The sequence below is a fragment of the Bradyrhizobium sp. YCK136 genome, assembly GCF_044570075.1.
Taxonomy (GTDB): Bacteria; Pseudomonadota; Alphaproteobacteria; order Rhizobiales; family Xanthobacteraceae; genus Bradyrhizobium; species Bradyrhizobium diazoefficiens.
Genome location: NZ_CP172424.1, coordinates 8,264,013 through 8,379,355, shown reverse-complemented (window position 1 = coordinate 8,379,355; position 115,343 = coordinate 8,264,013). Strand labels below are relative to the sequence as shown.

Sequence of the window (115,343 nt, the reverse complement as noted above, 5' to 3'; positions counted from 1 at the left end):
CAGCCACATGGCGCTGCTCGACATTTCGGAGGGGCTGACGATGCAGATCGCGCTCAGTGTTGGCGGCGTCCTGGTGATGATCGTGGTGGCGGCGCTGCTGCATTTGGTCATGATCAAACCCAGGCAGCAGCCGCATGCGAAGGCCGTCGAGCAGCCAACCAGGTCTGAGCTGGTCATCAATCCCATGACAGCCAGGGCACTCGGCGTTGACGTTCCGCCCGCGGTACTCGCCTGTGCCGACAAGGTTGATCGACTAAAGATGCTGTTTGCTCCGGTGCGCGAGTCCGGCTGCGGCGCGGATCCAGTGCCAGCAATCGCGCACGCCTTCGGGCCACCAGCGAAAAGTGCGGGTCAGGACGTGGATTAGATCACAAGGACCGACAAGGGACCGTGGAGCCTGCCCCTTGATCGTCCGGCCATCCGGACAGGAGCCAAGGCCATGATTTCTCAACCAAGGACCCACAAGAGAGCGATGTTGATCGCGGCGTACGTGACGTTGGCCTGCGTAGCGGCATTTCTATCGGTCAACCTGACATCACCCACCAGCGCCGCGCTCGGCGCGGACTGGCAGTGCAGCCGGTTTGCCCTCGTATTTACGACCTGCACCCCGGTGGGTTCACACGAGACCCTTTCCACTGGCATGCGCAAGCTGACCTAGGATTAAGACCCAATTATCCATGTTGAGATTCAACGGGTTGGTCAACCGAATCGGGCGGCCAACAGATGCGGGCGAACTTGTTTTGGTTTAGCGACGGGCAGTACGCAGGGAATTTGGCAGAGTATCTTCGAGGCGGCGGCCGAACCTGCTGAACGAATGGCTCTCGACGGCACGCATGTCAAAGCGCATCGCTGCGCTGGCGGCGGAAAAGGGGGGCGTCGGAACAGGCGATTGGCATCACCAAGGGCGGGCGCAACAGCAAGATTCACGGCCTTGTCGATAAGCTGTGCCGCCCGTGGGTCTTGATCCTCACGCCTGGCAATACCGCCGACTGCACAGTCGGGCCGGCATGTGTCAGTCTGCTCGACGGCATCGCCGAGTTGCTCGGTGACAAGGCTTATGACAGCAACTCGTTCCGCGAGTCTCTGCGCAAGGACGGCATCAAACCGATAATCCCAGGCCGGTCAAATCGGAAGAGACACGCATACGTCACGACAAGCAAGCCTATAAGGATCGCAACGTCATCGAGCGCTGCTACTGCAGGCTCAAGGACTTCAGGCGCATCGCAACGCGCTACGACAAACTCGCTCGGAACTACTTCTCAGCCCTGTGCCTCGTTGCCGCCGTGGCATTCTGGCTTTAATCGTGCGCGGTTTCCGCTTTTGGGATAACATGGCGAGCGTGTCGGCACCCGGATGACGATGGGAAACCATGACGGGGAGCATGGAATGAGCTCGCAGCGAGTGTCGGGAACCGCCGTGCAACGAACCATTGCCGTCCTGGGCTCGGCGGTTTTCTTCGTGCTCGCCCCATGTACGCTGGCGGGGCTCGTTCCATGGTCGATCACGGGTTGGCAATTCCGGCCGCCGTTCCTTGGTCTGGAGCTGACGCGCGGCATCGGCGCGATAATGATTCTCGCAGGCGTGCCTGGGGTTTGGGGCAAGGATGCCGAATCGGCGCTATAGTGGCTGGTAGCCATGAACGACTCTCCATTAGTCGGTTGTGGTCAGGCTGTCGTTTGGTGTTCCAGCACCGGACGGCAGCCGCTTATCCGCTTCGCGCTTGCTGCGAAGCCGATCAGATATGCTAACTTTCGGCTGGATATGCCAAGCTTGCCGCGTTGGTATGGTTAATGCAGCCTCGTAGCCAGGTGCCCATCTGGCCTTCCTGTATCCGGTTCAAGTCAGATGCTGCTTTCGTAGTTCGAAAAGACCAGGCGCCCTATGGCGACCTTGCCCGCTTCGTTTCCGGACGAACGGACCACTCTGACTCAGATATTGGCTTTGCGGTCATTTTCGCGACTGGTGCAGGAGGGTCGTTAGCTCATAGACCGTGACGGCCGTCCCGAGGAAGCGCCGAAGGAGTCACGCCGGGAGCGATCTCGTCGATGGCCCAGAGAAGGCGGCCACCTTTGGCGACCGCCCTTAGGGCGACGCTCGCTTTACCTGGGGACGGCTAGATCCAGAGCAGAAGGAGCACTGCGATTACTATCCATAGAACGAGATTGGATCCTTGAGCGATCGTAACCGCGCCTGTTTCGCGATTACGGAAGAATCACCGGAGGAATTGGCACCTCCATTCCCCAGCGAGCGCGCGCTGGGGCTGAGTTCGAGGATCAAGACCGCCGTGCTGGCTGGGGCTCGACGCCATCAATGCTACCCAATCTTGCCGAGCTCCGGTCTGGCCGGCACCGATCTCGATCGCTGCGGCACGAACCGCTCGGGCAGCGTGCACCATCGGCGTTGGCCAACATGATGACCCAGTCGTCGCACGTCACACGGTAGACAATCCGCAAGACGACGCAGGCCTGAGAGCCGCCAACATATTGAACGAAGGCTCGATATCATTTCGTTTTGAAAAAGATTAGGGAAATGAGAAGTGTGAAAATCTAAGTCCTCTCTGCTGATCTCGGTCTGATCGGAATTGGATCGAAATATCTTTGTCGAGGTTATTCGTCCCTTGTTTTTCTGCTTCGGACGATCGGCATTTGGCATTGAGGCGACGCTGAAGAGGCGATAGCCCTACGGGTGAGATGGCAATGCTGTCGATCAAAAGCGAGCTGGGACCTAAAAATCCGACCCGTTTCGTAACGCCACCCGTTGCGTAATGTGAAGTCGAGTGCTCATTGTAAGCGCACGCGCTTTCGTAGCTATATCGGAACGTTTTTGATGAGGTGGGTTACTAGTACCCACTTTTCTTGGAACGTGAGTCGTGATTCAAGGTCGGGATGATACCCGAAGCAAGAGAAGTCCACCTTTCGAGGAAAGATCGCAAGGTGCTTGAGGCGTGCTGTCGCTCACCGGTGACGTTGCAGCGCGATTTGAAGCGGGCGCGGATAGTTCTGTTGGCGGCGGATGGGCGCAGCACCCGGTCGATCGCCAAGGAAGTTGGGGTCCAGCCGCGGATTGTCAGCCTTTGGCGGCATCGCTATGCCGACCATGGCCTTGAAGGGCTGCAAGACAAGCCGCGGCCTGGCAAGCAGCCGATCTATACGAAGACGACCGACAAGCGGATTCTGAAGCTGCTGGATAAGCCGCCACCGCAAGGGTTTGCGCGCTGGACCGGCCCCCTGCTGGCCGAGGCGCTGGGCGATGTCGATGTCCAATATGTCTGGCGGTTCCTGCGCAGCCACAAGATTGACCTGGTGGCTCGCAAGTCCTGGTGCGAGAGCAACGACCCGAACTTTACGGCCAAAGCCGCCGATGTTGTCGGCCTCTATGTCGCGCCGCCGGCGAAGGCCATTGTGCTGTGCGTGGACGAGAAGCCCTCGATCCAGGCTTTGGAGCGAGCGCAGGGTTATCTGAAGTTGCCCAATGGCCGCGCCTTGACCGGCCAAAGCCACGATTACAAGCGGCATGGCACCACAACATTGTTTGCGGCGCTCGAAGTCGCCACCGGAAAGATCATCGCGACCCATTCAAAACGCCGGCGCCGCGTCGAGTTTCTCGATTTCATGAACAGCGTCACCGCGGCTTTTCCGAACCGCAAGCTTCACGTCATCCTCGACAACCTCAACACCCATAAAAAGAACGAGGACTGGCTCAAGGCCCACCCCAACGTGCAATTTCATTTCACGCCGACAAGTGCGTCATGGCTCAATCAGGTCGAAGTATGGTTTTCCATCTTGCAGGGGCAGTCGCTCAGCGGCACCTCCTTCACGAGCCTCAAGCAGCTTCAGGAACACATCGATGCCTACGTCAACGCATACAACGACAGAGCCGAGCCCTTCGTCTGGACCAAGAAAAAGGTCCGTCAACGCCGTTTCAAAGGCCGCCGTATCACTCAGCTCTGATTCCGGGTACTAGCTAGTTCCCGCGCTGGACTGTTTAAGCCTGCTAGCCTAAAGTTGAGCGGCGAGGAACATCTCGGTCTGTCCTGCTCAGCCCGCGCGAGCGCCTTTGTCTGTGCCTCAGCGGTGGCGTTATCAAATACCTCCGGACGCATCCGGCTGCGGGCTAGGTTGTCCCAGTAGAAGAATTTGGACGGCCGCCCTCCGGGAAGCGCGCATCGCAATTGCCGCCGTCGGGCACCATCACGGAGCGTAGGTTAGTTTAGTGCATTACGTTGTGACCGAAAAGTTGACGACAAGGAAGATCTGCCCGCCGATTCCGGGGCTGTCGGTCACCTCGACGCGCCAGGTAAGGTCCTGCCACAAGGGTCCCTCTGCTCCATCGTTGAGGATTTTACTGCTCAATTCGATCGCCGCTGCTTGCGCGGCGGCGATATCCGGAAGTTCCAGTCCGACATCATCGAAGATGGTAATGCCGTCGTGGACATGGAAGAAGAAACGGGTCATCCGCACGACTCCCCAAGAGACGGCAGCGAAAGCGCGCGCTCTCTGCCCGCCAATGTGCGTAACGCTAATATGTACCGGGGGTGCTAAGGCGGAGAGGACGCTCTTTTGGGGAGATGGAGTGCCTCTTCGGGGGTAGGTGTCTGGTCAGATCCCAAGTCGGCGGACTTCGCCTGGGCGGAGCGCATCTGATTTCACGCGCAGGCGGTGCTGCAAGAGCCTAACGATTTGCCCGTCACCAACGACCTGCGCGACCGCTTCGGTCGCCCTCTCAGGTTCGACCGCTGCAACCCAGTATGATCTTTCCCCGTCGGGCGCGATGACCGCGACCATAGGTAATCGGACCATCATCAAAAAATTCCATACTGAAAGTCACAACCATAAGTTTTAGGATTTGCCAAAACAAGACCTGGTCGCAGTTATGGTTAGCGTCGGCGAGAACCAGATAGATGTCGCGGTCGAGCCGGTCCGCGGGCAAGATCGAGGGCGAGACACGCATACGCAAACTCCAACACAGACGGTATCGGAGAGACGACCCCGGCTTCAGGGGCTTCCGGCGGGGAGGGCCGGGGCCGCTCCGCCGGCTCGGGGGCGAGCCGGCGACGATTCAAATGCGCCGCGCTCGCGTGGTTCCTGCACTAGGGCGTGTACTCACAAACGTCGGCTTACCAATGTCAAGCGGAAGTCTGCCATCTTGAGCGTGATCGGCGACTTGTGACCCATAGCCGTCATTCCTTCGTGACTCGAAGCGCGTCGACTTTCCTAAATCACCCGCGGTAGCTTAGACGGCGCCATAGAAGTGCCGATACTGCCAAGCGGCTTCCCTCTGTAGTTGAGGTTCAGACCACGGCTGGTCTTTGAAGCGCATGACAGACATAGGCGAGAGATCGACAGCCGGCTTGCCATCGATGATCCAGGTTGCAAGCGCCTCTCCGATGGTCGGCGAGATTGAGAGGCCAGCGACGTTGCACCCGCTTGCAAAATAGAAGCCTGCAGCTTCGGAGGCCGGGCCAAGGATGTGGTGGCCGTCGGCGGTCATTGTCGGAATGCCACCACGAAATTCTCGCACTTTTGCCGTTTGCAGGATTGGAAGTTGATCTTTGACTTCAAGAGCCGCTGAACGCAGCACGTCGATGTCGAGTGGCATGTCCTTGATGTCGAAACTGGCTCCGAGCGACTCCATGTCGAAAAGTCGTGGGGTTTCTTCGTAGACACCCCAAAGCAAGCCGCCCTGGCAGGGACGCGTGTATACGGCGGCATCCATGATCCGAATCATTGGTTGGTCAGCACGCGCGCCATCCAAAGGCTCGGTGACGATGAGTTGCTGCCGGGTCGGGACCAGAGGCACGGAAATCCCACATGCCTCCGCGACCTGTCGCGTCCATGCACCAGCCGCATCAACCACGATCGGGCCTTCAATGATGCCTTTCGAGGTGGTTACGCCGGTCACCTTGCGGGCAGTGATGTTTACGGTGAGCACGTCCGTCTTTGGCAGTACGGTTGCGCCTCGAGCTGCCGCTGCTATGGCGAAGCCGGTGGCGACCTGCGCGGGGTCGAAATACCTGTCGTCACCGATCCTCATCGCCGCGACGACGCCGGTCGGCTTTAAAAACGGATTGAGGCGACTTGCCTGCTCCGAAGAAATCGGCTCGACATCAAGGCCCATGCGGCGCCCGCGCTCAAGGTCAGCCCTGATCACCTCCGCGTCCTGCGGCCGACGCGCGATCTTCAGGCTGCCAGAGTGCACCCAATCGAGAGGCTGCCCCGTTTCTTCGGTGAACGCTTCAATCTTACGGCAAGCGTCCTTGATGAGGCCAATCATCAAGTCGCTCTTGCGGACGCAGCTCACCATGCCCGCAGCGCGGGGCGAGGTTTGCGATCCGATATCGTGCTTGTCGATCAGAACGACGTTGAGACCGCGTTTGCTCAAGTAATATGCTGTGGCAGCGCCGAGGCCGCCGGAGCCAATGACAATAGTATCGGCCTTGCTAATCATGGGACTATGCTCGAAACACGTTAGCTGGCACCGAAGTCTATCACCGGCGGTGGTAGCCGACTATTCTCTTTCTCTGGGCAACAGCCGTAACGAGGGCCGTTGTTGGCCCAGAAGCGAAAAGGCTCGGGTAGTCGCAGAAGTCCGGTGTGTTGGGTAGAGTGGACATGGGCGACACGGTCTTCGACCGGCGCTCATTTCCCAAAACCGACTTTTAGCCCTCTGGCAGCCCGGCCAAGCGCATGCCCTCATAGAAGCGTTCGCGTCTGACTAGGTAAGTCGGATTGTTACTCGGAGCATGGCGTTGGAAGCGGCGGATGGTGAACCCTGGATCGAGGCAAGCCCTACCTGCGCGGCGGCCCGTGCCTCGTCCAGCCACTCAAGCAGCGCCAGCGCGGCGGCGAGATGGAAATGCGCGAGGGGGAAATTGCGGTTGGCCTCGATGCTTTGGCGCAGCCAGGCGACCGCCTCGGCGTCGGCATTGAGCTGCACGTTGGCGCAGCCGACAAACAGCATCCACCGGTAGACCCAGATATCCCGGGGAGAGAGGCGCAGCGCCTCATGGACATGGGCCTCGGTCTCCTCGGCGCGAGCAAGAAAATACTTGGCAAGACCAATCCAGCCATGGGCGTTAGCTAGATTTCGATCCAGCGACAACGCGTGCTCACATTCGGCGATACCTTGGGCCGCGCGGGCCGTAAAAATATGCACGGCGCCGAGATACATGTGGGCCGGGGCGTATTGCGGAGCCAGGGACAAAGCCTTGATTAAGGCCCCCTCGGCCGCCGCGAGCAGCGCAGCGCGGTCGTCAATAGAAAAGTTAGCGCCCCTATTAAAGTCAACTATTGCGCTGCCAACCAGTGCTTCGACACAGTCGGGATCGAGCGCCAAGGCACGTTCGAAAAAGCCGCGCGCTTGCGCCAAGTGTTCGTTGGTTAGTCCTTCGTGTAAGCAAGCGATGCCCTGAAAATACAAGTCCATCGCATCAGGATGCGGCGAACGTTGCGCTAGCCGTGCCTCGGCCGCGATGAGCTGGGCATCGAGAGTGTTAGCGAGCCGCGAAACGATTTCGTCCTGCATATCGAAAAGGTCGGCGACAGGCTTGTCGAAGCGTTCGGCCCAAAGATGATTGCCGGTTTTCGCGTCGATCAGCTGCACATTCACCCGAAGTCGGTTGCTGCCCCGCTGCACCGAGCCTTCGAGCACGTAGCGGACGTTCAACTCGCGCCCGACCTTCTTCACGTCGACGGCCATGCCCTTAAACGTCAACGCAGTGGTGCTGGCAATCACGAATGAGTCCCTAATGCGCGACAGGTCCGTAGTCAGGCTCTCGGTCACGCCATCGGCGAAATAGTCTTGCTCGGGATCGCCGCCGATGTTCGCGAACGGCAGCACCACGATGGACAGATGTGTCGGGGGAGGTGTGCTCGGCATCGCACCCTCAGTCGTTGTGCCCCGAGTAAATCCATCCCAGACCACAGCATAGGCTCGGACTGGGCGGGCAATATTCTTGAGGCTCTGCTCGCCTAGATCGGCGAACTCGACCGCGACCTTGCCGCGAACCTGATCGTAGGCGGAGGAGGATAGGCAGATGCCGCCGGGTTCGGCGATGCCCTCAAGCCGCGCCGCGATGTTAACGCCGTCTCCAAAGATGTCATGCGGTTCAACAATTACGTCGCCGATATTGATGCCCACACGGAACAGGATGCGCCTGTCTTCAGCATAACCGACGGTAAGTTCGCGGACGCGGGTCTGAAATTGAATGGCAGCTCGAACCGCTTCGACCGCGCTTGGAAACTCTGCCAAGAAGCCGTCGCCGGTGTTCTTCACAATGCGGCCCCCGCGTTCGGCAATCGCGGGCTCGACGGCGTCTGCTAGGAGCGCTGCCAGTTTGGCGTGCGTTGCCTCTTCGTCATTGTGCATCAGCCGCGAATAGCCAGCGATGTCGGCGGCCAATATCGCCGACAACCTACGCTCGACCCGGACTGGCCGCTTTTGCACCATGGCTCGCAACCCAACCGAGGAGATATTGTACGACGGATCGAATGACCAGGCCACGCTGCTCATGTCGCTTATTGGCCCAGATGCGACCCTGGGCGCGGCACAACAATACGTCCGAAATTGAGGTTAGACCGGAAGTCGTCGGCCGAGACGTGCACCGCTGCTTTTGACCCCGAACGGACATTGGGTCGCAGCGTCTCGAGTCGATTGGCTGCTTCGGCCCACCTAGGGGATAAGCGCCGTCGGCATTGGTCCGGTTGGCTGCGGCACAAACTGATGCTGCTGCCCCCGTACCATTGCCAAGAGCGCCAATATGATTGCAACGACCGCCAAGAGTCGGACCATCAAATTCAGACCTGCTGAAATTGTGTTCGTACGGACGAGACCTGGACTTTGGACATGTTTGGAAAAGCAATCGTTCAACTCACGGTCAAAACATGCATGCTGAGGAAATCAGCACCGTGAACATGTCGACGTCAAACTCGCGCTCCAAGCTCATTCCGAACCGCCCAAGCCACTTGTCCTGAGCCAAATATGCCAACTTCTCTCGCGCCCTCGGGCATTCGAACCTGAGCTTGGCCAGGTTCTGGAGGTGATGGACCATTTCGTGGACCAGGATCGATTGTTCGGCTGGTGAAGTCCCAGTCCAGTCATCAGGGAGGAGGATCGTTTTTGACGTGTTGTTATAGAGGGCGACGACCTGACGCTGAGCCAGTTCATCGAATGCGTCGTTCTCCGTGAAACTCTCCGAAAGGGCACCATCTCCGAACCGCATCGTCGCGAGTTTCATCTTCGACGCAAATTCGATGGCTGGACGTTCCTTGATGGCCGGCAGATCGAAATTCGAAGCGAGCCAAGTCACAATTTCATCCAACAAGTCTTCCGCGGCTCGCGTTGCGTCGGCACGCGACGGAACCGAAGGCGAACCGGTGGGCGCGGTGGGCTCCGACCCATCACGACAATGGGCTTGAGACGATGCCGACGGTAGAGAGGCTATGACCGCGAGCAAAAGAAGTCGCTTGAACATGAAAACCTCCTCGGAGGTCGTTCGAAACAGAAACCCTTTTGAAACAATCAGTCAGCAATTGAACTTGCTGCAAGCATAGCATTCGCGTCACGACGCCGTTGTGAACCCGTTCACACTCGGAATCGTGGCGCGCCAGGCGCTTGGTAAATCAAGCTATCGGCAGAGGACGAGTATGACTTAATGGTGATCGCGGTGGCTGCAACAAGGAGAGCGACAGCCACAAATCCGGTGATCGCGCGATGCTTCATGATGGGAAACCTCAGGCTCCGAAGCCCACAGAAGTGAGCCCCGCAAATCCCGAAAAGGTTCAACCGGATGACCAACTCGATGAGGGGCACGTGGCTGCACTTCTGGCGCTGGGCTGCAGTGTAGTCCGCGGGTGGCCCGTTGCCGACCTTCGCTTATAGGGCGGCAATGTCTGCCTTCAGGAGACAATGCGGCTTTTTCACGCAGGTAAGCTTGATATCGGCGCCTGCCTGTCCCTTCATCGTTTAGCAGCGCCGTGGTGCAATCGTCAGCCCAACGCAAGATATCGCCGGAATTGATCAGTTTGCAGTGGGGTTGTTGTCTGCCTGATTAGCGATCGTGAAGCAGGCGACCATGACGAAGATCTCCATGTGATCGCCCAAGGCGCTGCCTCGGCTCTTGCCCGTTTCTCTTTGCCGCATATTCGGGCCAAAAGGGCAGAGCGGCAGTGAGCGAGGCCGGGAGGCCGGCCACTAGCTGGTACTACCTCGGAACACCTTCGCAAAAGTTTCGAGTTCATTCACGTTTAGATCTGAAATCGCGACATACGATCGCTCACGGTTTGACCATCTGATCATGTTGAAGCCATTCTCCGCCCGCCAATCGAATGGCACGTCGAGCTGATCACGCCCGGTGATTTCGGTCAGGCTGATCACGTGCTCGCGTCTGCGATATACCAGGGTCGACAACGGTGTCCTGCCGACGACATCGACCCGTCCGCCTACAAGTTCGAAGCCTTGAGCAGCGAGATCAACGACCCGTGGCGATTGGGTGATCCGACCATTGAACCAAGGCTTAACCGTATGCTGGTCCGAGGAAGCGACATCCGTGGGCTGTGCTGCCATCAGCGAGCGGAGGTGGGCGTCAAAGAGTTCGGCTACCACGATCTCCTGCGGCGCGATCCTGCGGAGTGCGATTCCGGTCAAGGTGCTGGACAGGGCAGCCACGACCAAGATCGATGCCGCGATCTTGGCCCAATTGGGCATTCGTCGTGTCGTTTCGAGCGCAAAGGCGGCCTCGATCCGCGATCGCAGTTGTGGCGGAAGCGGTTCCGGTGGGCATTTCTCGGCCAGCACTTTCTTTAAGGTGGCGATTTCATCTGCGAGATTCCGCAAGTCGGGGTCGGCTGCGATCTTGCGCTCGACTGCGAGCGCGGCCATGACGTCAAGTTCCCCGTCGAGATAGGCGTGAATGAGATGCAGATCATTGTCGTCCGAGAGTGGCACTAGCAACTCTCCTGCTTCATTCGTGCAATCAGCCTGTGGCGGGCTCGCGTTAGTCTCGACATCTGGCCGATGCGAAGACTCGCGCAAAGGGCGGGAGCCAGGATCGATCTTTCTTTTGGCACGTTCCGTGCCCGGATCGATCTTGTGCAGAGGCCAATCATCACAAGACATTTGAGAATACCCATTGCCGATGATTTGCCGGGAGTGAACGGGCAGCCTGGGAGACAACTTTAGCTCCCTCGCTTCCGAAACCCTATGAGCTGGTTCACAGAAGAGCGAGCCAGGATACTCAGGTATTGGAGTGCAGAAATGACTTTGGCAGATTACTCATTTGGCGCATTTGCATTTTTGAACACAGCGAGGTTGTTAGGCTATTTTCCCCAGATCGTGCGCGTTCACCGCGACGATAATGGCGCCAAGGCTGTTTCAGTCTTTACCTGGATGCTGTTCTCCGCCGCAAATGTAGCGACTGTAAGCTACGCGATGATCGTCTCGCATGACGCTGCGATGGCGATCATTTTCGCGCTTAACACGCTCGGATGTCTGACCATTGTTGGTCTGACGATGTGGAGGCGAGCAGGGATCCGCAGGACGGGGGCTGATGATGGAGGGGCATATGGTCGACTATCTGGAGCCTCATCGGAGAAAATACCTGGACGAGCTAAGTCCCGGGGACCGCAAACTGTGGCGCAGATGGCAGATTGGCTGGTCTTTAGCCTACTCCGCTGTTCTGCTCGTTCTCATCGGCGTGGGGTACCCTCTGGCTGGATCCAAGGACACCGAGATCGCGCGGTCTAGCTCGCCAGGACAGCACGCGCAGACCGTGCGTTTTGGCGGATCGAAATGAGTTCGCGCGCCAACCCCGAACTAGCGTTCCGTGCGAACCCACTTCTCCGCACTGTTGCCACGTGACCACCGTTATTGTTCCAACAGGGTGTAATTGACATGACGATTACCGATCGAATCCAAAACACTTCCTACGGTCCAACGGCTCGCAATTACGATAGCTTGATCCTCCTCGGATACTCAGCGTTCGCTGTGTTTGCTCTCGCCGCGATTTGCCTCGCCGCAGCAGGTCCAGGTGTAGCCGGCGGCGATCTTGTGGCGGCGGCAGTAATGCCATGGATTGAACGATCGAGCTCTCGGCTGTGATCCGGGTGCTGATCCACTTTTCGGGAGACAGCTGCTTTAAAAACGCGCGCTCGATCTCGGTTAGATCCACGGTTGCCTCTCTGGAGAAAACTCCAGACGACCTGGCGTCGATCCACCCGGTGTAACCGAGCCAATCAAGAAGGACCGAAAGCGCTTATCAGTCCGATCGCAATGGGGACTAGCCCCACGATGGTCCATAGGGCGGGCGAGCTGGAGCCCAGGCCAGCAACAAAGATGCAGACACCAAAGCCCACAATGAGCGCCGAAATGCCGTAGGCGAGTGCTTTCTCCATTGGCCGATCCACCAGAAACTAAGGATCGATGCGCCTGTAGGACGCGCTTGGGATCAAAACGTTCCTATGCGCCAGGAGCCCCGGGAGGTGATGGAGTTCTCAGCGCAAATTGGCGCACTAAATGTGCCACGGGTGGTACCAACGTGAGACCCGAAAACTGATCTTAGCGAAGCGCCCACTAATGTCGGCTCTTGGCCCGTTTGCGACACGCCGGGGCGGTCTGACGATGTCTTGTTCACAGGGGTAGACCGGAAGAAAACGGCACGCGGCCAAAGGGACGCGATTGGACCCCAAGCAGACGTTTAATTGATCGCACGGCAAGCCGTTAATCTGGTGAGTCGATGGCTTGCATGGCGCCGGTCCCATCGCAAATGGGAGTCACGGAAAAATCTCACAAACGGGGGTCATGGCGCCACTTTGCGTTAAGCAAGTGGTTTTGCGACGTCGCGAATGCAATTGGCGAACACCTGCGCGACCGGGCTCAGCATCCGGCCCTTCAACGTGAAGATTGCCGTTGGCAAGTGCCAACGCGGCAATGCGACGGGCAGTGCCTTCAGCAAATCGGCTCCGGGGCCGAACTGCAGCGCCGAGCCGGGTACTAGTGTGAGATAGCGTCCGGTGGCGAGCAGGCTGATGCGCAGGTGTAGGGAGTTGCTGAAGATCGTCGCGGTGGGAATCGACAGCTTCGCAGCACGGAATGCTTCGACGAAAGGCGAACCGGATTCCGCTTCCAGCGTCGACAGGATCCACGGCACGTCGACGAGTTCTGAAAGGGTAAGTTTGCGGCGGCGCGACCAGGAGCTCTGCGGGCCGGCGGCGACGACGAGCGACTCGTAGAACAGCGGTTGCATTTCGATGTCGGAGTCAGGTGTCTCCGTCAGCAGTCGCGAAATAACGATTTCGCATTGACGTTGCCGGAGCAGGTTGAACTGATGCGACGCCGTGCCTTGTTCCAGCCTAACGCGCAGACGCGGCAGTCGTTTTGAGAGCCGCGCGATCGCTGCCGGCACGAGGCCGGCTGCCCACACCTCGGTGCATGCTATGCGCAGCTCGCCCGCTTGAGGATCGGCGAGAAACGCAATCTCCTCGACGCTCTGCCGAAGTTCGTCGAACACTGCAGTGCCGCGTTTGAGCAACGCCTCGCCGAACATCGTCGGCTCGACTCCGCGCGCGGTGCGGTCCAGCAGCGTCACTCCGAGCACGTGCTCGAGATTGGCGATGGTGCGCGAGATGACTGGCCGTGAGATGGCCAGGCGCTCGGCGGCCTTGGCCATGCTGTTCTCCTCGACCACCGTCATGAAGACGTGGAGGTCGCGGGGCTTGAGAAATCGTCCGACTCTGTCCCAGCGCATGTCGACGTACCTAAGCGGCTACCGGCCTGTCGAATATTCGACCTTGTGGATACTCCTGTTTTGGAGCCGACTCCAGCTCCGGGCCTGAACTTTCGGCCTGAACAGGTTCGAAGCAGGAGATGGCGATGAGGGCGATTGGCGTTGTAGCTGCAATTCTGGCCGTTGTGGTGCGCGCCGCCCCCGCCGGGGCCGCCGAAATCACCGTTTTGAGCACGCCCTCCATGCAAGGCGTGCTCAATGATCTTGCGCCGGCATTTACACGCGCAACCGGCCATACGCTGGGGCTCACCTTTGAAGGCGTCCCGGCGCTCAAGCGGCGGATCGAAGCGGGCGATACGTTTGATGCCGCGGTCTTGTTGCCGGCAGCGGTCGATGATCTCACCAAATCAGGCAAGATCGCCGTCGGCTCGCGTTCAGACATTGCCCGCACTGCCGCCGGCGTTGCGGTCCGGGCAGGGGCGCCGAAGCCTCTGGTGGGTACCGGCGAGGACCTCAAGCGAACGCTGCTCGCGGCAAGAGCAATCTCCTATTCGCCCGACAGCGCGAGCGGAAGCTATTCCTTCATCTGCTTGATCGCCTCGGCATCGAGACAGAGGTGAAGCCGAGGCTCCTGGCGGTGACAGGGCGGAGCCCCGTCGAGGCCGTCGCGCGCGGCGAAGCAGAGCCGACCGTGATCACCGTGCCCAACATCGTCGGCGTCGAGAGCGTTGCCCTCGCAGGGTTACTTCCGGAAGAGTTGCAGAACTACACCACCTTCAGCGTCGCCGTCAGTGCCAACGCCAAGGAGCCTAAAGCCGCCGAGCAATTGATCGCATTCTTGCGCTCGCCCGCCGCCGCGGCCGCGATCCGGAGCAAAGGATTGGCGCCCATTGTCCCCTGAAGCCTTGTGGGAGGACGATCGTTGGTTGGCCCGGTCTTGCCTTTTGACCTTTTTCATGAACTCGTTTCGGAATTTTGTAATATGTTCGTCACCGTTGTTGCGGTGCTTTGCCATTTTTCAGCTCACGACTGCACCGAGGTGGTCGTAGCAAATTCGAACTTGGACGCCGGTATCACTTTTCAGGGCTGCTTAACTGGCGGCCAAGCAGGTCTAGCCCATTGGAAGAGCGCGCACCCGATCTACCGGTCTGATGACTGGCATATCGAGCGGTGCAAATGCGTCGCCGGGCTTTACGTGGCGAAGGCCAAGATCTGACTCGAAGATTGTCCAAGACACGCTCGACGGGACATGTCTCCTCTTGGCCCGTTTGAGACGAGCTGACCAGCACTGACCATGTCCGTTCACCAGGCTTGACCGGAAGTCCTCGGTGTCCTGTCAAACCGACGCGATTGACCCTTACCGCCTGCCGTGGGCCAGGTTCCCGAATTTGTACTCCAGTTGGTGGTCAATATTGACCAGATGTTGGTTACCGGACATGCCAGACTTCCATGATCACCGCACGGCCCTTTGGCTTTCATCGGTGATGAGAACGCCGCTAGTACCCGGAATCAGAGCTGAGTGATACGGCGGCCTTTGAAACGGCGTTGACGGACCTTTTTCTTGGTCCAGACGAAGGGCTCGGCTCTGTCGTTGTATGCGTTGGCGTAGGCATCGATGTGTTCCTGAAGCTGCTTGAGGCTCGTGAAGGAGGTGCCGCTGAGCGACTGCCCCTGCAAGATGGAAAACCATACTTCGACCTGATTGAGCCATGACGCACTTGTCGGCGTGAAATGAAATTGCACGTTGGGGTGGGCCTTGAGCCAGTCCTCGTTCTTTTTATGGGTGTTGAGGTTGTCGAGGATGACGTGAAGCTTGCGGTTCGGAAAAGCCGCGGTGACGCTGTTCATGAAATCGAGAAACTCGACGCGGCGCCGGCGTTTTGAATGGGTCGCGATGATCTTTCCGGTGGCGACTTCGAGCGCCGCAAACAATGTTGTGGTGCCATGCCGCTTGTAATCGTGGCTTTGGCCGGTCAAGGCGCGGCCATTGGGCAACTTCAGATAACCCTGCGCTCGCTCCAAAGCCTGGATCGAGGGCTTCTCGTCCACGCACAGCACAATGGCCTTCGCCGGCGGCGCGACATAGAGGCCGACAACATCGGCGGCTTTGGCCGTAAAGTTCGGGTCGTTGCTCTCGCACCAGGACTTGCGAGCCACCAGGTCAATCTTGTGGCTGCGCAGGAACCGCCAGACATATTGGACATCGACATCGCCCAGCGCCTCGGCCAGCAGGGGGCCGGTCCAGCGCGCAAACCCTTGCGGTGGCGGCTTATCCAGCAGCTTCAGAATCCGCTTGTCGGTCGTCTTCGTATAGATCGGCTGCTTGCCAGGCCGCGGCTTGTCTTGCAGCCCTTCAAGGCCATGGTCGGCATAGCGATGCCGCCAAAGGCTGACAATCCGCGGCTGGACCCCAACTTCCTTGGCGATCGACCGGGTGCTGCGCCCATCCGCCGCCAACAGAACTATCCGCGCCCGCTTCAAATCGCGCTGCAACGTCACCGGTGAGCGACAGCACGCCTCAAGCACCTTGCGATCTTTCCTCGAAAGGTGGACTTCTCTTGCTTCGGGTATCATACTAGCGCTCCCGCCTCCTCTTAGAATGGAGCAGCGCCATGCAGCGAGCCGTTTCAAGCAAACCACGTCCCTTGAAGAGCGCCTTGCCGAACAAGCCCAGCGTCTCCGTCAGGAAGCCAAATCGCTTCCACCTGGTATCGAGCGGGAGCGCGCGATCCGCAAAGCCCGGCAAGCCGAGACCAGCTCGCATATCAGTGGATGGCTAAACTCGCCCGGCCTGCAAGCTCCGAGGTGAACGTTGAAGCAGCCTGCGGCCTACTATCCCGATGGGATCTCAGAGCAGGACAATGAGCGCCGCCAACAGGCAGAGCGGGCGATAAACCCTCTCGACAAAGAGACGTGGCTACGGCGAGCCCGTCACTGCCGCCCTGAATTTTTAACAAATGAGCAAAACGAGACAGCGGCGCAAGTCCGCGTTGTTCCATCCTGATAAAATCACCGTTCGGCCATTGGCATCCATCGGTGACTGAGAGCATCACGCTCCCGTCCAACCCAAGTGGAGGGCGAACTATGTCGTCACTTAAACAACTTCAACGCCAGCAAATAAACCACGATACCCGCTATACGCACGGGCAGCTCGTACAGCTACGACGCCAGATGCTGAGGTTTGCCAGGTCGACGCCGCCCGGGGCTGAGAGAAATGCACGGCGGCAGATCGCCCGATCGCTGCGCAGTCTTTTCAAGAACAAGGGATGGCTGGACGCTCACACCGCTGAAGGTTCGTAGCGCGCCAAAGACGTTTTCCGCATGTTTCGGGCATCAGCGGTGGTACTTCCATTTGATATTTGGGCTGAGGGCTCACGACTAGAAGTTTCGGGAAACTTAGCGCGCAATTACGAACCGCGTCACGCCATCCTCGATCTTCATTTCGATGGCGATGTCCCAAAGCCAATCTTCGTCTTCGCCGAGGTCCTTGGCGACCTTGGCAATAGTGGTGACGTGATGGACCTTGTTGACGTGAGTGGTCATGCCGCTCGAGCGGAGATCGTTGATGCGGGCGTCCAATTCCAGGGCAGCAGTTCGTCCAAGCGATTGGCCGGATGGGCGGCGAGGCGGGCGAGGATATCCGTGAGCCACGCCTGCGGGTCGATGCCGTTCATTTTCACCGTGACGATGAGGCTGTACATGGCTGCGGCGCGCCGCCCTCCGCGATCAGATCCGCAGAACAGCCAGGACTGCCGTCCAAGAGCGATGCCTAGGCCTCGTTCGGCGGCATGGTTGGACAGACGTACCCGCCCATCCTCGAGGAACAGGGTGAAGCTCGCCCAGCGCTTCAGGATATAGTTGAACGCCTTGGCCAGGTCGTACCCACGGGAGAGCTTGGCGAGTTGTTCCCGCATGTAGACCTGAAGATCATCGACCAAGGGACGGCTCAGCGTCTGCCACCTGAACACGTTCCTCCGCACTCCTGCCATTGATGGAGCGTTCGATCTCGAACAGCGCATCGATCCGGCGCACGACCTCGACCGCGATGGGCGAGAGCGGGATCTCCTTTTTGCCGGCAGCCTTGCGCCGCGCATTCTCTTCGATGTCGGCCATGGCGAAGAACGGACGCCTTCCATGCGACCAGCAGGCAGCCTCCCGGATCGGTCCGGGCTGGCGTCCCGCACGTAGATCCAGCACCGGCACGGTCGTATCATCGGCATGAAGGCGCTCGGCCGCCATGACATGGGCCTCAAGGCGGCGCAGCAACGGATCTAGTACTTAAACTCCGGCATCGCCTTCAATTCGTCCTTGGTGGCGTTATACACCGCGTGATCGGGATACCAACGCGTGCTGGCGCTGGTTGTGGTGGTTGTCGTGGTTGTCGTTGCGGCACCGGTGGTGGTTCGCGTGGTGCTGTCTGGAGCGGAAGTGGTTGCAGGCGGATTCGCTGGTGCGGACGTTGTTGACGCAGTTGTCGAGGTCACCGGCTGGTCAACCCACTTCAGCTTATCGAAGGAGACCGCCACGTAGTGTTCGCCCAGGCCGAGGACGCCGCCCACACCCAGAATAACATTGGCCACCTTGCCTGACCTATCCAAGATCACGTCGTGGATGTTTCCGATTTTCTCGTTTGCTTCATTGTACACATCGACGCCGGCGAGCTTGGACGCGCGCCATTCACCCTCCTTGTGCGTGGTAGCACTGGTTGTCGAAGCCGCTTGGTTTGTGGCTGTTTGCGCCGCCGCGTCGGTCATCGGCGCGATAGCCAGGAATGCTATTGCAAGACATTTGGAAAGCATGATGTCCCTCCACTATTTTTGGAACAATAATGCGATGTGAATTTGGTTCCAGCGACGGAACGGTAAATGATTCCGTCGCAGCGGGGTCTCTTGGGAAGCGGCTGATGCCCACGCTCGGATATTGCTCGCCACTCGCCAGTTTCAAAGCGAACAAAGGATCCCGATTTTCCCGGTTGAGATGTCAGCCTGTGGCTGATTAGAAACGTTTACCGAAGACGACGTACGGCGGATTCGATGGCGATGCTCGCCGTTACCCGGCAAACGACGATTGAATGCGATGATCATCAGAGCCGCGGATTATTCAGCGGCGGCGCTACGTGTGGCGCAAGCCGGTGCCACTCGGCAAACGATGCTTGACCGCTATCCCGTGATCGAGGAGTGGCTTGCCGCAAAGCCGAACATGGTTCTTGTTTGGCACACGGGGCAAAGTGGTCGCAGGATGATCATGATGCTTCGTCTTGGTCACTGACTCGGATTCTTTGGAACTTAGCAACTATAGTCCCGTTGCACGTCGTTACCCTTCCAAAGGAATGCCTAATGGCCAGCAATAAAAGCCCAAATGAGACGCGGGCCGGCGAGAATCCGGAAGGTAAGTACCATTTCAATCCCGGAAACATGGCCGGGAAAAAGCCCGGGGATGGGGAGCAGACTGCCGAAAACCGTGGCGAGCCGCATGAGCACAAAGAAAAACCCGCCGGTTAGGGCGGGTTAATGAGGCCGCCAATTGCGGCGGCCTTATTTTTTCGCGTGCGATTAGAATTCTCCTGTCTGCTCTGCCACCGAGAGCCGACATCGTTCACGATCCTTGAGCTCTCGCGCGCGTATTGGGCCCGAGACGGGGCGCAGGGCCTCCTACGTTCATTCCTGGGCTAGGAATTGATCCAAATCGATGAGCAGGTCTTTGGCCGCGTCGCCGAGGACTTCTGCACGGTCGTTTCCAATACATTCAATGGTACGTCCGCGCGAACATAACATCGGTTTGCTCATTGGAGTTTCCTTATTCGGGCTGCGTCTTTCGTAAACTATAAGTGTGCCCTAAAGATCGATACCGCGAGCATGCAAAGAGCCTTCACGGTACCAATCGAAGACACCGTGAAGTTTGCCGCGCGGGCGGATCCGCGGCGCGCTGCGCCGGCAGGGTCGCGCTTAAAGGTTCGTTCACCGACAAGGACCGCGACGTCGTGCGGCAAGGCGTCAAGACGAGAACGACCGAACGTCAGGCGACGGGTGGCGCCGCCAAAGTGGTCCGCAGCGAGCGTCTGCCCGACAGCGTCGACTCCTCGAATGTCCGTTGATAGGGGTAGATCGGAAGTCAACGCCAAAGGGTGAGACCGGCGTTTTTGACCCGTAGCGGTCGTGAGGCTGTCAGGTTCACAAGCGGGCTAGATGACCCCAAGCTGGTGCGGCAGCTAGACCAGAGGGGCAACGTCCGAGCAGGTTCAATTTATTTATCCTTTTCGGCACGCTTTCTTAGGTGAGGACTGTCGTGCAAGACCACGTTCAGCAGGGAATTATGGACCTCCAGTGATCCGTTGTATTTGATGAACCCAAGCTTGCGGAACTTGTTCATGAACATGCTGACGCGCGACCTGGTGGTCCCGACCATCTCCGCGAGTGTCTCCTGGCTTATCTTCGCTATGACCGGCTAGGGCTTACTCTCCTTGCCGAAGTTCGCCATCAAGAGGAGCACCCTCGCCAGACGCTTCTCACTGGAATTAAAAAGTTGATCGACCAAGTCCTCCTCGACTCGGGCGTTCCTAGACAACAGGTGAGCCATGAACATCTCAGAGAACTTCGGCTCGTCATGGAGCACACGCACGATAGCTGCCTTTTCGAGCCGCATGATGACGCACTCCGTCACCGTCACGACCGTCGCCACCCGCAGCGGATGCCCATTTAGGCAGCTCTCACCGAAGAAGTCCCCATTTCCGTGGAGCGCGACGACCGCCTCCTTGCCCTGCTCGGAGACGACGCAGACCTTGACCTTGCCCTCCTGAATGTAGAAGACCGCATCACCGGGGTCTCCCTGAGAGAAGACCTTCCGATTCTTCCGATAGTTTGAAACGGCCCTCCCCGAGGCCACGGTGTGGAGGAACTCCTGGACGTCGAAGGGCCGCCTCTTCGTTGCTTTGGCCACGCTTCCCGCCTTTAATTATCAACTGGCTTACATTCTAGGGCAAACCGAACATCAGGAAAACCCGGCCCGGATGTCGGTGGCAGTGTAGTGGCACGTGTCCCCGGCGGCCAAGTGAGCACTAAAGCTCACCTCGGCTCCAAATGTGCGCAGACTCGTACGTTATGGAGATGCCGAACCAAGAGGCGTCCCAGTAACAGAGGAGCTGAATTATGGGTGTCATCCTTCCGTTCGTATCAGCCGGCGCATTCGAGCCCAACGATATTGAGGCGATGTCCCTGGCTTGTGAGGAAGTCTGCCATTACCTTCATATCAACGGCGACGCGCGGGCTCGCGAGACCATCGCCGCGAGAGTCATCGAGCTGACCCAGCGCGGCGAACGTTGCCCCACAGTCTTTGCGCGACCGGGTGCTTGCGGGAATGAACGCCGGCCCCGGACGATGGCTGATGGGGTTTGGCGTCGTCTCAGGGACGCCCGCTAATCCCGCTAATGATGATCTCAAACTGTCCACTTCTGGGCGATTGTGTTGAAGAAGTCGGCCTGTCGATCGAGGCGCGCCGCTCGAACGTCGCGAATGACCCAAGGAGGACATTCGACCAAGCTGGGAGTGCTGCAGCACGTAAGGTCAGTAGCGACGAGCGTCCTCGACGCGTGATCACTGGGGTTGCGAGCAATTGCCCTAATTTGAATCTAGCGGCGACCTAACTCACTAACGACGCGTTAATTTCTTTTGGCATGTGAGCAATACTGACCAGCGCCGAGCTCAGTGGCAGTTCCACAGTGGGTTCCATCACCGCCCACCCACGGCAACTACCGGTGACTGAGAGTTCTGTAACGCTTCCGCCTGATCAAAGGCGTGCAACATGTTCCGACATCCCCGAACGCTATGTCCTATGTGTCGAGCAGAGGCGGTGCTGGCTCGGATTACGCCCGGCCCCTTTGGCTTCGATATCCGGACGTTTGAGTGCCCCGCCTGCAACGACGTCCACCAGCTTGTGGCCGATCTGGTTGATCCGATGAAATCCCCACGAACAACCGGCTGGCTTCACGGTCAACTGCACGCGCCGACGTAGCGGCTGCACCTTATGGGGCCGGGTTTTCGTATGACGGCCTTGAATACACGGGCACGGTGCCAATCTCACGTCCGTCATCGCTGATTATTGCGATGCGACGCTCAGGATCATCTTCGGGCTTATCAAGTGAAACGCCGATGGCCAGCACCGTCGCCCTGATGATTGCAGCGATATCGTCGTCGCAAACAAACCCCGATGAATCAAAAAGCCTGTGGCCGTCCTCGACATCAAAAAAGTACCGGGGCATTGGCAACCTCTAGTGCGCCAAGTGCTTCCAGACAGCATTGTTCCGAATAGGCTGCCGACTAGGGGCCTCAAGCAGACCATGGGAAACTGCGAGGCCGCCCAGAGAGGCATTCGCGTCCGGGCTTTGGTTCACTTTCCCCGTCTGTTCTCTCAAGAAGGGTGTTTTAACCCCTAGTGGACCCAATTTCATTGTGAGCAATATTGCTCACTTTCCCCGGAACGATAGTCTGTTCCCCGCGTGTACCCCTGCGCTCCTATTGCGGCGCACTGAGGTCCCCGAGTGGAAAACCAACAGCTTTTTATCCTGGTCGTTGAAGACGACCAGCTTGTTCAGAACCTTGTCGAAGACTGCCTGAGCGAGGGCGGGTTCGAGACTGTAGCAACTCCATCCGGCGAAAAGGCCATTGAGCTACTTGATGCGGCCGAGGGCAAATACCGGGCGCTCGTCACGGACATCAATCTGAAGCCCGGTGAGATCAACGGGTGGGAGGTCGCGCGACACGCCAGAGAGATCGACCCCCACTTTCCCGTCGTTTACATGAGCGGCATCGAAGCAGACGATTGGGCATCAAAGGGCGTACCTAACAGCATCATGTTGGCGAAGCCGTTCGCGCCCGCGCAGCTTGTCACTGCCATTTCTCAGCTTCTCAACGCGATCCCACCAGCCGGGTAAGTGCCGCCTCAGTTGGGCGGCTTGTTTCATTTGCCATTGTGATTCACGTCGCCTGTTGGCCCAAAGCCGTCTGCGAGGGCAGAGCAGGGCGCGCCCGCTCTGCCCCCCAAGTCAGACGTCTACCTGTTCTGCTATCGCGATGGCATCGTGCACCTCGATGCCGAGATAGCGGACGGTACTCTCGATTTTCGTGTGCCCCAGCAGCAGTTGCACGGCTCGCAGATTGCCGGTTCGACGATAGATCAACGTCGCCTTGGTCCGGCGAAGGGAATGCGTCCCGAACAGGTGCGGGTCCAGTCCGATGTCAGCGATCCAGTTAGATAGGAGACGGGCATACTGGCGGGTCGTCATATGTCCACTCCGCCGCCGGCCAGTGAACAGGTATTCTCCTGACTTCTTGCCGGCAGCCCGCAGATAATCGTCGATTGCCTGCCGGGTCGATTCAGTCAATTCGAATTTGACTGGCCGCCCGGACTTCTTTTGTCGGATGGTCGCGCGGTCCGCCGTATATCCGCCTGGCGCAAGGTCATCGACTTTCAAGCCTACGACGTCGCAGCCGCGCAACTTGCTGTCGATGGCGACGTCGAATAGCGCCAGATCGCGCATTCGGCCTTCGACCTGGAGCTTGGTGCGGATTGACCAGACGTGCTTCGGACGTAGCGGCGGCTTTGCGCCGACGATCTTCCCCTTATTCCAAGGGACGCGTTTGGAGACGGCAGGGATGGTGCTTAGGTTATCGGTCATATTGACCTCCTCAACTAGTGAGGCTGGTCATTTTCAGTCCGGAGCCCTTCCAATCCCGCGTCGTCCGCTTCGAGACGATTGGAGACGTACTTGCGTCCAATTCGAGCGATGACAGGACCGATTTTGACCCAAATCAGAAGTCAAGCTTAGCACGCGCATTCCGTTAGCGCCAAAACCTTGCTACTGTAGAGCGAGGGCCGAAACATAAGGTCACCAGCAACAATCGGCCGGGAGCAGCCCATTATGGAAATTACGCGACGCACAGCGACCATTGGCGGACTCGGCCTATTCGCCGCAACAACTATAAGCACCGCTAGCAGAGCAGACGAACTCGGCTCTTTTCTGGGCATCGGGGAAGGGCTGGAGGACTTTATCCTTGCCACCGACGCGTATGTATTTGGCTACCCGCTCGTAACGATGGAGATGACGCGCAGGGTCATCACGAACGTCGCGGAGCCAGTCGGGACACGCGGGCCGATGGGCCAGATTATCAAGCTGCGCAAATATCCGGACTCATCGTTCAGGGATGTGACGGCTCCAAATGCCGACACACTTTACACGACTTCCTTCTTTGATGTCGGCAAAGAGCCGTGGGTGCTGAGCATTCCCGACATGAAGGGCCGTTACTTTCTGTGTCCGATGCTTGACGGCTGGACTAGCGTTTTTCAGGTGCCGGGTAAACGCACGACGGGCACGGGTGCGCAGACCTACGCGATCACTGGACCCGGCTGGAAGGGCTCGCTGCCCGCTGGTGTCAAGGAATACAAGTCGCCGACTAGCATCGTTTGGCTGCTTGGCCGTATCTACTGCACCGGAACGCCGGAAGATTATGCCGAGGTTCACAAGTTGCAGGACGAGTTCAAGCTCGTTCCGCTAAGTTCATACGGTAAACCCTACACACCGCCCCCTGGCACCGTCGATCTATCCATCGATAAGAGCTGGCCCCGGTTGTTTGGACAGCGCCCCGCTGGATTTAAGTGGATTCCTGCCGGGTTATGCTGAACGCGGGGCTTTACGGTTTTGTCGTTGCGTCGGGAGGGCGTAGCCCGACCAGAGCGACGACAAAACCGTCGGCGACGGTCATGCGGCCATCACCATAGCTTGCGTGCCGAAGTAAGCCTCGTCGGGCGTGCGCCCGTCAAGGCTCGAGTGAGGGCGTCCCTGATTGTAGAAGGCCAGATACTTGGCAATTGACGCTCGCGCCTCGGACACGCTGTCGTAGGCGCGGAGATAAACTTCTTCGTATTTGACCGTGCGCCAGAGCCGCTCGACAAACACGTTGTCGCGCCAGGCGCCCTTGCCGTCCATGCTGATGGCGATCTTCGCGTCCAGCAGCACATCGGTGAACTCGAGGCTGGTGAACTGGCTGCCCTGATCCGTGTTGAAAATCTCGGGCCTGCCGTGCTTCGCCAACGCCTCCTGGACCGCTTCGACGCAGAAGGCCGCCTCCATTGTGATCGAGACGCGATGGGCCAGGACCCGTCGGCTGAACACATCGACGACCGCCGCGAGATAGACGAAGCCACGCCGCATCGGAATGTAGGTGATGTCCATTGCCCACGCATGGTCGGGCCGCTCGATCTTCAATCCGCGCAACAGGTACGGGTAGATCTTGTGACCCGGAGCCGGCTTGCTCGTGTTCGGGCGACGATAGACCGCCTCGATCCGCATGCGCTTCATCAGCGTCGCGATGTGGCGGCGACCGGCGTATACGCCCTCCCGCCGCAGCAACGATCGCAGCATACGCGCTCCCGCGAAGGGATAATCGAGATGCAGCTCATCGAGCCGACGCATCAAGGCAAGGTCCTCGGCCGAAACTGGCCGAGGTTCATAGTAGACCGTGCTGCGAGCCAGCTTCAGGACCTTCGCCTGGCGCACGATAGAAAGATCATGACCGCGGTCGATCATCGCTTTGCGCTCAGCAGGCCCGCCTTGGTGAGCGCGCCGGACAAAAAATCGTTTTCCAACGCCAGCTCGCCGATCTTGGCATGTAACGCCTTCAAATCGACCGGCGTCTCGGCCGATGTCTTGTCATGCCCAAACACGCCGGCGGCGCCTTCCAGGAGCTGGTTTTTCCAGATCGTGATCTGGTTCGGATGAACATCAAACAGCTGCGCCAGCTCCGCCAGTGTCTTGTCGCCTTTGACCGCAGCCAAAGCAACCTTCGCCTTGAATGCCGGAGAATGCGTCCGGCGGCTCTTCTTCGTCATCTTCGCTCCTGATTCGCAGCAAGAATCCTCGCCGCTGTCAGGCAGAAAATCCACTCAAGCTACTGTCCGAATTTGCGGGGCCAGCTCTATATGAAGACGGCTGTCCGCGAGCAGGTGAACAAAATGGATGCGGCGGAGTATTTCACGCTGCTCTGCAAGCTCATGAAAGACAATCCACCGGCAGCGGAGGACGCCGCTGAACTCGCCAGGTTTTCCAAGATCGGCATTGTTCCCGGTCAAGACTTCGATGCAAGCAAACTCAAGGCGGATTTCGTCAAGCGCGTGCCCGAAATTGCCTTCGACCGGATCATGCTCCAGTTCAAGGTCAACAAAGACGTCCAGAACATCAATGGCTTCGTCTACACAACCAAGACCGGACTCTACGGTACCAACTATTTGATGCGGGCGTTCATCACTGCCATTGGGCTAGGCGCTAACCGTCCTCAGGATGCCGTCTATCCTACCTCAACGAAGGATGGGGAAGGCAAAACCTACAATGGCGCAAACAAGTACGTGCTGCGCTTCGCGAAGGGGCAACTGCCACCAGCTCTGGGCTTTTGGTCGCTCACGATGTACGATTCCAACTACTTCTTCGTGAGTAATCCTATCGACCGCTATTCGATCAGCGCTCGACAAAGTCTTAAGGCGAACGCGGATGGATCGACTGATCTTTATATTCAGAAGGACTCACCCGGCAAAGACAAGGAGTCCAACTGGTTGCCTGCTCCTGACGGAGACTTCATCCTGATGATGAGGTTGTATTGGCCGACCGAAAAGAACCCGTCGATCATCAATGGGTCGTGGAAAATTCCTCCAGTGAAGAAGGTTTGAGCGGGCAAGAGCCGGCTTCGTCAAATGGCGAAGCCGGTTTCGGCTAGATGACTGGCGCTCACTCACCAATATGTTTCGACTTCGCATGCTTGAGACGCCGTCTGTCACACAGCTTTCCCAAGTCATCAATCACGCGATTGCGCCAGCATTCATCCTAGGTGCCGTCTCCGGCTTCACGTGACACGCCTCAACCGCATCATCGACAGGTGTCCTGCGGTTGCGTCCCATAACGGCACGGAGCCGGTTATTGAGCGGCTTCACCCGGACATGTCGGCACTCAATCGGCGAGCAGCGCTGATCAATCATGCGCTCTTTTGGGCCGTCGCAAGCGCGCTTGTTAAATTCTTCTCATGATCCTCGCATTTGTAGATGCGTTTTTTGGTCTGCCTCACGAAAGAGGCGTAGCGCCGGTGCTGATCTAACGAGCGTTGAGACCAATGTCCGTTCATGGCCCATCGCTTCCGTTGGCGCGGTGTCGCTGCATGTCGGCTCAAAGGGGCAGACCGGAAGTTTGCTGCCGGGCGCCAGTTCGGCGGCTTGTGACCCACATCGGACATCTCCATGTCTAATTCCATCAGCGAACCGCGTTCACTGACCTAGTACCCATTTTTCTTGGAACGTGAGTCGTGATTCAAGGTCGGGATGATACCCGAAGCAAGAGAAGTCCACCTTTCGAGGAAAGATCGCAAGGTGCTTGAGGCGTGCTGTCGCTCACCGGTGACGTTGCAGCGCGATTTGAAGCGGGCGCGGATAGTTCTGTTGGCGGCGGATGGGCGCAGCACCCGGTCGATCGCCAAGGAAGTTGGGGTCCAGCCGCGGATTGTCAGCCTTTGGCGGCATCGCTATGCCGACCATGGCCTTGAAGGGCTGCAAGACAAGCCGCGGCCTGGCAAGCAGCCGATCTATACGAAGACGACCGACAAGCGGATTCTGAAGCTGCTGGATAAGCCGCCACCGCAAGGGTTTGCGCGCTGGACCGGCCCCCTGCTGGCCGAGGCGCTGGGCGATGTCGATGTCCAATATGTCTGGCGGTTCCTGCGCAGCCACAAGATTGACCTGGTGGCTCGCAAGTCCTGGTGCGAGAGCAACGACCCGAACTTTACGGCCAAAGCCGCCGATGTTGTCGGCCTCTATGTCGCGCCGCCGGCGAAGGCCATTGTGCTGTGCGTGGACGAGAAGCCCTCGATCCAGGCTTTGGAGCGAGCGCAGGGTTATCTGAAGTTGCCCAATGGCCGCGCCTTGACCGGCCAAAGCCACGATTACAAGCGGCATGGCACCACAACATTGTTTGCGGCGCTCGAAGTCGCCACCGGAAAGATCATCGCGACCCATTCAAAACGCCGGCGCCGCGTCGAGTTTCTCGATTTCATGAACAGCGTCACCGCGGCTTTTCCGAACCGCAAGCTTCACGTCATCCTCGACAACCTCAACACCCATAAAAAGAACGAGGACTGGCTCAAGGCCCACCCCAACGTGCAATTTCATTTCACGCCGACAAGTGCGTCATGGCTCAATCAGGTCGAAGTATGGTTTTCCATCTTGCAGGGGCAGTCGCTCAGCGGCACCTCCTTCACGAGCCTCAAGCAGCTTCAGGAACACATCGATGCCTACGTCAACGCATACAACGACAGAGCCGAGCCCTTCGTCTGGACCAAGAAAAAGGTCCGTCAACGCCGTTTCAAAGGCCGCCGTATCACTCAGCTCTGATTCCGGGTAATAGCTTTTTGATGCAAATCGGTTGGCCATTCGGGACAGGGGTGCAATCCCAATCTGGACCGAAGCCGTTTTTCGTCTTAGAATTTGGAAACCAATAGAAGCCGAAAGCGATAAGGCACAGCAGAACGACGATGAATAGAATACCCATCACATCACCGCGCCTTGGATACGGCAGTGGCCATCTCATGACAGTGTCTCAGCGTCCGTAGCGCTTTTCGCATGCAATCTGCGGCGCCATGATGACAACCTATAGGCGAAGTGCTCTTTCACGTCACTTAAACGCTTAATTCAAATCGTGCTGATTATTGGCGAGGGTCGCCTGTTGGCCCTTCGCGGACCTGAACAGCGGGTCCGGTGATGTCCGCTCACTTGGCCGAGCAGACCATCTACCCTGGACCCGCCGACTTCCGAGTTTGACCCGAAGCAGTCCTCAGGAAAGAGCGATCACTCGATCGGAGTGCTCTCCACAACGTCCGTCGCTGGTGTCAACAACGTTGTCTCTATCCAGAGTTGGAGAGTCCATCACTTAGGCCGGCTTTGCGAAGTCCGTAAGCGGAGCTTTTCTCCCATTTGATTGACTGGTTTCGCTTCGGCTTTCGCTCTGCGATCCTTGGCTTGTCAGAGAGCCGAGAGGAGACTGAAGGCGATGGAACAATCGGGGGAGGAAGCCGAAGCTGATGGCTTTGTAGGGAAGCTTACGCGCCGGACGCGTTCTGGAGGCCGGTTATGGTCTGCGGAGATCAAGGGGCGCGCTGTTTTCGAGAGCATGAAGCCCGACGCCCGGGTATGTGATGTCGCACGGCGTTACGGTGTGAAGGCCCAGCAGTTGACGACGTGGCGCAGATTGGCGCGTGCTGGCCGGCTCGCATTGGTCACGGACGACGCGGCGGATTTCGTGTCGATCGAGCTGAGCGATCCAGTGGCGTCAGGCAAGAGCGAGGGGCCCGTCGAGATTACGATTGGCAAGGTTTCGGTCCGCCTGGATGCGGACGTGTCGGCGGTGCGGATCGCGGAGATCGTGACTGCGATCGAGCGCGGCGCATGATCATTCCGGCGCAGGGACTGCGGATTGTGCTTGCTGTGCGTCCTGTTGACTTCCGGTGCGGGCACGACGCGCTGGCCGGTCTTGTGCAAAACACGCTTGGGCTCGATCCGCATTCGGGCCTGATCGTGGTTTTTCGTTCGAAGCGCGCCGACCGGCTGAAGATTTTGCTATGGGACGGCACGGGCCTCGTTTTGGTCTACAAGCGCCTTGGCCGCGATGGTCGTTTCGAGTGGCCGCAGATCAGCGACGGCGTCATGCATCTGACGCGCGTGCAGTGAACTGGAAGCGAGTGGGCGAACGGATTGTCGCGACGCCAGCTGCGGCGAACTGACTCAGACCCGACAACCTGTTTCGCGCGGGGCTTTGGGATGATAGCTTGCGGATGTGCCGCCGTCCCCCATTGATCCCGCCCGTCTTGCAGCGCTGCCCGCCGATTTGCGCGCGCTCTTCCGCGCGCAGGAAGCGATGATTGAAGCCGAGCGTCGTCGCGCAGACGATGAATGCTCGGCGCGCCTTCATGTCGAGAGTGAACTGGCTGCGTCCAAAGAGAGCGTCGAACGCCTCGAACTGCTCGTGAAGGAGTACGAGCGCGCACGTTTCGGTAAACGCTCGGAAAAGTTCAATCCCGATCAGATGCAACTGGTTCTCGAGGACATCGAGATTGCCATCGCCGAAGTCCAGGAACGCCAGGACGATCGTGCGCGCCGCGCCGGCACGGCGCCGTCCAGCCGCCGGACCAGGCGCGCTGCCCGTGCCTTTCCCGCGCACCTGCCGCGCATCGAGCAGGTGATCGAACCCGAGAACCTCGAGTGTCCCTGCGGCTGCGGCCGGATGGTCCAGATCGGCGAGGATCGCTCCCGCCGTCTCGATGTCATGGCCGCCCAGTATCGTGTGATCGAGACGGTGCGACCGCGCTACGCCTGCGCAAAGGGCTGCACCGGTGTTGCTCAGGCGCCGGCGCCCGCCCATCTCGTGGAGGGTGGCATCCCCACCGAGGCGCTGCTGGCGCAGGTGGCGGTCGCCAAGTTCAGCGAGCACATGCCACTCTATCGTCAGTCGCAGGTTCTGGCTCGGCATGGCATCTTCATCGATCGCGCCGTTCTGGCAGACTGGATGGGAACGGTCGCCTTCCACCTCGCGCCGCTGGTCGAGCGCATGAGCGTCGTGATGAAGCAATCGGCCGCTTGTTCATAGACGAGACCAGGGCGCCTGTGCTCGATCCGGGCCGGGGCCGAACGAAGACCGGCTATCTGTGGGCTGTCCTGCGCGACGATCGCGGCCACGGCGGCGCTGATCCACCAATCGTGGTCTACCACTACGCGCCAGGACGCGGTGGTGACCATGCTGAGCGCATCCTCGAGGGCTTCGACGGCATCCTTCAGGTCGACGGATACCAGGGCTATCATCGGCTCGCACGGCCCAAGCGCAAAGGCGGCGTGCCGCTGCGGCTGGCCGCATGTTGGTCCCACTCAAGGCGCAAGATCATCGCAGCGACTCCGAAAGCCGGCTCACCCATCGCCGAAGCCGTTCTCGCGCGCATCGCCGCACTCTATGCGATCGAGAAGGAGATCCGTGGCGCCGACGCCCCGGCTCGGCAAACGACCCGTAACGAGCGATCACGGCCGCTCGTCGCTGAACTCGAGAGGTTTCTGCGCGAGCAAGCCGCTCGCCTGTCGCCGGGCAGCGAGATGGGCAAGGCGATCGCCTATCTCCTGAACCATTGGGATGGCCTCACCTTGTTTCTCGACGATGGTTGCGTTGAGATGGACACCAATCCCGTCGAAAATCAAATCAGGCCGCTGACTCTGACGCGTAAAAATAGTTTATTTGCTGGTCACGACGAAGGTGGTCGTTCATGGGCGCGCATAGCTTCGCTCATCGCCACCTGCAAAATCAACAGCGTGGAGCCCTACGTCTGGATGAAAGCGACGCTCAAAGCGATCGCAACCGGTCACCCGCAGTCCCGGATCGACGAGCTCCTGCCCTGGTCGTTCGGCCGCACCTCGTAATTCTCCGTCGTTGCCGCCTCCATACCCCCCGCCAACGATTTGCAAACACGTTGATCAACAGACTGCAATCCCCACGCCAAACCTTTGCGAATGGGACGCGAACGTCGCTTACCGAAGTCCGTCGAGGAAATGATCCCGATCGACGGGGTTTCTATACCTGTTGGCCCGCATCCGGGCGAGGTCGAGCGTGTTAAGGGGCGGAGCTTCGCCGTTCTCACCCAATTCCAGACATCTTTCTCGAATGAATGCGCGAGCCTCGAAATTCGCTTCTGTCAGTCGATCGGTTTGTGCGTAGCACGCCGCAAGAAGCGCGTGCGACCAGCGGTCGCTCGATCGCGCTTCCCTGAGAACGTCGATCGCCTGTTCGTATTCGCGAGCGGAAAAAAGCGCCAGCGCGTGGTACCAATGGTAAATGTTGGGTGGAAACGGGTTTAGCCGTTTGGCCGATTTGATCCATGCGAGTGCGTCCTGCCAGCGCCCCCAGTAGACCAGAATGTTTGCAAAAGCGGCGGCGACGTCAACGTCGTTCGGATTGAGCGCCAGAGCGCGTTTGAAATGAGTTTCGGCCTCTTGATCGCGGTCTTGCAGGAAAAGAAGTTGTGCGAAGACGCCGTGGGACCAGGCATCATTCTCGTCGAGATCGAGGGCGTTCTCGATCTCGCGACGAGCATCGTCCAGTGGAGGGGCGGCGGGCGATTCCAGAAACGTGGCGCAGACGACCGTCCAGGCCATATTGGCGTGAGCGCGCGCATAGGCTGGATCAAGCTCCACAGCCTTCCTGAAATAGTCGCGCGCCTCATCCATGCTCCTGACGGTCAATTGACGCCATTTCTCGTTTCCCAACAGGACGAGATCATAGGCCGTGATGTTTGAGGTCTGCTTGCCTCTCGCGATCTCGCGGCCCGCGTCCTCGAGCCGGCCGGGCAGCGCCGAGACGATCTTGCCGACGATTTCGTCCTGGATGGCGAATATGTCTTCGATCTCGCGGTCGTAGCGCTCCGTCCAAATGGTGAAGCCGCTCGCGGCATCCAGAAGCTTGACGGTCACCCGCACCCGTTTCCCGATCCGGCGTGCGCTCCCTTCCACCACATATCGTACGCCGAGCTGGCGGCCGACCTCTCGGATGTCGGACGAGCTTCCCCGGTAGACGGAGCTGGAGTGGCGGGCCACGACGAAGAGCGACCGGAAACGCGACAATTCCGCAATGACGTCTTCCGTGATCCCGTCGGAAAAGTAGTCCTGCGCTGGATCGCCGCTCAAGTTGGAAAACGGCAGCACGGCGATCGATGGCTTGTCCGAGCTCGCGGACGGAAGCCATGTTTGCCGGCTGCCATCGGGCAAGGTGACCGCCGGGGGGCCGACATAGCGGTAACCGCGGCGCGGCAGCGTCTCGATCCAGGCACTGCCGCCTTCGACGGCTGCAAACGCGCGCCGCAGCGCCGCAACCTGTACGGTCAGATTGCTTTCCTCGATCGCCAGGCCTGGCCAGGCCGCCTCCATCAAGGCGTCCTTGCCGACCGGCTTGCCCGCCTTCTCCAGAAGCAGCCGAAGTAGCGCGACCGCTCGCCTTCCGAGAGCAACCGGCTCTGTGCCGCGGAACAGCGTGTCGGCGTCTGCCTCGAGACGAAATGGACCAAACTCGTAGATCGTCGCCATGGCCTAGAGACACCATTTTCGGCGAAATTTGCAACTTTTTCGGATCGGATTCAGGAAGCGGTCCGGCGCTCCGTGAGAAGATGGCCTGGGCATTCGCGGTGAGGAGCAAATCGGATGGAGCAGCGGCAGTCGCACGACGACCTGATGGCCAAATCGAACGCCGAACCTCGGCTCGCCCCGCAGCTGCGGCTCAAGGGCAACGTGGTCCTCGAAGGGAGCGTCGATTACGACGAGGCGCGCAAGGTCTGGAATGGCGCCATCGACAAGCGGCCGGCGATGATCGCCTATTGTGCCGGTGCCGAGGACGTCGCTCGGGCCGTCGCGTTCGCAAGATCCCATCGCATCTGCATCGCGGTCCGTAGCGGCGGTCACAATGTCGCCGGCTTGTCGGTCTGCGACGGCGGCATGGTCATCGACCTGTCGCACATGAAGCGGATCGAGGTCGATCCGGTCCGCCGGATCGCCCGCGCGGAGGCCGGCCTCAATCTGGGCGAGTTCGACAGGGCGACACAGGAGCACGGCCTGGCGACCACCATGGGCATCAACAGCGACACTGGTATCGCCGGGCTCACGCTTGGCGGCGGCTTCGGCAAGCTCGGACGAAAATACGGACTGACCTGCGACAACCTGATTGCCGCCGAAGTGGTGACAGCCGAGGGAAAGATCCTGAGGTCCAGTGCGACCGAACACCCCGACCTCTTCTGGGGCCTTCGGGGTGGCGGCGGCAATTTTGGCATCGTGACCACATTCGAGTATCGGCTTCATTCCATCGGCACCTCGCTGCTGGTCGCGTCAGCACTGCATCGATATGACGAGGCGCGCGAGGCGATGCGCTTCTATGATGAATTCGCCCGCCGCGCTCCCGACGAAGCGGACGTCGATGCAGGCCTGGTCACGCTGCCGTCCGGCGAACGGTTCTTCAGCATCACCGGATGCTATGTCGGCTCGCATCATGACGGTGAGCGCGCCCTTTCACCGATCGTCAGGTTCGGCTCGCCGGTCGAGACCCGGCTCGCAACTGTCCCTTATCTCGAGATTCAGTCGGGAGGCGATGCCCTGTTTCCGCGCGGACGGCGCTATTACTGGAAGGCGCAGTTCCTGCGCGAGATCGGTGCGGGCGCGCTCGACGCATTGCTCGACGCTTATGCGAGGGCACCCAACACCTCGTCGCTGCTGGTTTTCCAGCACGTCGGCGGCGCAATCGCGCGGGTTCCAACGCCGGACTCGCCTTACGCAAACCGCGATGCGGCGTTCGACTGCTTTCCGGTCGCGATCTGGGATGATCCGGCCGACGACGACGCGAACATGCGTTGGGCGCGCGAGCTGTGGAGCGCCGTCAGGCCCTATTCGACCGGCGGCGTCTATGCCAACAATCTCGGCGATGAGGGCGAGGATCGTGTCCGCGACGCCTATGGCGAGAACTATGCGCGGTTGGCCGCGCTCAAAACCAGGTATGATCCGACCAATCTCTTCCGTCTGAATCAGAATATCCGGCCGGCGACATAGTTCACGGCATCGGGGAAGATCCAAATGCGAAGCCGCTGGACCATTCTTGCCGCCCTGTTCGTTGCGCGTGCCGCCATCGCTTTCCAGTTTCAGAGCATCGCGGCGGTCGCGCCACAGCTCAGCCAGAGCCTGGGCGCGAGTCTGGCCGATATCGGCGTTCTGATCGGACTTTATTTTGCGCCGGGCGCAGCGCTCGCGCTGCCCGGCGGCGCGATCGGCCGCCGCTACGGCGACAAGGTGACGGTTCTCGCCGGGCTCCTGCTGATGCTGGCAGGCGAACTCTTGATGACCACGTCAACGTCATGGAGCACGCAGATCGCGGGTCGGCTGACGGCCGGTATCGGCGGCGTTTTGCTGAACGTTCTGATGACCAAGATGGTCGCGGACTGGTTTGCCGGTCGGGAAATCGCCACCGCGATGGCCATCTTCATCAACTCATGGCCGGCGGGTATCGCAATCGCTCTCATGCTGTTGCCGGCAGTCGGAGCCACGTTCGGGCTCCATGCCGTCAATCTCGCCGTCGCAGGGGTGATCCTGATCGGCCTCTGCCTGATCGCTTCGGTCTATCGCGCGCCAGAAGCGACCGCCGCCGTTGAAGCGAGCGCGGCAGCCTGACCGCCGACGCGATCTGCGCCGTGATTGCCGCCGGCTTGATCTGGTGCCTCTACAACATCGGCTTTGCGATGATCTTCAGTTTCGGCCCGTCGATGCTCGTCGAGCAAGGCTGGTCGGGTGCAGCAGCCGGATCAACCATCAGTATCGTGCTCTGGCTCGCCGCCCTTTCGGTTCCGCTCGGCGGCTTCCTCGCCGATCGGACCAAGCGCGGCGATGCTGTCCTCGCGACAGGCTGCATCTCTTTCGCCCTCCTGACACTGCTCCTGTCGCGAAGCGGTACGGTGCTTCCCATCGTCGTCGCCCTTGGGATCGTCTGTGGCCTGCCTGCCGGTGCGATCATGAGCTTACCTGCGCGTGTGCTTGATCAGAAGATGCGGCCGATCGGAATGGGGATATTCTACACGGTCTTCTACGCCGGCATGCTGGCTGGACCTGCGATCGGAGGAAAGGTCTCCACGTCGGCCGGCTCCGCGCGCGCCGCGCTCGACTTCGGCGCCGTCGTGCTTCTGGTTTGTCCGGTTGTCCTCTGGCTGTTCCGCCGCATCGTCACCGGCCGGTATCGGCCGGCCGTCTCACCGATGTCCGATGAAAAGCGGGACCTCCTCATAAATGAGCCGGGTCATTCTTGAGCGGACAACGGCGCATCCGGGCCAAACCAAACACGTCCCCGCAGTTCGTGCGGTCCTTGCAGGTCGCCGTCGGTCACAGAGATGCAAGCCGGTCGAACCGCGGGCTATTCCGGCAATCCGGCATCCCGCAGCGCGCCGCCAAGAGCCTCCGCCAGCGCCGGCGCACAGTTGACGCCAGCAAACTGACGGCTGTAGCGAAAAGCCGGCTGAAGCTCGAGCACACGCGCTGCAGCCGCCCTCGCTTCGTCCAGCCGGCCAAGTTTGGCCAGCGCGGCGGCCAATTGCACATAAGTGATGCTGTGGGCCGGATTGGCTTGAACGGATTTGTAGGCCGCACGACAAGCTTCGTCGTAACGTCGGCGCAGCAAATGGCTCATTGCTTGCGCGTCAAACGCGGCCCAGGCCCACGAATCGAACGGGCTAAGCCGTATACCCTGCTCGCTCCACTCTATCGCGCGCTCCGCTTCGCCGCCCCATCCCAGGATAACGCTGCCGAGAATGTAGGTCAGCGCCGATGACGGGCTGATGGCGAGGGCAGCTTCCAATGCTGCAAATGCAGCGGCGCGATCGTGCGCATCCATGCCGATGGAAAATCCGGCCCATGTCAGAGCGAGCGCATCGTCCTGTCCATGGACAATGGCCGATCGGGCGTGGCGGATCGAAGCGGCGCGGTTGACCTCCTGCAAGCCGGCGCGAAGGAACAGGCAATGGTGACACATCGCGGCATTGCCATGCGCCAGCGCATAGGCCGGCTCGAGTGCGATCGCACGCTCGAGAAGCGCAAGCGCTCTCGTCACTTGCTCCGGCATGCCTGAATCGACGTCAGGCTGGGCCCGCAGCACGAGATCGTAGGCATCGAGACTGTCAGGGCGCTTCCGCCTGACACGTTCGATTTCGGCTTTCCGCACGCTCGGCGCAATCGCGCCCACCGCCGACAGCGCGATCTCGTCCTGAATGGCGAAAATATTGTCGGAGCTGCGATCGTAGCGCTCGGCCCAGACATGGGCGCCGGTCGACGCGTCGATCATTTGGCCGGTCACGCGCACGCTGCCGCCGGCCTTGCGCACGCTGCCTTCGAGCACATAGCGCACGCCAAGCTCGCGTCCGACCTGCTTCACGTCCACGGCACGGCCCTTGTACGTGAAGGTCGAGTTTCGCGCGATGACGAAAAGCCAGTTGATCCGTGCGAGACCGGTGATGATGTCGTCGACCATCCCATCGGCGAAGTACTCCTGCTCCGGATCGCCGCTCAGGTTCGAGAACGGCAGAACGGCGACGGACGGTCTGTCAGGCAAGGCCGGTGCCGACGCGGCGCGGGCGGCGGCCGACACATCGGGAGCATTGGTGACGACGGCCGGTCCCACATATCGGTAGCCGCGCCGCGGCAGCGTTTCGATCCAGCTCCCAGCATCCGCCTCCGCCAGCACCCGGCGCAAGGCTGCGATCTGAACCGTGAGATTGTTGTCGGCAACCGCCAATCGGCCCCAGCCGGCCTCGACCAAGGCGTCCTTGGACACCGGTACGCCCGCGCTTTCGAGCAGTCGGCGCAGCAGCGCGACGGCGCGCTGGCCAAGCATGGTCGGTTCGGCCCCTCGGTACAGAATGCCCGCCTCGGTGTCGAGGCGGAACGGGCCGAACTGGTAGAGGTCGCCCTCGACTGTCATTCGACGCTTTTAGCAGATTTTTGGGAACGGATTCACGACTTCCCGGCGCGGTCGGCCGATGTTGCACAAGTGCCTGCCAGAAGTAAGCCTTTGGTCAAAGGAGGGTCACATGAGCGCCGAGGCCGTCATTCGCATGCCCGATGAGAAGAACGGGGTCATGCTGCGTGGTCATCCTATGGTCTTCCTCGTCACCGGCGAAAATACCAAGCACACGAGCATGTTCGACTGGACGATCCCGGCGGGGTTCGCCACCGGGCGGCATGTTCACCGGGTGCAAGAGGAAACCTTCTACCTGCTCGAGGGCGAGTGTGAGTGGCATGTCGGCGACAGGACGATCCGCGCAACGCTCGGAACCTATCTGTTCATCCCGCCGGGGTTGCCGCACAACATCGCGAATGTCAGTGAGAAGCCGGCTCGCGTATTGATGACCGTCTCGCCACCCGGCCACGAGCATTATTTCGAAGAGCTCGCCAAACTCGCGGCACAGGGTGCGCCGGATCCAAGAGCGCTTGCCGATTTGCGAAACCGCTACGACACCGATCAGCTCTCGACTTTGACAACGCGCGCGTAAGCCTCCGTCCCAGCGTTCGATGGCCGCTTCTGGCCCGTTTGAGACAAGCTGACCAGCACTGACCATGTCCGTTCACCAGGCTTGACCGGAAGTCCTCGGTGTCCTGTCAACCGACGCGATTGACCCGTGCGTAGCAAGAGGTTCGTCGATCAGGTGGTGTGGTCTTGCATCAATGTATCCGGCCTTTGATTGGAGCATTTTCTCCGGGCCATCATGGATATCAGCGCGCGTGCGTTCTCATTAGCGGACAGGCCTCGATTGGGCCATTTGGGTCACCAGTGTTCGCATGCGCCGGGAAGACCGAACCTCCATCTCGTCTCATCCTCTCGCAGACCTCGGCTGGAACCTGTTGATGGGGTTACGTCATCGCTTGCTCCTCCTACCTCGCAGTTCCTGTGTTCGAGCCAGGGGCCGTTCCTTCGTCCCGGCCCGCAGGACGTGCGTCGCGTCGCGCGCACGGGCGGTCAAGGCCGGCCGTTGCGCTTTGCTTGCGGCTGGCTCCGGCGTTGCCAGGCCGCGCCTTGACCGCGCCGAGCACGGCGCGACGATCAAGCGGGTCGGACGCCTGCATCGTTGGTCCTTGTCAGCTCGAAGGCGCGTCCTTTAGCCAGCACCGCCCAGGCGATGCGGGCAAGCTTGTTGGCGAGTGCGATCGCCAGCACGTTGTGGTGCAATCGCTTCTTGGCGGCTTCGATCCAGGATCTGAGTCCGTAACGTTCCCAGTTCTTGATCCTGACCAGCACCACCCATGCCGCCTGGACGAACAGAACGCGGAGGTAGCGATTGCCGCGCCTTGAGATTTTGCCGAGGATCGTGCGGTCTCCCGTCGAGATCTGCTTGGGCACCAGCCCGAGCCAGGCGCCGAAGTCACGGCCTTTGGAGAAGACGTCTCCAGTGCCGATCGCGGCCACCATGGCGCTCGAAATGATCGGCCCGATGCCAGACACCGTCATCAGGCGCGAACATGCCTGATCTTGACGGGCCAGTGCTTCGATCTCGCCGGAGAGCCTATCGATGCGCTGATCCAGCCGACGCCAGTCGCCTGCCAACTCCTCGATGACACACAACATGCGTGGCGACAGGGCATCGGTGCGCGTCGCAAGGATGGTGGGCAATTCTGTGCGCAGGAAGCCGATACCCTGGCGCACCGCGATCCCGCGTTCGAGCATGAAGGCGCGAATCTGGTTGATGATGCCGGTGCGTTGCGACACCAGCCGCTCGCGCACCCGATGCAGCGCCTGCAGATCCAGTTGCTCCGCGGTCTTGGTCGCCACGAACTTCATCGTCGGGCGCTGCACGGCTTCGGCAATCGCTTCGGCGTCATTGAAGTCGTTCTTCGGTCCTTTGCTATAAGGGCGGACATATTTGGCCGGCATCAACCTGGCATCGTGACCTAACGATGCGAGTTTGCGGCTCAAATGATGTGCGCCGACGCAGGCTTCCATGCCGATCAGGCAAGGCGGCATATTGGCGAGCCGCGCCTCGACCTGGCCACGCGACCACTTTTGCCGTAGCACGACGGTGCCGCGCGTATCGTGGCCCACGACGTGGAACGAGTTTTTGCCGATATCGATGCCGATCACGGCGATCGCGGTACTGGGTGTCTGGGACATGGCGTGCTCCTTGTCTTGGCGCCCCTGGCCAGCTTATCGCTGGCGGGGCAGGAGCACGGCCGGACCATCCCATTAGCGGACTTCGTGCGCATCGCGTCTACGGAGCCAATATCGCAATTGATAAACTTCGATCTGCTCGGCAAGGCTTTCTTTGGAACCAGCCGATAAAACTTCCAGGCGCGAAGGATTATGTTCCATGTACCTCCTCACCGCCTGCGAGTTCGAGAAGATGACGATCTGCGGATCTATCAGTCCGGCTGTTTCAACACTCCATGCGCGTTTATTATTGGGCCGCCTTGGCAGGAAAGCGCAAGGGCCTGACCTTTGACCCGGAACTGCATTAAGGGCGGCCTCGTAACAATCGGTGGACGAGGTGCAATGCTGCAATCGCTCCGAAAAGGCAAACAGCGCTGCGTGTTCTTCCATGCGACGGGATAGTGCCTCTCAGCTCGCTTGCGATTGGTGATGTCGTGCTGAACGCGAACCGCATAAAGAAAGCGCCCGTCAGCATCGCGGACGCTCGACGACGTCACCTGGGCCCAGATATGGCCGCCATCCTTGCGGGCAATGCGCTTTTCGATGCTGCAGCGCTCGAACTCGCCCGCGAGCTGGCGCTGGAATTGACGGCGATCCTCCGACACATCTTCCGGATGCGTCTCCTCGAAAATTGTTAGGCCCAGCAGTTGGGCCGCCGAATAACCTGTGAGCGAAGGCCTTCTAACCGCCGTCTATCAGTACCAGATCAGGGATGGCTGGACGCTGCAGCCCAATTTTCAGTACATTATTCACCCCGGTGGAGGAGCAACGAACCCTTCAGGACCTCTAGCCGGAACGCCACTCGAGAATGCTTCCGTGTTCGGCTTGCGGACGACTCTTAAATTTTAGGAGGGACTTCCGAAACGTAGTTCGCGCCGTAGGCGCCACATGAGGACGGCGACCGCGAACCAGACGAGCGAACCCGCTGCGAGGCAGAGCGCGGGCTGTAAAGCGCGTCCGTGCCAGATGAAGAGCGCGAAGCAGGCAAGGCCCAGACTTCCCCATCCGGCCCCGGCGGCATCAAGTGCGGCGGCAGCCTTTCCGCGTCGCTGCCCGCGCAGGCCGTTTTTCTCCTTGCGCTCACGCTCATGCTTCTCGATCAAGGTCGCACTGGCACAGAAGATCGCCGGAAAGGCCAGCATCAGCCCGCCGGCCTCCGGCCCTGCCCCGTCCGCGACAAGGCCAGCCACCACGGTTGCCAACCCGCCCAATGCAAAACGCACGACATATTCGTAAAGTCGTCCCTGCTTGAGTGCGGAGAACTTGAAGTGGACAACCATAGTGGTCAGCCTATCAAAAATTGCTTGAGGCCTATCGCGGCCACAAGCCAGATCGCGAAAGCGGCGAGGGTGGCCTTGAGCGCCGACCATTCGGCCCGTATCAGCAACTGACAAACAGCAACGCTGTAAGCCGCGAGCGCGATCGAACCGAGCATCATCGAGCGGCCTTCGATCGCAACATAGTCGCCGCCATGTTTTGAGAAGGCGAGGCCGAGCGTTGCTAGAGCTACGGAGGGCGCGGCGCCAAACAATCCCGCGAAGCTCTTGGGCCGCAGCACGTCGCCTATGACCGCAAACAGGGAAACGACCAAGCCGCCAATCAGAAAGCGCAGCGCGTAGTCCACCATTTCCTCCTTGATCGCCGTTTCTAGGACGATCTTGGTACCAGCATGCTGACCGCCATGCCGACGATGCAAAGAGCCATCGCCGCCGTCGACGCCCAGCCGAGCCAATACAGCCAGCCTTCGACCACGAGCTTGCCCATCACGTCACGCCGTCTGACAAGCAGCATTAAAACGGTCATTACCGGTGCTGCTAGCACCCCGTTAATGACCGCACTCCAGTAAAGCGTCTTGATCGGATCAATTGGCGTGAAATTGAGCGCCACACCGAGGCCGACCGAGAGGGCAAGCACCGAATAAAACGCCATGGCCTGCCGCGGTTTGCGGGCGAGGCCAACGGGGCATCTGCGGCCTTCGCCAATGGCATAGGCTGTCGAGCCGGCCAGCATCGCATGAATATTACATCAGGGCTGCTCAGGGCACTTTGACAGTCCTTTGGCCGACAGGCTCGCCTGACCCGTGCCGCTGGTTTAATGGTGCCAGAAGATCGCGAGCAGCAGAATGATCGGCAACGGTATGCCCAGCAACCACAACAATGCGCCTCGTCCAAAGCCCATGGCTCTCTCCTCCAGTGATCTGTCCCTCGCATCCAACGCGTCCGTCCGGCGCACAGTTCCTCGCCGGGAACGGTTTTCGAGGCGGTTGATTGAAAGACCAGGTCGACTTGCTCTGCTTTCCAATCGCTCTTTTACGGAGATTGCTGCAGGGCATAAGGACATCTGCGAGAGAAGGCAGTCGATGACGATACGAGTACATCCTTTGTCCGCCGATATCGAACTTGCGCGTGCGATTGCGCGACACACCCGTCCGCTGCCGGAGCGGATTTCGGGCGCGCTGACCTGGGGAGCGGATGAGCATATTCTGACCGCGGTAGCCGTCGGATGGTGGCTCTGGTGTCGCGCCAAACCACTGCCGCAGCGGCACGCAAGCGATCATGTGCTGCTGACGACGCTCGCCTCTGTCCTGTTGCCACACCTTCTAAAAACGCATTTTGACCAGGTGCGGCCGGACCGGCGCACCGTGCGCGGCCATCTGCATGGCATCCCACTCTCCGGCCGCGCGCTGGATGCGTTCCCCTCGGGGCATGCCGTGCATGTCGGTGCCCTCGCATCCGCCGCCGCGGTCCTGTCGCCCGCCAAGCGCAATCTCGCGTGGGGCCTCGGCGCCGTTCTGGTGTCGACGCGCGTGTTCCTGCTGGCTCACTGGGCAAGTGATGTACTTGCGGGTCTGGCGATCGGAGTCGCGCTGGAGCGCGTCATAAGGCGGCTGACGGGATTTGGTCGTCAGGGAAGATCGGGCTAGTCATGGGGCAACTGCTCGCACCCCCCGGTCCTCACGCCGTCCATCTCTGCATCGACATGCAAAGGTTGTTCGCACCGTATGCCCCGTGGGCAACGCCCTGGTTGGAGCGTGCGCTACCCGAGGCGGTCAGGCTGATTGCGCACGCGCCGCCACGTACCGTCTTCACGCGCTTCATTCCGGTCCGTAACAAGGCCGATCCGGGGTTGCTTGAGCTGATGCCGGCCCTGACACGCTTTGTGCCGCCTGCCACAGTCATCGACCGCCAGACTTACTGCGCATTCACCAATAGGCGCCTGCAAGCCTTTCTGGATGAGCATCAGGTGGACACGCTGATCGTGTCTGGCGGTGAGACCGATGTCTGTGTGCTCGCAACGGTGCTGGCTGCGGTCGATATCGGCTACCGTGTTATCCTCGCTGAGGACGCGCTCTGCAGCTCGTCTGATGAAAGTCACGATGCGCTCATCAATCTCTACACCAAGAGGTTCAGCTTGCAGATCGAGGTGGCGCCGGTTGCCAGCATCCTTGCGCGCTGGAGCGTCGTCAGGTGATCAGCCAACCTCGTAAAAAGCTCTCGTTTCTTCGGGGCGGTCGCCAGGTCACGGATGAGGGCGCACTCGGCAGCATCTGTGCGAAGCTTTTCCAATTGAGCCTGCATGCCTTTCATTGCGATCAGTTCCGTTCCCGAGCGGAACCATACCGCTTGTGTACGAAAGCGCACAGACCTGATTGCCAGTTTTTCCTAAGCTAGGGATGCTTAGCGACCCACTACCGCCAAGCACCTCCAACGGTCCCAGCATAGGGGTATGCTGGGGCCGTTTTTATGGACCTCAGCCTTGATTAAGCCGCACGAAGGTTCCGCTCTCGTGCAGCTCGAGCCAGCCTCTCTCGACCGCATGCTGGATGCCGGTGCCGAACTCCGGGCCCGTCGCCTTGCAGCCGTTCCTGGAGAGGAACGGCGCGTTGATCTTCTCGATGTGAATGCGCCCATTGACGGGCTCGACGCCGGCGGCGAGCTCGAGGAGCTTGCGTGCGGCAACTTGCGGATCTGCGAAGTGGCGGGTCTCGACGTGCTTCATGCGCTGGCGCCGGCGAGCTTGTCGCGCTCGATGCGAGCCAGTTCCTTGGCCTTGGCCTCGGCCTCGTTGCGCGTCAGCAGATCCGGTCGAAGCCGCCGGCCGGGCAGGTCGCCCCAGTAGAAATAGACGTTCGGACGGCCGTCCGCGAAGCGGACCTTATAGCTGCCGGTGTCGGGGACGCGTTCGTGCTTCTTGATCGTGATCGGCGTGGTCATGGGGGCTTTAATAGGAGCTCGGCACGGGCGCTGTCACGTATCAATCTTTGCGGTGGACCGCCAATAGCATAGGTCTAGGAGTTCGGTACCATAGAGCACGTCGCCAACGGGGTCGCGGGGCACCAGGAAAACTTGGCAGCCGCCCTGCCACATAGACAAGGGCCGCCGACTCGCCATCAGCGGCCCCGTCCGGGTTTCAATAATTCCGAGATCAAATGGTCTAGCCAGCCCCGGATTGCCGATTTTTCCCGATCCTCAAGATTCTCGCAAGCACATTTGTGAATCGTCTAATTGATTTTTTCGCTGCCACAGACGCAGCAGATTAGGCGGGTGTCTCCTGTCTGCCCCTGCGAGTGTCTTAACTAGTACCCGGAATCAGAGCTGAGTGATACGGCGGCCTTTGAAACGGCGTTGACGGACCTTTTTCTTGGTCCAGACGAAGGGCTCGGCTCTGTCGTTGTATGCGTTGACGTAGGCATCGATGTGTTCCTGAAGCTGCTTGAGGCTCGTGAAGGAGGTGCCGCTGAGCGACTGCCCCTGCAAGATGGAAAACCATACTTCGACCTGATTGAGCCATGACGCACTTGTCGGCGTGAAATGAAATTGCACGTTGGGGTGGGCCTTGAGCCAGTCCTCGTTCTTTTTATGGGTGTTGAGGTTGTCGAGGATGACGTGAAGCTTGCGGTTCGGAAAAGCCGCGGTGACGCTGTTCATGAAATCGAGAAACTCGACGCGGCGCCGGCGTTTTGAATGGGTCGCGATGATCTTTCCGGTGGCGACTTCGAGCGCCGCAAACAATGTTGTGGTGCCATGCCGCTTGTAATCGTGGCTTTGGCCGGTCAAGGCGCGGCCATTGGGCAACTTCAGATAACCCTGCGCTCGCTCCAAAGCCTGGATCGAGGGCTTCTCGTCCACGCACAGCACAATGGCCTTCGCCGGCGGCGCGACATAGAGGCCGACAACATCGGCGGCTTTGGCCGTAAAGTTCGGGTCGTTGCTCTCGCACCAGGACTTGCGAGCCACCAGGTCAATCTTGTGGCTGCGCAGGAACCGCCAGACATATTGGACATCGACATCGCCCAGCGCCTCGGCCAGCAGGGGGCCGGTCCAGCGCGCAAACCCTTGCGGTGGCGGCTTATCCAGCAGCTTCAGAATCCGCTTGTCGGTCGTCTTCGTATAGATCGGCTGCTTGCCAGGCCGCGGCTTGTCTTGCAGCCCTTCAAGGCCATGGTCGGCATAGCGATGCCGCCAAAGGCTGACAATCCGCGGCTGGACCCCAACTTCCTTGGCGATCGACCGGGTGCTGCGCCCATCCGCCGCCAACAGAACTATCCGCGCCCGCTTCAAATCGCGCTGCAACGTCACCGGTGAGCGACAGCACGCCTCAAGCACCTTGCGATCTTTCCTCGAAAGGTGGACTTCTCTTGCTTCGGGTATCATCCCGACCTTGAATCACGACTCACGTTCCAAGAAAAGTGGGTACTAGTCATCTGGAACGCAAGTTCGTCACATTAGTTGATAGCTCGAATCTCTACAGAGGAGAGAGCTCGTGGCTAATGCAGGTGAGCGAGGCCGGCCGATCGCGCCGTTGGTGCTTAGTCCGCAGGAGCGGGCGTACTTGGAGAGGCAAGTTCGTCGTCATCGCGTTGCCCGATCGCTATCTGAGCGATGCCGCGCGATCCTGCGATGCGCGGATGGATTGCCAAGCAAGTCTGTGGCTGCCGAACTCGGCCTGCACGAACACACCATTGGCAAGTGGCGTCGCCGATTTTTGAAGGACCGCTGTGATGGCCTGCTTGACGAGGCACGCCCTGGCCGCCCTCGAACCATCAACGACGATCAGGTTGCTGAGGTGATCGAGCGGACGTTGCGGACGACGCCAGCCGATGCCACGCATTGGTCGATCCGCTCGATGGCTGCGGAAACCGGCTTTTCCCACACCACGATCCGCCGAATGTGGGCGGCGTTCGGCTTGCAGCCGCACCGTGGCCAGACATTCAAGCTATCGAGCGATCCGCTGTTCGTCGACAAGGTACGCGACATCGTCGGCCTTTACCTGTCCCCACCGAACCGAGCCCTTGTCCTCAGTGTCGATGAGAAAAGCCAGATCCAGGCCCTGGATCGCGAGCAGCCGGTCCTTCCGATGATGCCGGGCGTACCGGAACGGCGCACGCACAGCTATGTGCGGCATGGTACGACCTCGCTGTTTGCCGCGCTCGATGTCGCCTCGGGATTCGTCATCGGCAAATGTTACAAACGCCACCGGGCAATCGAGTTCTTGAAGTTCCTCAAAGAGATCGACGCTCAAGTCCCTGAAGGGATCGATGTCCATATCGTCATGGACAACTACGCCACTCACAAAACACCCAAGATCAAAGCGTGGCTCGCCCGCCGGCCGCACTATCATGTCCATTTCACGCCGACTTCCGCGTCATGGATCAACCAGGTCGAGCGCTGGTTCGCTGAGCTCACCAGAAAGCAGATCCAGCGAGGTGTTCACACCTCCGTCAGGCAACTCGAGGCCGACATCCGTACCTTCATCGATTTGCACAACAGACACCCGAAGCCCTTCAAATGGACCAAGTCCGCAGACCAGATTTTGGCGTCCGTCAAACGCTTCTGCCACAAAGCCCAGCAGACATTATGTGGCGAACTTTAGATTCAGGTGACTAGGGCGCGGACTCATAACGCGCAGCCAGCCCTGTCCAGACGCAACGCTTCCGGGCAGGCCCCGGTTGGACACTTACCGAGTAGAAGGGGACCGACAATTTCCGCTGAAACCGTCCCAATGGACACCTTCTTGCCTTTGCTTTCGGTGCTATGATTGGGCACCAACGGCAGTGCAACATCTGGGTTTGGGGGTCCTATTGGCGATTAAAGGAGAGCCGGGACTTCAACGCGAAGCTCTCGTCAGCGAGCCGGCCCTGGACCGTGCCGAGCGGTTGGCCAATCTGCTGGCCTCCATAGTTGAATCTAGCGACGACGTGATCGTTAGCAAGAATCTGGACGGCATTATTACAAGTTGGAATAAGGGGGCTGAGCGCATCTTCGGCCATTCGGCCGCCGAGGCGATCGGCCAGCCTATTACACTTGTGATCCCGGAGGACCGACAAAGCGAAGAACGCGAGATTTTAACCCGCATCCGACGAGGTGAGCGCCTCGACCATTTTGAGACTGTTCGCCGACGTAGGGATGGTAGCTCAATCGTCGTTTCGCTGACCGTTTCTCCTGTCAAAGATGCCCACGGCAACATCATTGGCGCATCTAAGATTGCTAGAGATATTACCGAGCACAAGCGAGCTCAGGAGCAGATTCGCATTCTGGCTCGCGAGGCGGAGCACCGAAGCAAGAACATCCTCGCGAACGTACAGGCAATCATCAATCTTTCTCAGTCCGACACCTCCGAGCGCCTCAAGGAAGTGATCAGCGGGCGCATCCAAGCGATGGCAAATGTTCACTCGCTGTTTGTTGAAACGCGGTGGATAGGAGCCGAGGTCTCGGCGATCGCCAAGCAAGAGCTCGCCCCTTATCTCCAAGAAGGCCAAGACAAGCGGATTGTGATGGAGGGTCTGCAAATTGTATTAGGGTCCAGACTCAATTGAGCCAATATGCGACGAGAGCGGCGAGATGAACAGCGGCCAAAAAATTACGGGCGAGCTTGTCATATCGCGTGGCGATGCGCCGGAAGTCCTTGAGCCTGCAAAAGCAGCGTTCGATGACATTTCGTCCTTTGTAGGCGCGTTTGTTGAAGCGATGGATGACGACACGGTTAGATTTATTGGGGATTACGGGCTTGGCGCCACGACGAATGATTTCGCCGCGAAGCTTGTCGCCATCATACCCTTTGTCGGCGAGGAGCACGCTCATGGGTGGCGCGAGCGCCAGGACATCGGGAGCCGCAGCGATATCGGCATCCTGGCCTGGAGTCAGATGCAGGACGACCGGCCGGCAGAGCGGATCGCTCAGCGCATGGATTTTTGTCGTGCGGCCTCCGCGCGAGCGGCCGATTGCTTGATTGTGCTCCCCCCTTTTCCGCCGGAGGCACACCGGTGAGCTTTAATCGAGGTCGAGTCGAGCGACAGTACGACGCCGTCTTCGCCAGGCTTGGCCAGCGCTTCGAAGATTGCGCACCATCGTCCTCGCTTGGCCCAGCGATTGAAGCGATTGTAGATCGTCGTGTAAGGGCCGTATTCACGTGGACAATCACGCCATCGTGCACCCGATTGCAGCATGTGAATGATGCCGCTGACGATGCGTCGGTCGTCGTCCCGATCCGGCCCCGTCAGTCCCCTCGGCAGATGCGGTTCGATACGCGCCCATTGCCTGTCGTTCAGCCAAAACAAACCAGCGCGCATTCTCTCGCCCCCGAATCAACACGTAGGCAAGAGAATCACGTGGCGCTATTTAGGTACAGACCCTAGAACCCACCGCTGCACAGGCGATTGCTGTGGTTTTGCATGAACTAGCGACCAACGCTGCCAAGTATGGAGCGCTGTCTAACGCGAAAGGCTGGATTGGATTGGATTGGTCGCGAGCCGAGGATGGACAGCTAATGCTCCGCTGGACCGAATTGGGCGGTCCGAGGGTAAATGCGCCCGAACGCAAGGGCTTTGGTAGCCGCCTCATCGAAGGAACGATCACCCCACTTGGCGGCAAGGTGCATTTTGACTGGCGCGCGGAAGGGCTAGTTTGCGAAATCGCCGTTCCGACGTAAAACCCAATCGAGCTTGGCTTCGCTGCTCTCACGACATATTGCGCTGCCCCAAGAACTTGGTCGCTACAGGAGCAAAGCAGACGTAGTCACCAGTCACATGACGCCGCCGGGTTTATAGGTACACGGCCTAGGACAGCACCCGATAAACCTTCGCGCGTTGAGCCGCTCGATCCTCGAACAGGAGAAGCCGCCAACTGAGGCGGCCTTTATTTGGTGAGATGGAGGGCGATCTTCTCGGCTTCGATTTTCTCGACCATCGCGCCGATTGCGGCGACCCTTCGCAAGCAAGCCTTTCAGGTGGTTGATCCGTCTATCTAGCTCCACGCAATGTTCGCACATGCTTGCCATCCACGGTGGGAGGCGTGAACAAGGACTCGCAGTCACCGGCAAAGGCCAAATGTTGTAACGGTGATGGCGATCAACCGGCCTATGCCGGCAAATGTTCCTGAAACCGCTGAGCGGATTACTCAGGCAGTGGCAATCCGGGCGATCTCAGCCACTCGCTCACGTGCGAGCCGGTTTCGGCTTGCCAGGCTTTGCGGAGCTTTTCTTGGCGCTCCATTCCTGGGGGGAGGGATTTGGCCTCTTCACGGAGGCGTTTTGCTATTTCGGCTAAACGTTCTTCAAGGGACTGTATTTGTTTGAAACGGCGGCGGCGCTGCATGACAACACCTCGTCTTACGGGTCCTAACCGCAGGGTTTGAGTTTTCCGATTCCTAAGATGCGGATCCCGACAAGTTGGTTCCATCTGGAGGAACAACGGTGGTGGGCTATCGTATGTGGCTCGCGAACACTCAGTTCGCAATGAAAATCGAACACTAAACCGCCAACTGAGGCGGCCTTACGCTGGTTTTTCAGCCCGAATATGCAGAACGTAGAGCGTGTTCTGAAACTCGTCGGCCACTTCCATCCGCCAGTCTCGGCCCGGTACTAGGTTCCCGTCGATGCCCTGTAGTATCTGTCCGGCGGTGACAGTGGCCTCCTTCCACGCGGCATGCTTGTCCGGGAGGTCCGCGCCCACGCGGTCGATCTCGGTGCGCTCGTGCGTAATGTGAAAGAAATATCTCGGCATGCGCGGTAATGCGGTACGTCAGGCTCACGTTCCAATCGGGCCGAAAAGCGTGCTCATTCAGCGGGGGCTGAATAGGGTAGTTCGAAAATAACATCGAAAGATCAAAATGTTACCCGCGCCTGGGAGACTAGGGTCGGAGGTTCAAATCCTCTCGCTTTGCAGGACGCGCTTCTCGGGACACCGGCCTCGACAGCCTCCTAGCCGGGGCGAATTTCAAGGGCCTTCTTAAAAGCTTTCTCTTGCGGTGTACGTCACCGCCTCAATCTTGTTTCCATCGAGGTCGCGTACGAAGGCACCAAAATAATTCGCGTTGTAATTGTCTCGGATGCCGGGAGTCCCTTCGTCAACGCCTCCAAGCGCAAGTGCGGTCGCGCGGAAGCTCTCACTGTCTCGCGATCCGGTGCTTGAAAAGCTACGTGAGTGCCATTTCCTGCCGTTGCCCGAAGCCCGTCTATCGGGGTTTCGATACTGAAAATGATATCCGAGGCGCCGTAGTGGAGCGAACGGTCCGAGTGTTTGAGGAGCCGCAGTCCGAGAAGGGACATCAGCGGATCGTAGAAAGCTCTTGCGCTGTTGACATCGTTACTGCCGAGCGAGACGTGATGGATCATCTGGTCACCGTTTGAGGCAATACCGTCGCTTCAATCTTTCGGTCGTGGTCTCTGCGGCATAATGGATACGCCCGAAGTCGGCTTCGTCCTTTGCGGTGACATGAAGCCTCCAGGTCACGTCTCGGGCCTCGCCAGCGACGCATTCGACCTCGACAGAAACCGCATGCTCGCCGCCCGGGAAGCTCCGAATCTGCTGAAGCGCCATAAGCTCCAAGTCGGTCTTCGAGATCGATGTTCTTGCCACCGCAGCCTCCTCCCGCCGCCCCGTCCTTTCATCGGCAATCACTCGGCCAACCGACCGCGCGCGGAGATGTTCCTCGGGCGCTTGAAGGCCGCTCGTGCGGTCAGCTCCCTCAAGACTTGTCGAAACGCGAATGTGGCTGAGGACGGCTTTTCGTACGCTCGATATCGCGGCCACGTTCTTTGCCGCTGGGGCGCACCCACACAAAGATCGCTCGATAAGTCAGCTTTTCTCACAGTATTCATCCGGAGCTGTAGTTACACGGACTGGCGACGCCGGCGATCTCAACGGCAGGCGATGTGGCGAAGATGCAGCGAAGAAGATTGCGAATTCGACGAATGCAGGTCGGTATCAGCCTGCAGCGGAAGTGCGCAGTCTTCAGGCCGCGGCTTGGCTGACTGTGCGGATACGAAAACGGCGAAACAGGTGATCGCAAACATCAGCCGAGCACCTGCGAGCGGCCAGCAACCGCGCTCGCACAATATGCGCGGGTGAGCGCCAGACGGATGGCTCTCTACGACGCGCAAAGCGGACATTCACCGTCAGCGGCTTCACCTAGCTGCCGACCAATCTCGCCCATAAGAGCCCGCGGGTCCCAGTTCGTGCCGTCACTCTTGACGACTCTCTTCGCGCGCTCGAAAGCATGGCTCTCGGCCGCATCATCCCCTATGCGGATGGTCACTTGAGAATGGAAGGGGCAGACCGCGATTGCACGGGTCGTCTCTAGAGCAAAGCGCACGGTCGCGCGGAGATCATCGGCGTAATTTTCGGCGGACACGTTAGCCTCCTGTCGCACATCGCCTGCGAGATCAACACACAGTCAGGGGCGGATAGGCAGTTAAGGCGAGGCCCGGTGCGCCTAGTACCCGGAATCAGAGCTGAGTGATACGGCGGCCTTTGAAACGGCGTTGACGGACCTTTTTCTTGGTCCAGACGAAGGGCTCGGCTCTGTCGTTGTATGCGTTGACGTAGGCATCGATGTGTTCCTGAAGCTGCTTGAGGCTCGTGAAGGAGGTGCCGCTGAGCGACTGCCCCTGCAAGATGGAAAACCATACTTCGACCTGATTGAGCCATGACGCACTTGTCGGCGTGAAATGAAATTGCACGTTGGGGTGGGCCTTGAGCCAGTCCTCGTTCTTTTTATGGGTGTTGAGGTTGTCGAGGATGACGTGAAGCTTGCGGTTCGGAAAAGCCGCGGTGACGCTGTTCATGAAATCGAGAAACTCGACGCGGCGCCGGCGTTTTGAATGGGTCGCGATGATCTTTCCGGTGGCGACTTCGAGCGCCGCAAACAATGTTGTGGTGCCATGCCGCTTGTAATCGTGGCTTTGGCCGGTCAAGGCGCGGCCATTGGGCAACTTCAGATAACCCTGCGCTCGCTCCAAAGCCTGGATCGAGGGCTTCTCGTCCACGCACAGCACAATGGCCTTCGCCGGCGGCGCGACATAGAGGCCGACAACATCGGCGGCTTTGGCCGTAAAGTTCGGGTCGTTGCTCTCGCACCAGGACTTGCGAGCCACCAGGTCAATCTTGTGGCTGCGCAGGAACCGCCAGACATATTGGACATCGACATCGCCCAGCGCCTCGGCCAGCAGGGGGCCGGTCCAGCGCGCAAACCCTTGCGGTGGCGGCTTATCCAGCAGCTTCAGAATCCGCTTGTCGGTCGTCTTCGTATAGATCGGCTGCTTGCCAGGCCGCGGCTTGTCTTGCAGCCCTTCAAGGCCATGGTCGGCATAGCGATGCCGCCAAAGGCTGACAATCCGCGGCTGGACCCCAACTTCCTTGGCGATCGACCGGGTGCTGCGCCCATCCGCCGCCAACAGAACTATCCGCGCCCGCTTCAAATCGCGCTGCAACGTCACCGGTGAGCGACAGCACGCCTCTAGGAGCCCAGGGCCTCATAACCTCAGAAGCCTGACAATAGGTTGTTCGGCTACGCGTCCAGTCTGTCCGACATGGCAGGATATCGCTTTGACGCTGCGCAAAGCCCCTCGGACCAGCCCGGCCCACTTGCGGCGGTACGGAGGGGACAGTTGCGGGGCCGAGCGGTCCGACGGGCTGGCGCCGTGAGGAGGCGCCACGCAATTGGAGGCTAGTCCCAGTCGGCGATATCGCTCTGTTCACTTGTGACCCGGAACAGGTATTTGTAATGTTCCCGCACTGGAAGATCGAGGCCGCAGATGAAAGACATGCAGGCCCAACTGGAGAAGCTACAGCGAGACGCCGCTGAGTGCGCCCTTATTCGCGACTTGGCGACGGACCCCAAAAAGCGCGAACTGTTTGCCAAACTGGCTGAACACCTTGCGGTGCTCGCATCCGCAGTAGAGCAGGCTATCGGTGAGAGCACGGCAGCGACATCGCTCCTGATCTGCCGCCCAAGCCGTAAAAATGTGGACGCCAGCTTGACCGAGTTGCCCTAAGCTCCATCTCGTAATCAGGCATCGAATGCCTATTTTTCCTGAATGCGTTCATTTGAGTTTTGCCTTCCCAGCAGAGGCGTGGCGGTCCCTAGCGGGCCGGATTGGCTTCATGAAGTAAAGTATGACGGCTACCGTCTTCGCCTTGAGCGCGAGGGCCACCGGGTACGCCTGATCACGCGCGGCGGGTACAGCTGGGCCAGTCGCTATCCTTGGATCGTCGAGGCCGCGCGCAAGGTCCGCCAGAAGCATTTCGTCCTCGATGGCGAAGCAGTCGTGCTCGGCGTCGATGGCATCTCCGATTTCAACGCACTTCACTCGCGCAAGCGCGACCACGAAGTGCAGTTCTGCGCCTTCGATATTCTCGCCGAAGGCGGCGACGATCACCGCAGGCTCTCGTTGTCGATGCGGAAGACGAACTTGGAGCGCCTGCTGGCGCGGCGTCCTGAAGGCGTTTTCGTTAATCCCTTTGAGCGTGGCCAGCTTGGACCTGACCTATTCCGCGCCGCGTGCAACATGGGTCTTGAAGGATTGGTATCGAAGCGTCGCGACCAGCCTGATCAGGCGGGCCGGAGCAAGCATTGGGTAAAGGTAAAAAACCGCAGTCACCCCGCGATGGAGCGGGAGCTGTGAGGTCGCGAACAAACAAGTTGGCAGGCACTAGCATGTTGCACGCAAGCAACTCTTCTCTTGTTCCATGATTTGCACCGTGGTTTCGGCTTCACACGATAAGCCTGACCTGCGTAGATAATCTGCGCTAAAAATTGGCTGGTAATATTATGATCGGCGGGGAAGAAGCCACGCGCATCCGGCGCCTACAGAAAGACCGTCTGTAGATGGTCTTTCTGTAACGCGCGGCCGTTCGTATTAGTCACGCAGGAAAATATTTTGGGCTTTCTCGCGAAGCCTAAGCCGCTACATTCATACTATTGCGATCTCATATTTTATGATGGGGCCGACTATGTTGGACGACGAATTTAATAGGCAACGTGCGAAAATATTACGTGAACTCGCAGAGCAAGCCGACCCATTCATCAAAAAGCGCCTTTTGAATTTAGTGCAGCGCTACGAACCCCGGCGGCAGCCAACGCCCGTGGACGAGCGGTTTGCAACCCGCGGAGATAACGTCGATAGATAGGCGGCCGTGGCGAGGCCGATCCGTTTCCCCTGACACAAAGCAGAAAGGCCCCGACGATGTCGCACGTCGTCGCCCTTCACGATCATCAGGCCGGTTACGTCCGCCGTGCCTGCTGATCCAAACAGAAACTGACCACCACCGTCTCGACCAAAGGCCAAGTGATATTGCCCAGGGCGATCCGAGACAGCGGCAGTGGCCGGCAAGAACGAAACTGACCACGGAGAACGCCCCCGAGGGCGAACTTGCAACCGCGCCCGGCTCGTCAGCAGCCGACGCCAGAGCAGACGTGGTGGGGATGCGGCCAAATGAACGCGAATGACCCGTTGCAGACATCAAGACAACACTTCGGCCGGCGTAACGACCTGCCAATTGCAATCTTTAGCTGTGCATGTTCAAACCAATTGAATACATTGTAGAGCCACTAGCAGAGTAACTTGTATTCTCGCGGTTCGATTTCCGTAGCCTAACAACTGGTTGAAGGACATGGGAGATGCGCTCGGGCTCGGCGGGTTGGGTATCACTATTGGTCGTGGTACTTCCATCCATATGTTGTGAAGAAGCGATGGGAGGAGATCCGACGACTTTCGATTTCAACTATTTCGAGTCCTTGCCGCGAAAAGAGATTGTAGCGCCGCGCAAACGTATCTGAACAGTCGCTTTCCTGCGGGTTCAGATCTTCAAGTTTTGCAGAAAGAGCTGGTTTCCGCTGGCGCGAGATGCGCGATGGGAGTCGGGCGGCGCGGCGTGTACTACGAATGTGATTACGAACGATGGGCTGGAGTGCCGCTGGTCACAATGGAATGGAAGATAATATTGCGTCCGGATGCAGTGAGAAGAGGCTGCAAGAGATATCAGTAAACCGTGCACTGACGGGGCTTTAGAACGCGCTGTCCGCTCCTGGCCCCAAGCAGCCACTGGAGAACGTCCGCTATTCCGCCGCTTATCAGGGGCAAGCGGACATCTGATCTGAGGCCATTTGCAAGTGCGCCCGCCCAACGATCCGGCAATCATTGGGCATCACCACAACAATTGCCCTTGAATGCCCAGCCATGTGGCGCAGGCCACAGGTCCATCATTCGCAAATCGGTTTGCTCTCCGTAGGCTAGGAGGCATGACACCATTCTTCCGACGAAAATCACCCATGGAAAAGCTTGAAGCCGAACTGGCCTCGCTGCGCACGCGCGCCGCAGCCTTGAATAGCCGCCATTCCGCTGCGGAAGCGGCCCACGATGACGCCAAAGCGAAACTCCAGCGTCACCACCTCGATGCCGATCTTGATGCCGATGACAAGGCCCGCGCGAAGTTGGAGACGGCGGTCGCCGCCTGCGCTGTGACCCGTGAAGGTTACGCGAATGCGCTCGTGGAGGTGCAGGCGAAGATTACCGATGCCGAGCAGAAGCTCGCAGCAGAACGCGCTACTGTCGAACGCAAGGCCGCAAGCGAAAAGCTGGCCAGTGATCTCGATGCCGTCGAGCGGGCGCTGCCGGATTATCTGGCGGCTGGCAAGCGCTTTGCCGACGCCCTGGAGAAACTTCACTTCCACCATGAGAGCGGCGCAATGGTCCGCTTTATCTGCAACACCGCGACGCAGGTCGAAGTCGCTGCCGGTTTTGCGCTCGTGGAGCTGCGCGGCATGGTGGTCGCGGTCCGCGAGGGCGTTGCGCCTATCCCGGCAGCCCAGCCGGTCACCACTTCGGTCCCGATTGCTGAGCCGTCGCCGCCGACGCAAATGATCTTCATGATGAAGTCTGCAAATTTCCGCGATCACGACGGCCGCATCCGTTTCGCCAAGCAATTTGAAGATGCAACCATGCCGGTGACGACTGCGCAGCGTGCTCTGCGCATGGGTGTGGCGGTCTTGGTGACGGATCCGAAGCGCGCTCGGCTCCGTGGTACGCGCGGCGGCGACTTCAATCCGTGCGCGCCCGATGTCATCGATCTCGATGTCGTCGAGGAGCCCAAGAACCTGCCGCACTTCGATCCTGTGCCGCGCTCAGCGAACTTCACTCCGCTCCCCACCGCGGAACCGCGCACGATCCTGATTGACGTTCCGCGTTCGTGAATAAGCTTTCGCGGAGTCGGTGGAAGGCGGCCAGCTCATCGGACGCGATGAGCTGGCCGCAGGAGTTCCGGCATGAATGATGACAACATGAGCTTTGGCGACGAGCACGACGAATACGAGATCGGTCGCACCGAGTGCGAGGACGAGCGGATTGCAATTCATGGAGCCGGTCACGCCGTGGCAGCGCGCTTGCTCGGCAAGCCGCTCGGCGGAGCGACAATCAATCCCGATCAGAACGGGAAGTACGGCGGTCTCGTGTGGGGGCCGCGCCACAGCGTTGCCTTCGGCAGCGATGACGACGCTGCTGATGTGCCGGAGCTGTGCGGCCAATTGCGGGACCTCATGCCCCAGGATGGCGAGGTTCGCGGCGATGCCGCAGATACGTACTTGCACGTGCTCGACCGTTGCATTGAGCTGGGCGCGGCATCTGTCGCGGAACGTATGCTTCTGCCAGGTGAGCCCGTGCCCTCCGTTAGTGACGTTGAGCAAGCAGTTGCGCTCGCGACATTGGTCTGCAAGTCGGCAGAGGCTGTCGAGCGGTTCCTGTCGTTCTGCGAGCAGCAGGCGCACGATCTGCTGCGCCCACACGGCCCAATCATCATGGCCCTGAGCATCGTGCTGAAAATTCGCCAGACCTTAACGGGCGCGGAGATCGACGACGTTATCGCAACGACGGTCGCGGGTCTACAATTGGCGGCCGAGCGCCGACGGCGCGTCGAGTGGCGCAAGGGCGAGCTGGCGGCCGAGCGCTTTCGCGCCGCATGTGATTACCTCAATGCCGTGCGGCTGCCATCATCTGCACAAAATCGGGTGCAGTAATCGGCGACATCTGGATCAGAGGGCACGGCGGATGTAACCGGCCTGATAATCTTGAAGGGCCCCGACGTGCAAAGCGTCGGGGCCATTTGTTGTGGTCGAACGTAGCCGTCTTTCCCTCGTTCCCTTAATGTCGCCGCTGCGCGTATATGGCGAGGAGACCCACTTGCCTCGCCCCGATCCGCCGATTGGATTTGTCAGCGCCAGAATTGTGCAGGATGTTGTAGGCATGTTGGTATCTTATCCCCAGACGCCGAGCAGTTTCCGCAGTGGTCGGGCCGTCGCCCGCCAAAGGTCGTACTCGATCTGAGGTGGTCATTTCGGTCCGACCATAATCGGCGGCGGCTCGACCGTGCTCAGGTCCATTTCCATTGCGGATTGTTCTTCGGATAGCCGCCTTTCGAGGTAGTGCCGTTCGGCCTCACTTAACTCAGTTTCGAGCAGGCGCCGATATCGATCAATATTGTTCCTATGGGTACGTAAACGAGCAATTCGTTCTTCGGTCATCGTCGATCTCTCCGACGGACGTGGTCGCAATTACTTGGGATCGGCGTTGAGGTACTGGACGTCGTAGGTACCCCATTCCGTGGAAGCAGAGGGATTATTTTGACAACCTCGTGGTGAAAACGTGCCTGCTGTCCCATGCCCGGAAATGGCACCTCAAACGGCACGGCGTTACTACGAGCTGCATTGCCTCTCATCACAGAAGGAAGTCAGATCAGGTCATTCATTGCCTTCAGCCTGAACCGGCGGCTTCTGCGCGCCCTGCACACTCTGGCTCAGCGACGCCAGCGCGGTGTTCAGCTCATCAGAGATGGGCGCGAGGTCCCTAATGTCCTCGAAGGCTTGGGCGATGCGCTCATTCGCTGATTTCTCGAACGGCTCGAAGCCTTCAGAGATGCGCGTTCCTGCTCCAAGAACGGTGGAAGCGGCCATCGGCCCAAGCAGGAGGAGTGCGGTTCCGATGATGCCGATCTTGCGGATGCGAGCCATCGGCGGTGGCCGCAGGAGGCGGTCATTGATCATTGTCTTCACCTCACGGCGTACAGTCCGTGCATCATGCCAATCGTTGCGAACAAACGGTAGATCGGGCGTCTACCATTAGGAGGTAACTCAAGCAGAGGCGCGTTCTTGTCGAGTTGCCCGTGGCGCAGATCGTGGGCGCCGCGCAAGTAGGCGTTCTAGGGTCCAGACTCAATTGAGCCAATATGCGACGAGAGCGGCGAGATGAACAGCGGCCAAAAAATTACGGGCGAGCTTGTCATATCGCGTGGCGATGCGCCGGAAGTCCTTGAGCCTGCAAAAGCAGCGTTCGATGACATTTCGTCCTTTGTAGGCGCGTTTGTTGAAGCGATGGATGACGACACGGTTAGATTTATTGGGGATTACGGGCTTGGCGCCACGACGAATGATTTCGCCGCGAAGCTTGTCGCCATCATACCCTTTGTCGGCGAGGAGCACGCTCATGGGTGGCGCGAGCGCCAGGACATCGGGAGCCGCAGCGATATCGGCATCCTGGCCTGGAGTCAGATGCAGGACGACCGGCCGGCAGAGCGGATCGCTCAGCGCATGGATTTTTGTCGTGCGGCCTCCGCGCGAGCGGCCGATTGCTTGATTGTGCTCCCCCCTTTTCCGCCGGAGGCACACCGGTGAGCTTTAATCGAGGTCGAGTCGAGCGACAGTACGACGCCGTCTTCGCCAGGCTTGGCCAGCGCTTCGAAGATTGCGCACCATCGTCCTCGCTTGGCCCAGCGATTGAAGCGATTGTAGATCGTCGTGTAAGGGCCGTATTCACGTGGACAATCACGCCATCGTGCACCCGATTGCAGCATGTGAATGATGCCGCTGACGATGCGTCGGTCGTCGTCCCGATCCGGCCCCGTCAGTCCCCTCGGCAGATGCGGTTCGATACGCGCCCATTGCCTGTCGTTCAGCCAAAACAAACCAGCGCGCATTCTCTCGCCCCCGAATCAACACGTAGGCAAGAGAATCACGTGGCGCTATTTAGGTACAGACCCTAGATTGGACTTGCGAAGATGCAGCGGCAGCCTCCGCAGATCGTCGCCCGTGTGGCTTTTACGGCCTTGGGCGGCAGGCTTGCCAATCGCCCGCTCCACCTCCGATGCGAGCACAGACAGGTGTTCGGCTAGCCTGGCAAACAGGTAGTGCCAGCGCCCGACGGGGTCAGCGCCGACAGTGCCAGCGTCCTGGCGGCCAGAGAAAGCGAGCGTCAGAGCTGGCCCCGCAAATTCGGACAGTAGCTTGAGTGGATTTTCTGCCTGACAGCGGCGAGGATTCTTGCTGCGAATCAGGAGCGAAGATGACGAAGAAGAGCCGCCGGACGCATTCTCCGGCATTCAAGGCGAAGGTTGCTTTGGCTGCGGTCAAAGGCGACAAGACACTGGCGGAGCTGGCGCAGCTGTTTGATGTTCATCCGAACCAGATCACGATCTGGAAAAACCAGCTCCTGGAAGGCGCCGCCGGCGTGTTTGGGCATGACAAGACATCGGCCGAGACGCCGGTCGATTTGAAGGCGTTACATGCCAAGATCGGCGAGCTGGCGTTGGAAAACGATTTTTTGTCCGGCGCGCTCACCAAGGCGGGCCTGCTGAGCGCAAAGCGATGATCGACCGCGATCATGATCTTTCTATCGTGCGCCAGGCGAAGGTCCTGAAGCTGGCTCGCAGCACGGTCTACTATGAACCTCGGCCAGTTTCGGCCGAGGACCTTGCCTTGATGCGTCGGCTCGATGAGCTGCATCTCGATTATCCCTTCGCGGGAGCGCGTATGCTGCGATCGTTGCTGCGGCGGGAGGGCGTATACGCCGGTCGCCGCCACATCGCGACGCTGATGAAGCGCATGCGGATCGAGGCGGTCTATCGTCGCCCGAACACGAGCAAGCCGGCTCCGGGTCACAAGATCTACCCGTACCTGTTGCGCGGATTGAAGATCGAGCGGCCCGACCATGCGTGGGCAATGGACATCACCTACATTCCGATGCGGCGTGGCTTCGTCTATCTCGCGGCGGTCGTCGATGTGTTCAGCCGACGGGTCCTGGCCCATCGCGTCTCGATCACAATGGAGGCGGCCTTCTGCGTCGAAGCGGTCCAGGAGGCGTTGGCGAAGCACGGCAGGCCCGAGATTTTCAACACGGATCAGGGCAGCCAGTTCACCAGCCTCGAGTTCACCGATGTGCTGCTGGACGCGAAGATCGCCATCAGCATGGACGGCAAGGGCGCCTGGCGCGACAACGTGTTTGTCGAGCGGCTCTGGCGCACGGTCAAATACGAAGAAGTTTATCTCCGCGCCTACGACAGCGTGTCCGAGGCGCGAGCGTCAATTGCCAAGTATCTGGCCTTCTACAATCAGGGACGCCCTCACTCGAGCCTTGACGGGCGCACGCCCGACGAGGCTTACTTCGGCACGCAAGCTATGGTGATGGCCGCATGACCGTCGCCGACGGTTTTGTCGTCGCTCTGGTCGGGCTACGCCCTCCCGACGCAACGACAAAACCGTAAAGCCCCGCGTTCAGCATAACCCGGCAGGAATCCACTTAAATCCAGCGGGGCGCTGTCCAAACAACCGGGGCCAGCTCTGTCAACCTCCGCGCCCCACGCAGCACAAGTGCTTGCGCTGCGAATAGGGCGCGGTTGATGTTTTACAATCCAGGGCCGCTTCATCATCTGACGATTCGTGTACGCTCTCACGCGCTTCTTGCGCGGCTTGACGAACGGCTTCTGATGTCGGCTAAGCGCACGCACAACGCCGACGCGAGCGAAGATCGTCGGGCCTCCGAGATCGACCACCAGCATCAGCGCCTCGATGGCGGCCTGCCATTCCGGAGCATCATGCTCGGGCTTCGGCAGCTTCGTGATGACGGTGGCGGCGTCGTGCAGCGTGATCAGCTTGCGGCCATCTGGCAGTAGGATCGGATCGTCGAAAGTCCCCTGCCAGCCTTGGTTGTTCATTACGCTACTGCGGCTCGTGCTTGTCCGTCAGTTCTCGCGCCGCCAGGCTAAGCTCCAGCTCTCGAAGCCGCTCTATCAGCAGTTCGACGATCTGCTCGTAGTCGGAGGGCGACAGCGAATTCACACCACGCAACGTCATCTGGCCTTGGAGAATGGTCGCCATCATGGCTTTGACGCTCATGGGACCTCGTCTGAAATTAGATCGTCATAAGAACAATCTGAAGTAGACGCCAAACGTTAGGGATGCGCATCGCCGTAGAATTACGGGCTATGGCAAGGACCTTTGCACTGCACTGCAAACTCGACAACCATTTTGGCGCCGCTCGACAATTGAGCGCGAATAAGAAGCACGGGTTGCGTCCGTTGTTTTCGGGACGCGATTTGAGGCGTAACGAAAGCCGAATCGCGCTTGCAAACCTAAAAATTGGTTCTGCGTCATAATCATAATGACTCCGACGCAAAAATAGAAAATAGGGTGGAAAAAACAAAGATATTGGGAGGAGTAGGTGGATACTCTAAGTCGCCTGCGCGCGATGGCATCGCTGTGCCGTCAGACTGCTGCGCATCACCCTGATCGAAGTTGGAAACTGCTCGCCGAAGCTGAGTTTTGGGAGCATTTCGCCGATGATGCGCTGCGCGATGAGTCATGCACATCTGCCTTCCCGCTCCCAGCAATTGGAGATGATGCGAACACCACGCAATCGGCCCACAGTAGGGCGGCATGAGCGCTTTCGGTACCAAGTCCCCTTGACGGTCACAGCTAGCTCTCACTCTTTGCAGAGCGTTCTGTTCTAGGGAAGGAGATCTCAAATTTCCTCGCGGGGTACGAGCGAGTCAGCGGTTGGAATCGCGGTAGATCACGGAAAACGCTGAATTGAATTTTTTCGGCAGGGGTTGCGTTCATGGATAGCGTAGAGCGGTGCTTCGCCGCAGTGACGGCAATCGGTTTCTTTGTGACCGTCGTCGGAATGATATTGTTGCAAACGATGTGAGTTCTGCTTGGCCAGCTCGCGACGCGCCGCGCAGCGGCAACGCACCTCCTTCAGCTAGGTGGTGCAGCGATGCGCGCCTGCGCAAGATCGACGCGGCTTGCTTCGCCAGGTTATTAGCCTCGCCCCGTAGCCGAACAACCTGCCGTTCAGGCTGCTGAGGTTATGGGGGCTCGGGCCCGGAGTGTCACCGCTGCGCTACACACGGGAGCACGCAGCGGCGCTGGTCCGCCCGAACAGAGGCGAGCGAAACAGTTCATTAGCTTTCTTGTGGCTTGCTGGGAGCCGTGCCGATTACCGCTGATTACGGCACACGGAATGGGAATGTCGGCCCCGGCTGTTTCTCCCAACCTGCGGCTGGGGCCGATTTGAACTTTCGCTGTATGGTTCAACCCGGTCCACAACCATATTTAGAGGCATAGCTATCGCGCTATTTGGGCTGAGCATTCTTTCGCAGCTCGATCAGGCGCTCTTTTACGGCCGAAATACTGACGCTGCGTTCAGGCTTGTGCGGGAGATTGGCCGCGGTTTTGGGCTGTAGGGCCGCCGCCCTGCATTCAACGGATCAGGCGTCGAACGACGGCTACTTCTTCAATAGTATTCCCATCGTTCGCGCCATTCGCCTCACCGCCCCCGCATGGCGGCCCAGTTCGGTGGCTATCTTCGATACGCCAACGCCCTGCCGGGCGAGCCTGACCAAGCGTCGGATTTCCTGCTCGGCCCATTGCTTTGGCTTCGGTGCTTTCATGGTACGGCGCTCAGAACCTGCCGACCACTTAACCAGCGCGCCTAGTCGCCAACACTTGGGAAATTTACGGGTAGCGCCCCACCACGAGGCACAGCGGCACGGCGGATTTGGCCCTCGCGAGAGGGCGCGTAAGCGGCGTCCCGAGTATTGCGTGAACTCTATTGGGGGATCGGATCGGCGCACGGATAGTTGCGTAAGTAGGTCCGCTATGAAAGGAAGATCGGACCTGTCGCATGCGAACGCCCGAACTCCGCTTTTGACCCGTAAGAGACATAGTGCATTGAATTGGCCGGGGCGCTTTGCCTTGCACCCGGCAATGGAAAAGCGAGTGCAGCCCGTGCCACGGCGGCCCCGAATTTTGGGCAAGATAGGGTCTCTCCGGCGATTACCGCTCACATGTCCGCAACAAAGTGCTACGCTCCGCCTTGTCCCAGCGGCGGGGTTAGTCTGGTCGTTCGGAGGGGCTGTGACCGAGCAGCGGGTTCAGAGGCGACTAGCGGCGATCTTGGCCGCCGACGTGGTTGGTTACTCTGCGTTGATGCAACGCGCTGAGGAGGCCACCTACGCCGAGTTCGAGCGGCTCAAGCGAGAATTGATCGAGCCTAGCCTCTCCCGCCACGACGGGCGACTGATCAAGACAACGGGTGATGGCGCGCTCGCCGAATTCGCGAGTCCCTTAGCCGCCGTGAGATGCGCGACTGAGATGCAGGATCATCTCGCCGAGGGGAGCGGTCCATTCAAGCTACGCATCGGGCTCAACCTTGGTGACGTGATCGTTGGGCAGGACGGCGACCTCTATGGCGACGGGATCAACATCGCTGTCCGGCTGGAGGGGATCGCCGATCCGGGCGGCATCCTGATGTCCGAAAAGGTCTATAGCGAAGTCGAAGGCAAGCTGGACGTTGGCTTCGAGGATCGCGGCGAGCAGCAGCTCAAGAACATCGCCAAGCCGGTCCGCGCTTACGCTGTCCGTGCTGGAGCGTCTAGCGCGCTGACCGAGAGACTAAGCGCGGCCCCGCCACTTCCAGCCAAGCCATCCATCGCCGTGCTGCCGTTCGAGAACATGAGCGGCGATCCCGAACAGGAATACTTCGCGGACGGAATGGTTGAGGAGATCACCACCGCGCTTTCGCGGTTCAAATGGTTGTTCGTGATCGCCCGCAATTCCAGCTTTACCTACAAGGGCAAGGCGGTGAACGTGAAGCAGGTCGGGCACGAGCTGGGCGTGCGCTATATCCTTGAGGGGTCTGTGCGCAAGGCTGCCGGGAAAGTTCGCATCGCCGGACAGTTGATCGACGCGATTACAGGGGCGCACATCTGGGCGGACAGATTCGAGCGTGATCTGACGGACATTTTCGCTCTCCAAGACGACGTTGCGCTCGCCGTTGTCTCGGCCGTTCAGCCAAAGATGCTTCAAACAGAGATTGCAACGGCTGCGCGGCGGCGACCAGAGAACCTCACTGCCTATGAATTTTTTCTCCGATCCATGCAACAGTATTACCTGACGACCCGCGAAAGTTTGGCCGAGGCGATTAAGCTTGCTCATCGCGCTTTGGAGCTAGACCCGAGGTTCAGCTCTGCAGCGGCTCTGGCAGGTGACTGTCACGCGAGCAACGTCGCTTTAGGCTATGCCAACAATCCCGAGTTCGACGCCAAGGAAGCAATTCGGCTTGCTCGTTTGGCATTGAGCCTCGATGATGGTGATCCGGACACGTTGTCAAGGGTTGCCGTAGTCTCGGCGTGTGCGGTCGGCGATAGTGAAGCCGAAATCGAAATGGCTGACCGGGCGGTCGCGCTCAACCCGAATTCATGGCGCACTTGGAACAATAGAGGCTGGGTCTATACAATGGCGGGGCTGCCCGAAGAGGCTATTCGAAGCTTTGAACGTGCCATTCGCATGAGCCCATTAGACCCGCTGCTGCATATGACGTTTCTGGGCATTGGGCATGCTCTTGTGGGCCTTCGCCGGTTTGACGAGGCGATCATTGTATTGAAGAAAGCCCTTCGTCAGAATCCTTCCTTTATGCCAGCTTGCCGCGGACTGGCGTCTGCCTTCGCCCATCTCGGACGCGACGCTGAGGCGCACGCCGCAGCGGCGCGTGTGCTTGAGATCGATCCAGCCTTTACAATATCGGGGCATATCGCCCGGGTCCCCAAAAGCTCAAAGATGTTTATTGAGGGTCTCCGCAAAGCGGGGTTACCCGAATGAACTGTGCTCGCGCGCGACGACGAGGTGATCAATAGAACCCCCTGTTGCTGCGGTGCATGAGTCAGCAATTGGCCCTTAGCAGACGTGCCGGACGCAAGCCCCGATGTCCGCTTTTGCGGGTGACACGGACATGCCGTCTTAGCCGGGGGCGGCTTCGCACCCATCGCTAACGTGGAGTAGGCATACATTCAGTGGGATTGCGCCACTCAACCGTCGGTTCTTCGACGCCTCATCTCGGCAGCGATCATCGACTCATCCTGGCGCAGCGAAAGCCGCTGAGCAATCGCAAGTGCTTCATTCCAAGCAGCTATCGCTTGGCTTTTTTGACCGTCCAACCAGTGTGCCACGCCGGTCCACAGTCCGTATTGCGCCCCTCCCAAGGGAAACACGCGACGATAGCGTTTTAGTTCACCGAGCGCCTGGCGCTCCCAATCTCTCCACTGATCGTATTCACGCGAAAGCCCAGCTTCGCGGCCGCGCAGGAGCACCTCGGTTACACCCGAGATTCCGATCAACGTGCTGTGGGAAGTCGGCCTACGCAGCTCCCGCAACAAGCGGAGCGTTTCGATCGCGGCTTCGATGCTTTCGACATGTTGGCCGACACGAGCGAGAGCAAGGGCGAGTGCTCCCTTAGCCGAGATCTGCGCGGCGAGATCCACAGATCCTAGCATTGCGGATGTGATCAATCGGAGGATATCAACTGCCTCTCGAGGGCGATCTGTATGGAGAACGCACAGCGCCTTACATCGAAGTGCCCAAATCTCCTGCTGAATGTTCCCCGCATTCTGCGCGCGTGACAACAGCGCGAGCGCCGTTTGCTCCAGGACGCTCCGATCGCCACGATAATAGAGGGACCAAAAGCGGATGCCCTGCGCATCGCACCAACCCAGCTGGTCTCCAGCCTTCGTCGACAGTTCTTGACATTCGTCTAAGCGGCGGTCGAGCATTGACCAATCGCAACGGCCAACACGCCAAAGTGCGTCCAGGAGACAGACGTGCGAATGGACGGCCCGATCGGCCAAAGCGATTGCGACCCGCTCTGCCCTAGAAATGAAGTAGTCACAGGCGCCCTGCCACCCCAAGAATGAAAGCCCACAACCCAATCGCGAAGAAGCGGCGGCAAGCTCAACGGAAGGCCCGACACGTTCCGCATGCACGACTGCTCCAATGAGATTGCACATTCCGCGTGCATAACGGAGTTCGAAGTAGTCGACTGTGGCGGCCTGGCTGAGGCAGCGAGCCATTTCTCTTTCCCAAGCTCGGCGATCGGGACGCTTCCACTTTGATGAGGGGGGAACCATCTGCTGCAGAGCAAGTTGCAATCCTCTTCCTATTAGACGTAATGCGGTCGTGGTCGGAAAGCGGGGAACGGGTTGTCCGGCAACGCTAAGTGCGCGCATCACGGCCATACCTTGAGCATGGATGTCGCCACGGCCGTAGTGCGCTTCCGCAAGTTGTCTCCGCCAACGCACGGCTTGAAGGTTCGGTTCAGCGCCATGAGCTTGCTGACGCGCCTCATGACTGAAGCAGATCCCCAAAAACGCTTCAACCTCGCGAAATGCTCCGACTTGGAGGGCCTGTGTAGCAGCTAGTACCCACTTTTCTTGGAACGTGAGTCGTGATTCAAGGTCGGGATGATACCCGAAGCAAGAGAAGTCCACCTTTCGAGGAAAGATCGCAAGGTGCTTGAGGCGTGCTGTCGCTCACCGGTGACGTTGCAGCGCGATTTGAAGCGGGCGCGGATAGTTCTGTTGGCGGCGGATGGGCGCAGCACCCGGTCGATCGCCAAGGAAGTTGGGGTCCAGCCGCGGATTGTCAGCCTTTGGCGGCATCGCTATGCCGACCATGGCCTTGAAGGGCTGCAAGACAAGCCGCGGCCTGGCAAGCAGCCGATCTATACGAAGACGACCGACAAGCGGATTCTGAAGCTGCTGGATAAGCCGCCACCGCAAGGGTTTGCGCGCTGGACCGGCCCCCTGCTGGCCGAGGCGCTGGGCGATGTCGATGTCCAATATGTCTGGCGGTTCCTGCGCAGCCACAAGATTGACCTGGTGGCTCGCAAGTCCTGGTGCGAGAGCAACGACCCGAACTTTACGGCCAAAGCCGCCGATGTTGTCGGCCTCTATGTCGCGCCGCCGGCGAAGGCCATTGTGCTGTGCGTGGACGAGAAGCCCTCGATCCAGGCTTTGGAGCGAGCGCAGGGTTATCTGAAGTTGCCCAATGGCCGCGCCTTGACCGGCCAAAGCCACGATTACAAGCGGCATGGCACCACAACATTGTTTGCGGCGCTCGAAGTCGCCACCGGAAAGATCATCGCGACCCATTCAAAACGCCGGCGCCGCGTCGAGTTTCTCGATTTCATGAACAGCGTCACCGCGGCTTTTCCGAACCGCAAGCTTCACGTCATCCTCGACAACCTCAACACCCATAAAAAGAACGAGGACTGGCTCAAGGCCCACCCCAACGTGCAATTTCATTTCACGCCGACAAGTGCGTCATGGCTCAATCAGGTCGAAGTATGGTTTTCCATCTTGCAGGGGCAGTCGCTCAGCGGCACCTCCTTCACGAGCCTCAAGCAGCTTCAGGAACACATCGATGCCTACGTCAACGCATACAACGACAGAGCCGAGCCCTTCGTCTGGACCAAGAAAAAGGTCCGTCAACGCCGTTTCAAAGGCCGCCGTATCACTCAGCTCTGATTCCGGGTACTAGGTCCGCATACTTGACCGCCTTTTCGATGTTTCCGGCCGCCTCGAAGTGCTGAACCAGCGCCGAGAATTCCAGTGGGGCAGTGGCCGATTGATTTGATTCGATCCGGTCAGCCAGCAATCCATGTAAGCGCTGCCGCGCGTCGACTGATATCAAGCTATACACGACGTCGCGAATCTGATCGTGACGAAATTCGTATTCGCCTGGACCAACTCCGTGCCTCACAAGTTGTGCGGCCAACAGTGTCTCGATAGCGCTCCCCAAAGCACTGCTCGTCAGCTCGTTGCAAAGCAACATCTGAAGGGCGTCAACGCTAAATGAACGGCCTACTACGGCTCCGGCCTTGAGAACGTTGAATGTCGCAGCTTCTAAGAGGTCGACGCGCTCGCGGATGACCCGCTCGACACCCTCGAAGTAGCGAAGGCTGTCGAGCGGCCGAATGGGACGCCAGAAGCCGTCACGCACCGCTATAAGGCCTTCACCCTTTAGGGCTATGGAAATCTCCTCAGCAAAGAAGGGATTGCCATCGGCCAATGCTGCGATTCGACCAGCCAGTTCTTGGTGCGGCGGCACTTCTCCCAAGGTACGAGCAACCAATTCGCGGATAGACACTTCGCCGAGCTCACGGAGTTCAAGGATCTGGCAAAATCGCGCAGGATCATCTGCGTCCACCCGATTGGTGTTCATTCGAGCTGTCTCGGCGCGCCGTCGCAAGCTCTTTAGCTCGTCTGGAATTTCTTCGACGCGTACACACAAAATCAATAGCAGCGATGGGAGGGATCCGAGTATCCATTCGATGAGCCGCCACGAGGCGGAATCGAGCCACTGACTGTCCTCCATTATCAACACAAGCGGCCGCGGTGCCAGCGCGCCTACCAAATCGCCGAGAAGACGCATGGTCGCGTCGGCACGGTTCGGTCCCTCGAGATGCCGCGTGCCGTCGTTTTCGGGGATCGCAATGCCAAGTACGCCGTCGAGCAAAGGCAGTCGTTCGACAATGGCTGAAGTCTCGTCAACACGCGCTCTGACGTTTTCGAGCGCGATATAGCCGTTGCAGTCGGGGGGCAAATCCAGGAGGGACGCAAGCACCCGCCGCCACGGTAGGAGCGATGTACGACGGTCTTCACGCTCCGCCCGGGCGACCGAGACTTTGGCCCGAGCCGTTGTAGTTCCTCCATAAACGCTGTGACTAATGCCGTTTTCCCAATTCCCGGCTCACCCAAAACAGCGAGCAAACGCGTGCCGCCGGCGCATGTTTCTTCAAACAGTTGCCCCAGAACTGCTTGTTCGGTTTCCCGTCCAATTAGCGTGGAAGGGACAGCGGCAGTAACGCGCGGTTCCAATGGGCGAAACACTGCGGCCATGTCCCCCAGTCCGTCGAGCTGTAACGTGCCCCGCTGTTCAAAGGAGAACGCTGTTCGACTGGCTCGTTCGGTCGGTGCATCGCAGACGACGCCTGCAGAAATCGCAGTCATCAGTCGGGCGGCGCGATTTACAGCTGCACCATGCACCATCAACTGACGGCGTCGCGCATTTCCAACAACGCAGAAGAGCGCATGGCCGGTTGCTACGCCAATGGAGGCGGTGAGCCCGACCCCGCTTATTGTCTCATCCATCGCGCGAGCGGCGGAAATGGCGCGGTAAGGATCATCGCGGTGGAAGTTTCCACGTGCCCCGAATGCGCAGCTGAAAATTAATCCCTTCTCGTCAAGGTACAGTTCCCCCAGCGGTCCACCTCGCGCTCGGAGATTCTCCTGAAGTGACACGCAGAGTGCCTGCAACTGAGAGAGGGCAGGAGGAGCGCGGGAGTCTAAACCGGTTATTCGTACGAAGACGGCCGAAACGGGTCGGATCTCGTTGATGCCGCGGAGGAGGGGATCTACTGCGAGCTCGGAGTTGCCATGTCCAATCACGGTAACACGACTAGGCGCAAATGCCGCCTCGTGGAGCTGCGGCGGCAGGAAAGAAGACAGCCATGCTAGGGGGGGAATGGGTAAAGGGACGTCGGCGCTCATTTTGATGCTATCAAGATGACGCGCTCTTGCATTCGCGAGTGCTTGAAGGGCAGCGTCCGACAGGACGTACTCCCCAGGGTGAGCAAGCACTTGGCAAGTTGCAGCTTGCATAAGGGCATCGCCGCCCGCGATCAAATTCCAAACGGGCTGGCCACCGAGGGCTGCCGCCCAGAGCTTGCCGGCGCCCACTCCGACGTGCAGGGCGGGTGCGACTTCGCTGGTCGAAAGCTCTCTATCAGGATTGTTGCAGATCGCCTCGGCACACGCGATCGCTACCCTAACTGCGTTTCCGATATCGTCGTCTGCTACCCAATAGGCGACCAAAGAATCTCCTTCAAAGTACAGTACTTCGCCGCCACTATTACAGACTTGGTCCGCGCACCGTCCGTAAGAGAGGCTTAGCAGCTCCGATATCTTTTCAAGTCCTTCCTGCCCACGTCGCGCTAGTTGCTCGACCATGGCTGTGTATCTGGAGACGTCGACGAACAGGACGGCTGCCATAAATTCAACGGCCGCAGGGAGATGACCGCTAGGCCCGTGAAGCTTACGGAGCAACTCTAGCGGCAAGAAACTCTCGAGGAGTCGACCGGTTTCTTTCACAACCTCGTTCCTCGTGGTCGCACTAGAAAGTGGTCAAGGGAGCGCCAAATAAGCCAGCTTTCCACGGCCTTCCGACATCGGCTACCCAAATATTCTCCAAGCGCGCTATCCTATCAACGTTTTCGCAGGAATTCATCGAATCCCCCGGCGCTGCAGTTTGGGGCCTTCGGATCCCGGCGCTTGCTGCAGGCGCCAACGAGGCGTCGGATATCTGGGTGGATGGATGTTTTTCGCAGACCAAAGAATAGCTTACGGGTCCATCTAGCAAAGGTGGTAACCGGAACGGGACGGGCGACGTCGACCAAAAATCAACTACACAAGCCCGCAAAAGCCGCTAGATTGGCCGTGCAACTACAGCGTTTAGCACCCTTTCAGGGGAGTGTTATGCCGCGAGACCAGGACGAGGGCAGCCTCGTAGTCTGCGAGGGCATTGAGAGGCGCCGGGTCGATCACCTTTGCTCCATATTCCGAACGAAAGGCAGTTAGCAATGCCTGTGGGTGGGGGCTGGACACGGACTCGGGAACTGCTTGGATCTCGCAGGGCTTTGAACGACTGGTCCATCGTGTACGCCAGGCTCCTTTGGAAAAACATTTTGATGTAATTGTTATTGGCAGCGGCTACGGCGGCGCGATTGCGGCCGCGACGCTTGCTGGCCGCGCGGAGAGTGGAAAGGCGATCACCGTTGCAGTGCTCGAGCGGGGGAAGGAATATCTTCCAGGCTCGTTCCCGAATGGCTTGGGCGAGTTGCCAGGGCACATCCGGCAGGACCACAACAAGGAGGGCCTCTTCGACATAAGGCTCGCGGGAGAGGTGACCACGGTAGTCGCAAACGGGGTGGGCGGCGGCTCACTGATCAATGCCGGCGTAATGGAAATGCCGGTGCCGAGCGTTTTCACGAACGGCTGGCCAAGCGAATTAAAGAACTTGTCGACCTGGATGCCGTTCTTCGACCGCGCGCGTAAGTTGGTCGGTGCCAGCGTCAATGGCGCTCCCAACACGATAGTCGAACACGTTGACGGTGTACCGCAGAAGTTTCAATCAATCCGTGCTATCGCGCCGTCCGGGAGCTTTCGTGCTGCCGCGATTACGGTCGCGATGAAGGACTCGACGAGTTCAGGGAATGTGAACCTCAAGAAGTGCGTGCGTTGCGGCGATTGCGCTACTGGCTGCAACTTCGGTGCCAAGAATTCGCTCGACGTAAATTTGCTTATGCGCGCACATCAAGCCGGCGCAGAAATATTCAGCGGCGCCACCGTGCTCAGTATCGAGAAGGAAGGCAGCACCGCGTGGGTCGTCAATAGCGTGTACACCAACGCCAACCTGCGGAAACGCGATGGCGAGGTGCTAAAAATACGCGCACGCAGAGTGGTGCTGGCTGCGGGCACGCTCGGATCAAGTGAGATACTGCTACGCTCGCGGGAGCGCGGGTTACAATTGTCTTGCATGCTCGGCAAGCGCTGCTCAACTAATGGAGACATGCTGGTCGTTGATTACGCAACTAACGCGAATGTCAATACGGTGGCCGATGAAACCATCAAACCATCTTCCCGCGAGATCGGCCCGACGATTACCGGTGTCATCGACCTGCGTGCGACGGCTGGCATCGTTATCGAGGAAATGTCGGTGCCAGCAGGGTTACGCCTCGCCTTCACCGAGACCTTCGCCACGGTCAATATGTTGCACGGCCTCGCCGAGGCGGATTGCGCCAAGCATGTCCAAGGGTTTCCTTCCAACGACCTCTACGTTGTGCCTGCCTCGCGCGTTAAGCATTCCGCACTCTACGCTGTCATGGGCGATGACGACGCGGCCGGCAGCATCGAGATTAACGGTGATTTGGCGGCGGCGGATCAAGACGGTATCGCGCGACTCCGCTGGGATAAACTGCAAAACCTGCCGTTGTTCGATGCGCAAGTTAAGACGCTTACCGGCCTCACGAAGGGCACGGGTGGGCGGGTGATTCCTAATCCCGTTTGGAAGTTGCTTCCTGCGGGAATGACCTGGTTGCTCAAGGAGCAGCGAGGGCCGCTCACGACGGTGCATCCGCTCGGCGGGTGCGCGATGGCCGACACGGGTGCGGCCGGCGTCGTCGACCAAATTGGCCAGGTTTTCTCGAGCAGCACCTCCAGCGGCGTGCATGATGGCCTTGTTGTACTCGACGGTTCGATCATTCCAACTGCACTCGGTACAAATCCTGCGCTGACAATCGCGGCCGTGACGCTCCGCGCTGCCGAGGCGCTCGCGGTTCGGTGGGGCTACGCTGAAGGTTCCCCGCCCACAGTCGGTGCGCCGCTAACCCGGCCTGCATTCCGTCCTACCGACGCAATCGACGTGGTAGCGCAGCCGGCGGTAACCGAGGTCGAAATCATAGAGCGGCTCGTGGGGCCAGTAAAATTTAGGACGAGTGGTGGCAAGGCAGAAACGCGAGTCGTCGAATTGACCCTGCGCTTCAACCCAACGAGGCTCGCCCAGCTCACGCCCAGCAATGGTGGCAATCCCACCGTCCAAGTCGCAACCAATATGTCGGAGTTCATGGTCCGCAGCAGGATCCGGATCTTTCCAAAGCCCGAGTGGGACCTGCTTGAGAACGGTTGGACGCCACCGCGTTCACTCGAACAGAAGCTGGACGCGATCGCCTGCTTCAGCGCACCCCTTACGGGTAGCTTGCGGATCTTCGAGCGGCAGAAGTCCTGTTCGATTGCCCGAATATGGAGGGCAGGCAAAGCATGGGTCTTGAACCGCGGATTACGTGACACCTATCAAGCGATCGTCGATGGCGACGGCGGGCCAAGCCTATTGTCGCGGATAAAGTCTGGTCTCGCAATTGCAAGCCGCTCTGGCGAGATCCGAACGTTCCGTTACGACCTCACGATTGGTACGCCTGACCCCGGTGCCAAAATCGCCCTTGATGGCACTAAGATTGCCGGGATCAAGACGTTCACGTACGAGCGCCGCTGCAATCCTTGGCGCCAGCTCATGGAAGTGGCTCTCGAGACCTTCCCCGGGCTGAGCGGTGGCCCCGCTGAACGTTTGTTGAAGCTGGATGTACGTTACCTCGCGCGAATAGGCGTGCCCCTCTTTCGAATCACTCGTCAACGCGATGGCGTGAGCGCAATTGGCGAACTTGTTACCTTCCTCGGCTACGTTGCACGTCTGCTGCTGGGTCTGCATATCTGGAGCTTCCGCGCGCCGGATAAGGACGTCGACCCGGTGAACGATGCCTTGAACCTTCTGCCGCCGCTCGATCTGCGCCTTTCTGGCGGCGGCTCCGTAAAGGCGGATATCCACCGCATCCCCATTGCTGCTGAGGTGCCGGCCGGAGGTGGGATTGCGGTGCCGGGCGAGGTTCGGCTCACCCGGTACCCGAATCCCGGTAACAAGAAGCGCCCCGTCGTGATGCTTCATGGCTACAGCGCGGGCGGAACGACGTTCGCGCACCACGCGGTGAATCCGAATCTTGCCAGCTACCTGTGGGAGGCGGGACGCGACGTTTGGATCGCCGACCTGCGAACTAGCTCCGGTCAGCCCACGACCGCGACAAAGGCCTGGAGCTTCGACCAAATCGGCAAGGTGGACGTACCGGCCGCACTGCTCGCGGTTTCCCGAGAGACGAACAACAGTAAAGTCGACGTGGTCGCTCATTGTATGGGCACCGTCGTTTTCAGCATCGCGGTGCTCGAGGGCATGGTGGACGGTCTCGTGGATCGGGCGGCCTTCACGCAGGTCGGGCCGCTCGTCGTGTTCTCGCCCGCGAATATCTTTCGTGCTTATGCGATGCGATATCTCATCGATTTTTTGCCGGACAGCTACAGCTACAGCTTCAATCCCCCGAAACCGACGCTTGCCGATGACCTCTGGGACCGGCTGCTGTCAACGTTACCCTATCCCGTCGAGGAGTTCGATCTCGAGAACCCGCTCTGGCCATGTAAACGAACGCCTTGGACACGCACACGGCATCGTATGGACGCGCTTTACGGCCGGGACTTCAACCTGGTCAACATGGAATCGGAGATGCTTCGCTTTATCGACGAGCACTTCGGCGCCCTAAGCCTGAAAACTGTCTCGTCGGTTGTCCATTTTGCGCGTTACTCGATGATGACCAATTTTGAAGGTCAAAACAAATTAGTCTCACGTCCGCTGTTTGGAAGATATTGGACCTTTCCGACATTCAGCGTTCACAGCAGGGACAACGGGCTTTCTCACGTTTCAACCGTCGACCGGATGCGACAGATTCTCGACGACGCTGGGAGCAACTACCTCACGCCGTTCATAAATAAGGGCGCAGGCCACCAGGATGCGCTGGTTGGAACGACGAGGCACGAGACGTTTGGGGAGATCAAACGGTTCCTGAACGCCAACATCGCGCCGAACCCACGCACGCCCAGCGGAACGAAAGTAGCCTTGCCACCATGGATCGGCCCGATCATCACTGAAGAGCGGCCGGATAAGCCGACACTGGTCGTCCGCGTGGGGGCAGCGCGTTCGGTCCGGGAGGCGGAAGCCGTTCTGATGCTCCGCATCGACCTTGTCGGCAACCATATTTTCAGGCCTGATGACCACACCAAGGAGTGGGATCTAGCATATATCATCAACCATATGGCGGTCTTGACGTCGCCCGAGCTCGAGAAAGGATGGGTCGCGTTCGAAGCTCCACTTCCGTCACTGATGCCCGGCTATGATCCCGACCATCCTGGCAATGCGTTGTTGGTGTTGATGGTCTATGACGAACCTCCATCCCTACCCCCGCAAATAATTCGCCTTCTTTATTACTTCGCCGACAGCGGTCGGCGAAAGGTTTATTGGCTGCACCCAAGTGGTCCCGCTGACGACCCGCCCATCGAGACGAAGTTTGACTTCCATCGATCTGAAGCAATGGCCGATGCCGCGCGGCGCGCGCTCATCCCTTACAACCCCAGTGTAAAGTCAGGAGCCGCCGGACGGGGCACGCCCCCACCCCTTGTTTACCGTGGGATTGAGCGGCGCACGGACGTCTCCACCCACGGTACGGCGCTGTCCGAGGCTGCCGACATGACCTCGATGTCAATGTCGTTTGGCTATGCTCCGGAAGGAGAGCCGGTCCACGAGAGCATGATCGGGGAGGATCTCCTGGACGGCGTGATCCCATACGATCCGCCGTCGGAACCGCCCGAAGTGCCAATACCGGGCGGCACGAGCTTCGCCTTGGCGTCTTGTCAATACCCGGCCGGCTTCATTGATGATCCAGCCGCGTATCGCTCATACAGCGAGATCGTCAGGCGCGTCGATGAAGGTACCGGGATCAAGCCGCGGTTCGCTCTGTTTGTGGGCGACCAAGTGTATGTCGACCCCACGGCCGGGCTCTACGATCCGACTGTGAAGGATGGTCGATATCGTTTGCCCTACGAGGCGTGGCTGCGCAAGCAGGACGTTCGCGGCATACTGCGCCGCATTCCATCGTTCATGCTGCTCGACGATCACGAGATCGACGATAACTGGGAGCCGATCGCCGTTCCCGACGACCGCGAGAATGCAGGTAAAAGGCAGAAGGGATTCGATGCCTACCAGAAGTACCAGCGGGGCATGAATGGCGGACTCGAAGAATTCGACTTTGATGGCTTTCATTTTTTCCTGCTTGACACGCGCAGTAAGCGGAGCCGCCGCAAGGCGGGTAGCGGCCTCCCGAGAGCCGAGCTGTTCGATCCGATGACGATGGGCAGGCTGAAGCAGTGGTTGTGTCACAGCCCGGCTCCGAAGTTTGTCGTGTCTCCAGCCATGCTCCTTCCTCGTCATCGGCGGGCGATTCAACGTGATTCGGGGCTTGACCCGTCGAACCTGAGCGCCTTGCATTCCGATGGCTGGGACGGATATCCAGGTTCTCTCCGCGAGGTGTTGGCCTTCATCGCGGAGCACAAGATACAGGGCGTGGTCTTTTTGTCGGGCGACGAACACCGCGGGTGTGTGGCAACGGCGGAATTGCGCGAGAGGTCGGGCGCCCTGATTACCCGAGTGCACTCCATTCATACCGCCGCGGTCTACGCGCCATACCCGTTCGCAAACAGCCTCGACGAAGACACAGTTGCCAGCGAGACGATCCCTATCGTAGGTCCCGGCGGAAGCTACTGCTACGACTGCGTCGTCAGCACAAAGCGGCCAATACCCGCCGGCGACGGTGCCACATTCTTATCCATTCGATTCGATGGGACGGCTTGGCAACTGGTTGCTGAGTTTGCCAATGAAACAATAAGGCTCTTCCTCTAAACTTTTAGAGGCTTCTATGAAGTCGGGTGTGAAGGCGTCATTGAGCAATTCACAGTTTAAACAATGGCTAAATACGATTCGCCGTGGAAGGAAGCAGGACTGCACCCGCACTAAACCAAGCGCATAGAATTCGCGATCGCGTCTGGATATTGTTGGCATTGCCGTTCATATTGGCGCGCGTGTCTCCCGCGCGTTTTCCATACTTCGAGACGAAGCGCTGAAATGGACCCGCGGAGCGGGACCGGTTGAACCGGTTTGTTAGTTGGAAACGGATCGCTCCTGATCCCTTTCTATCACGCAGCCAGAGACTCTCTCTGCTGGAATTGCTGTGGGCATGTGGTCAACGCGTCAGCGTTGTCCACCATGTCCACAGCCTGCGCGGCCTGCATCCGTTCGCGCCAGACCGCCATCGGCGTGCGATAGCCGAGGGACTGATGAAGGCGACGATCGTTGTAGAAGGCGATCCAGCTCGCGATCCCTGCCTTGGCCTCGCGGCCGTCGGCATAGCCCTTGAGATAGATGTCCTCATGCTTGAGCGACCGCCACAGCCGCTCGATGAAGACATTGTCCATCCAACGACCGCGGCCATCCATGGAGATCTTGATCCCTGCGCCCACCAACGCGCCGGTGAAGGCCACGCTGGTGAACTGGCTGCCCTGGTCGGTGTTGAAAATCTCCGGCGTGCCGTACGTCGCCAGCGCCTCTTCCAGAGCCGCCACGCAGAACGAGACGTCCATCGTATTCGACAACCGCCACGCCAGAACCGCACGGCTCGCCCAGTCGATGATGGCGACGAGATAGAGAAAGCCGCGGCCGATGGGCAGATACGTGATGTCGGCCGCCCACACCTGGTTCGGCCGGTCGATCGTCATGTTGCGCAGCAGATAGGGATAGATCTTGTGGCCCGGCGCCGGCTTTGTCGTGTTCGGCTTCGGTCCCAGCGCCGCGATGCCCATCTTGCGCATCAACCGCTGCACGCGCTTGCGATTGACCTGAAGCCCCTCAGCCTTCAGCATCGCGGTCATTCGCCGCGAGCCCAGGAATGGCCAGGCGGTGAACAGCTCGTCGATCCGCTGCATCAGGGCAAGGTCGTTGTCGTTGGCCGGCTGTGGCGGCCGGTAGACCCCAGAACGGGCGATGCCAAGCAACATGCATTGCCGGCGGATCGACAGCGCCTGGTCGGCGCGATCGAGCATTCCTCGACGGTCCGGCGTGCTCATCTTCCGGACCTCCGCGCTAAAAAATCGCGCTCGACTGTCAGTTGTCCAATCTTGGCGTGCAGCTTCTCGATCTCGCGTTCGCGCGTTTCCTCGCTCTCGCGCCCGACACCCGCGTCAAAAGCCCGGGCCGCCTGGTCCAGCAGCTGCTTCTTCCAGGCATAGATCTGGTTCGGGTGAACCTCATAGCGCTGGGCCAGATCGGCCACCGTCGCCTGCTCCCGCACCGCTTCCAGCGCGATCTTTGCCTTCAACGCCGCGTCGATCTTCCGTCGTGTCTTCTTCGTCATCATGCCCTCCGTCTATCAAACGGAGCGGCCCTTTTCCAACTTAGCCTCTGGTCCCAAAACCGGGGTCCATTTCAGCGCTGCTGCGCTTTGACGGAAACACTCAGCGGCGGATCGAATTGCTAGATCGTCATGCTCTCGCGGAGTTCGACGCCTGACTTCCGGTAGCGAAGCGGCGACACGCCTCATTGAGGTCCATTCAACGGGGCATAGCAGACCCGAGCTTACGTTGAGTCCTTCGCATTTTGACCCACCTCAGACGCTAGCAATTCATAGCCCGCAAAAAAGCCCCGGCGAGCCGGGGCTTTGGTTTGCACAGACTGGAGCGATCAGTATCTCGCCGCGATCGGAGCCCCGTAACCACCAAAGCGATAGTTGAACCGAACGGTGACCATGTCCACGTCCTGGCTGATCCGGTCGTTGAGTACCGCCGCAAGGCGCGGATCGACCACGGAGAAGGAGTTATTTGCGTGCCCCATCCACAGGTGGTCGTACTCAACACCGACCGACCAGTTGGGCGTGAAGCCATACTCAAAGCCGACACCCAAGGTACCGCCCCAGCGCGTATTATCCGCCGAGACCAGACCGATCCCGGTGGTGTTGTCGAATATAGTCAAGCGATTGCTGGTCACAGCCGCACCGCCCTTCACATAGAGCAGCGCCGAATTCCAAGCCCAACCGAGTTGCCCGGTGAACAGACCGATGGCGTCAGTCTTTGCCGTGGTTGAGAGCGTCGGATTGAACAGGCTCACCCGCGTGTTCTTGAGGTCGGCCCAATCGCCTTGGGCTTCCAATCCGAACACAAACTGACTGGTTTGCCAGCGATATCCAATTTGCCCGCCGACGACGCCTCCCGACCGATCACCGCACCCGCTCGCGACCGTGCCAAGGGCAGTTACGAAATCCACGCAACTGTGGCTTTGGCCCCAACCGCCGTTGGCACCGATGTAGAATCCCGTCCAGTCATAGATCGGCGCGACCACCGGGGGCGGCGCCTTGGTGTAGGGACGGGCCGCCAGATCAGCCGCCGACGCAGGGGCGGATAGACCCACGGCCATCATCCCGGCCGCGGCAATCAGAAGCTTTTTCATTACGAGAAATCTCCCCAGAAAGAAGTTCAAAAAAGGCACGACGCCCACCTGAGGAATCAACGCTATCCCGTTCGCCTGAAGGTTGATGTAGCTAAGCTGCAACACTCAGCGCAGATATCTAGCGGAAATTCTTTATATATATTAAGAACTTGCTGGGAACCAAATGCACGTCAACGTGCATATTACGGGACTGTAGATCGCGATCGGGGCTTCCGGTCGCCGTTCGACTGTTGCATGGAACCCCGGCGCGAACCGGCGTCACAAGCCTGTGGCATGACCATTGCACAATGCAGGACGACTGGGATTTCAGCGCTCAGTTAGAGAATAAGCGCTGCCGGGACGCTTATTTCGAGCCCGGCGACGCTTCACTTCCTTTCGCTTGCGCCATCACTACGACGCATCTTGTTTCGACGAGCGGGGTATTCGGCGCATGACTTACGACACGGAAACAGTACATATGCTCCGCGACGTTCTAGACGACGTTCTTTCCAGTCCGTCATTCACTCGTCAGCAGCAGCGATCTGCGGTGGAAGTTGCCGAGCGCGTTCTCTTACTCGCTTCCCAAGGCGAGCGTGAACCGATCAGGATCAAACGACACCTGCTAAATGAGTTTTTGGCATCCGCTGCCAGCGAAGCCAACCGGGGCCGCCCCCTTCGCCTGATCGACGGTGAGCCTGCTAGGTGACCAAGTGCCGCTGGTAACGCCCAGCCGGTTCGATCGTGTCTGCCATGCCACCACTGCCGCTCATCGGAGCATTCCCTGCCCCCTGGCAGGTCGGCTTATGGCCCTTAGCGACAGAAGTTCATGTCCGCTCGCATGTCGGCGACCGAGGCAAGAGCGGACTCGTTGTGCTCAACGTGAGGTTTGTCGCTCGTGACCCAGAACGGACCTCGCGCCGTTTTGGCTTAGGTGCGGACATCAAGAATTTTGCACCAGAATTGCGGTCGAACAATTCCAACGGGTTGCGCAGCGGCGTCGTTTGTTGGTGGGTTGCGTCGCCGCATCAATGCGTTACCACGATGAAATCCGTGTCTTTTCCGGTCTCATGGCTAAATCCGTTGTCGGAAATAATCAATGAAGAGGCCGGCGTCAGAAGTTTAGAGATCCTCTCAACCGTATCCTGAGGTATTTCGATGCGGTTGAGGACAGCGTTGGCCTGATCGGGCGACGGTACCGATAGGGCGGTTTGCTTCACGGGCGCCTCGCGCCCTTTCGTGGCACCCTCGATGCGAGGAAATTCGTCCGGAATCGACACGACGGTCCAGCGAATAGCCGTTCCCTCGTTCTGGAATTCCATTGCGGTAAACACGTGTGTTCCCAGCGGCTCCTCCGAATTTTCGATCTTGACCGGGACATCAAACAACGGCGTGAATCCCTGACGCACGAACAGCTTGCTCAACTTACGACTGACGAAGATGGAGATTGGGACGATTTTTTTTGGCGCGCTTGCAGCGGGAACCGAGCCCGGCACCTGGAGACTGGCGGCTTCCGGAGTCTCCGCGTTTGACACCAGTGATCCCTGCGTTGCTGCGGCTGTACCGATGCTCTTGGTTGCGACGGTGGCAGTCTGGAATTCCGACGAAGCGGACGCGGCTTTCGCTTGAAAAAGATGCGGATTGGTTATCTCGACCGGCTGGACATCACCGTGCGCAATGATCACGCGCGTGCCGCGCTTCGTGAGATGCCAGAGTCGAACGGCAAAATCATTCTTCAAACGGATGCAGCCGTGTGACGCCGGATGCCCAGGCACGACACCGGCGTGCAACGCTATCCCTGACCAGGTGATGCGTTGCATGTAGGGCATGGGTGCGGCGCTATAAATATTTGAACGGTGCCATCGTTGTTTGCTGATAACGCTGAACACGCCGAGGGGCGTAGGATGCCCCTCCATTCCCGTGGACACCGAAGAGCGTGCAATCAGGGCGCCGTTGTCAAAAAGCGAGACTCGTTGGTCTGCTATTGAGATGATGATCTGGAGCGGGCCCTTCGGAAGGGGCTCGGGCGCGGTTTCAGAGTTTGTCTGCCGGTGGTGGTGCTTGTGAGCGTATTGGCCCGGCCAGAACGTGTGTTGGGGTTCAAACAGAAATTGAGCGTGTACGATCCCCGCAGGGAGCATGAAGATGGCGAATACAGCCGTTGTTATCGCGCGCTGCATTGCTCGTAATCCCTGAGCGAACATCGCCCGGTCCAATAGGCACGATTCCATCGTTTCGAAACGATGCGCGAAGCCGACGCCTGATGCGTCATCCCGACCAGCGCGCCAAGCCTCTCCTTCAAATCTGGTCGCAGTGGGTCGAAAATAGGACCGTACTCACAATTACGGTGGGAGTTGCCGTTGAGACGGGCGCAATTGCTTGTGATCGGCGCGTTGCAATCGGGCAACATGTTTTGGAGAAATTGACGAGCGGCCGTTTGCGCCATTGCGCGACCCACATTGATCCCAAGAATGAGCCTCTTCGCATGCTTGGCTTTTCTACACGGCTCCGGCGGAGCCTATGGAGGCGACGGCATCATGAACCCGCGGCGATTTGCGATAGTGGCGCCAACGTTTTGCGGGACGGTCGTTCTCGCGGGGGGGATCGTTGGCTGGCTGGCTTCGGTTCGGCCGGCACCGAGAACGCCCGCGCAGTGCCAATCGAGGACCGCGCAGCATCTCTCGCCGCCACCGCTCGGCTCGCGGATGAACCGCAGGCAATCGCAATGGCCAACGCCGTTGTCGCAAACACCGTTGTCGCGAACGCCACTGTCGCTAGCACCGAAGTGGCGACGGCCGCCGAACCCGCGGCAGGGACGACCACCGACACGACGGCGGTATCGGATAAGCCGGAATCGATCGTCGCGTTGCCCGATCCGTCGCAGATGCTGTCGGCCGATTTACCGCCTGTGCAGGAATCGGTGGGCTTGGGCCACCGTGATGTCGCCCAACCGGCGCCGACAAGGTGTGGTGCATCCGGCGGTTCCTCCAACTCGGGGCCGCAGGATTTTCGGTATCTCATTTGTTATGTCTGGTCCGAACTGCCGCCTGCCGAGAAGCCGGCTGCGATCGTCTTGCGTTCGTTCAAGGACATCCCGGTCGGAACGCCGGTGGAAGAGATCAAACGCGCGTCCGACGCTTTCGGTCTGGATTTCACTTTCATGAAGGCGGTGGCTAAGGTCGAGTCCGGTTTCGACCCCAAGCAACGCACCGGGTCGTATATCGGACTGTTCCAGCTGAGCAAATACGAGTTCGGCAAATTCGGCTCCGGAGACATTCTCAATCCCCGCGATAATGCCGTTGCGGCAGCCTACAAGGTCATCATCGAAGGCATTCTGTTTCAGTGGGTGACGCACAGGGAGCCGGACTTGAACGATCTCTACCTGATCCATCAGCAGGGCTGGGAGGGCGCCGCGGAGCACCTCAGCCAACCCAAGCGCATAGCCTGGAAATCGATGTGCGCCACCAGCGAAGGCAGGGAGAAGGGCGAAAAATGGTGCAGGCGCGCGATCTGGCGCAATACGCTTCCGGCCGTCAAAGAGGCGTGGAAATCGGTGGAGAAGCTAACGTCGGAGGCGTTCGTCGGAATGTGGCGCGAGCGGGTTGCTCATTTCTATTCGAAATACATGACCACCGCCACCGCCACCGCCGATGCCGAGCGGGCGCACCAGTAAATTTCCGTTGAGTGTTTGGCAGGAGTTGCCGCACCCGCGGGCCGAGCGGGGCCTCACCGCCGCTGGTCGCGCGGATGCACTTTACGTCGTCAACGACGCGCTCGGGTCGTTCCTGCTGCGCGCTAGCGAGGTGATCGATCAGGTGCCGATGTCTGCTTGCGCTTCGCACGCGGCGATATGAGGGACCACATCGTTTCCCACAAAAACGACCACGGAGCTTCGTATGGGCGCTACGGAGCATTGCAGTGGTGGAGCTGGCTAAAATCAGCTTTTGCGAGATTTTCGGCGTCGTTCAGCTTTCGACTTTTGCAACACTATCGGCCCTTCGGCGACATGCAGATCTCGCCTTGTGTCCGCTTTGCGCCCAAGAGCGGCCCTCCCTTCTGGCCCATCGCTGACGTGCAACCCAGATGTTTTCAGATCCGCTAAACGCATCAAAAGGGACGTCGGCCATCGACCGACTTCTTTCATAACATCTCACTTGCGAATCCGCTCGTGGACGCGAAGCGGACATCTGGCGAGATAGTCGACAACGGCTAAGGACCAGAAGGCGAAGCCTGATTGATCTTGGGCAGGCGCATCAGGGAAGCCGTATTGACGCATTGATCCTCCGCCGTGGACTTGCGCAGTGTAGTTGTCGTGGGCGACAATGACGTAATCCGACGGGTACCAGGCTATGGTCCCTGCAACCCACTACGCCAAGAGCGGCGACGTTCACATCGCCTACCAAGTCGTTGGTGATGGGCCCATCGACTTGGTGCTGGTTCATGGCTGGATTTCTCATCTTGAGTACCAATGGGAAGATCCCGCATTAGCCAGGTTCCTCAACCGTTTGGCCTCTTTCAGTCGCCTCATCGTCTTTGACAAGCGCGGCACGGGCCTGTCGGACCGCGTCGCGGAGAGCGCGCTGCCCACCCTCGAAATGCGGATGGATGATATCCGCGCGGTCATGGACGCAGCAGGTTCAAATCGCGCCGTCATCTTCGGCATCTCTGAGGGGGGGCCGCTTTCGACGCTGTTTGCCGCGACCTATCCCGGGCGCACCGCCGCACTGATCATGTATGGCGCTTACGCCAAGTGGATTCGCACCGACGACTATCCGTGGGGCCCCACACGTGAGCAGCACGAAGCCGCCTTCAATGCTTACGAAAAGCATTGGGGAACACCGATCGGCCTCAAGACGCTGGCCCCCAGTGCTGCCAATGACGAACGGGTGCGTCAATGGTGGGCCCAGTTCATGCGCATAGCCGCCAGCCCAGGCGCCGGCATCACGCTCTATCGGATGAATGTCGAGGTCGACATTCGCGCGATCCTTCCGACGATCAGGGTGCCTACCTTGATCCTCCACAGGAGAGGCGATCGATTGCAGCCTTGCGAGGGCGCTCGCTACATGGCCGGGCAGATCCCGGGTGCAAAGTTCGTCGAGCTGCCCGGCGACGATCACATGCTCTGGATCGGCGATGCCGATTCGCTGCTTGCAGAGATCCAAGAATTTCTGACGGGCGAAACTCCGATGTTGGAGGCGGACCGCGTTCTCGCAACGGTCCTCTTCATTGATGTTGTCCAGTCGACCCAGCGCGCCACGGAGATCGGAGACTCACGTTGGCGCGACCTGGTCGACAACTATCATCAGCTCGTTAGCAAGGAAGTCGCGCGTCTCGGCGGTCGCGTCGTGAACACTGCCGGCGATGGTGTGTTCGCAACCTTCGACGGCCCGGCGCGCGCGATCAAATGCGCGCGCGCGGTCAGGGACGTGGTTGGCAGTTTGGGGTTGGCGATCCGCTGCGGTATTCATACTGGCGAGTGCGTAATTGAAGGCGACGACGTGGCTGGCATCGCTGTGCACATCGGTGCGCGCGTGGCAGCCCGCGCTGATCCTGGCGAGATACTTCTTTCCAGCACCGTGAAGGACCTGATCGCTGGCTCAAGAGTAGAATGCTCGGACCGGGGTTCTCATACTCTCAAGGGCGTCCCCGGCCGCTGGCGGCTTTTCGCAGTTCAAGAATGTGCACGTTAGGCCTTGTCGGTTGCGGAAAGCACCTGCTTCGGGTCAACAAGCGACTTGGCCGGATGGCGGGTCCTCGCGCAAAGCGGACATTCGGTCGGACCGGCAGTTCGCAAAAGAGTGGGTCCTATCATCCGCTTGCTGACAAATTTTCGGCAAAGTGACCACGAAACATGAGCAATTTGCGGACTGACGCACCGCGGCAAGGTGCCGCTATCCGATCAGAAGCGCTGCGAAAAAGTTGATCCGCGCGAGTCTGGTTTCGGCCGATCGTTCGGATAAGCTTGCAACAATTGCGGAAAGATCAAAAAGCTTCTTGGGAGGAAATGATGCTCGACACCACGCTTAACGCGCGCATCCAGGCCTTTCTCGACAAATTCGAAGCGGCGCTTGTGGCGGGCGACCTGGACGCCGCCGTAGCGATGTTCGCACCCGAGTGCTACTGGCGCGACCTCGTTGCCTTCACCTGGAACATCAAGACCATGGAAGGTCGCGATCAGATCCGCGAGATGCTCAACTCCTGCTTGGCACAAGCAAAGCCACGCAATTGGAAAATAGCCGACGCGGAAAGCGCTACTGAAGCCGACGGCGTAATCGAATGCTGGATCACGTTCGAGACCGAGGTCGCGCGCGGCTACGGTCTAGTCCGTCTCCAGAACCAGATCTGGACGCTTTTGACGACGATGGTCGAACTGAAAGGTCACGAGGAAAAGGCGGGCTTCACCCGGCCGCTTGGTGCCCGCCATGGCGTCAATCCCGGCGCCAAAACATGGAAGGAATTGCGGGACGAGGAAACCGAGCAGCTCGGCCTTAAGACGCAGCCGTACGTGCTCATCATCGGCGGCGGTCAGGGTGGCATCGCACTCGGCGCGCGGTTGCGCCAGCTCGGCGTGCCCACCATCATCGTCGAGAAGAACGCCCGTCCCGGCGACTCCTGGCGCAACCGCTACAAGTCGCTCTGCCTGCATGATCCGGTCTGGTACGATCATTTGCCGTACATCGACTTTCCGAAGAACTGGCCGGTGTTTTCGCCCAAGGACAAGATCGGCGACTGGCTGGAGATGTACACCAAGGTCATGGAGCTGAACTACTGGACCGGCACCACGGCCAAACACGCTGACTGGGACGACGCCAAAAAGGAATGGACGGTTGTCGTCGAGCGCGATGGCAAGGAGATTACGCTCAAGCCGAAGCAGCTGGTTTTCGCGACCGGCATGTCCGCCAAGCCGAACATGCCGCAATTCAAGGGTATGGACACCTTCAAGGGTGAACAGCACCATTCCTCGCGCCACCCAGGTCCCGATCGCTACAAGGGCAAGAAGGTCGTCGTGATCGGCTCGAACAATTCGGCACATGACATCTGCGCCGCGCTGTACGAGGCCGGCGTCGACGTGACCATGGTGCAGCGCTCGACCACCCATATCGTGCGCTCGGATTCGCTGATGGCATCCATCGCGGACCTCTATTCAGAGCGCGCGGTCCGCGGTGGAATGACGACAGCCAAGGCCGATCTGATCTTCGCTTCGCTGCCCTACAAGATCCTGCATCAGTTGCAGAAGCCGGTTTATGACAAGATCCGCCAGGATGACGCCGATTTCTATGCAGGGTTGACGAGAGCCGGTTTTCGGCTCGACTTCGGCGACGACGATTCCGGTCTGTTCATGAAGTACTTGCGTCGCGGCTCGGGCTACTACATCGACGTTGGCGCCTCGCAGCTCATCATCGACGGAAAGGTCAAGTTGGTCGCAGGCCAGGTCGAGGAAATCACGCCCAATGGTGTCAGACTCTACGACGGGAAGGAGCTGCCCGCCGATGTGATCGTCTACGCCACCGGCTACAGTTCGATGAACGGCTTTGTCGCCGACCTGATCAGCCGGGACATGGCCGACAAGGTCGGCAAGGTCTGGGGACTAGGCTCGAATACCACCAAGGATCCCGGCCCATGGGAAGGCGAACAGCGCAACATGTGTCCGACGCAGCAGGAAGGGTTATGGTTCCACGGCGGTAACCTGCACCAGTCGCGTCACTACTCGCAATTCCTGTCCCTACAGTTGAAAGCTCGCTATGAGGGCGTTCCGACCCCGGTCTATGGCCTGCAGCCCGTTCATCACAAGGCATAAAGCTTCGTAGCACATGGTTGGGTTCGCGGTTTGGCGTGGCCCATTGCCGCATGGGCCTGACAAGCTCGTGCGGACCCCGCATCGAAGATCCACTGGTCCGCTGCGCCAGCTTTAGCGCCTGTGTCGCGTCGACCGGTTGAGCCGGCAATGCAAGGCGGAGATCAAGATAGATTTTGGCCCGGTGTCTAGGGTCCAGACTCAATTGAGCCAATATGCGACGAGAGCGGCGAGATGAACAGCGGCCAAAAAATTACGGGCGAGCTTGTCATATCGCGTGGCGATGCGCCGGAAGTCCTTGAGCCTGCAAAAGCAGCGTTCGATGACATTTCGTCCTTTGTAGGCGCGTTTGTTGAAGCGATGGATGACGACACGGTTAGATTTATTGGGGATTACGGGCTTGGCGCCACGACGAATGATTTCGCCGCGAAGCTTGTCGCCATCATACCCTTTGTCGGCGAGGAGCACGCTCATGGGTGGCGCGAGCGCCAGGACATCGGGAGCCGCAGCGATATCGGCATCCTGGCCTGGAGTCAGATGCAGGACGACCGGCCGGCAGAGCGGATCGCTCAGCGCATGGATTTTTGTCGTGCGGCCTCCGCGCGAGCGGCCGATTGCTTGATTGTGCTCCCCCCTTTTCCGCCGGAGGCACACCGGTGAGCTTTAATCGAGGTCGAGTCGAGCGACAGTACGACGCCGTCTTCGCCAGGCTTGGCCAGCGCTTCGAAGATTGCGCACCATCGTCCTCGCTTGGCCCAGCGATTGAAGCGATTGTAGATCGTCGTGTAAGGGCCGTATTCACGTGGACAATCACGCCATCGTGCACCCGATTGCAGCATGTGAATGATGCCGCTGACGATGCGTCGGTCGTCGTCCCGATCCGGCCCCGTCAGTCCCCTCGGCAGATGCGGTTCGATACGCGCCCATTGCCTGTCGTTCAGCCAAAACAAACCAGCGCGCATTCTCTCGCCCCCGAATCAACACGTAGGCAAGAGAATCACGTGGCGCTATTTAGGTACAGACCCTAGTTTGAGGTCGGTCTATGGCCGACTTCTTCCATAACAACTGATGTGCGCATTGTGGCTTATCTCGCCTTGTTTGCTTTGCGGGCTCCGGTGGTCCGAAAACCCAATTGTCACATAAAGATCGGATGGGTGAAGGCGCGGCTGTTTCTGTCGATACTCGGCTCGCAGCCGGCTTCTTTCGCTTTGCGTGTTCTACTTCCGAAGGCCTTTTGCGCCCGTCTGAAGGCCGGTATCGTTGCTGCGAAAGCCGTGTCCCTTAGGTCCCCGGCAGCAGTCGCGGGGGAATAGATGCAAAAGAACGGCGCGGCGATCGTCTTCAGCGCAGGCGACTTGGTCGGGCACCTGAATTGTCGTTACCTTACGTACCTCGATCTCAAGGTCGCGCAAGGCGAGCTGGCGAGGCCAAGGGTCCGCGATGACCCAACTCTCGATGCGCTGACAGAGCGCGGCAAGATCCACGAGCGGGGCTTCGTCGACCATCTTGCCGAGCAGGGCGGCTCCGTCGCTAGGCGATGGTCCGCGGCGACGCAGTGATCGTCCAAGCGGCATTACAGGATGGACATTGGAGTGGTCGCGCCGATGTGCTGCGTCGGGTCGAGATACCAAGCGGCTTGGGCGCTTGGTCTTACGAAGTCACGGACGCCAAGTTAGCGCGCGAGACCAAAGGCAACACGGTCCTGCAACTCAGTCTTTAACTCGGACTTGTTGGCGAAGATGCAGCAGAGGCCCCCGGAGAAGGCCCACGTTGTGACGCCGGGGACGCAATGCTTGCCGGAGGCGTATCGCATGGCTGATTTTGCAGCGTTCTATCGGCGCATCAGGCGAAGCCTCGAGACCTTTGCGGCTTCGCCTTCGCATAGCGGTCTCTATCCCGACCCGATCGAGCACTGTGAAATCTGCCGGTGGCGTGAGCCCTGTGCGTCGAGGCGGCGCAGCGACGATCACCTGTCGCTTGTCGCAGGGATAGCCAAGACCCAGATTGAAGAACTGGTCCGGCGAGGTGCGGGCACTATGGCGGCGCTCGCTACGCTGCCTATCCCCCTGCAATGGCGCCCTGATCGGGGCAGTGCACCAGGCTACGAGAAGGTCCGCGAACAGGCGAGACTCCAAGTCGAGGGGCGTCGACTCTCACTCAGAGATTTTTTACTGGTTCGGCGTGGATTTTTGGCGAGCTCAATAGGACCAAGCCGCTCTTGATGAGCTTCGGACACAGCGCCGCAAACTTATCGCAGATCTCAATTCATGTACCGGGATCGACTGCACGAGCACTATTCGACAGATCGAGGAAGACATCGTCGTGATTGAGGCTGGGCTGGCGCGGTTGGATGGCGCAGCGACGAGATCGCCAACCAGTTGTTCCCGTTCAGCCCGCCGCCTTAACTTCCTTCTCCGCTCCACGCATCACAATCTTGAGCGCGCCATCCGGCAACGGCCGCTGTAACGCCTTCGCTCATCCCACGGCGCGCGCATCCAGACATCACGCTGCTCGTCTGCGCCGTCAGGATCACGGCATTGTCTTTGAATGCGACCGGCTCCAATCACGAAAACATTCGGCCTTGTCGACAGGAACCATAGGCAAGGTGTGGTCCGGGGATTGGCTGCGTGTCTAAGTCGGGACGTAATGCCTCATACCCAAAATGATCCCGGCTCCTCTGAGGACTCATTTAGCCATAACAGAGCTTGTCGCGGTTCTAGAAACAAGACGCGTTCTTCCCTGGCCGATGCTAAATCACCGCTAGAAAGATCGAGGACGAAGCCTCTGCGATTGTCATGCAGTAACGCTTCTCTGGCGTGGCTCTCGGAGAGGGATTGAGTATCGATGAACGGAACAATTCGAGAGGAAATAAGCTGCACTTAAAGATCTTCCTATCCCGACCTTGAATCACGACTCACGTTCCAAGAAAAGTGGGTACTAGTCATGATTGTGAGTCTTGTGCTGGGAATCCGGGAAGGGAGAAGCAGTGATCAGGTCGCAGGCGTTGGGACTCTTGAACCCCGGGATGAAACGCTCGCAAACGGCGGCGTTGACGGTGCCGTACGTGGTCGCTGGCTTGTGCGCAAAACCGGCGAAATACTCCTGAATGAAGCCTTCTCTGAAATTCGTGCGCGGGTACTTGGCGACGATTTCCTCGCGCAGCTCCGCAGGAAATTGCTCGAACCCCACTCCAATGACATCGAGAAGAACACCGGAATTGAGGAGCGCTACTTCAGGACCCATATACTTCGGGATGCCGGGAGTGGTGTGCAGCGCGATTGCTTCCCAGACGGTCTGCATCTGATCTTCAGCGATGTTATGGGTGCTAAGAAACTGCCGTGCGGCATTTGCGCCATCGACCTCGAAGCGCTCGTCTGGGCTCGAGAACTTCTTGATCAGGCCGAGATCGTGAAATGCGGCGGCGACGTACAGAAGCTCACGGTCGAAGCGCAGATTCCTCTGACGACCCTGCTCAGTCGCGAACAGGTAGACGCGGATCGAGTGATTGAACAGCAGATCGGTGGAATGTTCGCGCAGGATGTCTGTCGCCTCTTTCGCGAGCAAGGAATCGGGAATGACGAGAGCCTGGGCGAGATTTCGGGCTGTCATTGTTGCGTCCTTTCTAGGATTACTGTGGGGCTTGGCTGCGCATTGCGCGGGAGCGCAACTGCGACGTTATCCTGATCAACTCGCTCCGACGTCGAGCACGATCTTTCCTTTCGGCTGAGGCCGCACGCGTTCCAGCATCAAATGAGCCTCGCGCGCATCCGCGAGCGGTAAGACTGTCCCCACGTTTGTTCGTAGTTTTCCACCATCGATGAAGCGAGCGACCTTGGTCAGACATTCGCTCCTGACGTTGACCAGAAAGAAGGCGGCTTCAACACCGTAGCGCTTTGCAAGGTCCTGACCCGGGCGAGACACTGCCGAAATCAGCTTGCCGCCGCGACGAAGGACCTGGAATGAGCGTTCTTGAGTTTCGCCGCCGACCAGATCAATAACAGCGTCCGCGTCCTGTACTTCTTTCTCAAAGCGCTGGGTCCGGCAATCAATCACGGTGTTTGCGCCGAGGTCGCGCACGGCGGAAATATCCTCCGTCGATACGGATGCGATGGTTTGCACACCTGCCTGACGAGCCAGTTGAACCGCATAGGATCCTACGTTACCGGCCGCTCCCTGAATGACCACCGTTTGACCTGCTTTGAGTTGGGCGTGATCAAACAATGCCTGCCATGCGGTGACGGCAACGACAGGAACGGAGGCGGCTTCGACGTGGGTTAGCGAGGTTGGCTTAGTCGAAACCATCCCTGCGGAAGCGACAGCGTATTCGGCGTAGGCCCCGACAAACTGCGGGTTCGTAACACCGTACACCTGATCTCCCACAGCTAACTCGGCAACGTCATGGCCCATGGCGACGATTTCACCAGAAAGATCTGAACCCAAAGTGAGAGGAAGCGGTTGCGGCAAAGCGCTCTTGCCAGCCCTGATCCAGCCATCCCATGGTCCGACTCCAGCGGCTTTGACTTTGACCAGGACCTCGCCAGCGCCTGGCTCGGGCCGTGGAACGCGCTCGAACTTCATGATCTCTGGTGGCCCGAACTCGCGAACGCGCCAGGCCATCATTGTTGAAAGAGTTCGCTCTTCAGTAGCGTCACGAATCATGCTGCTCGGAATCATCTGAAACTCCTGGTGCTTAGCTGGCTTGTCCGCATGTGGCCACGGGGCGCTGCTTTGAACAACAAACCCGATCCTACGGATCAGGACAGCCTCACGTCGTTTCCTGACAAGATCGGCGCGAACGGGCGCTCTTATCGGGTGCTATCGAGGGCCCTGACAAAGCGACTTGCAGAACCCAACCTTTAGAAGGTCAGGATCTCAAGGCCATGTCAGACTTTCTGTGCTGCGGAGATCTGCTGCAACTTCCGTTGTGAGCAATCTCTGGCCGCGTCGACATAGGGATCAGGCCGAAGCGAGAGTCGTGGGCACGCTCCCACGCTGGCATGTGGTCAGATCGGCAAGTCGTGCTGCGACTCTGCGTCGGCGACCGTCTGCAGCGAGGCAAGCGAGATTCCGGGCAGCCTAGATGCCGACCAGCCCATTTGGCGCGGCAGCTCGAGGTCGACTTTCTGGGCAAATAGGTCGTGCAGGGTTTGGAAAGCGCTGCAACCGGTCTCCGGGCTGATTTAACAGGATCGCAGACCCGGGGTTTGCACCACTGTAGCTGAGCTGATTGGAGGTGGCTCGACGCCAGAATTCATTAGTTTGAATGTACGTGCGTAAGGCTCCAGCGTTCATTCCTCGCCACTGGCACGATCCGAATGATTCCCGAGCAAGTGCGAAGAAGTTGAAGCCAGAGCCATCGAGCAGCACCTCTCGTAACAGCACCACCGTCATCTCCGCTCGCACGCCGACATCACCTTGACGGACTCATCGGTTGAACGAGTGAGGGTCGTTCGCGCCTGAGACGAAGACTGTGGCCGTCATTGGGTCCACCAGCTTGCCGTATTCTTTTGTCCCCAAATGGGGATTGCTGGATCGCTCTTCTTTCATCCAAGGTTGCTTGATCGGAGCCCACATCGATCGGTGATGGGCATCAAGCCAAACCCAAAATCTGCGACGTCCATGACGGGCCGCAATCCGACCCGCGTCGCGCATTTCCATGCAAAGGGAGCGGAGACCATGGCACTCATCAACGGAACAGCAGGCGACGATGTATTGCCCGGTACGGCTGCGGACGATCAGATCAATGGCCTGCAAGGTAACGACACCATCACGGGTCTCGACGGCAACGATACCGTAAGCGGCGGTCCGGGCAACGATAACATCGATGGGGGTGCCGGCAACGATACCCTGGATGGAAATGCCGGTATCGATACGATCGCCGGTGGCGATGGCGATGACACGATCAATGGCGGCGCGGGCGACGATACGCTGAACGGAAATGCCGGCGTGGACACCATCCATGGAAACGCGGGCATCGATACAATCGATGGTGGAACCGGCGACGATCACCTCTTTGGTGACGCCGGCGACGACAGCATCCATGGCGGGGACGGCAACGATGACGTCCATGGCGGCGCAGGCGCGGACACCCTGTGGGGCGACGCCGGCGACGATACGTTGAGCGGCGACGCCGGCAATGACGTATTGAACGGCGGCGACGGTAACGACGTACTTAACGGCGGCCTCGGGGATGACACTCTGAATGGCGACGCCGGTAACGACGCGCTGAACGGCGGACTTGGCAATGATCTGCTGAATGGCGGTACGGGCGACGACATCCTGAACGGTGGTGCCGGCGCCGATACGCTGAACGGTGGCGACGGTATCGACACCATGCATGGCGATGCCGGCGATGATCTCATGGATGGCGGCGGCGGCAACGATGTGATGTTCGGCGATGCCGGAGACGACCTCATGGCCGGCGGTGCGGGCAACGACACCATGAGCGGCGGTAACGGCGATGACGAACTCAGCGGCGGAGCCGGCAACGACACGCTGAACGGCGACGCCGGAGACGACACGCTGGCCGGCGGCGACGGCGCCGATGTCCTGAACGGTGGAGACGGGGCCGACTCCCTATCGGGAGGGGCCGGCAACGACACCCTGAATGGCGATGCCGGCGATGACGAGTTGAGCGGCGGCAACGGCGCCGATGTCCTCAGCGGCGGGCTCGGCGACGATGTGCTGACGGGCGGCGGAGGTACCGATACGCACAATTTCGGTGACGGTACGGCGACCAATTTCGGCAATGATGAGGTCACCGACCTCAGTGCCGCTGATGGCGATGTCGTTCATGTCGATGCTCCGGCAGGCTTTGACCCGGCCACGGTCGTCGTGGACGACGACGGCACCAACACGGTGCTGGATTTCGGCTTCGGCACAATCCAGCTCGACGGCGTCTCGGGCGGCGCGACACCGTTCGAGTCGATCGATGATATCAACAATGCCGCCGGTTATACGGCGATCGAAGTTGTCTAGCGCCGACTAGTAGCGGGGCGGCTGTTAGGCCGCCCCGCCCTCATCTCAGTCAGTGATAGTGCTGGCAAGTTATGTATTCGCGTAACCGTGGTGCGATCCCAGCATCTGGTCAGAGATTGCTGGTGGCCTTAATTCCGGGACGATTCGCATTGGTGTGGATCGTGTGTTTCAGTGTGTCCGTAAACCTGCTGCTGCTGGTCGTACCTTTCTATTCCATCGAAGTGTTCGACCGCGTGCTCAGCAGCGGAAGCGTCGAGACGCTTGTCGGCCTGACCATCATCGCCGTCGGCGCTCTCGCCTTCAGCGCCGCCTTCGACACGTTTCGTAACCGTCTGTTGAGCCGGTTCGCGGTCGGGTTCGAGCACTGCCTCGCTCCGATCATCCTTGAAGGTAGCATCACCGGCGCGGCGCCGGGCGACGGCCGGCAGCACGATCTCGTCAAGCTTCGCGAGTTGAGAAGTTTCCTGTCGAGCGGAACGGTCACATCGCTGATAGATGCTCCATTCCTCCCGGTGTTTATTGTCATCCTGTTCTTCCTGCACCCCTGGTATGGCGTCATAGCCCTGATCGGGGTTGGGGTCCTGCTGGCGATGGGTGTTGCAAGCCACTGGATCGCGCGCGGGGAAATTGCGCAGGCTTCGCAGGCCGCGTTGAAGACGCAGGCGTTGCTCGATGGAATCGTCCGGCACTCCAGCGTGGTGCGGGCGATGGGCTGGACCCGGGGCGCCATCCGCGCGTTCATGAGCCTCAATGACGAAGCCCTGTCTCCGGTGGTGCGGGCCAGCGAACGCATCTACACGATTAGCGCCGCCGCGCGAACGGTCAGGACCATCCTGCAGATTGCCGCGATCGGCTGTGGTGCCTGGCTCGTGCTCCAGAACGAGGTGCTGTCCGGCAGTCTGATCGCGAGCTCGATCCTGATAGCGCGCACATTGCAGCCCATGGAAGGGTTAGTCTCGGCCTGGCGCGCGCTGGCATCTGCGCAGGACGCCTGGACGCAAGTCTGCAACGCCGCGATGCCGGTGCTTGCGCGTCCGCGGAAGACGTTGCTTCCGCCGCCATCCGGCATCCTCCAGGTCGAACGGGTGACATTCCGGATTGGCGGGACGCAGCGTCCCATTCTCGCGGGCATATCCTTTCAATGCCGTCCGTCCGAACTTATCGTCGTGATCGGACCGACCGGTGCTGGAAAATCCACATTGCTGCGCTTGATGGCAGGCCTCGAGCGGCCGACCAGCGGTACGATCCGGTTGGACCACGCAGCACTCCATACCTGGGATCCCGACCAGCTTGGGCAATTCGTCGGCTATCTCCCCCAGGACGTGCAGCTCCTGGATGGAACGGTGGCCGAAGCCATTGCCGGGTTTGATGAATGCGCACGGGACGAGGCCATCGTCGCGGCGGCCATGCTCGCGCAGGCGCATGAGATGATCCTGTCTCTTCCGGCCGGCTACCAGACCGAGATCGGCCGCGACGGCTGCAGGCTATCCGGGGGCCAGCGTCAGCGCCTTGGTCTTGCACGCGCTTTCTTCGGCGATCGCAAATTGATCCTGCTGGATGAGCCCAATGCTAATCTCGACCCGGACGGCGAAGAAGCGTTGTGCTCCGCCATTCAATCGGCCAAAGCGCGCGGCGCAGCGTCGGTGATCGTCACCCACCGGCCGCGGCTGTTGACCATCGCCGATGCCGTGCTGCTGTTGCGGGACGGCAACCAGATCGCCTTCGGACCGCCATATGAGGTTCTTCGTACCCAGCGGCCGGCACCGGTACCGGGTTCGCCAGGGCCCCCTCGCAATGTCGAACCTCAGAGGCTGCCAGGCAGGAGGGTCATTCCATGACGCAGACCGGTCATGCCTCCGCGATGTCCGCGCCTGTTGCCGGCCGGTCGAAGACGTGGCCGACGGAGCAACCGCGATCCGACATGCGACGGATCATCGCCTGGGGTTGTGTATTGCTCGTCCTGCAATTTTGCGGCTTCGGATTGTGGGCAACCACGGTTCCGCTCCGCGGCGCCGTCGTGGCACCGGGATTCATCAAGGTCCATTCAAAGCGCAAGGCGGTGCAACATCTGGAAGGCGGAATCATCAAATCGATCTATGTCCGGGAGAACGATCACGTCGAAGCCGGTCAACTCATTGCACGGCTCGACACCGCGCAGATCGAAGCGACCCTTGGTTCCCTCGAAACGAAGTTCTTTGCCGACCTGGCGATGGAGGCCCGGCTGGCGGCGGAGCAAGACGCCGCCAAGTCAATCCGGTTTCCGGACGAATTGCGGGAAAGTGCGACCCGTCTCTCCGCACGTATCGCCATTCAAACCCAGGAGGCTGAATTTGCCGCGCGACTGGCCGCGATTGAAAACGAGCGCAAGGTGATCGATCAGCAGATGCTCCAAAACGCGGACGCCATCCGCGGCCTGGAGAGCAACACTCAAGGACTTGAACAGCAACTCAAACTTTTGCGAGAAGAGATAGCCGACACGAGCTATCTCCTCGCAAAGGGCCTCGCCCGGAAACCACGTGTGTTGGCGTTGCAACGCGCGGAAGCCGAGGCTGCCGGACAGGTCGATCGCAATGCCGCATCAATTTCGGAGATGCAGGGCAAGATCTCGGAGTTGCAGGACAGACGCCGGCAACTAGGGTTCAACCAAAATCAGGATATCGCCAAGCAGCGGCATGCGACGAGCGAGGAAATCGGTGACCTCAGACATCGAATTGCCGCGTTGCGTGCCCAGCTTGTCCGGTCCGAATTGCGTGCCCCGGAAAGTGGAAGGATCGTCGGCCTCAACAGCAGGGACCTCAATGCCGTGCTTGGACCTCGGGAAACCCTTTTGGAAATCGTTCCGACGCAAGATCGGCTTGTCATCGAGGCGACATTGAAGCCTGCCGATCGGGAAGAGGTCTATGTCGGACAGATGACGCGTGTGCGGGTTCACGCGCTGAACGTTCGTCGCCGGCCGATGCTCGAGGGAAGGGTCGTCGGCGTTGCGGCAGACGCGCTGACCGACACCCGTTCCGGCGAGAGCTCCTATTTGGCCGAGGTTGAGCTGGACCCCAACGCGCCGACAGCCTCCTACATCTCCACATTGATGCCTGGAATGCCTGTCGAGATATTTGTCGAGACGGGGGAACGAACCTTTGCGGAATATCTTTTGCAGCCGATGACGCTACGGATCAACCGTGCGTTCAGGGAGAATTAGGCGCTGGTGAGGGGTGGGCCGGCCTGCGAGGGAGGCGACCGTGCATGAATGCAGTAAGGCACTACCGTCCGCACAGGATGATTTTCGTTCCGGTTGCGTCGAGCGCGCCTCGAAGCAAGGCAATGACGGATGTGGTCTATCAGGGCCGTGTCCGGAGCCGCGCCCGCCACAGATCGCAATGGAATATTTCGCGAAGGCCATGGCGGAATTGCTCGGTTGCCGGAGCTGCTACGTAGCCATGATATCCTCCTCCGGGCTTGAAGAAGTCAGAATCGGAGACGCCCCAACCGACCCGTCATGCACGACGGTGGTTGAGCGAATTGCGCGCACGGGCACCCCTGAGGACGTCGCCTCGCTCGAGCCGATCAATTCCCGGACCTCGTTCGTCCGCAAGTTGATCGGTGCGGAACCCCCGGTAAAGAGTCATTCAGTCATTGGCAGGTTTGCTTCCGATGAGCGAGCCACGGTCGTATTCGTGGCCGGATGGCGACCGGCCGCGCTTGCGGCAGCCGAGATTCCCGGTTTGGCGCATACCGTGCGCCCGTTATGGAAGGCCGCTCATTCACTTGCCCGGCAAACGCCGGAGCATGTCGATGCGCAACTCTGGCTCGAAGAGCTGACCTTTCCCGCCATCGTCGCGGACCAAAGTCTGCACATTTACGCAGTCAATCGTGGTGGACGAGTACTGCTTGCCAAGCGCCAGCTGCTAAGGATGGACGGAGGCAGGCTCGCGGGCTCATGCGGTTCCGTGACCGAGAGCTTGCGGGAGGCAGTCGGGAAGGTGCTGATCGAGAGCGGGACTCATGGATGGTTCAATACTACGGTACCGCTCTCGATGGATCGTCAGCAGTTCGCCTTCGCCAAGATCGGCGCTGTTCCAACGCATGACAAGCTGGGACAGGCCCTCATTGTCGTGCCGCAATTCGACGACGTGCAGGGCGCGCACTGCATTGCATCTGCCTTCGGATTGAACTGGGCCGAGGAAAGAATCGTCACCCGGATTCTTCAATTCCATTGCCCTCGCGATATTGGAGCCGAGCTTCGGCTGACCGAGGCAACGGTGCGAACCTACACCAAGAGGATCATGCTCAAATTAGGGATCAATCGACAGTCGGAATTCTTTCTTCTGTATCATCTCACCCAGTCGCCTTTTGGCGCTGGCAGGCGGGAGAACTCGGTGAGCCGGCCGGCCTTCGACTGTCAATTGGACGAAGAGGGTCCGATGAGATTGCGGAGGGCTGGCAAGCGTTCGCCTGACTGAGTACGGGGGTCTCCGCGATGTCTAGTCGCATGAGCTGCGCAGGTTTGCTCCACCGGGCGTTTGCCGCCCTCGTATTGGTTGGGGCCGGCTTCCATGCCGATGCCCAGAGCATTCAATTGGCGCTTCCTATTGCCTGCGAGCCTGGCCGTACCTGCTACATCCAGAATTACACGGATCTCGATCCGTCTCGGTCGGCGCGAGATTACAAGTGCGGCACGCTGACTTATGACGAACACAACGGCACCGACTTTCGCTTGCCCTCACTGGCAGTGCAAAAGGCCGGCGTGGAAGTGCGCGCAGCGGCAGGCGGCAGCATTCTTCGTATCCGCAATGACGCTCCAGACGGGACTTTTACAAAATTGGGGCGCGAAGCGGTGCGCGAGGCCGAATGCGGCAATGGCGTCGTCATCGAACACCCGGAGCAGTGGGAAACCCAGTACTGCCACCTGGCCGCCGGAAGTGTGTTGGTCAAACTTGGAGACAAGGTCGAACTTGGACAGCCGATCGGCCGTGTGGGTCTCTCCGGCCTCACGGAGTATCCTCACCTGCATTTCACCGTGAGGCACAATGGCGTGGTCGTCGATCCCTTTGCGTATGGCGTTCGTCCCGAGTCTTGCCAAGGCGGTCAATCCCTCTGGCTTACTGCCTTGCGCTCGAAACTCGAGTATCAGGAACGAGCCATCCTCAATGCGGGCTTTACGACGGGTCCGGTCACGATGGAGCTCATCGAGGACGGCAGTGCCGAGAGGCAAATGCCGTCTGCCAGTTCGATGGCGATCGTCGCATTCGTGCGGGCTATCGGGCTCAAGGCAGGCGATGCGCAATGGCTGGTCATCAAGGATCCTCTCGAGAACGTCATTGCGGAAACTCGGTCTGCGCCACTTCAGGCCAACAAGGCGCAATTCATGCTCTTTGCGGGGAAGAAGCGACCTCCTGGGGGGTGGGAACGCGGGTCCTACAAGGCCACTTATGTTGTCGAGCGCGATGGCCAGGTCGTGCTCAGGAAAGACCTGGAGCTCATGCTCTAGCGCTGCGCCTGTGCTCGGGGGGCCTGACTCCACGGGCCTTTTAAGGTCTGATCGGTTGCCGGAACTGGCCCGCTCCCGCTATAGGGCGCGGAGAGGGTGATTTGTTTCAGATAAGATCGCACTGGCGGCCTCCGACGACAGGGGAGGCTCGAAACCAACGAAAGTGGTCGCCGATTTGCTTATGATCCGCACCGACGAGAACGGAGCATGCGAACTTGTTAACGTTGAGCTGAAGTCTCAGCGAACCACCGAGACCCACCGTCAAACTCGGGGTTTCTGGCAATTCATGGGGCCAAGCCAAGTGATTCTCTGGCGGGAATTCGTTGACGTTGTGCTGGAAGGCGCCAATCGAACCTGGAAGACCGACAGCGAGAGCAGAGGGATAGTAATTTGGCCTAACGCCGTTAAGCCCTCAAAGTCTACCGCTGAACTCATTGCTCGATACAGGTCGAAAGAGAATATCGAGACGATCTGCTACTCAGGTCCGAATTATAGCCTTGCTCTGGGGTCGTGAGCCTGGCGCGGATCAGCTATTGCGTTAACCAAACAAACAGGTAGCCTTAATCTGGGCAAAATGTCGTCTAGGCTCGATCCCTCGGTGTGGGCATCGCTGTGATCAAGGTCGTCGTACTTGGATTGATTTGTGTTGGGGGCGTCGGAGCTATTGCTGCCGCCACCTCCAAGTCTCCTCCGGTGCCGATGACATCAATCACCTATCCTGCTGTAGCCGGCAATAAGGCTGATCGGCTTTCGCTGGTCAGCATGCAGGACATCCAGCCGAGGGTGGAGCAGGTTGCCCTTGCTTACACAACACCTTCCGAGCCGCCGGTACCACCTCAACCTAAGCCAAGGGAAGTGGCCAAGACGAAGGCTCCAGAATTCATTGCTCGCCACTGGCACGATCCAAATGACACCCGAGCCAGTGCGAAGAAGTTGAAGCCTGAGCCATCGCGAAGCACCTCCCGAAGCGACTCCTGAGCTATGGCTGATTTTGGGTGACGCGGCCTGATCAGGCGGCGTGGCTTTCAGTGTTCGGAATGACTTCGATTCCGTCGATGAACTTTACACCGGCGATGACTTTCGGCAACTGGTTCGTGCTCTTCAATCGCCGCCAGGTCTTCGATGCGGCGTCGATGAGCTTGAACACCATCAGCTTCGCAGTTTGTTGCGACAGCGATCCCTTGGTCCGCACCGTTCGGTGGCGCACCGTGGCGAAGACGCTCTCGATCGGGTTCGAGCTGCGTAGGTGGATCCAGTGCTCAGCAGGGAAGTCGAAGAAGGCGAGCAGCGCATGGCGATCCTTGATCAGGCACTCCACCGCACGTCCGTATTTGACGTGGTATTTCTCGACGAAGACGTCGATCGCGGTTTCAGCTTCGGCCCGGTGTGGGGCCAGATAGATGTTCCGCAGGTCGTTCTTCATGGGGCCCTGCACGGATTTGGCGACCTTGTCGAGTACGTTGCTCACTTTATGGCACCAGCATCGTTGGTGCCGCGTGCCGGGAAAGGCCTCGTCCAGTGCCTTCCAGAAGCCGAGGGCGCCGTCGCCGATGGCGAGTTGCGGGGCAATCCGTAACCCGCGTTGCCGCAGGTCGATCAGGAGTTCGCGCCAGCTCTGCGCGCTCTCGCGCACGCCGACCTGGAAGCCGATCAGCTCCTTCTTGCCTTCCGGCGTGGTGCCAATCAGCACCAGCATGCATTCGCTGTGATCTTCCATGCGGGCCTGCAGGTACACGCCATCGGCCCAGATGTAGACATAGCGACGCGCCGACAGATCGCGTCTCTGCCAGCGTTCGTACTCGACCTGCCAATCGGCCTTCAGGCCGGCGATCACCGAAGGCGACAGGTTCGGCGCATCCTTGCCGAGCAGCGCCGAGAGCGCCTCCTGGAAGTCGCCGGTCGAGATGCCGCGCAAATAGAGGACCGGGATCAAGGCATCCAGGCTCTTCGTCCGCCGCGCCCATAGCGGCAGGATTGCCGAACTGAAGCGGAGGCGGTCGCCTGGCCCGCTCGCTCCGCGGTCGCGGACCTTGGGACGAGCGACCTCCACCGGACCGATGCCGGTCGCAATCTCGCGCACCGGACCGTGCCCATGTCGGACCAGGCGCGCTCGACCGTCGGGCAGCGTCAGATTGGCCGTGCTGGCCAGAAACGCGCCAACCTCGATCTCGATCGCCCTGGCAAGCAGGTCCCGCGCGCCGGCTCGAACGATATCGGTCAGTGGATCATCAACCGCGGACGGCTGACGGAAAGCAAGAACATTGGTAGTCTCGGTCATGGCGTATCGCTCTCCTCGAGAGGTTCTGGCAGGCTCGTCACCCGCCTCGATACGCCGCCTTCCTCACACCGTCATCACCCAGATTCCGCCATAGCTCGCGACTCCTCCGCCAAGGTAGCTGCGTCACAAGACTGTCGAACAGATGGCATCGGCTCTCTGATGCGAAGACTTAACTTACAACCGGCCTGCGACCATTGAGGCTCATTGGTCTGCGCCGCCGATAGTTCTAAGAGGTCGTCTATCGTTGATGGCCTAATCCGATTTTGCAGTACCGAATTGGCCGAGTGGCCCTTTGTTTTTTGCCGTTCATTTTGATCACTGGTGCTTACGCTGGTCTCTCCAACCTCTGTCCGGTGCACGTGTGATGAACAGCATCCAACCAGCCTTCAGCGAAGGCTCTGCGAGCGAAACTGCGCGGAGAATCGACTCTGTCGCGTGGGCCGCGTTCTTCATTTGGGTAGGGATCGCCATGCTAATGGGGGTGCCGTGGGACTGGTTTCTTGTGGGCGTCGGCGTCCTCACTCTTAGCGGCGCAGTTTTTCCACTGGAGCATGGACAATAAGGTTGACCTGTTCTGGATTGCCTGCGGCGTAGCTTTTCTCGCAGGAGGCGTGTGGATGCTTCTGCAGTTTCCCTGCCGTTGGCACCGATATTGATCATCCTGCTCGGAATAGTGTTGCTCAGCAAAGCCCTTCGCTGAGCCAGAGCGACGATAGATGATGGCATTTCTGCGAAGTGGCGCGCTACATCGAAGATGTCCGACGACGGCTTGCGCTTCGTACCACCGCAACGAGGCCGCCGCATAACCGCCTATACCGGCGACTTCTTGAGGAGGAGAAGAATGAGGACAAGCGGGCCCTCATCCGAACGCTCCTAGCCGAAAAAGAAGCCAGAGACGTGCCCGCAACTCCGCGTGGGACACTCACGACAATCCAAAAGCAACGTAAGCGGAGCTTTTCTCCCATTTGATTGATTGGTTTCGCTTCGGCTTTCGCTCTGCGATTCTTGGCTGGTCAGAGAGCCAAGAGGAGACTGAAGGCGATGGAACAATCGGGGGAGGAAGCCGAAGCTGATGGCTTTGTAGGGAAGCTTACGCGCCGGACGCGTTCTGGAGGCCGGTTATGGTCTGCGGAGATCAAGGGGCGCGCTGTTTTCGAGAGCATGAAGCCCGACGCCCGGGTATGTGATGTCGCACGGCGTTATGGTGTGAAGGCCCAGCAGTTGACGAGGTGGCGCAGATTGGCGCGTGCTGGCCGGCTCGCATTGGTCACGGACGACGCGGCGGATTTCGTGTCGATCGAGCTGAGCGATCCAGTGGCGTCAGGCAAGAGCGAGGGGCCCGTCGAGATTACGATTGGCAAGGTTTCGGTCCGCCTGGATGCGGACGTGTCGGCGGTGCGGATCGCGGAGATCGTGACTGCGATCGAGCGCGGCGCATGATCATTCCGGCGCAGGGACTGCGGATTGTGCTTGCTGTGCGTCCTGTTGACTTCCGGTGCGGGCACGACGCGCTGGCCGGTCTTGTGCAAAACACGCTTGGGCTCGATCCGCATTCGGGCCTGATCGTGGTTTTTCGTTCGAAGCGCGCCGACCGGCTGAAGATTTTGCTATGGGACGGCACGGGCCTCGTTTTGGTCTACAAGCGCCTTGGCCGCGATGGTCGTTTCGAGTGGCCGCAGATCAGCGACGGCGTCATGCATCTGACGCGCGTGCAGTTCGAAGCTACCCATGTTGATGCCCCTCCTTGTTAGGCTGACAGATTCTTAGATCAAGTTGCGCGATGACGTGGTTTCGAAGGTCTCCGATGGCGTGAAGAACGGATGGTGTATTCGGGAAGAGATAGGCGCCGCTGGGCTGGCGATCAATTAGCAAACGCTTGGTTCGGATCTGAACATAGAGCCAGTTTACTGGAATCTCGAGCCTTCGGGCCAGTTCGGGCGGGCTGAGGTATGAGTCGTCATGCTCCCATCGGCTGCGCTGGGCAGTTACCTTGATGGCGGCGGCACGACGGAGCCGCCCAACGGTGATAGGCAGCACCTTATCGGCGCAACGGGGAGAGCGGTGACCTTCCCGAGTAAGGATTGTGGCGATCTTGTCGTCTGGGACGCCGTCGCGAGCGAGCGTCAGAAGGCGTTCCCGCATCTCTGTGCCTCGCGTCAATCTGGTGACGGAGTTGACGCTCATCTTCACTTCGAGCTCCGTCACGGCGCCTCCCCGCCAGACGATCCTAGCCAGGGCCAAGTCGCGCTCACCGCGGTCGAGAACGACCTTTTCGATGAGACATCGCAACAACGCCTTGCGATGCGCATCCGAGATAGTCTCGTCACCCCATATCTGCGGGAGGCGGCCGGTGAGGCTGATGACCTTGTCGTTGAGCTCCTTGCTTATGGCCACTTGTGTGATGGCTTTGGGCGGCGTCTGTCGGGCAAGCGCCTCTTCGGCGGCGCGCACGTCGTTTAGCGCCGCTTCCCATCGACGCTCGAGTTCCGAGGCGACCAACCGATTATCTGGATCAGCTCGGTTGAACTGCCGTTCGGCGAGCGCCGCCGTGTATCGCTTGCGCTCGAGCTCTCGTTCTGCACTGGAGCGTAGCGCATTGTTCGTCTGCTGCTGCACCCGGCGGGAGCGCGACAAGGCATCGAGTTCGGCCGGCGCTAGTGCGGTTAGGAATGCGTCGCCAACGGCTGCATCGATATGGGCGGCGCGGATGTGTTGGCAGGTTGGCTGACCTTCCTGGGTACGCAGGTGATTGCATACATATTCGCCGCCGCCCTTGTAGCGGACGTACATCTTATGGCCACATCGTGCGCACCAGGCAATGCCGTGGAGCAGGAGCTCGCCATTGCGAGGCGCGCCGCGGGTTTTGATGCGCATGTATTCGGCTCGGTTATCTCTGATGACGGATCGGATTTTTTCATAAATTGGCCAGTCGATATAGGCTGGATATCGATCTTTAACGACGATCCGCCACTCCTCCATCGGCCGCGGAGCCTTTTGTGGCAGGGCCCCCTCCCGCTTCGGCGGCCGGAAGCGGGTTCGTCCATAGACAAAGGCGCCCGCGTATGCGGGGTTCTTCAAGATCGCCGCGACGGCAGCCAGCGTCGCGCGCGTCCAGCACAAATCGCCATATCGATCACGACGCGGCAGTTCCAGGTCACGCTCGTTCAACGCTCGCATGACCTTGGCAACGCTGCGCAGCTGCAGGAATAACTGGAAGACGAGACCGAGCCGCCCTTGCACGGCCATGTCGGGATCCTTAACGACCACACCGCTCGGGTCCCGCATCAGCCCGATTGGCAGCATAACCGCAAGTTCGCCGCGTTCGGCTTTGGCCAGCAGGCCGGCGGTCAGCCGGCTGCGGATCGTATGTAGCTCAAGCTCGGAGATCGAACCCTTCAGCCCGAGAAGCAACCGTCCGTTGGGAGTGCCCGGATCATAGACACCATCGCGGTCGGCGATCAGGCAGCCACGTAGACCACAGATATCCAGGAGCGGATACCAGTCGGTACAATTACGCGCCAAGCGGGTCACGTCGATCGACAGGATGAGTCCCACTTCACTCAGGCCAACACGGCCAACGAGTTCCTTGAAGCCGTTACGCTGTGCTATAGACGCGCCGCTCAACCCGAGATCGGCATCAATCACGTCGATGGCCGCCTCACGCCATCCGAGTTCGCGGGCGCGCTGGCGAAGCGCGTATTGAAGGCGCAGGCTCTCCTGATTGCTTACGACCTGATGGGGCGTCGACTGCCGGATGTAGACTACGGCTTTGCGCGCCAAGTGGCTTGGTGTGACCAGCTCGGACTTCATGAGGGATCTCCGCCAAAATTGCGGCGACGTCTTCGACGATCTGGCGTCGGAGCGCGGGCGTCAGCGTCGACCAAAGATCGGCTGGATCCATGCTCATGTGCGTCGGGACAATCCGCTGTCGATAAAAGCTCGAGTAGAGCCTCCATACTCAGCTTAATCTGATTTGCCTCTTGCTCATAATATTCGATTGCGGTTGCTTGAATCAGAAGACTGCTTCCTGCGCGATACTCAACTTCATACGAAGCGGGAATGCCTCGGCCTCGCTGACCGATCTTCCTAATCACTCGATATGAGCGCCCCCACAAAGGATGGTGGGGGTCCCGAACCTCGACCACCTCCGGAAATGATTCGTCAGACTCACTATCAGGGACATTCCTCAATCCCCTCGTTTGAAGGGCTGAACTGGAAGCGAGTGGGCGAACGGATTGTCGCGACGCCAGCTGCGGCGAACTGACTCAGACCCGACAACCTGTTTCGCGCGGGGCTTTGGGATGATAGCTTGCGGATGTGCCGCCGTCCCCCATTGATCCCGCCCGTCTTGCAGCGCTGCCCGCCGATTTGCGCGCGCTCTTCCGCGCGCAGGAAGCGATGATTGAAGCCGAGCGTCGTCGCGCAGACGATGAATGCTCGGCGCGCCTTCATGTCGAGAGTGAACTGGCTGCGTCCAAAGAGAGCGTCGAACGCCTCGAACTGCTCGTGAAGGAGTACGAGCGCGCACGTTTCGGTAAACGCTCGGAAAAGTTCAATCCCGATCAGATGCAACTGGTTCTCGAGGACATCGAGATTGCCATCGCCGAAGTCCAGGAACGCCAGGACGATCGTGCGCGCCGCGCCGGCACGGCGCCGTCCAGCCGCCGGACCAGGCGCGCTGCCCGTGCCTTTCCCGCGCACCTGCCGCGCATCGAGCAGGTGATCGAACCCGAGAACCTCGAGTGTCCCTGCGGCTGCGGCCGGATGGTCCAGATCGGCGAGGATCGCTCCCGCCGTCTCGATGTCATGGCCGCCCAGTATCGTGTGATCGAGACGGTGCGACCGCGCTACGCCTGCGCAAAGGGCTGCACCGGTGTTGCTCAGGCGCCGGCGCCCGCCCATCTCGTGGAGGGTGGCATCCCCACCGAGGCGCTGCTGGCGCAGGTGGCGGTCGCCAAGTTCAGCGAGCACATGCCACTCTATCGTCAGTCGCAGGTTCTGGCTCGGCATGGCATCTTCATCGATCGCGCCGTTCTGGCAGACTGGATGGGAACGGTCGCCTTCCACCTCGCGCCGCTGGTCGAGCGCATGAGCGTCGTGATGAAGCAATCGGGCCGCTTGTTCATAGACGAGACCAGGGCGCCTGTGCTCGATCCGGGCCGGGGCCGAACGAAGACCGGCTATCTGTGGGCTGTCCTGCGCGACGATCGCGGCCACGGCGGCGCTGATCCACCAATCGTGGTCTACCACTACGCGCCAGGACGCGGTGGTGACCATGCTGAGCGCATCCTCGAGGGCTTCGACGGCATCCTTCAGGTCGACGGATACCAGGGCTATCATCGGCTCGCACGGCCCAAGCGCAAAGGCGGCGTGCCGCTGCGGCTGGCCGCATGTTGGTCCCACTCAAGGCGCAAGATCATCGCAGCGACTCCGAAAGCCGGCTCACCCATCGCCGAAGCCGTTCTCGCGCGCATCGCCGCACTCTATGCGATCGAGAAGGAGATCCGTGGCGCCGACGCCCCGGCTCGGCAAACGACCCGTAACGAGCGATCACGGCCGCTCGTCGCTGAACTCGAGAGGTTTCTGCGCGAGCAAGCCGCTCGCCTGTCGCCGGGCAGCGAGATGGGCAAGGCGATCGCCTATCTCCTGAACCATTGGGATGGCCTCACCTTGTTTCTCGACGATGGTTGCGTTGAGATGGACACCAATCCCGTCGAAAATCAAATCAGGCCGCTGACTCTGACGCGTAAAAATAGTTTATTTGCTGGTCACGACGAAGGTGGTCGTTCATGGGCGCGCATAGCTTCGCTCATCGCCACCTGCAAAATCAACAGCGTGGAGCCCTACGTCTGGATGAAAGCGACGCTCAAAGCGATCGCAACCGGTCACCCGCAGTCCCGGATCGACGAGCTCCTGCCCTGGTCGTTCGGCCGCACCTCGTAATTCTCCGTCGTTGCCGCCTCCATACCCCCCGCCAACGATTTGCAAACACGTTGATCAACAGACTGCAATCCCCACGCCAAACCTTTGCGAATGGGACGCGAACATCGCTTACAAAGAAGGCGATGAGCACGGTGAGGGCACCATGCTGTCTGAACGCAACCAAACCTACGAGCAGGATGAGTTGCGCGCCTACAACCGCAATGAGAACTTTATACGGGCCAAAACGGTCAGTCAGAACGCCGCACGCAACGTTTCCCGTCACGGCTCCGAAACCGTAGGCAAAGAGTGCGGCTGAGAGCAGCGGCACCCCGGCAAGCAGAGAACCGATGATGAATACGCTCGCATAGGAGTAAACGATGAACTCGGAAACGACGACGAATAACGTCACGGAAAGGATACCCTAGTACCCACTTTTCTTGGAACGTGAGTCGTGATTCAAGGTCGGGATGATACCCGAAGCAAGAGAAGTCCACCTTTCGAGGAAAGATCGCAAGGTGCTTGAGGCGTGCTGTCGCTCACCGGTGACGTTGCAGCGCGATTTGAAGCGGGCGCGGATAGTTCTGTTGGCGGCGGATGGGCGCAGCACCCGGTCGATCGCCAAGGAAGTTGGGGTCCAGCCGCGGATTGTCAGCCTTTGGCGGCATCGCTATGCCGACCATGGCCTTGAAGGGCTGCAAGACAAGCCGCGGCCTGGCAAGCAGCCGATCTATACGAAGACGACCGACAAGCGGATTCTGAAGCTGCTGGATAAGCCGCCACCGCAAGGGTTTGCGCGCTGGACCGGCCCCCTGCTGGCCGAGGCGCTGGGCGATGTCGATGTCCAATATGTCTGGCGGTTCCTGCGCAGCCACAAGATTGACCTGGTGGCTCGCAAGTCCTGGTGCGAGAGCAACGACCCGAACTTTACGGCCAAAGCCGCCGATGTTGTCGGCCTCTATGTCGCGCCGCCGGCGAAGGCCATTGTGCTGTGCGTGGACGAGAAGCCCTCGATCCAGGCTTTGGAGCGAGCGCAGGGTTATCTGAAGTTGCCCAATGGCCGCGCCTTGACCGGCCAAAGCCACGATTACAAGCGGCATGGCACCACAACATTGTTTGCGGCGCTCGAAGTCGCCACCGGAAAGATCATCGCGACCCATTCAAAACGCCGGCGCCGCGTCGAGTTTCTCGATTTCATGAACAGCGTCACCGCGGCTTTTCCGAACCGCAAGCTTCACGTCATCCTCGACAACCTCAACACCCATAAAAAGAACGAGGACTGGCTCAAGGCCCACCCCAACGTGCAATTTCATTTCACGCCGACAAGTGCGTCATGGCTCAATCAGGTCGAAGTATGGTTTTCCATCTTGCAGGGGCAGTCGCTCAGCGGCACCTCCTTCACGAGCCTCAAGCAGCTTCAGGAACACATCGATGCCTACGTCAACGCATACAACGACAGAGCCGAGCCCTTCGTCTGGACCAAGAAAAAGGTCCGTCAACGCCGTTTCAAAGGCCGCCGTATCACTCAGCTCTGATTCCGGGTACTAGAGGGGCCGCATGGGGGGCAACCGGTTCCGGTATGATGTCTGTGAGACCATGAGGTGTGAGCTTTCAGTAGGTTGTCCATCCGGTCCTGAACGAGGAAGCTGAACCTGCCGAAGCTTTAGCCTACCCCTTAAGGATCGGATGAACGCCCCCAAGAATGCGCCATTGACGCCGAAAGGCCATGGCGCCAATCTTGATCGAGGCTGGCCTGACGAAGGCTGCAGTGCGCTGCAACTCGCCGTTTTCGGCGAGGACGGTCGCCAAGTTTAAGCGTTCGGCGAGGAAGGAGTGGATGGACCGTGATCGCTCCACAAGACCTCTTTTATCCAAGCCAAATCCTGCCTTCCCATGCGCAGAAGCCGGAACGTTGGGACGACAGCGCCACAGGTCAAACAGATCTCAATCGAGGCCGGTAGGGTCGCCGGCGACCTTCAGCCCTATCCGGCGCCGGCTGGGATTAAACCGATTGCGCAACCTGGGCCCGGCTGAGCCGGAGCGACGCTATGAACGTGGGCATTCCGGCGGACCCGATCCGGGTCGGTATCCAAAAGCTCGGCAAGGTGACCATATAGGCCAGCGGTTAATGGACCGGACAGGACAGAGCAGCCTGCGGGGGAGGACTGCCGAGACGGACGCCTCGGTCTCAAGCACATCGGTACAAAACTCTATAGGAGCCCTTTACCGATCAATCGGCTCAGAAATACAATCTGTTGCATGCCGCCTTATGCTCACCTCGGTGGATTTAACACTGGAAAAAATCGATGCATCAAAAGTGCGCTCTAGAAGTAAACCCGATCGGTCCGACGCGACAGCCGGCCCGCGAATCGGCCGAAGCCGAACACGCCCGCAAGACCTACAGCAAGCGAAGAAAGCCTTCTGGCGTTGATGACGCAACCAAAAGGAATTTTCACCATCTGCGGGTGATTTCCGAGAGGGTCTTTCCTTTCTTCTTGGCGGGTCGACAGTTTTCTTCCGCTCTCACAGGGAAGTCGCGGGTGCGCAAAACACTTGGCGAGAAAAGTAGTCGCTGCGAAGGATGTGCTTGAGGCCAATCTTCATTGTCGCGGTTCCGCCACCCTCGATCCACATCCTTATTTCGAAGTGGCCATTCCACCGATGGGCTTGTGGAGATCTGGAACAAGAACTCCTATGGGCGACTTCGACCTATGTCATTCTCGCGCACGTGCCTCGCGATGGTGTGTTCTCAACGGCGCTGGTGCGCGGATCCACCAAGCCCATACGCAACTCACTTTTTGCCCTTTGTCCTTCTTGGACAGCGACGAAGAGCGGATTGACGCTGAAGAATTGTAGCAACCAGACTGCTGATCGCGTGGGATACTCGATCAACTCGAGCGCTGGGGATCGCTATAACTTTGCAATAGGCGGCGAGTTGGTTGAAGTTCAAAGCTTTGTCAGTTCGCAGCTAAAAATCGAACTGAGTTCAAATGAGTCGCGTTTCGGAGCAACCGGTCGACCGCATCACAATTCCCCTCCTGCAGCGGTGGAAGCAGGACGGCCGGCGTCTAGTCATGACGACTGCCTACGACGCGGTTGCGGCGCCTATACGGAAGGCTTTCAGCAGTTCCATGATGCGCTTTCGCGCGGGGCAGCGGATGTCCGCCGTGGCGCGTTCCCCGGCCCGCAAGAGTCCTATCGGCTTCCCGAAGGCGTTGGGGAGGCAATTGCCAACTGGGCGCCATCCACCTCAAATTATCACGAGCGTCGCTGAACTTCGCCGCACTCTCGCAAAATCCCGCAGTGCCAATCAAAGGGCCGGATTGTGCCGACGGTGGGCTATCTCCACGATGGCCACCTGGCGCTGATCGCAGCGAGCCAAGCAAAATGCGATGTGACCGTCGTCAGCATCTTCGTTAACCCCACTCAGTTCGGAGCAAATGAAGATCTCAGCACCTATCTGCGCGACTTCTTGCGCGATGAAGAACTGTGCCGGGATCTGGTGTTGCGATCCTCTTCGCGCCCGATGCACAGGAAGTCTATCCGAGCAATTTCGAAACCTTTGTTGAACCTGGCGACCTCGCGAAACCTCTATGCGGCGCTTTCAGGCCCGGACATTTTCGCGGTGCGACTGTCGTCTGCAAGTTGTTCAAACATGGTGCAGCCCCACGTCGCTTTTTTGGGCCAGAAGGATGTTCAGCAATGCGTAGTCGTGCGTCGCATGGTGGTTGATCTCAATGTCCCGATCGAGATCGTCACCGTACCGACGGTTCGTGAAAAGGATGGGCCCGCCATGAGTAGTCGCAATCGCTATCTCAGCTAGGAAGCGCGCGGCAGGCCCTTGCAATCAACCAGGGGCTGCCCGCGGCGCTCGATGATTTTCGGTCTGGAGAGTCCAACGTACAAAAGCTGATTGCGGCTGCCAAGGCATTTGGAGGCGGTTGACACATTGCAGTATCTTGACTTATCGACGGTGACACGCCCAAAACTGCCGATAGTCCACTGCGACTCCCCGCGGCGCTATGTACGGCCGCCTACGTTGGCTCAACGCGTCGGATCGACAAAGTGATATTGGCGTTGCCAACTCGGTAGCGCAAGGCGTGGACAAGCCAGAGCGCAGCTTATTGAGCTGACAGAAACGCTCAAAGCACTGTTCCGAGAGGCATATCGAACTGGCAGCAGAGGGCAAGCCCCGAGACCCTTTGTTCGGCGAGTTAGCGAAGCGATAGCGGGCGCGCACTGAATATGCGGGGCTAAGAATTTGTGTTTAGCAACTCCGCAAGTCTTGCGACGGTGATCAGTCGTCCGTGAAGAATGCAGATCGGCCTGAGAGATAGGCAGAAGTTGTCTCGATAAAGTATTCGATTTTGCAGGAAAGCCGGGTGTTGGGCCGCGGTTTCTTGCGTTTTGGGATTTTGCTTTCGAGCGATTCGTGATTCCCTGACGGACGGGTCATCGGCATTGGGGACGGCGATGAGCAAACCGCGGGATGATCGCCAGAAAGACCTGTTGCTTCCGGCGCTCGATCAAATCATCGACATGGGCCACCCGCTGGTGCGGTTGGCGGCGCTGATCGACTGGAAGTTTCTGGATGACCGCTTTGGTTCGGTGTGCCAAACCGGGCCGGGGCAGCCTGGCCTACCGACGCGGCTTGTCGCCGGCCTGTTCATTCTGAAGCACATGCACAATCTCTCGGATGAGGTGCTGTGCGCCCGCTGGATCGAGAACCCTTATTACCAATACTTCTGCGGCGAGTTAAGCTTCTGCCACCGGCTGCCGTTCGATCGATCGTCGATGACGCGCTGGCGCCAGCGGCTCGGCGAGGAGCAGCTCGTCGCGTTGATCCAGGAAAGTCTGTCGGTGGCACACAAGACTGGCGCCATCGGTCCCAAGGACCTGGAGCGAGTGGTGGTCGATACCACGGTGCAGCCCAAGGCCGTTGCCCATCCGACCGACGCGCGGCTGATGCATCGGGCCATCACCAAGCTCGTCGGGCTTGCCAAGCGCAACCGTGTGCCGCTGCGCCAGAGCTATCTGCGCCTGGCCAAGCGCGCCGCCATCATGGTCGGCCGCTATACCCACGCTCACCAGTTCAAGCGCGCCCGGCGCCAACTCAAGTTCCTGCGGACGCGGCTTGGCCGGATCATCCGCGACATCCGCCGCAAGATTGATGGCGATGCGGCGCTGGAAGCGCGCTTCGGCCCGCTGCTCGATCTGGCGCAGCGGGTGCGCAGCCAGGATCAGCATCAGCGCGGCCCCAAGGTCTATGCGTTGCATGCGCCGGAGGTCGAGTGCATCGGCAAGGGCAAAGCCCGCGCGCCTTACGAGTTCGGCTGCAAGGTCAGTATCGCCACCCCCGTGACGTCCCCGAAGGGTGGACAGTTCGTGCTCCATACCAAGGCGCTGCACGGCAATCCCTTTGACGGCCACACGCTCGGCCCCGTGGTCGCCGACATGGAGAAGCTCACCGGCGTGGAGGCTCGTCGTATCCACGTCGACAAAGGGTACCGTGGCCACAACTACCCGCACCGGTTCAGGGTCTGGATCTCGGGTCAGGTTCGCCGCGTCACGGCTTCCATCCGGAGCGAGATGAAGCGTCGCGCGGCTGTCGAACCCGTCATCGGTCACGTCAAGGCCGAGCACCGCATGGACCGCAACTATCTCAAAGGCAGCGTCGGTGACCGCATCAACGCCGTCCTCGCCGCGGCCGGCTACAACTTCGGCCTGCTCCTGCGATGGCTCGCAGAACTCTTGCGTGCCATCATCCGCGCCTTCGCCGAAACTGTCCCGGCTCAAAAGATCGCTTAAATCAGCGCTCGTCCGCGTTCTTCACGGAGGACTGATCAGCGGCGAACTCGATAAACCTTGGTATAGTGCTTTGCAGCCGATGCTATATCACTCACTTACCTTTGTAGAGTTGAGTACCGGTCAGGTCGTTTGTAATTCCGATGTCGAAGTGCGAAGCCTGAACTAATGCCCGGCTAGAAGTCGTTGCGTTCTAATCAACTATTCTTGTCGGGCCTTTCGCCGATAAACGCAAAAAGGGCACGAGCTCTACAGCGGGGGCTCTAGCACAGTCGCCGCATTGCTGACCATTGCCTTAAAGTTGGTGGCAGATTTACATCCCAATTCCGAATACGAGTTGACATGACATTTACCGCGCTTTTCATCAAACGTCCGGTATTGTCAATCGTCGTGAGTTTCCTGATCTTGCTGATCGGCTTGCGCGCCGCGGTCCTACTGCCGATCCGGCAATATCCGAAGCTAACCAATACGGTCATCAATATCACGACTGCCTATCCTGGCGCCTCGGCCGAAATGATCCAGGGGTTCATCACCACTCCCCTGGAGCAAGCAGTCGCGTCCGCCGAAGGCGTCGACTACTACAGTTCCTCGTCTATGCTTGGTGTCTCGACTATTCAAGTTTACATCAAGCTGAACTTCAATCCAAACGAAGCGCTCACGGAGGTGCTCTCCAAGGTCAACTCAGTCAAATACCTGATCCCGAAGGAATCAAACGATCCAGTCGTCACGAAGTCGAGCGGTCAGACGAATGCTGTCATGTATATCGCTTTCTCCAGCGATGAGCTAGCGGCCAGTGCGATCACCGACTACCTCACGCGCGTCGTGCAACCGGTTATCTCAACCGTCGACGGCGTTTCAGCGGCTGACATCCTAGGCGGCCAGAGTTTTGCGATGCGGCTATGGCTAGACCCTGCGAAAATGGCTGGGCATGGCATATCGCCGGCTGAAGTTTCGGCTGCAATCGCAGCTAACAACTTCCAGGCTGCGGCAGGCCAGACCAAGGGCTATTTCACTATCTCCGATGTCACAGCAAATACGGATTTGCGGAGTGTTGACGATTTCAAGCGTATGATTGTCAAGTCGAATGACGGTGGCTTTGTGCGCATGGAAGACATTGCGGTAGTCGAACTTGCCGCGCAGATGACGGACACTACCGTCACGATGAACGGCGACCACGCGGTCTTTGTCGGCGTGCAAGCGAGCCCGGAAGGCAATCCGCTAAACATAGTGCGAGGCGTTCGGGCGCTGTTTCCTGAAATGGAGCGTAACCTGCCGCCGCCGCTGAAGATGAAAGTGGCCTACGACTCATCCAAGTTTATTCAATCATCGATCGACGAAGTGAAGAAGACGCTCATTGAGGCCGTCGTGGTTGTGGTCGTCGTGATCTTTCTTTTCCTGGCCTCGCTGCGGTCTGTCATCATTCCTGTGGTTACTATTCCGTTGTCTCTCGTTGGTGTCTGCAGCATGATGCTGGCGCTGGGGTTCTCATTCAACCTCCTGACGCTCCTTGCGATGGTTCTCGCGATCGGCCTCGTGGTCGACGACGCAATCGTGGTGGTGGAGAATATTCATCGCCATTTAGAAGAAGGAGCGGCTCCGCTACAGGCTGCTACAAGGGGCGCGCGCGAGATCGTCGGTCCGGTTATCTCCATGACGATTACCTTGGCTGCGGTATATGCCCCGATCGGATTCCTTGGCGGCCTCACCGGTGGCCTGTTCCGCGAATTCGCGTTCACGCTGGCAGGAGCGGTGATCGTGTCCGGTGTGGTCGCTTTGACGCTGTCGCCCATGATGTGCTCTCTCTTCCTGAGGCGCGCCAAGGGGGGACGATTTGCAAGGTTTGTGAACCGCGGGTTCGGTGCCGTAACACGATGGTACGGCCGCAAGCTCGACCGTTCGCTCGACTATCGCCCAATTACCGGCCTATTTGCGCTGACCATGTTGGGACTTGTCGGCTTTCTCTATATGCATATTTCCAAGGAACTAGCGCCGGAGGAGGATCAAGGTATCATATTCGCGCTAACTAAGGCGCCGAAATACGCCAATATCGACTACCTCGACTATTATGGCACCAAGCTTGAAAGCGCGTTGAAAAAAGTTCCAGAGACTGACTTGAGCTTCGTGTTCAATGGCATTGGCGGCCAGCAGAGTGGCATGGCCGGCATGTTGCTCAAGCCTTGGGACGAACGCAAGCGATCATCGATTGTACTAAAGTCGCTTGTTCAGGCCGAGCTATCCAAAATCGAAGGCATCAACGCGTTTG

89 protein-coding genes and 13 pseudogenes (2 of these 102 cut by a window edge) are annotated in these 115,343 nt (G+C 59.4%); 54 read left to right on the top strand and 48 right to left on the bottom strand.

The genetic code is table 11. The features are described from left to right. The 6 genes and pseudogenes from opgC to ACFLEY_RS40400 all read left to right on the top strand — a co-directional run. Positions 1–367 carry the 3' end of an OpgC domain-containing protein gene (gene opgC, locus ACFLEY_RS40425; RefSeq protein WP_060910317.1) on the top strand. Its footprint begins 1,007 nt before the window's first position, so the window shows 367 of its 1,374 coding nt (coding positions 1,008–1,374); its start codon lies beyond the left edge, outside the window; its stop codon occupies positions 365–367. Positions 368–472: 105 nt separating this feature from the next. After that, on the top strand, positions 473–658 hold the full coding sequence (locus ACFLEY_RS40420; protein WP_129557483.1) for a hypothetical protein: 186 nt from the start codon (positions 473–475) through the stop codon (positions 656–658). Between the two features lie 302 nt (positions 659–960). Continuing rightward, positions 961–1,083, top strand: a pseudogene (locus ACFLEY_RS40415) (IS5/IS1182 family transposase); the annotation flags it as partial. Between the two features lie 53 nt (positions 1,084–1,136). Beyond that, positions 1,137–1,301 (top strand): annotated as a pseudogene (locus ACFLEY_RS40410) (transposase); the annotation flags it as partial. A gap of 85 nt (positions 1,302–1,386) precedes the next feature. Then, entirely contained in the window at positions 1,387–1,623 is a 237-nt protein-coding gene (locus tag ACFLEY_RS40405; protein ID WP_249163468.1) for a hypothetical protein, read from the top strand. A gap of 1,262 nt (positions 1,624–2,885) precedes the next feature. Next, entirely contained in the window at positions 2,886–3,950 is a 1,065-nt protein-coding gene (locus tag ACFLEY_RS40400) for an IS630-like element ISRj1 family transposase (RefSeq protein WP_026192128.1), read from the top strand. Positions 3,951–4,217: 267 nt separating this feature from the next. Here the strand turns inward: ACFLEY_RS40400 and ACFLEY_RS40395 are convergent, their stop codons facing one another. From ACFLEY_RS40395 to ACFLEY_RS40370, 6 genes and pseudogenes are all read right to left on the bottom strand, one after another. Continuing rightward, a complete protein-coding gene (locus ACFLEY_RS40395) occupies positions 4,218–4,454 on the bottom strand; it encodes a DUF6894 family protein (protein WP_060910319.1) in 237 nt (78 codons plus the stop codon). Between the two features lie 778 nt (positions 4,455–5,232). Beyond that, a complete protein-coding gene (locus tag ACFLEY_RS40390) occupies positions 5,233–6,447 on the bottom strand; it encodes an FAD-binding oxidoreductase (protein ID WP_060910321.1) in 1,215 nt (404 codons plus the stop codon). Between the two features lie 211 nt (positions 6,448–6,658). Next, positions 6,659–8,448 (bottom strand): annotated as a pseudogene (locus ACFLEY_RS40385) (adenylate/guanylate cyclase domain-containing protein). A gap of 427 nt (positions 8,449–8,875) precedes the next feature. Next, entirely contained in the window at positions 8,876–9,472 is a 597-nt protein-coding gene (locus ACFLEY_RS40380; RefSeq protein ID WP_060910322.1) for a DUF6647 family protein, read from the bottom strand. Between the two features lie 719 nt (positions 9,473–10,191). Beyond that, positions 10,192–10,944 carry an anti-sigma factor gene (locus tag ACFLEY_RS40375; RefSeq protein WP_082755911.1) on the bottom strand — a complete coding sequence of 251 codons (753 nt, stop codon included), beginning with the start codon at positions 10,942–10,944 and terminating at the stop codon, positions 10,192–10,194. A gap of 1,867 nt (positions 10,945–12,811) precedes the next feature. Continuing rightward, positions 12,812–13,663 carry a LysR family transcriptional regulator gene (locus tag ACFLEY_RS40370; protein WP_249163439.1) on the bottom strand — a complete coding sequence of 284 codons (852 nt, stop codon included), beginning with the start codon at positions 13,661–13,663 and terminating at the stop codon, positions 12,812–12,814. A 197-nt stretch (positions 13,664–13,860) separates the two neighbouring features. Between ACFLEY_RS40370 and ACFLEY_RS40365 the strand changes: the two are divergent. Both ACFLEY_RS40365 and ACFLEY_RS40360 read left to right on the top strand, forming a co-directional pair. Beyond that, positions 13,861–14,621, top strand: a pseudogene (locus tag ACFLEY_RS40365) (molybdate ABC transporter substrate-binding protein). Between the two features lie 21 nt (positions 14,622–14,642). After that, a complete protein-coding gene (locus ACFLEY_RS40360; protein ID WP_249163440.1) occupies positions 14,643–14,936 on the top strand; it encodes a hypothetical protein in 294 nt (97 codons plus the stop codon). A gap of 293 nt (positions 14,937–15,229) precedes the next feature. On the opposite strand, the gene ACFLEY_RS40355 is transcribed toward ACFLEY_RS40360, so the two are convergent. Further along, a complete protein-coding gene (locus ACFLEY_RS40355; protein WP_396604412.1) occupies positions 15,230–16,294 on the bottom strand; it encodes an IS630-like element ISRj1 family transposase in 1,065 nt (354 codons plus the stop codon). Between the two features lie 25 nt (positions 16,295–16,319). Between ACFLEY_RS40355 and ACFLEY_RS40350 the strand changes: the two genes are divergently transcribed. Continuing rightward, the gene (locus ACFLEY_RS40350; protein WP_082755912.1) at positions 16,320–16,529 is read left to right on the top strand and encodes a hypothetical protein; all 210 of its coding nucleotides are present in this window, start codon (positions 16,320–16,322) and stop codon (positions 16,527–16,529) included. A gap of 587 nt (positions 16,530–17,116) precedes the next feature. On the opposite strand, the gene ACFLEY_RS40345 is transcribed toward ACFLEY_RS40350, so the two are convergent. From ACFLEY_RS40345 to ACFLEY_RS40335, 3 genes and pseudogenes are all read right to left on the bottom strand, one after another. Beyond that, positions 17,117–17,263, bottom strand: a complete 147-nt coding sequence (locus ACFLEY_RS40345) for a hypothetical protein (protein WP_171901089.1) — start codon at positions 17,261–17,263, stop codon at positions 17,117–17,119. Next, a pseudogene (locus ACFLEY_RS40340) lies at positions 17,260–17,995 on the bottom strand (transposase); the annotation flags it as partial. The gene ACFLEY_RS40345 and the pseudogene ACFLEY_RS40340, both read right to left, overlap by 4 nt. After that, positions 17,992–18,519, bottom strand: coding sequence for a PRC-barrel domain-containing protein (locus ACFLEY_RS40335; RefSeq protein WP_060910326.1), 528 nt, complete (start codon positions 18,517–18,519; stop codon positions 17,992–17,994). The gene ACFLEY_RS40335 and the pseudogene ACFLEY_RS40340, both read right to left, overlap by 4 nt. A gap of 277 nt (positions 18,520–18,796) precedes the next feature. Between ACFLEY_RS40335 and ACFLEY_RS40330 the strand changes: the two genes are divergently transcribed. Both ACFLEY_RS40330 and ACFLEY_RS40325 read left to right on the top strand, forming a co-directional pair. Beyond that, positions 18,797–18,988, top strand: a complete 192-nt coding sequence (locus ACFLEY_RS40330; protein WP_060910327.1) for a hypothetical protein — start codon at positions 18,797–18,799, stop codon at positions 18,986–18,988. A 68-nt stretch (positions 18,989–19,056) separates the two neighbouring features. After that, the gene (locus tag ACFLEY_RS40325) at positions 19,057–19,221 is read left to right on the top strand and encodes a hypothetical protein (RefSeq protein WP_171901203.1); all 165 of its coding nucleotides are present in this window, start codon (positions 19,057–19,059) and stop codon (positions 19,219–19,221) included. 156 nt (positions 19,222–19,377) lie between these two features. Here the strand turns inward: ACFLEY_RS40325 and ACFLEY_RS40320 are convergent, their stop codons facing one another. The 3 genes and pseudogenes from ACFLEY_RS40320 to ACFLEY_RS40310 form a co-directional block, all read right to left on the bottom strand. Next, a complete protein-coding gene (locus ACFLEY_RS40320; protein ID WP_271613092.1) occupies positions 19,378–19,506 on the bottom strand; it encodes a hypothetical protein in 129 nt (42 codons plus the stop codon). A 457-nt stretch (positions 19,507–19,963) separates the two neighbouring features. Next, a pseudogene (locus tag ACFLEY_RS40315) lies at positions 19,964–20,656 on the bottom strand (Crp/Fnr family transcriptional regulator). A gap of 1,081 nt (positions 20,657–21,737) precedes the next feature. Next, on the bottom strand, positions 21,738–21,974 hold the full coding sequence (locus ACFLEY_RS40310) for a DUF6894 family protein (protein ID WP_060910328.1): 237 nt from the start codon (positions 21,972–21,974) through the stop codon (positions 21,738–21,740). Positions 21,975–22,253: 279 nt separating this feature from the next. On the opposite strand from ACFLEY_RS40310, the gene ACFLEY_RS40305 reads away from it, so the two are divergent. Then, complete coding sequence (locus ACFLEY_RS40305) at positions 22,254–22,646, top strand: response regulator transcription factor (protein ID WP_060910329.1); 393 nt, start codon at positions 22,254–22,256, stop codon at positions 22,644–22,646. A gap of 111 nt (positions 22,647–22,757) precedes the next feature. Here the strand turns inward: ACFLEY_RS40305 and ACFLEY_RS40300 are convergent, their stop codons facing one another. Beyond that, positions 22,758–23,390 (bottom strand): tyrosine-type recombinase/integrase, encoded by a 633-nt coding sequence (locus tag ACFLEY_RS40300; RefSeq protein ID WP_060910330.1) that lies wholly within the window; start codon positions 23,388–23,390, stop codon positions 22,758–22,760. Between the two features lie 243 nt (positions 23,391–23,633). Between ACFLEY_RS40300 and ACFLEY_RS40295 the strand changes: the two are divergent. Continuing rightward, positions 23,634–24,323, top strand: a pseudogene (locus ACFLEY_RS40295) (DUF1254 domain-containing protein); the annotation flags it as partial. Positions 24,324–24,470: 147 nt separating this feature from the next. Here the strand turns inward: ACFLEY_RS40295 and ACFLEY_RS40290 are convergent. Continuing rightward, positions 24,471–25,600 (bottom strand): IS3-like element ISRj2 family transposase gene (locus tag ACFLEY_RS40290; protein ID WP_129557324.1). Its coding sequence is split into 2 segments (ribosomal slippage): positions 24,471–25,348 and positions 25,348–25,600, totalling 1,131 coding nucleotides; the frame shifts between segments, so codons are not numbered across the junction. 90 nt (positions 25,601–25,690) lie between these two features. On the opposite strand from ACFLEY_RS40290, the pseudogene ACFLEY_RS40285 reads away from it, so the two are divergent. The 5 genes and pseudogenes from ACFLEY_RS40285 to tnpC (ACFLEY_RS40265) form a co-directional block, all read left to right on the top strand. After that, positions 25,691–26,431: pseudogene (locus ACFLEY_RS40285) on the top strand (DUF1214 domain-containing protein); the annotation flags it as partial. Positions 26,432–27,073: 642 nt separating this feature from the next. Continuing rightward, positions 27,074–28,138: an IS630-like element ISRj1 family transposase gene (locus ACFLEY_RS40280; RefSeq protein WP_026192128.1), complete on the top strand. Its 1,065-nt coding sequence runs from the start codon at positions 27,074–27,076 to the stop codon at positions 28,136–28,138. Positions 28,139–28,793: 655 nt separating this feature from the next. Continuing rightward, on the top strand, positions 28,794–29,192 hold the full coding sequence (locus tag ACFLEY_RS40275; protein WP_026192391.1) for a transposase: 399 nt from the start codon (positions 28,794–28,796) through the stop codon (positions 29,190–29,192). Then, positions 29,189–29,470 carry an IS66 family insertion sequence element accessory protein TnpB gene (tnpB, locus tag ACFLEY_RS40270; RefSeq protein ID WP_060909869.1) on the top strand — a complete coding sequence of 94 codons (282 nt, stop codon included), beginning with the start codon at positions 29,189–29,191 and terminating at the stop codon, positions 29,468–29,470. The genes ACFLEY_RS40275 and tnpB (ACFLEY_RS40270) overlap by 4 nt, the downstream gene beginning before the upstream one ends. Positions 29,471–29,657: 187 nt before the next feature. Next, positions 29,658–31,201 (top strand): annotated as a pseudogene (gene tnpC, locus ACFLEY_RS40265) (IS66 family transposase). 108 nt (positions 31,202–31,309) lie between these two features. Here the strand turns inward: tnpC (ACFLEY_RS40265) and ACFLEY_RS40260 are convergent. Continuing rightward, positions 31,310–32,857 carry a winged helix-turn-helix domain-containing tetratricopeptide repeat protein gene (locus ACFLEY_RS40260; RefSeq protein ID WP_060910332.1) on the bottom strand — a complete coding sequence of 516 codons (1,548 nt, stop codon included), beginning with the start codon at positions 32,855–32,857 and terminating at the stop codon, positions 31,310–31,312. Between the two features lie 114 nt (positions 32,858–32,971). On the opposite strand from ACFLEY_RS40260, the gene ACFLEY_RS40255 reads away from it, so the two are divergent. From ACFLEY_RS40255 to ACFLEY_RS40245, 3 genes are read left to right on the top strand one after another with little or no spacing between them, the layout of a single operon-like run. After that, positions 32,972–34,363, top strand: coding sequence for an FAD-binding oxidoreductase (locus tag ACFLEY_RS40255; RefSeq protein ID WP_082755914.1), 1,392 nt, complete (start codon positions 32,972–32,974; stop codon positions 34,361–34,363). Positions 34,364–34,387: 24 nt separating this feature from the next. After that, entirely contained in the window at positions 34,388–34,978 is a 591-nt protein-coding gene (locus ACFLEY_RS40250) for an MFS transporter (RefSeq protein WP_249163512.1), read from the top strand. 20 nt (positions 34,979–34,998) lie between these two features. Further along, positions 34,999–35,607: an MFS transporter gene (locus ACFLEY_RS40245; RefSeq protein WP_309142169.1), complete on the top strand. Its 609-nt coding sequence runs from the start codon at positions 34,999–35,001 to the stop codon at positions 35,605–35,607. Positions 35,608–35,711: 104 nt separating this feature from the next. Here the strand turns inward: ACFLEY_RS40245 and ACFLEY_RS40240 are convergent, their stop codons facing one another. Next, entirely contained in the window at positions 35,712–37,271 is a 1,560-nt protein-coding gene (locus ACFLEY_RS40240) for a winged helix-turn-helix domain-containing protein (RefSeq protein ID WP_060910333.1), read from the bottom strand. Positions 37,272–37,380: 109 nt separating this feature from the next. Here ACFLEY_RS40240 and ACFLEY_RS40235 point away from each other — a divergent pair, with 109 nt between their 5' ends. Beyond that, entirely contained in the window at positions 37,381–37,842 is a 462-nt protein-coding gene (locus ACFLEY_RS40235) for a cupin domain-containing protein (protein WP_060910334.1), read from the top strand. Between the two features lie 548 nt (positions 37,843–38,390). Here the strand turns inward: ACFLEY_RS40235 and ACFLEY_RS40230 are convergent. From ACFLEY_RS40230 to ACFLEY_RS40220, 3 genes and pseudogenes are all read right to left on the bottom strand, one after another. Beyond that, on the bottom strand, positions 38,391–39,455 hold the full coding sequence (locus tag ACFLEY_RS40230) for an IS110-like element ISBj4 family transposase (protein WP_060908811.1): 1,065 nt from the start codon (positions 39,453–39,455) through the stop codon (positions 38,391–38,393). Between the two features lie 72 nt (positions 39,456–39,527). Beyond that, a complete protein-coding gene (locus ACFLEY_RS40225; protein WP_249166235.1) occupies positions 39,528–39,881 on the bottom strand; it encodes a hypothetical protein in 354 nt (117 codons plus the stop codon). A 74-nt stretch (positions 39,882–39,955) separates the two neighbouring features. Beyond that, positions 39,956–40,123, bottom strand: a pseudogene (locus ACFLEY_RS40220) (PAS domain S-box protein); the annotation flags it as partial. Between the two features lie 34 nt (positions 40,124–40,157). Here ACFLEY_RS40220 and ACFLEY_RS40215 point away from each other — a divergent pair. Further along, entirely contained in the window at positions 40,158–40,340 is a 183-nt protein-coding gene (locus ACFLEY_RS40215) for a carbohydrate porin (RefSeq protein ID WP_082901065.1), read from the top strand. Here the strand turns inward: ACFLEY_RS40215 and ACFLEY_RS40210 are convergent. From ACFLEY_RS40210 to ACFLEY_RS40200, 3 genes and pseudogenes are all read right to left on the bottom strand, one after another. Continuing rightward, positions 40,337–40,771, bottom strand: coding sequence for a DUF3147 family protein (locus tag ACFLEY_RS40210; protein ID WP_011090440.1), 435 nt, complete (start codon positions 40,769–40,771; stop codon positions 40,337–40,339). The two genes, ACFLEY_RS40215 and ACFLEY_RS40210, sit on opposite strands and share 4 nt — an antisense overlap. Positions 40,772–40,776: 5 nt before the next feature. Beyond that, positions 40,777–41,118 carry a DUF3147 family protein gene (locus ACFLEY_RS40205; protein ID WP_038967813.1) on the bottom strand — a complete coding sequence of 114 codons (342 nt, stop codon included), beginning with the start codon at positions 41,116–41,118 and terminating at the stop codon, positions 40,777–40,779. 20 nt (positions 41,119–41,138) lie between these two features. Beyond that, a pseudogene (locus ACFLEY_RS40200) lies at positions 41,139–41,501 on the bottom strand (divalent metal cation transporter); the annotation flags it as partial. A gap of 370 nt (positions 41,502–41,871) precedes the next feature. Between ACFLEY_RS40200 and ACFLEY_RS40195 the strand changes: the two are divergent. Continuing rightward, entirely contained in the window at positions 41,872–42,414 is a 543-nt protein-coding gene (locus ACFLEY_RS40195; RefSeq protein ID WP_211434525.1) for a phosphatase PAP2 family protein, read from the top strand. A 2-nt stretch (positions 42,415–42,416) separates the two neighbouring features. Next, on the top strand, positions 42,417–42,962 hold the full coding sequence (locus ACFLEY_RS40190; RefSeq protein ID WP_060908810.1) for a cysteine hydrolase: 546 nt from the start codon (positions 42,417–42,419) through the stop codon (positions 42,960–42,962). Here the strand turns inward: ACFLEY_RS40190 and ACFLEY_RS40185 are convergent. The 4 genes from ACFLEY_RS40185 to ACFLEY_RS40170 form a co-directional block, all read right to left on the bottom strand. Continuing rightward, on the bottom strand, positions 42,884–43,078 hold the full coding sequence (locus ACFLEY_RS40185) for a hypothetical protein (protein WP_074076792.1): 195 nt from the start codon (positions 43,076–43,078) through the stop codon (positions 42,884–42,886). The two genes, ACFLEY_RS40190 and ACFLEY_RS40185, sit on opposite strands and share 79 nt — an antisense overlap. A gap of 163 nt (positions 43,079–43,241) precedes the next feature. Then, positions 43,242–43,490 (bottom strand): hypothetical protein, encoded by a 249-nt coding sequence (locus ACFLEY_RS40180; protein ID WP_038967815.1) that lies wholly within the window; start codon positions 43,488–43,490, stop codon positions 43,242–43,244. Continuing rightward, the gene (locus tag ACFLEY_RS40175; RefSeq protein WP_060908809.1) at positions 43,487–43,705 is read right to left on the bottom strand and encodes a hypothetical protein; all 219 of its coding nucleotides are present in this window, start codon (positions 43,703–43,705) and stop codon (positions 43,487–43,489) included. The genes ACFLEY_RS40180 and ACFLEY_RS40175 overlap by 4 nt, the downstream gene beginning before the upstream one ends. A 375-nt stretch (positions 43,706–44,080) precedes the next feature. Next, on the bottom strand, positions 44,081–45,145 hold the full coding sequence (locus ACFLEY_RS40170) for an IS630-like element ISRj1 family transposase (RefSeq protein WP_026192128.1): 1,065 nt from the start codon (positions 45,143–45,145) through the stop codon (positions 44,081–44,083). Between the two features lie 109 nt (positions 45,146–45,254). Here ACFLEY_RS40170 and ACFLEY_RS40165 point away from each other — a divergent pair, with 109 nt between their 5' ends. Further along, complete coding sequence (locus ACFLEY_RS40165; protein WP_060908300.1) at positions 45,255–46,364, top strand: IS630 family transposase; 1,110 nt, start codon at positions 45,255–45,257, stop codon at positions 46,362–46,364. Between the two features lie 208 nt (positions 46,365–46,572). Next, complete coding sequence (locus ACFLEY_RS40160) at positions 46,573–47,307, top strand: PAS domain S-box protein (protein WP_249163613.1); 735 nt, start codon at positions 46,573–46,575, stop codon at positions 47,305–47,307. Here the strand turns inward: ACFLEY_RS40160 and ACFLEY_RS40155 are convergent. The 5 genes from ACFLEY_RS40155 to ACFLEY_RS40135 all read right to left on the bottom strand — a co-directional run bounded on the left by ACFLEY_RS40155 (position 47,300) and on the right by ACFLEY_RS40135 (position 52,205). After that, positions 47,300–48,060 (bottom strand): IS5 family transposase gene (locus ACFLEY_RS40155; RefSeq protein WP_110115998.1). Its coding sequence is split into 2 segments (ribosomal slippage): positions 47,300–47,721 and positions 47,721–48,060, totalling 762 coding nucleotides; the frame shifts between segments, so codons are not numbered across the junction. The genes ACFLEY_RS40160 and ACFLEY_RS40155 overlap by 8 nt on opposite strands. A gap of 822 nt (positions 48,061–48,882) precedes the next feature. Then, positions 48,883–49,083 carry a hypothetical protein gene (locus ACFLEY_RS40150; protein ID WP_074076794.1) on the bottom strand — a complete coding sequence of 67 codons (201 nt, stop codon included), beginning with the start codon at positions 49,081–49,083 and terminating at the stop codon, positions 48,883–48,885. Between the two features lie 177 nt (positions 49,084–49,260). Further along, positions 49,261–49,491: a DUF6894 family protein gene (locus tag ACFLEY_RS40145; protein ID WP_060910335.1), complete on the bottom strand. Its 231-nt coding sequence runs from the start codon at positions 49,489–49,491 to the stop codon at positions 49,261–49,263. Positions 49,492–50,857: 1,366 nt separating this feature from the next. Continuing rightward, positions 50,858–51,121 (bottom strand): hypothetical protein, encoded by a 264-nt coding sequence (locus ACFLEY_RS40140; protein ID WP_028176062.1) that lies wholly within the window; start codon positions 51,119–51,121, stop codon positions 50,858–50,860. A gap of 94 nt (positions 51,122–51,215) precedes the next feature. Next, positions 51,216–52,205, bottom strand: coding sequence for an IS630 family transposase (locus ACFLEY_RS40135; RefSeq protein WP_396604411.1), 990 nt, complete (start codon positions 52,203–52,205; stop codon positions 51,216–51,218). A 318-nt stretch (positions 52,206–52,523) separates the two neighbouring features. Here ACFLEY_RS40135 and ACFLEY_RS40130 point away from each other — a divergent pair, with 318 nt between their 5' ends. The 4 genes from ACFLEY_RS40130 (at position 52,524) to ACFLEY_RS40115 (ending at position 56,779) form a co-directional block, all read left to right on the top strand. Then, complete coding sequence (locus tag ACFLEY_RS40130) at positions 52,524–52,763, top strand: hypothetical protein (RefSeq protein ID WP_038967817.1); 240 nt, start codon at positions 52,524–52,526, stop codon at positions 52,761–52,763. A gap of 42 nt (positions 52,764–52,805) precedes the next feature. Next, on the top strand, positions 52,806–53,393 hold the full coding sequence (locus tag ACFLEY_RS40125; RefSeq protein ID WP_211434832.1) for an RNA ligase family protein: 588 nt from the start codon (positions 52,806–52,808) through the stop codon (positions 53,391–53,393). A gap of 1,646 nt (positions 53,394–55,039) precedes the next feature. Continuing rightward, positions 55,040–55,960 carry a hypothetical protein gene (locus tag ACFLEY_RS40120; RefSeq protein WP_060910338.1) on the top strand — a complete coding sequence of 307 codons (921 nt, stop codon included), beginning with the start codon at positions 55,040–55,042 and terminating at the stop codon, positions 55,958–55,960. Positions 55,961–56,032: 72 nt separating this feature from the next. Next, positions 56,033–56,779, top strand: coding sequence for a hypothetical protein (locus tag ACFLEY_RS40115; protein ID WP_060910339.1), 747 nt, complete (start codon positions 56,033–56,035; stop codon positions 56,777–56,779). Positions 56,780–57,091: 312 nt separating this feature from the next. On the opposite strand, the gene ACFLEY_RS40110 is transcribed toward ACFLEY_RS40115, so the two are convergent. The 3 genes from ACFLEY_RS40110 to ACFLEY_RS40100 form a co-directional block, all read right to left on the bottom strand. Next, entirely contained in the window at positions 57,092–57,283 is a 192-nt protein-coding gene (locus ACFLEY_RS40110; protein ID WP_011090426.1) for a hypothetical protein, read from the bottom strand. Positions 57,284–57,499: 216 nt separating this feature from the next. Continuing rightward, a complete protein-coding gene (locus ACFLEY_RS40105; RefSeq protein WP_060910340.1) occupies positions 57,500–57,802 on the bottom strand; it encodes a hypothetical protein in 303 nt (100 codons plus the stop codon). Positions 57,803–57,970: 168 nt separating this feature from the next. Further along, positions 57,971–58,731 (bottom strand): IS5 family transposase gene (locus tag ACFLEY_RS40100; RefSeq protein ID WP_110115998.1). Its coding sequence is split into 2 segments (ribosomal slippage): positions 57,971–58,392 and positions 58,392–58,731, totalling 762 coding nucleotides; the frame shifts between segments, so codons are not numbered across the junction. A gap of 365 nt (positions 58,732–59,096) precedes the next feature. On the opposite strand from ACFLEY_RS40100, the gene ACFLEY_RS40095 reads away from it, so the two are divergent. Continuing rightward, positions 59,097–60,226 (top strand): IS3-like element ISRj2 family transposase gene (locus ACFLEY_RS40095; protein WP_085967151.1). Its coding sequence is split into 2 segments (ribosomal slippage): positions 59,097–59,349 and positions 59,349–60,226, totalling 1,131 coding nucleotides; the frame shifts between segments, so codons are not numbered across the junction. A 35-nt stretch (positions 60,227–60,261) separates the two neighbouring features. Here the strand turns inward: ACFLEY_RS40095 and ACFLEY_RS40090 are convergent. Then, positions 60,262–60,744 (bottom strand): hypothetical protein, encoded by a 483-nt coding sequence (locus ACFLEY_RS40090; RefSeq protein WP_396604410.1) that lies wholly within the window; start codon positions 60,742–60,744, stop codon positions 60,262–60,264. Positions 60,745–60,748: 4 nt separating this feature from the next. Then, the gene (locus ACFLEY_RS40085; protein ID WP_166466000.1) at positions 60,749–60,925 is read right to left on the bottom strand and encodes a hypothetical protein; all 177 of its coding nucleotides are present in this window, start codon (positions 60,923–60,925) and stop codon (positions 60,749–60,751) included. A 2,022-nt stretch (positions 60,926–62,947) separates the two neighbouring features. Here ACFLEY_RS40085 and ACFLEY_RS40080 point away from each other — a divergent pair. Then, positions 62,948–64,690 carry an adenylate/guanylate cyclase domain-containing protein gene (locus tag ACFLEY_RS40080; RefSeq protein ID WP_063824271.1) on the top strand — a complete coding sequence of 581 codons (1,743 nt, stop codon included), beginning with the start codon at positions 62,948–62,950 and terminating at the stop codon, positions 64,688–64,690. A gap of 206 nt (positions 64,691–64,896) precedes the next feature. Here ACFLEY_RS40080 and ACFLEY_RS40075 read toward each other — a convergent pair whose 3' ends face one another. Then, positions 64,897–65,637 carry a hypothetical protein gene (locus ACFLEY_RS40075; protein WP_396604409.1) on the bottom strand — a complete coding sequence of 247 codons (741 nt, stop codon included), beginning with the start codon at positions 65,635–65,637 and terminating at the stop codon, positions 64,897–64,899. Positions 65,638–66,324: 687 nt separating this feature from the next. Between ACFLEY_RS40075 and ACFLEY_RS40070 the strand changes: the two genes are divergently transcribed. Further along, on the top strand, positions 66,325–67,389 hold the full coding sequence (locus tag ACFLEY_RS40070; RefSeq protein ID WP_026192128.1) for an IS630-like element ISRj1 family transposase: 1,065 nt from the start codon (positions 66,325–66,327) through the stop codon (positions 67,387–67,389). Here ACFLEY_RS40070 and ACFLEY_RS40065 read toward each other — a convergent pair. Continuing rightward, positions 67,376–68,488 (bottom strand): ATP-binding protein, encoded by a 1,113-nt coding sequence (locus tag ACFLEY_RS40065; protein WP_396605012.1) that lies wholly within the window; start codon positions 68,486–68,488, stop codon positions 67,376–67,378. The genes ACFLEY_RS40070 and ACFLEY_RS40065 overlap by 14 nt on opposite strands. Before the next feature lie 131 nt (positions 68,489–68,619). Further along, a pseudogene (locus ACFLEY_RS40060) lies at positions 68,620–68,763 on the bottom strand (hypothetical protein); the annotation flags it as partial. A 1,831-nt stretch (positions 68,764–70,594) separates the two neighbouring features. Here ACFLEY_RS40060 and ACFLEY_RS40055 point away from each other — a divergent pair. Further along, complete coding sequence (locus ACFLEY_RS40055; protein WP_060910343.1) at positions 70,595–76,249, top strand: alkaline phosphatase D family protein; 5,655 nt, start codon at positions 70,595–70,597, stop codon at positions 76,247–76,249. 293 nt (positions 76,250–76,542) lie between these two features. On the opposite strand, the gene ACFLEY_RS40050 is transcribed toward ACFLEY_RS40055, so the two are convergent. The 3 genes from ACFLEY_RS40050 to ACFLEY_RS40040 all read right to left on the bottom strand — a co-directional run bounded on the left by ACFLEY_RS40050 (position 76,543) and on the right by ACFLEY_RS40040 (position 81,024). Then, positions 76,543–77,756, bottom strand: a protein-coding gene (locus tag ACFLEY_RS40050; protein WP_396604971.1) for an IS3 family transposase whose coding sequence is annotated in 2 segments (ribosomal slippage) — positions 76,543–77,480 and positions 77,480–77,756 — 1,215 coding nt in all. Because the reading frame shifts where the segments join, the coding sequence is not laid out codon by codon here. Positions 77,757–78,082: 326 nt separating this feature from the next. After that, positions 78,083–78,844, bottom strand: a complete 762-nt coding sequence (locus ACFLEY_RS40045) for an outer membrane protein (RefSeq protein ID WP_028176054.1) — start codon at positions 78,842–78,844, stop codon at positions 78,083–78,085. Between the two features lie 1,004 nt (positions 78,845–79,848). Then, positions 79,849–81,024 carry a L,D-transpeptidase gene (locus tag ACFLEY_RS40040; RefSeq protein ID WP_396604408.1) on the bottom strand — a complete coding sequence of 392 codons (1,176 nt, stop codon included), beginning with the start codon at positions 81,022–81,024 and terminating at the stop codon, positions 79,849–79,851. Positions 81,025–81,545: 521 nt separating this feature from the next. Here ACFLEY_RS40040 and ACFLEY_RS40035 point away from each other — a divergent pair. From ACFLEY_RS40035 to ACFLEY_RS40025, 3 genes are all read left to right on the top strand, one after another. Next, entirely contained in the window at positions 81,546–82,493 is a 948-nt protein-coding gene (locus tag ACFLEY_RS40035) for a transglycosylase (RefSeq protein WP_396604407.1), read from the top strand. Positions 82,494–83,169: 676 nt separating this feature from the next. Then, positions 83,170–84,510 carry an adenylate/guanylate cyclase domain-containing protein gene (locus ACFLEY_RS40030; RefSeq protein ID WP_028176057.1) on the top strand — a complete coding sequence of 447 codons (1,341 nt, stop codon included), beginning with the start codon at positions 83,170–83,172 and terminating at the stop codon, positions 84,508–84,510. 317 nt (positions 84,511–84,827) lie between these two features. Next, positions 84,828–86,618: an NAD(P)/FAD-dependent oxidoreductase gene (locus ACFLEY_RS40025; protein ID WP_060912887.1), complete on the top strand. Its 1,791-nt coding sequence runs from the start codon at positions 84,828–84,830 to the stop codon at positions 86,616–86,618. A 198-nt stretch (positions 86,619–86,816) separates the two neighbouring features. On the opposite strand, the gene ACFLEY_RS40020 is transcribed toward ACFLEY_RS40025, so the two are convergent. Further along, positions 86,817–87,577 (bottom strand): IS5 family transposase gene (locus tag ACFLEY_RS40020; protein WP_110115998.1). Its coding sequence is split into 2 segments (ribosomal slippage): positions 86,817–87,238 and positions 87,238–87,577, totalling 762 coding nucleotides; the frame shifts between segments, so codons are not numbered across the junction. Between the two features lie 351 nt (positions 87,578–87,928). On the opposite strand from ACFLEY_RS40020, the gene ACFLEY_RS40015 reads away from it, so the two are divergent. Then, entirely contained in the window at positions 87,929–88,174 is a 246-nt protein-coding gene (locus ACFLEY_RS40015; RefSeq protein WP_039184876.1) for a hypothetical protein, read from the top strand. Between the two features lie 1,378 nt (positions 88,175–89,552). Here ACFLEY_RS40015 and ACFLEY_RS40010 read toward each other — a convergent pair. Both ACFLEY_RS40010 and ACFLEY_RS40005 read right to left on the bottom strand, forming a co-directional pair. Next, a complete protein-coding gene (locus ACFLEY_RS40010; RefSeq protein ID WP_011090403.1) occupies positions 89,553–90,224 on the bottom strand; it encodes an HD domain-containing protein in 672 nt (223 codons plus the stop codon). A gap of 75 nt (positions 90,225–90,299) precedes the next feature. Further along, a complete protein-coding gene (locus ACFLEY_RS40005; protein WP_074076801.1) occupies positions 90,300–91,289 on the bottom strand; it encodes an NADP-dependent oxidoreductase in 990 nt (329 codons plus the stop codon). A gap of 1,002 nt (positions 91,290–92,291) precedes the next feature. Between ACFLEY_RS40005 and ACFLEY_RS40000 the strand changes: the two genes are divergently transcribed. The 6 genes from ACFLEY_RS40000 (at position 92,292) to ACFLEY_RS39975 (ending at position 100,056) form a co-directional block, all read left to right on the top strand. Then, a complete protein-coding gene (locus ACFLEY_RS40000; RefSeq protein ID WP_249163435.1) occupies positions 92,292–93,593 on the top strand; it encodes a calcium-binding protein in 1,302 nt (433 codons plus the stop codon). A 152-nt stretch (positions 93,594–93,745) separates the two neighbouring features. Then, complete coding sequence (locus ACFLEY_RS39995; RefSeq protein WP_171901322.1) at positions 93,746–95,431, top strand: type I secretion system permease/ATPase; 1,686 nt, start codon at positions 93,746–93,748, stop codon at positions 95,429–95,431. Beyond that, positions 95,428–96,789 carry an HlyD family type I secretion periplasmic adaptor subunit gene (locus tag ACFLEY_RS39990; RefSeq protein WP_011090398.1) on the top strand — a complete coding sequence of 454 codons (1,362 nt, stop codon included), beginning with the start codon at positions 95,428–95,430 and terminating at the stop codon, positions 96,787–96,789. The genes ACFLEY_RS39995 and ACFLEY_RS39990 overlap by 4 nt, the downstream gene beginning before the upstream one ends. 178 nt (positions 96,790–96,967) lie before the next feature. Next, positions 96,968–98,050, top strand: coding sequence for a helix-turn-helix transcriptional regulator (locus tag ACFLEY_RS39985; RefSeq protein ID WP_162185852.1), 1,083 nt, complete (start codon positions 96,968–96,970; stop codon positions 98,048–98,050). 29 nt (positions 98,051–98,079) lie between these two features. Next, positions 98,080–99,078: a M23 family metallopeptidase gene (locus ACFLEY_RS39980; protein ID WP_028175783.1), complete on the top strand. Its 999-nt coding sequence runs from the start codon at positions 98,080–98,082 to the stop codon at positions 99,076–99,078. A gap of 612 nt (positions 99,079–99,690) precedes the next feature. Further along, entirely contained in the window at positions 99,691–100,056 is a 366-nt protein-coding gene (locus ACFLEY_RS39975) for a hypothetical protein (protein WP_129557486.1), read from the top strand. A gap of 31 nt (positions 100,057–100,087) precedes the next feature. Here the strand turns inward: ACFLEY_RS39975 and ACFLEY_RS39970 are convergent, their stop codons facing one another. Next, positions 100,088–101,356, bottom strand: coding sequence for an IS256 family transposase (locus tag ACFLEY_RS39970; RefSeq protein WP_038952271.1), 1,269 nt, complete (start codon positions 101,354–101,356; stop codon positions 100,088–100,090). 1,041 nt (positions 101,357–102,397) lie between these two features. Here ACFLEY_RS39970 and ACFLEY_RS39965 point away from each other — a divergent pair. Further along, positions 102,398–102,796 carry a transposase gene (locus ACFLEY_RS39965; protein ID WP_026193420.1) on the top strand — a complete coding sequence of 133 codons (399 nt, stop codon included), beginning with the start codon at positions 102,398–102,400 and terminating at the stop codon, positions 102,794–102,796. Next, on the top strand, positions 102,793–103,107 hold the full coding sequence (tnpB, locus tag ACFLEY_RS39960) for an IS66 family insertion sequence element accessory protein TnpB (protein WP_060909080.1): 315 nt from the start codon (positions 102,793–102,795) through the stop codon (positions 103,105–103,107). The genes ACFLEY_RS39965 and tnpB (ACFLEY_RS39960) overlap by 4 nt, the downstream gene beginning before the upstream one ends. Here the strand turns inward: tnpB (ACFLEY_RS39960) and ACFLEY_RS39955 are convergent. Then, positions 103,079–105,166 (bottom strand): recombinase family protein, encoded by a 2,088-nt coding sequence (locus ACFLEY_RS39955; protein WP_049810452.1) that lies wholly within the window; start codon positions 105,164–105,166, stop codon positions 103,079–103,081. The genes tnpB (ACFLEY_RS39960) and ACFLEY_RS39955 overlap by 29 nt on opposite strands. 588 nt (positions 105,167–105,754) lie before the next feature. Between ACFLEY_RS39955 and tnpC (ACFLEY_RS39950) the strand changes: the two genes are divergently transcribed. The 7 genes and pseudogenes from tnpC (ACFLEY_RS39950) to ACFLEY_RS39920 form a co-directional block, all read left to right on the top strand. After that, positions 105,755–107,299 carry an IS66 family transposase gene (gene tnpC / locus ACFLEY_RS39950; protein WP_224517700.1) on the top strand — a complete coding sequence of 515 codons (1,545 nt, stop codon included), beginning with the start codon at positions 105,755–105,757 and terminating at the stop codon, positions 107,297–107,299. A 142-nt stretch (positions 107,300–107,441) separates the two neighbouring features. Next, entirely contained in the window at positions 107,442–107,594 is a 153-nt protein-coding gene (locus ACFLEY_RS39945; protein WP_304567176.1) for a hypothetical protein, read from the top strand. Positions 107,595–107,745: 151 nt separating this feature from the next. Continuing rightward, a complete protein-coding gene (locus ACFLEY_RS39940; protein ID WP_026192128.1) occupies positions 107,746–108,810 on the top strand; it encodes an IS630-like element ISRj1 family transposase in 1,065 nt (354 codons plus the stop codon). A 1,301-nt stretch (positions 108,811–110,111) separates the two neighbouring features. Then, a complete protein-coding gene (locus ACFLEY_RS39935; RefSeq protein WP_129557487.1) occupies positions 110,112–110,549 on the top strand; it encodes a hypothetical protein in 438 nt (145 codons plus the stop codon). Further along, positions 110,503–111,367, top strand: a pseudogene (gene panC, locus ACFLEY_RS39930) (pantoate--beta-alanine ligase). The gene ACFLEY_RS39935 and the pseudogene panC overlap by 47 nt, the downstream one beginning before the upstream one ends. Positions 111,368–111,748: 381 nt before the next feature. Next, on the top strand, positions 111,749–113,083 hold the full coding sequence (locus ACFLEY_RS39925; protein ID WP_060909234.1) for an IS5 family transposase: 1,335 nt from the start codon (positions 111,749–111,751) through the stop codon (positions 113,081–113,083). 339 nt (positions 113,084–113,422) lie between these two features. Continuing rightward, positions 113,423–115,343: the 5' portion of an efflux RND transporter permease subunit gene (locus ACFLEY_RS39920; RefSeq protein ID WP_060910355.1), read on the top strand. 1,196 nt of this gene lie beyond the right edge of the window; only the first 1,921 of its 3,117 coding nucleotides appear in the window; its start codon is at positions 113,423–113,425; its stop codon lies beyond the right edge, outside the window.

What these genes read in the sequence shown, in the direction of transcription:
- ACFLEY_RS40390 (WP_060910321.1), bottom strand. Translation starts at nt 6,447, where the DNA reads ATGATTAGCAAGGCCGATACTATTGTCATTGGCTCCGGCGGCCTCGGC.
- ACFLEY_RS40335 (WP_060910326.1), bottom strand. Translation starts at nt 18,519, where the DNA reads ATGCTTTCCAAATGTCTTGCAATAGCATTCCTGGCTATCGCGCCGATG.
- ACFLEY_RS40090 (WP_396604410.1), bottom strand. Translation starts at nt 60,744, where the DNA reads ATGAACAACCAAGGCTGGCAGGGGACTTTCGACGATCCGATCCTACTG.
- ACFLEY_RS40130 (WP_038967817.1), top strand. Translation starts at nt 52,524, where the DNA reads ATGAAAGACATGCAGGCCCAACTGGAGAAGCTACAGCGAGACGCCGCT.
- ACFLEY_RS39945 (WP_304567176.1), top strand. Translation starts at nt 107,442, where the DNA reads ATGCTGTCTGAACGCAACCAAACCTACGAGCAGGATGAGTTGCGCGCC.
- ACFLEY_RS40040 (WP_396604408.1), bottom strand. Translation starts at nt 81,024, where the DNA reads ATGTTCGCTCAGGGATTACGAGCAATGCAGCGCGCGATAACAACGGCT.
- ACFLEY_RS39925 (WP_060909234.1), top strand. Translation starts at nt 111,749, where the DNA reads ATGAGCAAACCGCGGGATGATCGCCAGAAAGACCTGTTGCTTCCGGCG.
- ACFLEY_RS40125 (WP_211434832.1), top strand. Translation starts at nt 52,806, where the DNA reads ATGCGTTCATTTGAGTTTTGCCTTCCCAGCAGAGGCGTGGCGGTCCCT.
- ACFLEY_RS40420 (WP_129557483.1), top strand. Translation starts at nt 473, where the DNA reads ATGTTGATCGCGGCGTACGTGACGTTGGCCTGCGTAGCGGCATTTCTA.
- ACFLEY_RS40070 (WP_026192128.1), top strand. Translation starts at nt 66,325, where the DNA reads ATGATACCCGAAGCAAGAGAAGTCCACCTTTCGAGGAAAGATCGCAAG.
- ACFLEY_RS39980 (WP_028175783.1), top strand. Translation starts at nt 98,080, where the DNA reads ATGAGCTGCGCAGGTTTGCTCCACCGGGCGTTTGCCGCCCTCGTATTG.
- ACFLEY_RS40030 (WP_028176057.1), top strand. Translation starts at nt 83,170, where the DNA reads ATGGTCCCTGCAACCCACTACGCCAAGAGCGGCGACGTTCACATCGCC.
- ACFLEY_RS40240 (WP_060910333.1), bottom strand. Translation starts at nt 37,271, where the DNA reads ATGACAGTCGAGGGCGACCTCTACCAGTTCGGCCCGTTCCGCCTCGAC.
- ACFLEY_RS40190 (WP_060908810.1), top strand. Translation starts at nt 42,417, where the DNA reads ATGGGGCAACTGCTCGCACCCCCCGGTCCTCACGCCGTCCATCTCTGC.
- ACFLEY_RS40260 (WP_060910332.1), bottom strand. Translation starts at nt 32,857, where the DNA reads ATGGCGACGATCTACGAGTTTGGTCCATTTCGTCTCGAGGCAGACGCC.
- ACFLEY_RS40405 (WP_249163468.1), top strand. Translation starts at nt 1,387, where the DNA reads ATGAGCTCGCAGCGAGTGTCGGGAACCGCCGTGCAACGAACCATTGCC.
- ACFLEY_RS40370 (WP_249163439.1), bottom strand. Translation starts at nt 13,663, where the DNA reads ATGGCCAAGGCCGCCGAGCGCCTGGCCATCTCACGGCCAGTCATCTCG.
- ACFLEY_RS40115 (WP_060910339.1), top strand. Translation starts at nt 56,033, where the DNA reads ATGAATGATGACAACATGAGCTTTGGCGACGAGCACGACGAATACGAG.
- ACFLEY_RS39990 (WP_011090398.1), top strand. Translation starts at nt 95,428, where the DNA reads ATGACGCAGACCGGTCATGCCTCCGCGATGTCCGCGCCTGTTGCCGGC.
- ACFLEY_RS40015 (WP_039184876.1), top strand. Translation starts at nt 87,929, where the DNA reads ATGCAAAAGAACGGCGCGGCGATCGTCTTCAGCGCAGGCGACTTGGTC.
- ACFLEY_RS40170 (WP_026192128.1), bottom strand. Translation starts at nt 45,145, where the DNA reads ATGATACCCGAAGCAAGAGAAGTCCACCTTTCGAGGAAAGATCGCAAG.
- ACFLEY_RS40255 (WP_082755914.1), top strand. Translation starts at nt 32,972, where the DNA reads ATGGAGCAGCGGCAGTCGCACGACGACCTGATGGCCAAATCGAACGCC.
- ACFLEY_RS40105 (WP_060910340.1), bottom strand. Translation starts at nt 57,802, where the DNA reads ATGATCAATGACCGCCTCCTGCGGCCACCGCCGATGGCTCGCATCCGC.
- ACFLEY_RS40180 (WP_038967815.1), bottom strand. Translation starts at nt 43,490, where the DNA reads ATGAAGCACGTCGAGACCCGCCACTTCGCAGATCCGCAAGTTGCCGCA.
- ACFLEY_RS40035 (WP_396604407.1), top strand. Translation starts at nt 81,546, where the DNA reads ATGGCCAACGCCGTTGTCGCAAACACCGTTGTCGCGAACGCCACTGTC.
- ACFLEY_RS39955 (WP_049810452.1), bottom strand. Translation starts at nt 105,166, where the DNA reads ATGAAGTCCGAGCTGGTCACACCAAGCCACTTGGCGCGCAAAGCCGTA.
- ACFLEY_RS40045 (WP_028176054.1), bottom strand. Translation starts at nt 78,844, where the DNA reads ATGAAAAAGCTTCTGATTGCCGCGGCCGGGATGATGGCCGTGGGTCTA.
- ACFLEY_RS40175 (WP_060908809.1), bottom strand. Translation starts at nt 43,705, where the DNA reads ATGACCACGCCGATCACGATCAAGAAGCACGAACGCGTCCCCGACACC.
- ACFLEY_RS40075 (WP_396604409.1), bottom strand. Translation starts at nt 65,637, where the DNA reads ATGCTCGACCGCCGCTTAGACGAATGTCAAGAACTGTCGACGAAGGCT.
- ACFLEY_RS40400 (WP_026192128.1), top strand. Translation starts at nt 2,886, where the DNA reads ATGATACCCGAAGCAAGAGAAGTCCACCTTTCGAGGAAAGATCGCAAG.
- ACFLEY_RS40250 (WP_249163512.1), top strand. Translation starts at nt 34,388, where the DNA reads ATGCGAAGCCGCTGGACCATTCTTGCCGCCCTGTTCGTTGCGCGTGCC.
- ACFLEY_RS40320 (WP_271613092.1), bottom strand. Translation starts at nt 19,506, where the DNA reads ATGAGCAAACCGATGTTATGTTCGCGCGGACGTACCATTGAATGTATT.
- ACFLEY_RS40350 (WP_082755912.1), top strand. Translation starts at nt 16,320, where the DNA reads ATGGAGCAGCGCCATGCAGCGAGCCGTTTCAAGCAAACCACGTCCCTT.
- ACFLEY_RS40380 (WP_060910322.1), bottom strand. Translation starts at nt 9,472, where the DNA reads ATGTTCAAGCGACTTCTTTTGCTCGCGGTCATAGCCTCTCTACCGTCG.
- ACFLEY_RS40355 (WP_396604412.1), bottom strand. Translation starts at nt 16,294, where the DNA reads ATGATACCCGAAGCAAGAGAAGTCCACCTTTCGAGGAAAGATCGCAAG.
- ACFLEY_RS40345 (WP_171901089.1), bottom strand. Translation starts at nt 17,263, where the DNA reads ATGACCACTCACGTCAACAAGGTCCATCACGTCACCACTATTGCCAAG.
- ACFLEY_RS40145 (WP_060910335.1), bottom strand. Translation starts at nt 49,491, where the DNA reads ATGCCGAGATATTTCTTTCACATTACGCACGAGCGCACCGAGATCGAC.
- ACFLEY_RS40005 (WP_074076801.1), bottom strand. Translation starts at nt 91,289, where the DNA reads ATGATTCCGAGCAGCATGATTCGTGACGCTACTGAAGAGCGAACTCTT.
- ACFLEY_RS40025 (WP_060912887.1), top strand. Translation starts at nt 84,828, where the DNA reads ATGCTCGACACCACGCTTAACGCGCGCATCCAGGCCTTTCTCGACAAA.
- ACFLEY_RS40205 (WP_038967813.1), bottom strand. Translation starts at nt 41,118, where the DNA reads ATGGTGGACTACGCGCTGCGCTTTCTGATTGGCGGCTTGGTCGTTTCC.
- ACFLEY_RS40280 (WP_026192128.1), top strand. Translation starts at nt 27,074, where the DNA reads ATGATACCCGAAGCAAGAGAAGTCCACCTTTCGAGGAAAGATCGCAAG.
- ACFLEY_RS40230 (WP_060908811.1), bottom strand. Translation starts at nt 39,455, where the DNA reads ATGTCCCAGACACCCAGTACCGCGATCGCCGTGATCGGCATCGATATC.
- ACFLEY_RS39965 (WP_026193420.1), top strand. Translation starts at nt 102,398, where the DNA reads ATGGAACAATCGGGGGAGGAAGCCGAAGCTGATGGCTTTGTAGGGAAG.
- ACFLEY_RS40210 (WP_011090440.1), bottom strand. Translation starts at nt 40,771, where the DNA reads ATGGTTGTCCACTTCAAGTTCTCCGCACTCAAGCAGGGACGACTTTAC.
- tnpB (WP_060909080.1), top strand. Translation starts at nt 102,793, where the DNA reads ATGATCATTCCGGCGCAGGGACTGCGGATTGTGCTTGCTGTGCGTCCT.
- ACFLEY_RS39940 (WP_026192128.1), top strand. Translation starts at nt 107,746, where the DNA reads ATGATACCCGAAGCAAGAGAAGTCCACCTTTCGAGGAAAGATCGCAAG.
- ACFLEY_RS40310 (WP_060910328.1), bottom strand. Translation starts at nt 21,974, where the DNA reads ATGCCCCGGTACTTTTTTGATGTCGAGGACGGCCACAGGCTTTTTGAT.
- ACFLEY_RS39970 (WP_038952271.1), bottom strand. Translation starts at nt 101,356, where the DNA reads ATGACCGAGACTACCAATGTTCTTGCTTTCCGTCAGCCGTCCGCGGTT.
- ACFLEY_RS40120 (WP_060910338.1), top strand. Translation starts at nt 55,040, where the DNA reads ATGGAAAAGCTTGAAGCCGAACTGGCCTCGCTGCGCACGCGCGCCGCA.
- ACFLEY_RS40150 (WP_074076794.1), bottom strand. Translation starts at nt 49,083, where the DNA reads ATGCAGCGCCGCCGCCGTTTCAAACAAATACAGTCCCTTGAAGAACGT.
- ACFLEY_RS40110 (WP_011090426.1), bottom strand. Translation starts at nt 57,283, where the DNA reads ATGACCGAAGAACGAATTGCTCGTTTACGTACCCATAGGAACAATATT.
- ACFLEY_RS40395 (WP_060910319.1), bottom strand. Translation starts at nt 4,454, where the DNA reads ATGACCCGTTTCTTCTTCCATGTCCACGACGGCATTACCATCTTCGAT.
- ACFLEY_RS40275 (WP_026192391.1), top strand. Translation starts at nt 28,794, where the DNA reads ATGGAACAATCGGGGGAGGAAGCCGAAGCTGATGGCTTTGTAGGGAAG.
- ACFLEY_RS40000 (WP_249163435.1), top strand. Translation starts at nt 92,292, where the DNA reads ATGGCACTCATCAACGGAACAGCAGGCGACGATGTATTGCCCGGTACG.
- ACFLEY_RS40325 (WP_171901203.1), top strand. Translation starts at nt 19,057, where the DNA reads ATGGCCAGCAATAAAAGCCCAAATGAGACGCGGGCCGGCGAGAATCCG.
- ACFLEY_RS40235 (WP_060910334.1), top strand. Translation starts at nt 37,381, where the DNA reads ATGAGCGCCGAGGCCGTCATTCGCATGCCCGATGAGAAGAACGGGGTC.
- tnpB (WP_060909869.1), top strand. Translation starts at nt 29,189, where the DNA reads ATGATCATTCCGGCGCAGGGACTGCGGATTGTGCTTGCTGTGCGTCCT.
- ACFLEY_RS40185 (WP_074076792.1), bottom strand. Translation starts at nt 43,078, where the DNA reads ATGAAAGGCATGCAGGCTCAATTGGAAAAGCTTCGCACAGATGCTGCC.
- tnpC (WP_224517700.1), top strand. Translation starts at nt 105,755, where the DNA reads ATGATTGAAGCCGAGCGTCGTCGCGCAGACGATGAATGCTCGGCGCGC.
- ACFLEY_RS40330 (WP_060910327.1), top strand. Translation starts at nt 18,797, where the DNA reads ATGATCATCAGAGCCGCGGATTATTCAGCGGCGGCGCTACGTGTGGCG.
- ACFLEY_RS40225 (WP_249166235.1), bottom strand. Translation starts at nt 39,881, where the DNA reads ATGGAAGAACACGCAGCGCTGTTTGCCTTTTCGGAGCGATTGCAGCAT.
- ACFLEY_RS40010 (WP_011090403.1), bottom strand. Translation starts at nt 90,224, where the DNA reads ATGACAGCCCGAAATCTCGCCCAGGCTCTCGTCATTCCCGATTCCTTG.
- ACFLEY_RS39985 (WP_162185852.1), top strand. Translation starts at nt 96,968, where the DNA reads ATGGAATATTTCGCGAAGGCCATGGCGGAATTGCTCGGTTGCCGGAGC.
- ACFLEY_RS40085 (WP_166466000.1), bottom strand. Translation starts at nt 60,925, where the DNA reads ATGAGCGTCAAAGCCATGATGGCGACCATTCTCCAAGGCCAGATGACG.
- ACFLEY_RS40300 (WP_060910330.1), bottom strand. Translation starts at nt 23,390, where the DNA reads ATGACCGATAACCTAAGCACCATCCCTGCCGTCTCCAAACGCGTCCCT.